Genomic DNA, 94,567 nt, shown 5'->3' on the forward strand with positions numbered 1-94,567 from the left:
CAGCCCTGCACGGACGGCCCCCGCGCCGATGCGACCGCTGTGGTGGGCGATCAGCCTGATGAATACCGCCAGCCCCCACAGCAGGTACACCGTGTAGACGAGGTCGGAGGCGGCGAGAGCGGCCCGCTCCGGCCAACCGTGCACCGTCAGGAGTTCATCGGAGCAGCGGGGCCGGGCGAGCATGAAGAGTCCGGCGCACAGGACGAAGAAGAGGAGTGACACGGCTCGCCCGGGGGCACCGACGCCTCGCCCGCGACCGGCCTCGTGACGAAGGTGGCCGGCGGTCCGCCGTCCCAGGGCCCGGTGACCCAGCGAGAGGGCCGCGGCCGTCAGGGCGAACACGGCGGCGATCCTGAGTCCCCGGCTCAGTGAGCACTGTGCATCGTGAAGTTGCTGGTCACGGGTCTGGTGTGCGCGACGCTTGTGGTGCTCATGCTGGTCGTGGGCGGATGACTTCGGCGAAGATCGTCGGTCACCGGGAGACTTTGCGGTTCGTGAGGACGAGCAGGGCCCTCACCAGCGCGGTCGCCCACTTCGGGTCGGTTCGCACCCTGCCGAGGACCCGCCAGTTCTTCAGGTGGGCGAAGCCGTGCTCGACCGGTGCCCGTACTGCGGCAAGGGCCTTGTTGGACAGCTTCTGCCCTCGCGTGAGCGGCCGATTCCGGGCGGTCTTGTAGCCGGTGATCACCGCCGGGTCGGCGTCGGGACCGCTGTCGTCGAGTCCGGCGAATCCCAGGTCGGCGATCGCGCCGAGCCCGGCCGCCCGTAGTTTCGCGGTGAGCTGGTCGTGGCGGCAAGCGGTGATCTCCGAGGTCCGCCCGGGCCTGGCCGCCGAGACCCAGAGCAGTCGGCCCCGGTCGTCGGTGAGTCCGATCACGAGCAGGTCATGGCATTTATGCTTGCCTGAGTATTTCTTCCGGTTTTCCTTGCCGGTGCGCCGCCGAGTGCGGATGAGGGTGCCGTCCAGCAGGACGATCCCGCCACCCGTTCGGGCGATCTTCTTCAGCGCGCGGTCCAGGCGCGGGGCACGGGCGGCCAGCAGGCTGACGACCTCCCTGACCCATCGGGTGACGGTGGTGCGGTGTATGCCGTTGCCGCCGGCCAGGTCGCCCGGGCCATGCGGGGATGTTCCGCTGGTGGGAACCTGTCCCCGAGTGGTGGACACCTCTGGTCCCGGCCCCGCCAGGGGTCGGGTAGGAGGCATCTTCTATCGTGATGAAGGTCTACTCGCCCGAGTTCAAGGCGGGCGCTGTCGCGCTGTACCTGTCGGACCCGAGCCACACCTGCGAGGGCATCGGCAAGGATCTGGGGATCAGCCGCGAGACGCCGCGTAACTGGGTGCGGGCCGAACGGGCCCGCCTCGGCGGGAACAGCACGACGAGCGGTGATGTGGCTGGCCGAGCGGCGCGGGAGCGGGCGGCGGACGCCAAGGTGACCAGCAGAGTGGCCGGCATGGCAGCCGAGGCGGACGGCACTGACGACCTGGATACCCTGCGCTACGGTGCGATGCCGAATGTGTTCACGGGTATCCGCGCCCGTCCACGTTGGGCAACTCCGCGCGAAACCGGCTCAGGATCAGTCAGGAGATCACCGCGGTTCACAGGCGTCCGCAGCAGACTGCGCGACAATGGACTAGGTGAGCTGTACCGAGATTTGTGGAGTCCCTGATGCCAGGGTTACCGTCCTGGCGAAGGAGAACCACCAGCACCATGGCAGCACCCCGTAAATACCCCGACGAGCTCCGCGAGCGCGCGATCCGTGAGGTCCGCGCCACCGGCCGGCCGATCGCCCACGTCGCGAAGGACCTGGGCATCCACAAGGAGGCCCTGCGCGGCTGGGTCCGCCAGGCCGAGGCCGACCGCGGCGAACGCGACGACCGGCTGACCACCGTCGAGCAGGACGAGCTCAAACAACTCCGCAAAGAAGTAGCAGAGTTGAGGCGGGCGAACGAGATCCTCAAAGCCGCCAGCGTGTTTTTTGCCCAGGAGATCGACCGTCCCCGGACGAGGCCGAGCAGGTGATAGACCACCTGCGTGACAGAGGTCTCGGGGTCGATCCCGTCTGCCGGGTGCTTCAGCTGTCGCCGTCGACGTACTTCGCCCGCAAGAAGCGGCCGACGTCGGCCCGCCGGCTCCGCGACGAACAGCTGATGCCGCTGATCGAACAGGTCCACGCGGAGTCGGGGGGCACCTATGGCGCCCGCCGGATCACCCGCGCGCTTCGGCGCAAGGGCCACGAGGTGGCCCGCTGCACCGTCGAGCGACTGATGGCCGAGCTGGGTCTGGAGGGCGTCATACGTGGCCGGCGGCGCCGCACCACCATCCCGGAGCCGTCGGCGCCCCGGCCGCCGGACCTGGTCGACCGCGACTTCACCGCCTTGCGGCCCGACCAGCTGTGGGTGGCGGACATGACCTATGTGAGGACTTGGTCCGGCTGGGCATACGTGGCATTCGTCCTGGACGTCTACTCACGGATGATCGTCGGCTGGCAGGTCGCGAACCATATGCGGACCGAACTCCCCCTGGACGCCCTGGAGATGGCGTTGTGGAGACGGAGGATCAAGAAGGACTCCGGCCTCATTCATCACAGCGATCGCGGGTCGCGATACGTGTCAATTCGGTATACCGACCGACTGTCCGACATCGGCGCTTCAGCGTCGGTCGGCTCGGTCGCGGACTCGTATGACAACGCGATGGCCGAGGCCCTGAACGGCACCTTCAAGGCCGAGCTCATCGAGATGCAGGGCCCCTGGAAGGACGTCGACCAAGTCGAGCGGGCCATCTTCCAGTGGATCACCTGGTACAACGAAGAACGCCTCCGCTCAGCACTCGACTACGTACCGCCCGCCGAGTACGAGCAAGCCTTCTGGGGGAGCCAGGAGCACATCCCGCAGTCCGCCTGAACCACCAAGATCGGACTCTACGAAACTCGGGGCAGCTCACATGACACCGTCGTCACCCGCTGGTCCATCGATCACCCCGTCCACGACCTGTTTCCCGGTTTGCCGCGGCAGAAGTGGAAACGCCGCTCCTGCGGTGAAGGGGCCCACGGCCAGCGGATCTATGACTGGGCCCGCGTCGAGGTCCGGCCCTGGCACCGCGAGGACCGCCGGCACTGGGTGATCGCCCGCCGCAGTGTCAGCCGGCCCGAGGAAGTCTCCTACTACATCGCCTACTGCCCCGCCGACACCACGTTGGATGAACTGATCCGCATCGCCGGCAGCCGCTGGGCCGTTGAGGAATGCTTCCAGAGCGCGAAGCAGGAATGTGGCCTGGACGACTACCAGGTCCGCCGCTACCCCGGCTGGCACCGCCACATGACCCTGGCCATGGCCGCCCACGCCTGCCTGACCGTCCTGAGAGCCCGACAGCTGGATGAGGAAAGAGCAGAAGCGGATCCTCCCAGCTCATCCACCTCAGCCTTGCCGAAATCAGGCGCCTGATCACCCGCCTCACCGACCGCCGACCCACCCCGGTCAGCCACATCTTGCACTGGTCGACATGGCGCCGCAGACGGCAGTATCAGGCGCGGCTGAGTCACTACAAACGACGCGGACAAAGCCCATGAAAATCTGCCCAGCACTCAGAACAAGCACCGTTGCAGTACTAGGGCGCGCTGACCTCGCCCTCGCCCAGGCCGCGCAGCAGATGCGCTCGATCGTCGGGGAGCTGCACCCGGCTGTCCTCAGGGAGCTGGGCCTGGTCCAGGCGGTGCAGGCACTCGTCGGCAGTGCCAGGGGCCGGGGTAAGTTCGATGTCCTCGCAGAATACGAGCCCGTGCCGCGGTTCCGCCTGGAGAACCTCGCTTTCGACGCGGCCCGAGAGCTCCTCGGGAACATCGTGAAACATGCCGAAGCCCGCCATGTGCTGATTCGGCTGCACGCGGCCGACGGCAGAGTCAGAATGCTGCTGGAGGACGACGGCGTGGGGCTTCCTCCCGGTGCCACGACCGACAGCGTGCGCCGCGGGCACATCGGCCTCGCCTCGCTGCGCGCCCGGATCGAGAGTGCGGGAGGGCGCCTGCTGCTGGAACCCCACATCCCCAGCGGTACGTCCGCTCTGGTGGAGCTCCCCCTGGTGCCGGCTACGGACTGACCTGTGGCCCTTCCCCCGGTCGACGAGGGCGCGAAGGGACGTCCGTACCTACGCCGACGGTGCGAAACCGGCCTCAGTGTAGCGTCGCACCGCCGGTCGAGAGCGTACCGCCCCGGCCCGACCGCCGGGGCTTCGCTCCGGCACTCTTTCGTCGGTCAGTGGTCGGCCGTCCCCAGATGCCACACGCCGGCCTGGTACGGCCGCCTGCCGCCCACGTGCTTTGCGGCGCGTCCCGCACCGCAAGGCCCCGGTCGGGCTGGCGGTTCCCCCGACAGGGGGAACCGCCTTCCACCGGTCGATCCGCCGATCGGTGGTGCCGGGAGGCCCGGCCCAAGAGCCACAGTGGAGTTGTCGCCGCCTGAGAAGCACAACGGAGGGCGTCGGCGCCGGTCCGAGGACTTGGGGACACGTCACAGCGTTCGGACTGGCCACCTTGGGCAACCCGCCCACATGAGTGAACCGGAGGCTCCACCCACCGGCATCCGCAGCAACAGCGTTGCGGGGGCTGAACCGGACCGGCCTCGCGGGCCATTCCTCAGGGAAGGAACACCGTCATGAACCTCTTCACCAAGACCGCCGTCGTCGCCGCTACCGGCGGAGCACTCGTTTTCGGAGGTGCCTCGATCGCCGGCGCACAGGACAACGGCGACACCAGGATCCGGACGGCCGTAGCCAAGAGCAATGGCACCGACAGCGGGGTGCGAGTCGCCTCCGCCGATGAGGCCAAGCCGTGGATCGCATTGGCCCAGGAGCCGGGCTCGGAAGTCGTGACGGTCGCGGCCGGTGACGACAAGCCGATCGCCCCGAGCCTGACCTTGAAGGCCTGAGCTTACCCGCCGGCGACGAGTTCGAGTTCGTGGTCGAGCTGCCGCCATGCGGCCCGGGGGGTGTGTCCAGTCAACGGCTGATCTTGGTTGTTGAGGTTCAGAGGCTGGTGGTGGGGGTGAGGCGTCCTTCGAAGGCGATCTGGAAGGCGTTAAGGGGTGCCTTCCAGCGCATCGTCCAGCGCCGGCGGCCCTTGCCTGTCGGGTCCAGGCTCATCAGAGCCATGTAGACGCACTTCAACGCGGCGGCCTCGTTCGGGAAGTGCCCGCGGGCCCGGACCGCCTTGCGGATGCGGGCGTTCACGCTCTCGATCGCGTTCGTGCTGCAGATGACCTTGCGGATCTCGACGTCGAAGGAGAGGAAGGGCACCATCTCGGCCCAGGCGTCGGACCACAACTTGATCACAGCCGGATACTTGGAGCCCCACTTCTCGGAGAACTCCAGGAACCTCTCGGTCGCGGCGGCCTCACTCGGCGCGGTGTAGACGGGCTTGAGATCCTTGGCGACCTTGTCCCAGTCCTGGCGGGCGCAGTAGCGGATGCTGTTGCGAATCAAGTGAACGATGCATGTCTGGACGACAGTTCGGGGCCAGACTGTCTCGACGGCGTCGGGCAGGCCCTTCAGTCCGTCGCAGACGAGCATGAGGACGTCCTCAATGCCGCGATTCTTCAGCTCGGTGAAGACCTGGAGCCAGTGCTTGGCGCCCTCGCCGCCGTCACCGGCCCAGATGCCGAGGATGTCGCGGGTGCCTTCGACGGTGACGGCCATCGCGACGTAGATGGGCCGGTTGGCGACCTTGCCATCGCGAATCTTCACGTTGATCGCATCCACGAAGACGACCGGATAGACGCGATCGAGCGGTCGAGCCTGCCATTCCGCCATGCCTTCCATCACCGCGTCGGTGATCGTGGAGATGGTCTGCTTGGACACCTCCGCGCCGTATACCTCGGCCAGATGAGCCGATATCTCCCCGTGTGTGAGGCCCTTCGCGGACAGCGACAGCACCATTTCGTCCACGCCGGTCAGCCGGCGCTGCCGCTTCTTCACGAGCTGCGGCTCGAAGGTGCCGGCGGTGTCCCGGGGCACCTTCACCTCGACCGGGCCCACGTCGGTCAGCACGGTCTTCGAACGGGTGCCGTTCCGGGAGTTGCCGCTGTTCCGGCCTGCTGCGTCGTGCTTGTCATAGCCGACGTGATCGGTGATCTCGCCCTCCAGGGCGGACTCCAGCACCCGCTTGGTCAACTGCTGCAGCAGCCCTCCCTCACCGGTCAGCTGCAGCCCGTCGGAACGGGCCCGGTCGACCAACATCGAGATCAACTGCTCGTCCGACACCGCCTCCGCGGCCGACTCTACGACCGGCTCCTTCACCGTCTCGCGCTCGCTGATGGTCTCGCTCATTTCAGGCGTCTCCTTGATCATCGGATCCGCCGTCTATTGGACACTCCCTTTGCGTGACCTGCGAAAACGTTAACTACCCGGCCTTGGGCCTTGACCCCGAGAAGTGGACACCGGTTCGTGGTGCTATGCGCCGAGTGTCATCGTATCCGACTGCAGTTCGTACTCCCGCTCCCGGGCGACGGGGCTGAGTTGGCCGTTGGCCGAGTACCGGCGCCGGGTGTTGTAGCGGGTCAGCCAGCGGAAGACCTGCCGGCGGCATGCGGCGGCCCCCGGGAAGCGGCGGGCGCCCTTGAGGATCTCCCGCTTCAGCGAGGCGTGGAAGCTCTCGCAGGCGGCGTTGTCCGCGGAGGCCCCGACCGCGCCCATGGACTGGGTGACGCCCAACTGCCCCCACAGCGCGGCGAATTCGCGGCTGGTGTACTGGCCCGCTTGAGGATGTCGACGTCCTCGCGCAGGCGGCGGTTCTCCCGCCGCAGTGCGGCCGGCTCCTCGCGTTCGCTGCTGGTCAGCCCGTTGCGCTCGCCCGCGTCGACCTCGGCCTGCTTAACCCAGTCTCGCACCGCGGTCTCGGTCAGGTCGAAGTCCTTGGCTATCTGACCGACCGAGCGGTCACCGCGCCGGCGCAGCTCGACGATCTCGGCCTTGAACTCCGACGTGAACGAACGGCGAGGGCGAGGCTTCTTCTTCCCCATGCTCTCCATGATGGACATCCTCCCGGGGACGAACCCCTGATCTCGAATGTCCGTCAAAGCGGATCAAGCCCACCACGGCCAGCTCGTATCCGCGCCGTGAGTGCCGATCAGGTGATCACACGGAGCGCCATACCACTGCCGGCAAGCACTCGGCCTCACAATGAATTAAGCGATGCCAGGGCGTTCAGACTTCTTCTTCGAGGGGTCGGAGGCAGCTCGGCGTCTTCTTGCGCTTCCGGAAAGCGAGAGTCGTCACGTATGGCCGTCACCGCACAGCCCTCCCGTCCGGGTTCCCCCCCGAGCGATCCCACTGGTCCCACAGGATTGCTGGCGTCGTGGCTTGCCACCACTACCTTCCAGGAGATCCCCGCCCCGGTGAGGGAGCGGGCCAAGCACTTGCTCTTGGACGGCATCGCCTGCGCGCTGGTCGGGGCCCACCTTCCGGCCTCCCAGATCGCCGTAAAGGCACTCACAGCTCTGGACGGCATGGGCGATGCCACAATTGTCGGCTGGGACGGTCTTGCCGCTGGCCCGTTGACCGCGACGATGCTCAACTCCAGTTTCATTCAAGGATTCGAGCTCGACGACTACCACCCCTACGGTCCACTGCACAGCAATGCCGTCATCCTGCCCCCCTTGCTTGCCGCGGCTGCCCGATATCCGGGCCTGACCGGAGCGCAGTTTCTCCTGGCAGCGATCTTGGGTTACGAGGTCGGCCCTCGGGTCGGCATGGCACTGCACGGTGCGGACATCATGATCCGCGGCTGGCATTCGGGCACCGTCTTCGGGGGCGCTGCGGCAGCTGCCGCTGTCGGCAGCATTTACGGTCTCCATGCTGCCGCCTTCGAGGACGCACTCGGCATGGCCTGCACTCAGGCCGGTGGCCTGATGTCCGCACAGTTCGAATCCATGGTCAAGCGTATGCAGCATGGCTTCACGGCCCGCAATGGGCTGGTCGCTGCCACTTTGGCCGCGCAGGGATACATCGGTATCAAAAGAGTCTTCGAACGTGGCTACGGAGGTTTTCTCTCCACCTTCGGCCAGGGCGAGAACCCCGCACCCGACCCCTCACGAGTCTCGGCGCACCTGGGTGATGTCTGGGAAACAACCCGGATCGCCATCAAACCGTACGCCGCCTGCGGGGGCATGCATGCCGCGATGGATGCTGCGCTGCGCCTGAGAGACGAGCACCGCATCTGCCCCGACGCGATCACCGGAATCCGGATCGACCTGGCGCAGGGCATGTACGAGAAGTGCGGCTGGACGGCGAGTCGGCCCTTGGAACCGATCGGTGCCCAAATGAACCTCGCCTACGGCGTAGCGGTGGTTCTGCTCGACGGAGCCGGCCTGATCGAGCAGTTCACCACCGAGCGAGCCAATCGCGACGACGTGTGGCGGCTCATGGACCGGACGGAAACTCGCCACGACCCTGCCTACGATGAGCGGCACCAACAATTGGCCACCCGCGTACGAATCACCCTCGATAACGACGTCGTCTACGAGACCGAGGTAATCCAACCCCGCGGCGTCGGCAAGAATCAGCTGACGAACGCAGAGATCGTCGACAAGTACCGCGCCTTGACCCGGACACTCATCGAGCCCTCCCGCACCGAGGCGCTGGAGGAGACCGTCCTCCACCTGGACGGGCTGTCCAGTATCACCCCGCTGATCAAGCTGCTCCAGCCGGCGGTGGCAGAGGTCAAACTCTGAGATTGAGCGGTGTGCATCGTGAAGTTGCAGGTCATGGGTCTGGTGTGCGGGCGTCTTGCCGTGCTCGGGCTGGTCGGCGGCCGGTGTCCACGATGAAGATCGTCTGTCAAGGCGGCTGTGGCGGTTCTCGGGTTCTGCTGCGCCTGTCGTGAGGGTCCGCCTACGATCCGTCGCCGTGCGGATGCACCGCCGGATCGCGGGGAGGGAGCGGGGATGTCCGAGCTGGAGCGGATCACGGCGCGCCGGAGCGAGCTGGACGCGCTCGCCGAGGAGTTGGGCAAGCGGCTTGGGGAGGTCGAGGCGGAGCGTGAGGAGTTGGTGATCGCCGAGCGGGTGCTGCACCGGCTGGCCGGACAGGATCGGGCCGAGGTCGAGGCCGCCGCCCGGGTGGCTCCGGTGAAAGCGCAGGTGGCGGGGCGTGCGGTGTTGCTGAATCGACGCCGCCTCGGGAACCAGCTACCGGATTGCGGTGTGGTGGTTCTCGGCGATCTCGCCTCGGCCTTGCTGCGTGGAGGTGACGTCGATCGAGGCGTCTACGTGTCACGCCAGTTCGCCGCGGCGGCACAGACCAAGCCCAACACGATGGGGAAGGAGCGGGCAGCGGCTATCGCCGCGTCGCTACCGAACAGCGAGCAGGAACTCGCTTTCCACCCACGGCAGTTCGCGTCCTGAACTCCACTCGCGCGGTACACGGGCAGGCTCGGGACGCGAACGCCGTCGTACGGCCCGTCGCTCGTCAGTCCTGTGCCGTCTCCTCGGAAACCCAGGACAGGTACGCCTCCGACCCGCCGGTCACGGGCAGCGTGATCCACTGGGGGACGTCGTACGGGTGCTTCTCGTGTAGCCACGCCTCCAGTGCCGGGAGACGATCCGTCGTAGTCATGTACGAGATTCGCCACTCCTGCGCCGTCTCGACCTGATTTTTCCACCAGTAGAAGGCGGTGATCGGCGAATCGATGTGGACGCCCGCTGCCAGCTTGCTCTCGACCGCGCCCCGGGCCAGCGACTTCGCCTGATCCTCGTTGTCGCTGGTCGTCTGTGCGATCACAATATCGTTGGCCATGCAACTACCTCTCCGGCTCGGATAGCGCGACCTTACCCAGCCCTCCAGGGTCGTGCCCCTTGGAGTGGTGTAGGCGATCATTCGTGGGTGGCGGGTAGCAGGGTGTTCTTGTCCGGATAGAGGCTGTCCATGCTCTCGTTGGACAGGTAGCGGCGGGGGAAGGCGATCCACTCGTCGTGCAGTTCTATCAGGACGGCGGTGGCGAGGCGTTCGACGGCGGCGTCGTTGGGGAAGACCTGGACGACGTCGGCCCGGCGTTTGACCTCGCGATTTAAGCGCTCCAGCGGGTTGGTCGACTGGATCTTCTTCCAGTGCTGGTGAGGGAAGTCGGCGAAGGCGGTCAGCTCCTCCTTGGCGTCCAGGAGCATCTCCTTCACCTTGGGGAACTGCTTGCCGAAGGCGTCGGCGACAGTGTCGAGCTGGGCGCGGACCGAGACGGCGTCGGGCTGGGCGAAGATCGTGCGGATGGTCGCGGCGGCCATCTCGGCGTGCTGCTTCGGAATGACCGAGAAGACATTGCGGACGAAATGAACGCGGCAGCGCTGGTGTGCGGCTCCGATCATGACCTTGCCGATCGCGGCGACCAGGCCGAGGTGCTGGTCGGAGATGACGAGGCGGACCCCGTTCAGACCGCGTTTGCGCAGGTCACGTAGGAAGGTGGTCCAGAAGGTCTCGTTCTCGCTGTCGCCGACCATGAGGCCGAGGACTTCGCGGCCCCCGTCCTCGGTGACGCCGGTGGCGATGACCACGGCGCGGGAGGCGATCTGGTGGTCGACGCGGGCCTTGAGGTAGGTGGCGTCGAGGTAGACGTAGGGGAAGCGGGTGTGGTCCAGGGGCCGGTTGCGGAAGGCGGTGAGGCTTTCGTCGAGGTCGCCGCAGATCCGGGAGACCTCGCTCTTGGAGATGCCGGTGTCCGAGCCGAGGGCTTTCACCAGGTCGTCGACGCTGCGGGTGGACACGCCATGGACGTATGCCTCGATGATGACGGCGTAGAGGGCCTGGTCGACGCGGCGCCTGCGTTCGAGCAGGCTGGGGAAGAAGGTGCCGGCGCGGAGTTTGGGGATCGCGAGTTCCAGGTCGCCGGCCTGGGTGGTCAGGGTCCGTTCGCGGTAGCCGTTGCGGTAGGCGGTGCGGGTCTCCCCTGGATCGGCGGAGGCAGGGGCATTGGCAGGAAGCCCGATGAGCCACCAACCAGCGCGTGCCGCCTTGGCGTCGCACGACTATCCTGGACAGATCCAAACCCCGCTTCTCGGTGGCACGAGGGTGGAGCTGTTGTGACACGTACCCTGATTGCCATCACCGACGCCGGTTCCGGGATCGGTGATGGCAATTCCGACCATGCTCGACCCGAGGTGCCGGCACCGTCATCAACGTCAGTTCGATCGCTGAACGCAGGCCCCTCCCCTAACCACGTCGTCTACGTTGGCACAACGTTTGCCGTTCAGGCCCTCTCGGAGAACCTCCGAGAGGAAGTCGCCCCCTTCGTAGTGCGTGTCACGACCCTCGCACCGGGCATGGTGGAGCCCCAACTTCTTTCACACACATCGGCCAAGATCATCGCCACGAACAGAGCATTACGATTCGCGAGATCGTTGTTGCCCTCACTCGGCAGGGCCCGTGACTCATCACTGCGCACGCCCCGGATCTCGACAGCAGCTTTGAATCGCATATCTCTGCGGGTGCCCCAGTCCCAACTGCCCGACAAGCCGACGTATGGACGCAACGATGCCCTCCGAACCCGATGAATCTCATGACAGCCGGCCCGCAGGCCACAGCCGCCGTCAGCGCCAACCTCACTCTTGGCGAGACTTCTCGCTACCGCGAGATCGACAGGCGAACGCTCCCCCGGAGGAGCGCGGATCCGGTCGTGACGATGTGCGGCTGTTGGTCGGCAGGAGAGTCCCACACAAGGTCAGCCATCATTCCTTCTGGGAGCTTCCACGACTGCTGCAACCTTTGGATGTACTGGTCGTCAACACGTCTGCCACCGCAGCCGCCGCAATCGACGGCAGCATCGGTCGTGAGCCGGTGGTGGTTCAGTTCTCCACTCAGCAGGATGACGGCCGCTGGGTGGTGGAGCTACGCACTCCCCATCCCGGCCGAAGTGGCCCCACAGCGGCACGCGCCGGCTCAGCGGATGCGGTGGTGGAACTCGTCGGAGGAGTCAGAGTGGTACTTGAAGAACCACTGGAGGAGGGCTCACAACGGCTCTGGCTGGCGCGCATACCGGAGACGGACATCCTCAACATGCAACTCCGCCGACATGGACGCCCGATAGAGCACGGAGAGCTGCCCCACGCATTGCCGCTGTCGGCACACCAGACAGTCTTCGCCCAAGGAGCCGAACTGTCGTGGGGACCGCCCGTACATCAATCTGCGGAAATGCCGAGCGCGGCTCGCCCCTTCACTGACCGGATGGTGACCGCACTCGTGACGAAGGGAGTGGTGATCGCGCCCATCGAGTTGCATGCCCGGCTGGCACCGGTCGCGGCTCAACACCCTCCACGTCCTGAACGGTTCAGGATTCCACCCTCAACAGCTGTCCTCATCAATACTGCACGCGAGCACGGCGGACGGGTCGTGGCCGTCGGCACTACTGCCGTGAGGGCTGTGGAGTCGGCCGCACATCCCGACGGGAGAGTTCAGGCCCTACAGGGATGGACCGACCTGGTGGTGATGCCGGAGCGGAGCATGCGGACGGTTTCCGGTCTACTGACCGGACTGCACGAGCCACTGGCCTCTCATCTGCACCTCCTGGAGGCGGTCGCAGGGCCAGAGTTGCTCGCTTCCTGTTATGCCGAGGCTTTGGACGCTGACTACGTATGGGGAGCATTTGGCGACGTCAATCTCCTCATGCCTGAATGAGCGGTGTGCATCGTGAAGTTGCAGGTCATGGGTCTGGTGTGCGGGCGTCTTGCCGTGCTCGGGCTGGTCGGCGGCCGGTGTCCACGATGAAGATCGTCTGTCAAGGCGGCTGTGGCGGTTCTCGGGTTCTGCTGCGCCTGTCGTGAGGGTCCGCCTACGATCCGTCGCCGTGCGGATGCACCGCCGGATCGCGGGGAGGGAGCGGGGATGTCCGAGCTGGAGCGGATCACGGCGCGCCGGAGCGAGCTGGACGCGCTCGCCGAGGAGTTGGGCAAGCGGCTTGGGGAGGTCGAGGCGGAGCGTGAGGAGTTGGTGATCGCCGAGCGGGTGCTGCACCGGCTGGCCGGACAGGATCGGGCCGAGGTCGAGGCCGCCGCCCGGGTGGCTCCGGCGAAAGCGCAGGTGGCGGGGCGTGCGGTGTTACTGATTCCGCACCGCGGCGATGCCCCGGACGAGTCCGGGCTGCCCGATGACTACCGCAAGATCCTGGCGATCGTCCGGGCCGCCGATGGTCCGGTGCAGGTCAGGGCGGTGGGCGAGGAGCTGGGGCTTGAGGTGGGGTTGCGCGGGAAGCTGCAGCCGCTGCGGGCGAAGATGACCAAGCTCGCCGACCGTGGGTGGCTGCACAAGCGGCCCGACGGACGGTTCACCGCACGCCGGTAATCTGCGCCGGGGTGGCGGCCGTCGGGCGTAACCGGCGGGCCCCCGGCGGCAGTTGAGTTTGATGTGAAGAGAAACAACCCTCACGCCGAGGGCCCTGACGACCTTGTCTACACCGCTCGCCTGCCGCTGTCGAGCGCCACCCTGAACTACCTCGCCACCCTGATACGCGGCCACCTGAAGAAGATCGGCTCACCGTGGCGGGCCCTGCCCGCGGGGAAGATCGCGGGGATCGTGCTCGCAGTACTGCGCTGTGACCAGCGGCCCGGCGATCTGGCCGGCGGAAACGGGGTGAACCGCACCACCGTCACCCGCTGGGTCCGCGAGGTCGTCGGCCTGCTGGCCGCACGCGCCCCGCGCCTGGACCGCGCGTTGAAGAGGATCGCTCGAAAGGGTGGCGGGATCGTACTGCTGGACGGCTCTCTGATCCGCACCCGGCGGCGCACCGGGACCGATAACCGGAAGAACTATTCCGGCAAGCACAAATGCCACGGTCTGCTCGTGATCGCACTCACCGACAACAACGGCCGCCTGCTCTGGGTCTCGGCCGTCCGGCCCGGCCGGACCTCGGAGATCACCGCCTGCCGGCACGACAAGTTCACCGCCCACCTCCGCGCGGCCGGCCTCGGCGCGATCGCCGACCTGGGCTTCATCGGCCTCGACCACAGCAACCCGGACGCCGACCCGGCGGTGATCACCGGCTACAAAGCCGCCCGTAACCGCCCCCTGACCCGCAGCCAGAAACTCTCCGACAAGGCCCTGGCCGCCGTCCGGGCACCGGTCGAGCACGGCTTCGCGCACCTGAAGAACTGGCGCGTGCTCGGAAAGGTCCGCACCGACCCGAAGTGGGCAACCGCCCTGGTGAGGGCCCTGCTGGTGCTGACGAACCGCGAAGTGGCCCGCTGACCGATGACCTTGCCGGGAGTCATCCGCCCCCGACCAGCACGAGCACCCCGAAGCCCACGCACACCAGCCCCGTGACCAGCAACTTCACGATGCACACCGCTCAGTACATAGGCCGCGTCCGGCAGCAGCGCGGTCACCGTGCCCCGGACCCCAGGCCGGTTGAGTTCGGAAGGCGAGGGCACGGTCATCGCGGCGCCCATGCACAGCCCGAAGACGAAGAGGTTCAGCAGCCCGGGCACGGCCCGGTTGGCTCGGGTCAGTCGCCATTCGTACCCCGCCACCGACAGGGCCAGAACCGCCGGTGTGAAAGCCGCCCCGCTAGCCATCGGCGGCGCCCGTGCCGCCGTCCGGTCCGGCACCGTCGTGATGCGGCGCGCCGACCAGCCAGCCCAGTCGGGCCTGTCGTCCGCTCAGCGCGGTCGTGCGTCGTCGCCGCGTCTCGTCGCGGCCCACACGGTGCAGGATGAACGAGGCGAGCAGCTCGGCCTCCCGCTCCTGAGGATCCGAGTACACGGAGCGGCCCAAGACCCGCCGCACCAGTTTTCTCGGCAACCCGGGCACCAAGGCCGCCGCGCCCGCCGAGGGCCCCTCCGACTCGTGGTGTCCGCACAGCAGATGAGCTGCCTCGTGCAGCAGGATGTGCCGCCGGTGCAACTCGGTGGTGTCCGCGTCGTAGACGATGTAGTCGGCGTCCGCCGTGGTGATCAACAGCCCGCAGGGCACCGCCACGCGGCCGGCGACCGGCAGCAGTTCGACGACGCGCCCCCGCTGCCGGGCGATGTCCCGGATGAACACCACCGGATCGAACGGTTCCGGCAGGTCAAGCGCCTCTGCGGCCCGACGGCAACGCCGCCAGGTGTCATCGGAGTCCGAGGCACCCAGGACCAGGAACGGCCATGTCCTGCGTAGGCACCACCCTCGGCGCTCGGCCATGCGGGACTCCTCTCCCGGGCAGGCGACCGCCCGCTCTCCCGTTCCGCACCCCGCCCGGCCCGGACCGGCCCCGGATCACGCACCGCGCCATGCCGCACTTCGGCGATCCATGGGAGAGGTCAGCATATCTACGCAGGACAAGGCCCCACCGCTGGGGCGCCTCCCGTGTGAGGGCTGTTTGCCGTGAGCGGGGAAGCCCTTCAGGGATCCGGGTTGCCGGGCCGCAGTAAGTCCGGGCAGCCTGGCGCGAGGGTCTGTGCCGACGTCGAGGACTCTCCGCACGCACCCTTCGTTTCCACCCGGAACACCCTTCCCCGTCCTCTCCGCGCCGACGTGGCCGCCTCTCGACACGACGACGATGAGACCGCCACGGCGGCGTCGCCGGGCCATACTTGCGGTCGAGATCCAGCCGGTACTTCGTGGACGGGGTGTCCCTGAGATGAGCGTCAAGACAGTCCTGATCACCGGAACGTCGTCGGGGATCGGTCTCGCCACCGCCGTCGCCACCGCCCGCGCCGGCTGGCACGTCGTCGCGACGATGCGTGACACCGCGAAGTCCGGGGCCTTGGAAGCGGCGGCCCGGGACGCCGGCGTCTCCTTGCAGATCGAGAGTTTGGACGTCACCGATCCGTCCTCCGTGGAAGCGTGCCTGGCCGGCCTCGACCGGCTGGACGCTCTGGTCAACAACGCCGGTGCGGGCCATGTCGGCACCCTGGAGCAGGAGAGCGTCGACGACGTCCGCGCGGTGATGGAGGTGAACTTCTTCGGCGTCCTGCACGCCACCCGGGCGGCACTGCCGCTGCTCCGTACCAGCAAGGGGCGCGTCCTGACCGTGACCAGTGTGGGCGGCGTGGTCGGGCAGCCCTTCAACGAGGCATACTGCGCCGCCAAGTTCGCGGTCGAGGGCTTCATGGAGTCGCTGGCACCGGTCGCCGCCGCCACGGGTGTGTCCGTGATCGTCGTCGAGCCGGGGGCGGTGGCCAGCGAGTTCGTCAGCAACGTCGGGGTCGATGACGATGCGCTGGACAAGGCGGGACCGTACGCACCGGCCTTGTCGTCCTACCTCGAACGCACCCGCGGGGCCTTCGCCAACGCGCAGACTCCGCAGGCCGTCGCCGAGCAACTGGTCGAGGTGCTGGGCGCCGAGGAGCCCCCTTTCCGCGTACTGACCTCGGACAGTGCGCGCGCGTTCGCCGGGACGAAGCTCAAGGATCTCGACGGCTCGGCGGTGCAGCAGCTGACCAGGACGTGGGTGTCCCAGGCCTGACCGCCCGCGCCGGTGCGGGCCGCTCCTCACCACTCGGCCGGGGGGCGGCGTTCGTGCCCGGGGTCTTCTTCCGTCGTCTCGGTCGGTCACCCCGCGTCCGCGCAGGCCTCCGCCTCCGCCAGGTACCGCCCCACCGGACCCATGGTCAGCATGCCGCTGGCCGCGCCGGCGTGCTCGGCGCGGGCATCGCGCAAGGCCGCCGCGGCACGTGCGGCGATGTCGCGCTCGCCGAGGCGTACGGCGGCGCGGGCGGTCAGGCACCACATGGCCTCCTGCAGGTGGTCGCGCGGCGGTTCGGGTACCGAGGCGAGGGCCCTGCGGGCCTCCTCCGCGTGGTCCTGGGCGAGCAGCACGAGGGGCCGCGTCCACAGGGCGTAGGGGCCCCAGTCGAGGGCCGGGTCGGTGGGCGGTTGCCGGTCGTGGAGCAGCCGGAGCCCGAGCAGGGCGAGCGGGAACAGGCCGCGGTGCAGCCCCGGCATGCCGGCGCTCCGGAGGCTGTTCTCGGCTGCGCGGTAGTGCGCCGCCACCACGGCGGGGCTCGGCCCGCCGGGCTCGATGCTGCGGTCGGCCGCGGCCCGGGCCCCGAACCACGCGGTGAGGACGGGGACGAGCGGTGCCTCTGCGGTGGCGGCGAGCCGGTCGGCCGCAGCGGCGTGTGCGGCCCCGGCGTCCAGGTCGCCGAGAGCAGAGGCGGATTGCAGGCGGACGAGTCGGCCGAGCACGGCGAAGGTCGGCGCGTCGTGTCGGGTGGCCAGGTCGAGGATCTCGGCGCCGATCCCGTCTCGTACCGCGGCGAGGCCGGGGCGGGTGAAGGACTGCAGGAACATCCCGTTCAGGGCGAAGGCCAGGAGGGCGGGGTCGGACAGGCCCCGTGCCCCTGCCTCCGCCTGCTCCGCCGCCGCCCGCGCGAGACGCCGATCGGTCTCGGACAGATCGGCGCTGCGGCTCTCGACGGCGATCGTGGCCAGAAGGCGGACGCGCAGGTGGGCGGGTCCGTCCGGGCCGAGGCCGGTGAGTGTGCGCCGGGCGGCCGCGACGACGGCGCGGGACTGCTCGGCGTCGTCGGCGCGGCTCCAGATGGCGGGTACGTCGTAGGCGCCGATGGTCCGGGCGGTCAGGAGCAGGTCTCCGGTGCGTTCCGCTGCCTGCAGGGCGGCGAGGCGTTCGCGCCGGGAGCGGACGAGGGCGTCTCCGCCCGCCGGCGCGAGGGTGCGGGCCAGATCCGTGGTGGTGCGCGGCCCGAGCCGGCCGCCATGGCCGGTCCACGCGGTGGGTGCTCCCCCTCCGGGTGCGGACCCGTTGAGGATGTCCGTCTCCAGGCGCTGCAGAGCGGCGCTGGGGTCGAGGCCGAGGTGGTCGACGAGCATCGAGCGGGCGCGCCGGAGGCGGGCCAGTGCGTCGGCTCGGCGTCCGGCGCGGTAGAGCGCGCGGGCGAGCAGTTCCCAGGCGGGCTCGCGCCAGGGGTGTTCGCTGACATGGGCGTCGAGTTCGGCGACGAGGTCGGCCCCGTGCCCGGAATCGAGGCGGATACGGGCGCTCAGTTCGACCCCTTCCAGCCGCAGTTCCTCCAGTCGGGTCCGCTCCCGCTGCGCCCAGGACGAGCCGGTCACGTCCGCGTAGGCGAGTCCGCGCCAGGTCGCGAGCGCGGCGGCGAGGTCGTCGGCGGCCTCGGGATCGCGGCGGGCCCGCGCCAGGGCGTCCTGGAAGCGGTGGACGTCCACGTCGTCGCGGGACAGGCGCAGCGCGTAGCCAGGGCCTTCGGTGACGATCACGCGCGGTGGGCTGCGGGGCGGCCGGTCCGGTTCGAGGGCACGGCGCAAGGCGGCGACGAAGGTACGCAGGGCGCCCACGGCGCGGGCCGGCGGATCGGTCCACAGGTCGTCGACGAGGGTGTCGGTGGCGACCATGCGCCCCTCGGCGGCGACGAGGCGGGCGAGTACCTCACGGTGGCGGGGGCCGCCCAGGTCGACGGCGCTGCCGTCGTCACGGACGGCCCGCACCGCACCGAGCACGTCGATTCGCATGCCCCCATCCTCCGTGACCGGCGCCGACCGTGCCCCACCGCACTGATCGGCTGCTGATCGCCGCCGCCCAGGCTGATCCCGTCACGTCCCCACCCGAGAGCAAGGTGCCTCATGACATACGTCCTTCCCGGTTTCGATCACGTCCGCCTGCCCGGAGCGGACGGTGTGGAGCTCGCCGCGGCCGTCGGTGGCGAGGGCAGCCCGGTCGTGTTGCTGCACGGCTTTCCCCAGACCCACCTGATGTGGCGGCACGTCGCCGAGCGCCTCGCAGCCGAGCACACCGTGATCTGCCCGGACCTGCGCGGTTACGGTGCCAGCGACAAACCGCGGGCCACCGGTCCCGAGGTGTACTCCAAGCGCTCCATGGCCGCCGACGTCGTGGCGGCAGCGGCGTCGCTCGGCCACGACCGCTTCGCCCTCGTCGGGCACGATCGAGGTGCCCTCGTCGCCTTCCGGGCGGGGCTGGATCACCCGGAGACCGTCACGCACCTGGGCATCCTCGACATCGTGCCGACGCTCGACATGTGGAACGTCCTGCGGGGCGCGTCGGCCGCGGTGGGCTGGCACCTCTTCCTGATGGCGCAGCCGCCGGGCCTGCCGGAGACGATGATCGCGGGCAGTGCGGACACCTTCTTCTCCTTCTTCCTCGACGCCTGGACCAAGGATCCGGCCGCCGTGCCCGACGACCTTCGTGCCGCGTACGTGCGGGCGAGCGCCGCCGCGGTGCCGTCGATCGTCGCGGACTACCGGGCATCGGCGGACATCGACATCGTGCAGGACCAGGCGGACCGGGACGCCGGCTCCCAACTGGCCATGCCCGTGACCGTCGTCCAGCAGGACTGGGGAGCACAGCTGGGCTACGACGCCGCCGCGGTGTGGAAGGCATGGGCGCCGGACCTGGACCACCGGCTCACCGGTGCGGGGCACTTCATGGCCGAAGAGGTCCCCGACGAGATCACGGAGGCGATCCGGGACCTGCTGGGCCGCTGACCGGGCCGTCCTCCGGATATCCGCGGTCCTCCGGGTGCCGGAGAGTCCCACGACGCAGGAGCGGTCGCCGCCGGGCTCGCCCCGGGGCGGACGGCCGGACCCGCGCGCAGGACGGCGCGGTCCTGGTCTCGGGGCCCGACGTGGGCGTGGCGGCGCACCGTTCTCCGGGGCACGGCGGGCGGGGGCCGCGGAGACCCCCGCCCGCCGTCACGTACCCCCGGGGGGTAGCATCACCGAAGATCCTCGGCACACGACACGGGCGGAGTTCATGGGACGAAGCACGGTTCGCCGCGGCGGTGGGGGGTTCCTCCGTCGCGCGTACGGGGTGCTGGCCGTCCTGTGCGTCGCGCTGGCCGTGCTCGTCCACCACGACACCTACGCGCCGGCCATGCCCCGCATGGAGCACTCCGGCATGACGTCCATGCTCGCGCCCTCCGGGACCGCCTCGGGCCACGGCGCCCACCGTACGTCGGCCGCGGCCGACGGCTCCGTCGCCGGCGTCGCCTCCGAAGGCTGCGGAATGTCCGGAGGGCAGCACTGCTCCGCCGCGGCAGTCGGGTCCGTACAGCTCACCCTGCCGGGGCACAGTCCACTCACCTCTCCGAGCGCCCTCGGGCGGACGGTGTCGCGGTCCTCGCCCACCGGCGTGGCGGGCCGAGCTCCGCCCGACCTGTCCGACCTGTCTCAGCTGCGCATATAGGCCGCGCCCGGCGGCACGCGATGTGCCGTCTCCCGCGTCCACATCGGCAGTTTCGAGACAGAGGATCCATCACGATGAACAGCATCAGCCGGCGCTCCGTGTTGCTCGCGGGCCTGGGAGTCGCCGGGGCGAGCGCGCTCACCGCGTGCGACGACGGCACCCGAGGCAGTGTTTCCGGCGACAAGGCCCTGATCAGCCCCTCGGGCGCGGCGGTGGCCGCGGCCGAGCGGAAGCGCCCGCACAGCGGACGCGACCGGCGGCTCACCTTGACGGCGGCACCCGCCGTGGTCGACCTGGGCGGGGGCGTCACACCCCGGACATGGGCCTTCGACGGACACACTCCCGGCAAAGAGGTCCGCTTGTCCGCCGGTGACACCCTGACCGCCGAATTGTCGAACCGGCTCCCGGACGGGACGAGCACGTCGATCCACTGGCACGGCATCGCGCTGCGCAACGACATGGACGGCGTGCCGCCCCTCAACCAGAGCGCGGTGCGGTCCGGCTCGACCTTCACGTACCGGTTCACCGCCGAGACTCCGGGGACGTACTTCTTCCACCCGCACGTCGGCGTCCAGCTCGACCGGGGACTGTACGCCCCCTTGATCGTCGAGGACCCCAGGGAGCCCCTCGCCTACGACGACGAGTGGGTGGTGGTCCTCGACGACTGGCTCGACGGTGTCACCGGCACTCCGGACGAGGTCTTCGACGAGCTGCGGCACGGCATGGGCGACATGGGCCACCCGCACGGGACCGGCTCGCCGAGTTCCGGCGGCATGGAGGGCCACGACATGAGCGCCATGGGCGGCCGAGCGGCCCCGTCCGCCTCGGCCACCGCTCGGTCGGACGGCACGGGGACGACGTTCATGCTCATGGGCGCCACCAGCAGGCTGCTCGGCGGCGACGCCGGCGATGTGGCCTACCCGCACCACCTGGTCAACGGCCGGGTGGCCACGGACCCGGCGGTCTACTCGGGCAAGCCCGGCCGGAGGGTGCGGCTGCGCGTCGTCAACGCCGCGTCCGACACCGCCTACCGGCTCGCCCTGGGTGATCACAAACTGACCGTCACCCACACCGACGGCTACCCCGTACGGCATCGAGACGTGGACGCCCTGCTGATCGGCATGGGCGAGCGCTACGACGTCCTGGTAACCCTGGGAGACGGCGTCTTCCCGCTGGTCGCACTGGCCGAGGGCAAGAAGGCGAGCGGCCGGGCACTGGTGAGGACGGGCTCGGGCCGCACGCCGTCGACGACCGTCAGGCCGCGTGAACTCGACGGCGCGATCACGACCGCGGCACGGCTCCGGGCCGCGGACGAGGTCCGGCTCGAACCGGCCGAGGCCGACGTCACTCACAAGATCACGCTGACCGGCGGGATGGAGCGGTACGACTGGGCGCTCAACGGGCGCGCGTTCGACATGACCGATCCGCAGGCCGACCCCATCCTCGTCGAACAGGGGCAGCGCGTCCGTCTCGACTTCGTCAACGGAACCGGCATGTGGCACCCGATGCACCTGCACGGCCACACCTACCAACTCGGCGACAACGGCCCCCGCAAGGACACCACCATCGTCCTGCCCGGGACGACCACGTCGGTCTTCTTCGATGCCGCCAACCCGGGCCAGTGGATGCTGCACTGCCACAACGCCTACCACGGCGAGGCCGGGATGATGGCGAACGTCGCCTACCGCGCCTGACGGGCGGGCAGGGGTGCCGGGAGGCACGGGCCTCCCGGCACCCCCAGGCTCGGGCGTAATCTCACGGAGCACGCCCGAGCCAGGGGCGGAAACCTCCCCCCGCACGGCGCGCCACACCCCCGTTCGCAGCTCGCAGCCGCAATCCTCACCAGGGACGTCCGGCGGCACCATGATTACGTATGCCCCCGGGGGGTACGCGCCTGACTCCGGACGGCAGCAGAGAGGAGCTTGTCCATGGCCGCCCAGGCCGCCACCCCCGATGACGCGGTACGCACCGGACCAGCCGTGGGACCAGGCCGCGGAAGTCCTTCGGCCGCCCGCCGGGACGGTGGGACGCGATGAGCGGTATCACGGCGGCGCTGTCGCTGCTGGCGGTGGCCGCCGCGGCCGTCGCGGGCCTCTACGGCGCGGCCTGGGCCGCGCGGGTGTCCGCCGACCCGGTCGCCGCCGCACCGTTCGGGTCCGGGCTGGAGCCGGTCGAGCATGCCGTGAGCCGCTTCCACGTGCGCTGGTACACCGTGACGATGCTGTTCCTGGCCTTCGACATGGAGATGGTCTTCATGTACCCGTGGACGCTCGTGATCTCCGTCATGGGGCCCGGCGCCGTCATCGAGATGTTCGTCTTCCTGGCGGTGCTGCTGGCCGGCGTCGTCTACGCCTGGCGGGAGGGTGCCCTGCGATGGACGTGACCGCTCTCGCACTGCGTGCCACCGCCGCCCGGCCTCGCGTCCTGCTGGTCACCCTGCCGGGCTCAACCGCCGCGCGGCTGACGGCGGAACGGGCGCTGCGGCTGCGGGACTGGCCCTCGGCCGCCACCCCGGCGCAGACGGACCTGCTGCTCGTCGCCGGGCCGGACCGTCCCGACCTGCACGCGGCCGTGAGCCGGCTGTGGCAGGACGTGCCCGCGCCCCGCGCCCGCGTCCGCGCGGTCACCGCCGACGACGTCGAGGACGCGCTGGAAGCCGGACGCACCCGGCTGCGCACGCGGGCCGAGGCGCAGGGCGACATCCACCTCGGCGCGGACGACGACCCACCCCAACGGGACTCGGGCGCAGGCGCACACCACGACGAAGAGCACGGTGACACCGGCGGCGGGCACCACGAGCACGACGACAACGGCTCCGGTCACGGGCACGAAAAGGCAACGCCGCACGGGGAGGAACACCCCCGGCCGCAGGAGGAGGAGCCCGGCGACAGCGACCTCGGTCACGGCCACGGCCACAGCCACGGCTCAGACCACAGCCACGGCTCAGGGCGACATGCCGAGCCCAGTGACCGCGACGGGAAACACGACCACGACGGCAACCGCGACCAGCACGATCACGGCGGGCACAGTGACCACGGCGGCCACGGCGGCCACGGCATGGAAATGCCCGGCGGGCTGCCGATGGCAGGGCAGGCCGAGGATCGTGACGGCCTGACGCTCGACCAACTGCACCTTTCGCTGGGGCCGTTGCTCGCAGACTGGCCGGCGGGACTGACCGTGCGTGTGACCTTGCAGGGCGACGTCGTGCAGACGGCCGAGGTCGAGCGACTTCCGCGACCGGGCGCGGCGGAGACGGAAGCGTTCTGGGTGGAGCCCTGGACGCGTGCGGCGGCGGGCGAACCGGTCAGCGTGGGTGAGGCGGCCCGGCGGCGGGCTGCCGCCCACCTCGACAGTCTGGCCCGGCTGCTGTCGGTGGCGGGATGGCCGGCCGAGGCGGTGGTGGCCAGGCGGCTGCGCGACGACCTTCTGGACGGTGCGCCCGCCATCGCGGTCGCGCCCCGCCTCCGGCGCTTCGCCCGCCGGGTCGGCCGATCCCGGACGCTGGCCTGGCTCACGCGCGGCATCGGCCCCGTCAGCGGGGAGGAGGCGCGCGCGGCCGGGGTGAGCGGGCCGGCGGCGCGAGCCGGCGGGGACGTGACCGATCGCTACCGGCAGTGGCTTGCCGACGTCCAAGGCGATGTGGCGCGGATGGAGGAGGTGTCACCGCTTCGACCGGCGGAGGAGGACAGCCCCCGCGGACGCTGGAGTGACGACGAGCCTCCGTCGGCCGCGCTGATCGGACTGCTGCCGCATCTGCTGGCGGGGGCCGAACTGGCAGCGGCCCGCCTCATCGTGGCGAGCTTCGACCCGGATGTGGACGAACTCTCTTTGAGCCGAGGCGAGGTGGGAACCCGTGGTTGAGGCAGGGGCGTGGTGGACCGTTCTGGCGGCACCCGCGCTGCTCGTCGCGCTGGCCGGGCTGGCGGTGGCGGGCCATGCCGCGCTCGAGGCGCGCGAGGCGGGCCGGCCGGTCACCGCCGCCGCCCTCACAAGGCCGTTCCTCGGCGTGCCGCGGGCGCTCGGGGCGCAGCCGCGGCGCCTGCCGGCCCCGGACGTGCTGCTGTGGCGCGCCGGTGTGGTGACGGTTCCGGTGGCGGCGGTGCTGTCGACCCTGGTGATCCCCTTCGGTGGCGTGACGGTGGCCGACCTGTCGGTCGGAGTGGTGTGGTTCAACGCCATGGAGGTACTGACGTGGGCCGGGCTGTGGCTCGCCGGTTGGGGCCCGAACTCGGCCTTCTCCCTGGTCGGCGGCTACCGGTTCCTGGCCCAGGGCCTGGCCTACGAGCTGCCGATGATGTTCGCCCTCATCTCGGCCGCGACCGGAGCGCAGTCCCTGCGGGTGGGCGACATCGCCGCCGCACAGCACGGCCTGTGGTACGCGGTGTGGATGCCGGTCGCCTTCGTCGTCTACCTGGCCGGTGTACTCGCCTTCGCCTTTCTCGGGCCGTTCGCCTACCCGGCCGGCCGGGATCTGGCGGGCGGGGTGCTGAGCGAGATTTCCGGGGTGGACCGGTTGCTGCTGCAGGCCGGGCGGTGGTTGTGGCTGGCCGCCGGGGCGGCGATGGCGGTCCCGCTGTTCCTGGGCGGCGGCGCCGGCCCGGGTCTACCCGCGTGGGTGTGGTCGCTGGTCAAGACGCTGCTGGTGATGGCGGCGCTGGTGGTGGCGGTGCGGCGGCTGCCGGTCGTGCGGGCCGACCGGTATGTGGAGTTCTCCTGGGTGGTGCTGGTGCCCCTGACGATCGCGCAGGTGCTCGTCCCCGCGCTGGTGGATCTGAACCGATGACGACGAAGGGGGTTGCGTCATGAGTACGGCGGATTCGGTGCTGTCGGGGGTGCTGGGCGTGCTCGCGCTGGCCGGTGGTGCGCTGGTGTTCGTCGTCGATTCGATGGCCCGCGCCACGTTCTGCCTGCTGGTGTCCCTGGCATGCGTCGGTGGCGTGGTGACGGTGCTGGGACTGCCGTATCTGGGCGTGGTGATCGTGCTGATGATGGTCATGGAGATGGTCATCATGGCCGTGTTCATGATCGCGTACATGATGAATCCGGCCGGTCTGATGCCGATGTCGATGCTGCACAACAAACGCGGCTCCCTGGCGGTCAGCGCGGCGGTGTTCGCGGCCCTGGTCGCCGGGATCTTCGCGACGCACTGGCCCGACCGGACCGGTGCCCGCCCCCGGGACACGACCCTCCAGATCGGCATGTCGCTGATGGGCGGTCAGATGCTGACCATGGTCGTGCTGGGATTCGTGCTGCTGGCCACCATGGTCGGCGCGACGGTCCTGGCCACCCAACGGGGCCGCTACGACCGCTTCGGTGACGACCTGGACCAGAGGCCGGCCGACGATCCGGCCGGCGGAGGAGTGGGCCGATGACCTTCGAGCTGATCCTGGTCCTCGCCGCCGGCCTGTTCTCCATCGGCCTGTTCGGCGCCCTGTCCCAGCAGTCCATCGTCATGATCATGATGGGCATCGAGCTGATGATCGGCGGGGTCATCGTGGCCGCCGCCTGCTTCTGGTCCTTCCTCGCCCCGAACGCGCCGAGCGGGCAGGTGATCGTGGTGGCCGCCGTGGTGGCCATGGCGGTCGAGATGGCCATGGGCTTCGCCGTCACCACGGCGATCTACCGGGCGCGCCAGGTCGACATGACCGACATGGCGGAAGACCTGAAGGGATAGGCGTGCTGCTGTGGCTGCTGGTCTCCGTGCCCCTGGGCACCGGGGCCGTCCTGACGCTCGCGGGCCGACGTGCCAACCGTACGGCTCCCCCTACCGCCGTGGCGGCGGCCCTGGGGACGCTGGGCCTGGCGGTGGCCTCGGGGGCCGCCCGGCCCGAGGCGAGCGCGCCGCTGTTCACCGGGATGCGGGCGGGCATGGCCGTCGACGGGCTGTCCGCCGTCATGGTGATCACCGTTGCCGCGGTGCTGTCGGCGGTGCTGGTCTTCTCCACCGGGGAGTTCGGCCCGGAGGAGGACCGGGGCCGCTACTTCGGACTGATGCTGCTCTTCGCCGGAGCCATGCTGGTGACGGTCACGGCGACCACGCTGCCGCTGCTGCTGATGGCCTGGGAGGTCATGGGCGCCACCAGCTGGGCACTGATCGGCTACTGGTGGCGGCAGCCGGAGCGGGTCCGCGCGGCGGACGTCGCCTTCCTCACCACGCGCACCGCTGACCTCGGCCTGTATCTGGCGGCTGGAGCCGCGCTCGCGGGCGGCGTCGGCTCCCTGCGCCTGGACGCGCTGGCGGACGCCGACTCGCCGTGGCTGCACCTGGTCACCGCGGGAGTGGTGGCCGCGGCGCTGGGCAAGTCGGCCCAACTCCCCTTCTCCTTCTGGCTTTCCCGTGCCATGCAGGGCCCGAGCCCGGTGTCGGCGCTGCTGCACTCGGCGACGATGGTCGCCGCGGGCGCCTACCTGCTGCTGCGGCTGCACCCGCTGCTGGCCGCCACCGGGTGGGGCGGACCGCTCGTCGCCTGGACCGGCGCCCTGACCGCTCTCGCTCTCGGGGCCGTCGCCCTCGCCCAGAGCGACCTCAAACAACTCCTCGCGGCCTCGACCTCGGCACAGATCGGCTTCATGGTGCTGGCCGCCGGGAGCGGCGCCGTGTCCGGCGGCCTCACCCAACTCGTGGCGCACGCGGCCACCAAGTCGGCCCTGTTCCTGGCCGCCGGGACCTGGCTGACCGCGCTGGGCACCAAGCACCTGCCCGCCCTGCGGGGCGCAGCCCGCCGCTACCGGGCGACCGGCACCGCCTTCGCCGTCGCGGCCCTGACCCTGGCGGGGCTGCCGCCGCTGTCGCTGTGGGCGGCCAAGGACGAGGTTCTCGCCGCCGCCCGCGCCGACAACAGCGCGCTCTACGTCGTCGGTCTCGCCGCCGCGGCCCTGTCGGCCCTCTACAGCGTCAAGGCCCTGTGGTACGTCACCCGGCCGCTGCCCGCCGACGCGGAAGCGGGATACGACACCGAGCAGCACGGCAGCCGCCGCGTCCCCCGCGTCGCGCCCTTCCCGCTGTGGGTGCTGACCGGGCTCGCGGCGGTGCTGGGCGTGCTGGCCCTGCCCGGCCCCGCGTCCTGGCTCCGGCACCTGGTCGGCGGGCCCGCCGAACCCCCGCCGACCGCGTGGGAACTCGGCGTGTCGGCCGGGGTGGCGCTCGCCGCCGCCGGCTGGGCCTGGCGGTACTCCGCGCGCTCCTCCCCCGTGCCACGGACCGCGGTGGGCTGGGCGAAGGGCTGGTTCGGTCTGGAGCGGGCAGCGCACCTCCTGGTCGCCGATCCGGTCCTGGCCCTGGCCCGCGCGCTGGCCGCCTTCGACGACCGCGTCGTGGACGGCGCCGTCCGGCAGACGGGACGCGCCGGACTGGCCGCCGCCCGCCTCGCCCGCCGCCTGGACGACGGCGGCATCGACGCCGCCGTCGGCGCGGTCGCCTCCGGCGCACGGCGCCTGGGCCGGTGGGCACGCCGCCCGCAGACCGGCCTGCTGCACCAGTACTACGCGCAGGCCGCCGTCGGTTTCTGCGTCCTGACCCTGATCGTGCTGTTGGTGAGGTAACCCCCTGTGCTGAGTGTCATCACCTTCCTCCCGCTGGCCGTGTGCGCGCTGCTGCTGCTCCCGCCGGGACGCTCGCTGTCGGACCGCGCGTGCGGCTGGGTGTGGATCGCCGCCGCGGCCGCCGACCTCGCCCTCGTGGTCGCCCTGTGGGCAGGATTCGACCCGCACGGCGGCCTGCAGTACCAGCAGCGGGTGCGCTGGATTCCCAGTGCCGGCGTCGGCTACCACGTCGGCGTCGACGGCCTGTCGCTGCCGCTGCTCGCCCTGACGTGCGTGCTGTTCCTCGCGGTGGCCGTGTTCGCGCTGCGCGAGCGGCGCCGGGTCCGCACGTACGTCTGCCTGTTCCTGTTCCTGCAGACGGTGAGCGTCGGCCTGTTCGTCGCCCTGGACCTGATCCTGTTCTTCGTCTTCTTCGACCTGTCCATCGTCGGGATGTTCTTCGTCATCGCGGGCTGGGGCCACGGCGAGCGAGCCCGCGCGGCGGCGCTGAAGTTCTTCCTCTACACCTTCCTCGGATCCCTCGCCCTGCTGCTCGGCTTCATCGGCCTCTATCTGGCCGCCGCCCCGCACACCTTCGACATCGTCGACCTGACCCGCGCCGACCCGCTGGCCGGGCACGGCCTGTACGCCGGTCTGGTCCTGCTCGCGATCGGCGTGGGGCTCGCCGTCAAGACACCCACCGTGCCGTTCCACACCTGGCTGCCGCCGGCCCACACCGACGCGCCCGCCACCGGCTCGGCGATCCTGGCCGGGGTCCTGCTGAAGATGGGCACGTACGGCTTCGTCCGCATCGCCATGCCGCTGCTGCCCGGCTCCTGGCGCCACTACGCCCTGGTCATCGTGATCATCGGGGCGGTGTCCGTCGTCTACGGCGCCCTGGTCGCCCTCGCCCAGACCGACCTCAAACGCATGATCGCCTACACGTCGGTCAACCACATGGGCTACATCATCCTCGCCGTGGGCGCCACCGGCACCCTCGCCGGCAACGACGCCCAGGCACGTTCCCTGGCCGTGACCGGCGCGGTCACCCAGATGGTCAGCCACGGCCTGATCACCGGCTCCCTGTTCCTGCTCACCGGCGTCCTCTACGACCGGGGCGGCACCTACGCCATCGACGCGTACTCCGGTCTGGCCAACCACACCCCGCGCTTCGCGGCCGTCACCGCGGCGGCCGCGTTCGCCTCCCTGGGCATCCCCGGCTTCTCCGGATTCATCGCCGAATTCCAGATCTTCACCGGCTCCCTCGCCTCCCAGACCGTGGCCACGGCCATCGCGGTGACCGGCATCCTGATCACCGCCGCCCTGTTCCTGCGCGCCCTGCGCGGCATGTTCCTGGGCGCCTCCCGGCTGCCGCAGACCATCAGCACCGCAGGCGTGACCGATCTGCGCAGCAGCGAAGCGCTGCCCACCGTGGCCCTGCTGGCCGTCGCCCTGGTCATCGGTGTCGCGCCCCGCTGGCTCCTGGGCGTCATCGAACCCGCCAGTCACACCGTCATCGGGCTGGTGGCCCGGTGAACCAGAACCTCACCGCCCTGATCCCCGAACTCGCCCTCGCCGGCGCGTCCGTGATCGGCCTGCTCGCCGGCTCCTGGCTTCCGCGCCGCCGCCAGTGGCTCGTCGCCGTCCTCGCCGCGACGGCCTGCGCCACGGGCCTGGCCGCCACCGCGGTCACGATGGCCCGAGGCCGCGAACAGACGGTCTTCTCCGGAACGTTCGCCGTCGACACCGCCACCGACGCGGGACGCCTCACGGTCCTCGGGGCGCTCCTGCTGGTCATCGTGATGTCCGTGGAGACCGTCGACGGTCACAAACGCGCGACCGAGTACTGGGTCCTGCTTCTCCTCGCCGGCGCCGGCACCCTGGCCCTCACCGGCGCGAACGACGTGCTGACGCTCTTCGCCGCCTACCTGCTCGCCTCCATCCCCACCTATGCCCTGACCGCCTTCGCCAAGGACGCACCGGGCACCGAAGCGGCCTTGAAGTACTACCTGATGGGCGCGCTGCTCGGCACCGCCATGCTCGCCGGCATCGCACTGCTCTACGCCGCCGGCCGCGGGACCCTCTACCGCGATCTGCACGCGAACCTGCCCGCGGCACCCTACGGACTGGTCGCCGTGGGACTGATCGCCGTCCTGGCGGGGCTGCTGTTCAAAGCCGGCGCCGTTCCCGCGCACTTCTGGCTCCCCGACGTCACCGAGGGCGCCCCCGCTCCCGTCGCCGCCTACGCCACCACCGTGCCCAAGATCGGCGCGCTCATCGCCGGATACCGGCTGCTGCACCAGGCACTCGCCGACACCGACGTCAACTGGCCGCTCCTGTTGGCGATCCTGGCCGCCGTCACGATGACGCTGGGGAACCTCGCCGCGTTCTTCCAGACCTCCGTCACGCGCCTGCTCGCCTACTCGGCCATCAGCCAGGTCGGCTACCTCCTGATGGCCCTGGCCGTCGCCACCCGCACCGACCTGGCCCAGAAGAGCCTGCTGTTCTACCTCGCCGCCTACGCCGCCACCAACCTCGGCGCCTTCGCCGTCGTCACCGAACTCCCGCACGCCCGGACCCTCGACGACTACCGGGGGCTCGCCCGCCGCCACCCGGCGCTCGCGGCCGCACTGCTGATCTGTCTCCTCGGCCTGGTCGGCACCCCGCCCACGGGGATCTTCCTCGGCAAACTGGAGATCTTCAGCGCCGCCGTCGACGGCGGCTACACCTGGCTCGCCGCCCTGGCCGTCGCCAACACCGTCGCCTCCCTCTTCTACTACCTGCGCTGGCTCGCGCCGGTCTTCACCACGACCGCACCCGCCCCGGCCCACGCCCAGAGCGTGCTCGGCCGCTGGGCCGCCGCCGGCGCCTACACCGCAGCCGGCGTCTCCCTCGCCCTGGGCGTCGCCGGCGGAGCCGTCCTCCCCTTCGCCACCGGCAGCCTCCTGCCGTGACCGGCTGGGCGGCCGGGCCCGCGGGGCTGCCGATACCCGGTCGTCGCCGACGGTCCGGCGCGGGCTCGGCCGCTCCCCATCCCGGCGGCACCCGTCAGGCGCGACGGCCCTTCTTGCGGAGCGCGCCGGGCTTGTGCACGGCCGACCGCCCGGACTCGTCGCTCTCGACCTCGTACTGCGGCTCGTCGTCCGACGCGTCGACCGTGCGGCCGGCCGCCTCCGTACGGTCCGTGATCTTCCGCTTCAGGTGCCGGTCACGTCCTGGCCGTGGCTCTTCCACGACACCTTGTCGCCCTTGCCGAGCTTCTTCTTCGCGGACACGGAACTCTCCCTCTGCCGGACGGCTCGCGTCGGTGGGTGGCGGCGGTGGCCGGCACCGCCGGGCTCCCAGCCTCACGCCTCCGCCGGTCCGGCGCATCCGCGGGATCGGCGGCCCTGGGAGCGGCCGGGGACGGGGTGCGGCTCGCCGGCCCACGCGGTGGTTGATCGCCGCGCGATCCGCCGTTGGAGTGGCGATGCCGCCTCCATTCGACCTGTCGGCTGGGCTTCGACCACCCCGTGGACTCCCGAAGCAACGCGGTTGGCTTCCTTCTGGTCCGAGGTGAGCTTGTGAGTTCGGCCGACCGGGGTAGACGGCTGACCGGGCCGCCCATCGGGCGCGGCCAAGACCCGGGAGAGGACACGATCAGCGTGAGCGACGCGGAACACCGGAAGCAGACCCCCGACGGAGCGGCCGAACTCCTGGTGCGCTGCCTGGAGAACGAGGGCGTCGAGGTGGTGTTCGGCGTACCCGGCGAGGAGAACATCCGTTTCACCAACGCCCTCGCCCGCTCGGAGAAGATCCGCTACGTCCTCACCCGGCACGAGCAGGCCGCGTCGTTCATGGCGGAGATGCACGGCCGGCTCACCGGCTCGGCGGGTGTGATGTCCGCGACGCTGGGGCCCGGCGCGATCAACCTGATGCTCGGCGTGGCCGACGCCATGACGAACAGCACGCCCGTCGTCGCGATCAGCGCGCAGGTCGGCAAGGAGCGCAACTACAAGGAGTCCCACCAGTTCGTGGACCTGGTGAGCATGTTCGCCCCGGTCACGAAGTGGTCGGCGGACGTCCCGGCCACCCAGGCCATCCCCGAGATGGTGCGGCGCGCGTTCAAGACCGCGGAGTCCGAGCGGCCCGGCGCCGTCTATCTCGCCGTGCCCGAGGACGTCGACGAGGCGACGGACGGCTCGGACCTGCGCCCGCTGCGCAGGAACGTCGTGCAGCCCGAGGCACCGTCCCCGACGCAGATCAAGCGGGCGGCGGAGCTGCTGCGCGAGGCCCGCCGGCCGGTGATCCTCGCCGGACACGGCGCGGCGCGCGGTGGCGCCGCGGAGTCGCTGGCGGCGTTCGCCACCGCACTCGACGTGTCGACGGCGACCACCTTCCACGGCAAGGGCGTCCTGCCCGACGACCACCCGTGCGCGACCGGCACGTTCGGCTTCATGCGCCGCGACTACACCAACTTCGGGTTCGAGGAGGCCGACGTCGTCATCGCCGTCGGCTACGAGTTGCAGGAGTTCGACCCGTCCCGGATCAACCCGGACGGTGACAAGAAGATCGTCCACATCCACCGCTTCCCGGCGGAGGTGGACGACAGCTACTCGGTCGACGTCGGCATCATCGGCGACATCTCCGCCTCCCTCGACGCCCTCGCCACCGAACTCGACGGCCTGCGCTGGATCGTCGACGACGAGGACACCAAGGCCACCCGCGCGCTGCTGGCCAAGGAACTCGAACGGGGCGCCGCGGACGAGCGCTACCCGCTCGCCCCGCAGCGCGTCATCGCCGACACCCGCGCCGCGCTCGGTCGCGACGACATCGTGCTGGTCGACACCGGCGCGCTGAAGATGTGGATGGCCCGGCTCTACCCTACGTACGCGCCGAACACCTGCCTCATCTCCAACGGCTTGTCCACCATGGGCTTCTCACTGCCCGGCGCACTCGCGGTCCAGCTCGCCAGGCCGCAGACGAAGGTGCTGGCGGCGGTCGGCGACGGCTCGTTCCTCATGCACTCCCAGGAGATCGAGACGGCGGTCCGCGAGAACATCCCGCTCACCGTGCTGATCTGGGAGGACAACGGATACGGGCTCATCAAGTGGAAGATGGACCTGGAGGTCGGGGAGAACTCCCACACCGACTTCACCAACCCGGACATCGTCCAGTACGCCCGCAGCTTCGGCGCGAAGGGCTACCACGTCGAGTCCGCCGGGGAACTGCTGCCGACGCTGCGTGAGGCACTGGCGGACCCGGGTGTGTCGATCATCAACTGCCCGGTGGACTACGCCGAGAACATGAACCTCATCGAGCACCTCGGGCACCTCGACTCGACGCTCTGACCCGCCCGCGCGGCGCGGCCCGACCCCCGGACGGGCCGCGCCGGGATCCTCCCTCAGGGGCGGCGCCCTCGGGTCCTCGGCAGCGCGTGGCATTTCCGCGGCGCGGGGTAGACGGCCACCGTGAAGTTCGGCCGGTCGAGGAGAGGAACGTTCGTCATGCGTGCTCGGAACATAGGTGCGGCAGCCGCCACGGGGCTGGCACTGGTGGCCGCCCGCGACCTCGTGCAGAAGAAGCACGCTCTGCTGAGGAACTTCCCCCTGGTGGGGCACGCCAGGTACATCCTGGAGACGATCGGCCCCGAACTGCGGCAGTACATCGTGACCTCCAACGACGAGGAGCGCCCCTTCAGCCGTGACCAGCGCAGCTGGATCTACGCGTCGGCGAAGGGGGAGAACAACTACTTCGGGTTCGGCACCGACAACGACGTCGAGCACGAGCAGGGTCACGCATACGTGAAGCAGCGTACGTTCGCCGGTTCGCTGCCCGATCTGAGCGACCCGCAGGCGCCGTTGCCCTCGGCCAAGGTGCTCGGCGGACCGCGCGGCCGCGCGAAGGCGTTCCGCCCGGCGAGCGTCATCAACATCTCGGCGATGAGCTTCGGCTCGCTGTCCGGCGCGGCCATCACGGCCCTCAACAAGGGCGCGGCGCTGGCCGGGACGATGCAGAACACCGGCGAGGGCGGCCTGTCGCCCTACCACCTCAACGGCGGGGACCTCATCCTTCAGATCGGCACGTCGTACTTCGGCTGTCGCAACGAGGACGGGACGTTCAACCTCGACAAGCTCAAGTCCACGGTCGCGGACGCGCCCGTCAAGGCGATCGAGATCAAGCTCTCGCAGGGCGCCAAGCCGGGGCTCGGCGGCATGCTGCCGGGCGCGAAGGTGACCGACGAGATCGCCCGGATCCGCGACATTCCCGCGGGCGAGGACTGCGCTTCGCCGTCGCGGCACACCGCGTTCCACGACGTGGACTCGATGCTCGACTTCGTGGAACTGCTGGCCACGGAGACCGGATTGCCGGTCGGGATCAAGAGCGCCATCGGGGAGATGGACTTCTGGGAGGAGCTCGCCACCCTGATGGAGCGGGGCGACCGAGGGGTCGACTTCGTGACCGTCGACGGTGGCGAGGGCGGCACAGGGGCGGCTCCCCTGATCTTCGCCGACTCGGTGTCCCTGCCGTTTCGCGTGGGCTTCTCCCGCGTCTACGGCGTGTTCGCCGAGCGGGGCCTGACCGACGACGTCACCTTCATCGGCTCCGGCAAGCTCGGCCTGCCCGAGAACGCCGTCGTCGCGTTCGCCCTCGGCGTCGACCTGATCAACGTGGGCCGTGAGGCGATGCTCTCCATCGGCTGCATCCAGGCCCAGAAGTGCCACACCGGCAAGTGCCCCACCGGCATCGCCACCCAGAACCCTTGGCTGGCGCGCGGCGTCGACGCGCCCTCGAAGGGCTTCCGGGCCGCGACGTACCTGCGCACTCTGCGCCGGGAGTTGCTCAAGGTCTCGGGCGCCGTCGGTGTCCCCCACCCGTCGCTCATCACCCCCGCCGACATAGACATCCTGAACGGCGACTACGACGTCCGCACCCTGGGGAGTGTGTACGGCTACAAGGATGGCTGGGGCTCGCTCGGGCCGGAGCTCGCCCATGAGATCGCCGAACTGCTCAGCACCTGAGAGAGCTGCTCCGCCACCCTGTCGTCAACCCTCCCCCGGAGGAGATCGTTCGTCAGGAACCGCTCTCGTAGGAGGAAGCCCAGGCAGCGGGTCATGCAGTTCGTTGTCCGGTGCCTGGGCTACTACGGTGGCGCGATGGTGCACGTGCGGGGGATGGATGAGGCCGACATCGAGGCCGTGTCGATGATCCGAGTCCGAGGATGGCAGGCAGCGTACGCCGGCATTGTTCCCCGGACGTATCTGGATGCGATGACGGTGGAAGGCGATGCCGGTCAACGGCGACAGCGGTTTTCTCAACCCGGACGAACGTCTCACGACCTCGTGGCGCTCGGTGACCGTGGTCTGGCGGGTTGGGTCTGCTTCGGGCCGTATCGAGTCGGGATGCCCGGTCTGGAACGGGTCGGTGAGGTCTACGCCCTGTACAGTTCGCCGGATCTGATCGGCCGGGGTATCGGCCGGGCTCTCCTGGGTGAAGCTCATGCCCGGATGAAGGACCAGGGCTTCGAGACGTCAGCTTTGTGGGTGTTGTGTGACAACCAACGAGCCCGGCGCTTCTACGAGCGGGCCGGCTACCAGGCTGACGGTGCGGCTCAGGACGATGTCTACGACGGGATCACGCTCACCGAGCTCCGCTACCAGCGCGTGCTGTGACCGGGGCCGATCCGCCGGTTCCCGCTCACGACGACCGGGGGGCCTTCCTCGGCGATGCCGTTGCGAGCTGCAACCCCGTCCACGGCCACGGGCTCTCCGTGGCGGCCCCGTGTGCTCTGGCCGTCCGCGACACCCCACGTCGGCCCACCCGGCACCGCTCGCGGCCTCCCCCGCAGCCCGCAGCCCTCCCCCGGATCATCCCGATGGGAAACCCGCTCGCCGGCCGGGCGAAACGAGCTGGAGGGATGTCTCCGATCCGCTCATGCCGTCCCGGCCCGGTGATCGCGTCGACGCAATCGGCGTTCCGTCCCGTCTGCACCTTTCGCACCTCCCCCAGCATTTCCCGCACCCGGCCATCGGACTGTCAGAGGCCGTGCGGGGCCAGGACAATTGCCGGGACAACCAAACGGACTGGTGCGGGGCCGCGCGCAGCGCGTGACAGCGCCCGACATCCGAGACGACCACGGGGAGAACGGTGCGGAAGAGCAGGGAGATGCGCAGGTTCGCCGACACGCTCATCGATCCCATACGGGTGAAGCTGCCCGCGGCCCCCGAGGACGTGTTCGACGCGCTCGTGGCATCGGTCAACCGGTGGCGCGGCCGGGAGGTCTTCGTCCATCGGGCGTCCTTCCCGCCGCACACCGCCACCGGACTCTGGCTCGACCGTGACACCCACGACGACGTCATCATCGAAGAGCGGGCCATCGGCTGGCACCAGATCGTCATCCTGGCCCACGAGGTGTGGCACATGAAGCAGCAAGACGCCGCAACGCCGCAGCAACTCGCCGCCCAGGACGGCTCCCGGCCGGCCGCGGCACGAACGGACTTCGTTCTGGCGGCCGAGAGGGAAGCAGACCAGTTCGGCATGCTCGTCGGGCGCCGTCTACGAGCCCTGATGGAAGCCGGAGAGAACTCGGCACTGGGAGTCGACGCAAACGGCTCGACCGATCTCGCCAACCGCATCGGCGCCGCGCTCAACTACCGGGGGACCCGGCGATGAACGGCCTGATCAACTACGTCAGCGCGGGGCTGCTCTGGCTCGGCCTGGCGGTCAAAGGGCCCGACCTCGTGCGCCATCGGGCCGACCCCATTCTGCGCGTCATGTGCACGGTGATGGCGCTCGCGGGCCTCTGCTTCCTTCTCGGCGCGCCACCGACCGTCGGCTGGATCAACCATGCCTCCGGTGTCCCCAACCTCGCCGCCCCCCTCACCTACGCGGCCATCACCGCCTACAGCGCCTCCTCGCTGGTCCTGATCGTCCACTGGAGGGGCGGCCCCGGCGTCTGCCGCGTCGCGCGCTTCGTGACGGCCACCTACGGTTTCGTACTCCTCGGCATCACCACCTTGTTCGCCACGGGCGCCGCGCCGACGGAGCGCCGCACCGACTTCGACACGTACTACGCCACGACACCGTTGATCGCCGAGATGATCGTGCTGTACCTGGTGGCGCATCTGGCCGCCGTGACCGCGACCGCGCTGTGGTCGCTGCGATGGGCCCGAAAGGTACACGGGTGGCTCCGCGCGGGGCTGTACGTGCTGGGAACGGGCACCGTGGTCGGCGCCGGATACAGCCTGTCCAAACTGGCGGCCATCACCGGGCGGTGGTGCGGGAGGAGCTGGGATCCGCTGGGAACCGAGGTGGCCACGGGTCTGGCGGGCCTCGGCGCGCTGTTGACGGTCGTGGGCATCCTCCTCCCCTGGGCCGCCCCGAGCATGATGACCTGGCTGCTGCCCCAGCAGAGCTACAGGCGCCTGGCTCCTCTGGAGCGCGTACTGGAGACCATCCTCACCGGGCAGAGCCTCCGCCTTCCGCGGCCGTGGCCCTCCTCCCCCGCCACGCTGCTCATCTGGCGGCAGACCAGCATCCACAACGCACTGACCTACCTCGACCCCTTCGTCGACCAAACGGTGTTCGACCGCGCGCACGATCAGACCCTCACCGCCACGCGCGACCGGCAGAAGGCGCGCGCCGCCGGATGGGCCGCCGCCGTCGCCGCAGCCGTGCAGGCGGCCCACGACGGCCGTCACCCCGATCGCCCCGAGTACGGCCATCCGGTGACCGAGGCGCCTGACGCCGCGGAACTCCTGCGCATCGCGGCGGCCTTGCCGTCATCGACCCCTTTCGCGACGAGCCGTTCGCTCCGCGAGGCACCCACCTCGGATGCCGTATGACCCTGCCACCGGCCGCACCAGCGCCGCCCTCCCCCACGCAGGGCGCTGAACGGAGTCCCCACGCATGAGCCTGGTCGTGTACTTGGCCGCAGCGCTTCTCGCCTTCACGTGCCTGCTGCTCTTCAGCAGGCCGCGCGCCGCTCTGCGCAGTCCGCTGACCGCGTCCACCTGCGCCGTCGTCGCGATCGGAGCCGTGTGCTTCACCTGCTCCGCTCCCATCACGCTGGCGACGGTCAACGAGCTGACCGGGATACCCAATTTCGGCGCCCCCCTGACCTACGGGATGATCTCCGCCTACAGTTGCAGCTGGGTCATCCTGCTGGTGGTGTGGCGAGGCGGGCCGCCTCGGCTGATCCGCCGGATGATCTGCACCAGCGTGATCGTGTACGGAACCATCATCGCCACGATCGTCGTGCTGTTCACCCTCGCGGACGCCGGTACCGAGCGACTCAGGGACCTCGACACCTACTACGCGACCACTCCGTACATGCGCGAGATGATCGTGCTCTATCTCGTCGGCCACGGCGCGAGCACGCTCGTCATGGGCGTCGTCTGCCTACGCTGGATGCGTGAGGTCGACGGCCCGCTGCGCGCGGGGCTTCGGCTCATCCTCGTCGGCCTGGTCTTCGATCTCGTCGGATTCGAAGCGGCCAAGATCACCGCCGTCGTCGCCCGGTGGCTGGGTCACGACCTCGACTTCCTGTCCACCGACCTCGCGCCGCCCCTGGTCTCCATCGGAGCCTTCTTCTGCTCCGCGGGCTTCATGCTCCCCCGTCTCCTGCCTCCGGCGGTCACCCACTGGCGCAGTATGAACGACTACCGCCGGCTGACGCCGCTGTGGAGAGAGGTACGGTGGGCCGCGACGGCGCCGAAGCCGGACCCCGCCTGGTGGGAACTCCCTCACACGCGGCTCCAACGGCTGGAGGTGTCCATCCATGACGCGTTGCTGGCCCTGACCCCGCACTTCGATGACCACGTGCGCCGCATCTCGCTGGAAACCGCCCTCGAGGACGGCAAGACGCCACGGCAGGCCCGTGTCATCGCCGAGGCTGCCATGCTCGCCGTCGCCGCGCGGCAGCCGGGCGGTCCCGAGGGCACGCCCTTACCCCGCTCGGGCACCTCCCGACTCCGGACCATCGACGCCCTCGGCACCCGAGGACTCGTCGAACTCGCCCAGGCGCTAGGGCAATCCCCCGTCGTCGCAGCTGCTCGACACGGCTCGACTGCGGCATCACGTCAGTGAATGACAAGGAGCATCATGAGCAGAGCTGTGATTGTGGGCGCGGGGCTGGGCGGGGTACTGGCGGCGGCGGCGATGTCCCCGCTCGTCGACGAGGTGATCATCCTCGAGCACGATGACCTGCCCGCCGACGGCCCCGAGCACCGCAAGGGACTCCCGCAGGGACGGCACGCCCATCTCCTCATGGCCGGCGGCCTCGCCGCCATGGAGGCGCTGGTCCCGGCCGGCAGCATCACGGGGCAGCTGCTGGACAACGGCGCCCGCGAGATATCACTGTCCTCGGGCATGGTGACGCTCAGTTCGGAAGGCTGGTTGCGCCGGTGGCGCAGCACCCACCATCACATGCTGACGTGCACCCGTGCCCTGCTCGACTGGGCCGTCCGGACCGCGGTGCTCGAAGGCAGCCACAACGTCACCATCAGGCAGGCGCACGTCCTCCACCTGCTGGGTAGCGCCCGGCGTGTCGGCGGCGTCGTCGTCGACACGGGCTCCGCACCGGAGAATCTGGACGCCGATTTCGTCGTCGACGCGACCGGCCGCGGCTCGCGCGTCCTGCACTGGCTGGCACAGCTCGGCATCACAGGGGTCGAAGAGAAGAACGTCGACTCCGGTCTGGTCAACGCCACCCGGATCTACCGCACCCCCGCCGGTGCCGGGAACTTCCCGCTGACCATGGTGCAGGCCAACCCCTACGCGGGCCGGCCGGGCCGCAGCGCCGTCATCGTGCCGATCGAAGGCGATCGCTGGATGGTCAGCCTCGCCGGCACCCGGGGCGGCGAACCGCCGGCCGACCCGGACGGCTTCCTCGCCTACACCCTGGCCCTCCCCCACCCCATCGTCGGCCGGCTCATCTCAGGGGCCGAACCCCTCACCGACATCTTCCTCAGCCACAGCACCAGCAACTCCCGCCGCCACCTGGAAAAGGCGCGGGACTGGCCGGACGGTCTCGTCGTCCTCGGCGACGCCCTCGCCACGTTCAACCCCGCCTACGGACAGGGCATGTCGGTCGCGGCGCTCGGCGCCCTGGAACTCCGCCGGCAGATCGAGAACGCCGACCTCGACGCCACCGGCCTCGCCCGCCGGGTCCAGCGCCGCATCGCCCGGCACGTCACGGCGGCATGGAACGTGGCGGTCAGCCAGGACGTCCTCTACCCCGGTGTGCGGGGCGGCCGGCAGACCGCGGCCGACCGGGTCGCCGCCCGCTACACCCGCCGGCTCACCCGCGCCGCCACCGGATCGCTGCCCGCCGCCACCGCGCTCTGGGAGGTCACCGGGCTCACCGCCAAGCCGAGCCGCGTACTGCGCCCCGGCACCCTGCTGGCCACCCTCGGCGGCTCCCCCCTTCCGCCGTTGACCGAACCGCCCCTCACACCGGCCGAGCGGGCCATCCTCGCCGCCCTGGACACCACCCGGCGCAAGGACACCCCGTCGTCGACGCCCGCGGCGTAGGAGCCTCGGTCCGACCGGCGGCGCCCCGGCCGTCCGCGACCGCGGGAACGCCGGATCACCGAAGCGCGGCGGAACCGGTGAGGGGCCCGGTGCCGCTACGTGATCACCCGCGGGTAGGTTGAGGTCATGGCTGACGACTGGCGGGCGGATCGCATCGGAAGTGCTCTGAACGGGAGCAACCCGACCGTGCTGCGGCGGCTCACGTCGGGTTTCGCGGTGATCGGCGACGTCCAGTTCCTGCCGGGATACTCGGTCCTGCTGGTGGACGAACCGGGAGTCCAGCGGCTGTCCGACCTGCCCAGGGCCAAGCGGCTGGCGTTCCTCTCCGACATGGACCGGCTCGGCGAGGCGGTCGAGCGGGCCTGCCGGCACCTGGACGCCGACTTCCGCCGGGTCAACCTGGAGATCCTCGGCAACACGGACCCCTTCCTCCATGCCCACGTGTGGCCGCGATTCGCGTGGGAGCCGGCCGAGGTGGTGGGCAAGCCCGTGTGGCTGTATCCGCAGGAGCGCTGGCGTGAGGAGCGCTTCAGGCTCGGTCCGCGGCACGACGGCCTGCGCGAGGAGATCGGCGGGGAGCTCGATCGGCTGGGCTCGCCGGGCTGACGGGGGGGGTCCCGGCACCGTCGTGGCCGTCGGCACGCCGAGGCGTCTTCCGGTCAACCCTGGCAGGAACCGGCCGTGCCGCTCGCCGGCGCGGGACATTCAGGCGACCCGGTAGGGCTCGGCCTCCTGCCTGCGCAGGGTCAGGCCCAGCCCCGGTGCGCCCGCTGCGCCGGGGCGCAGGGTCCCGCCGACAGGGTCGAGCGTCCCGTCGAACAAGAGTTCCTCGACGCGGACGTGGTCGTGAAACCACTCCAGGTGGCGGAGGTTGGGCACGGCCGAGGCCAGAGGAGCGTGCACCTGCGGCGCGCAGTGACTTGAGATCTGGATGCCCCGGGCCTCCGCGAGGGCCGCCGCCTTCAGCCAGACCGTGACGCCGCCGCAGCGGGTCGCGTCGGCCTGCAGGCAGTCCACGGCGCCCGCGGCCAGCATGTACTCGAAGTAGGGCAGCGTGTAACCGTACTCGCCGGCCGTAACATCGGCGGCGACAGCGGCGCGGACATGAGCCAGGCCGGTCAAGTCGTCGGACGAGACCGGCTCCTCGAACCAGGTGACGTCGTGCTCCCGGAGGCAGCCGGCGAGGCGTACGGCCTGCTTGCGGGTGTAGGCGCCGTTGGCGTCGACGTACAACTCGGCGGCGTCGCCGATGGTGCGGCGGGCCGCTGCCATGCGGTCGCGGTCGCGACGCTCCGCGCCGCCCCATGACTCGCCGATCTTGATCTTGACCCGGTCGAAGCCCTGGTCCTCGGTCCAGGCGCGCAGTTGGGCGTCCTGTCGACGTGCGTCATAGGTGGTGAACCCGCCGCTTCCGTATACCGGGACGTCGTGGTCAGCGGCTCCGAGCAGGCGCACCAAGGGCAGGTCCAGCAGTCGGGCCTTGAGGTCCCACAGGGCGGTGTCCACAGCCGAGATCGCGTAGGCGATCAGACCGGGCCGTCCGGCGTTGCGAACGGCCCGGCTCATCGCCTCGTTGCTCGCCGCGACGTCCCAGGCACTGCGGCCGACGACCACGTCGGCCAGCAGCCCTTCGACAGCCTGGGCGGTGGCCGGAGCGCCGTAGGTGTATCCCAGACCACTCACCTTTCCTGCATGGGCGTGAACCACGACCAGCGTGGTGGAGGTCCACGTCAGGGTGCCGTCGGCTTCCGGCGTTTCGGTGGGAACGCTGTAGGCGGCGACGTCGAGCCCGTCCACTGCCACGTCGCCTCCCCCATGGCGCCGGCGAGCCGTTGGCATCAGCCTTCCCCGTCGCCCGAGGCCCCGGGCCGGTCGTCGCGGTGGCGATGGCCGGGGAGCATCTCCTGGACCTTCGCCTTGATGCCCTGGCGGACCATGCCGCTCCGGTCGCTGTCGCCCTTGAGGATGGCCGACGCGGCGGCTTCGATCTGATCGAAGCTCGCATGCGGAGGGATCGGCGGGACGGCGGGGTCGGTCCGGAAGTCGATGACGAAGGGCCGGTCGGCCGCCAGTGCCTGCTTCCAGGCGTTCTCCACCTCCGTCGGCTTCTCCACACGCGTCCCGTCGAGCCCGATGGACCGGGCGAAGTCCGCGTAGGGCACGTCGGGGATGGACTGCGACGGAAGGAACTGGGGGGCGCCGGACATGGCGCGCATCTCCCAGGTGACCTGGTTGAGGTCCTGGTTGTTGAGCACGGCGACGATCAGGCGGGGATCCTGCCAGTCCTGCCAGTACTTGGCGGCCGTGATGAGTTCGGCCATGCCGTTCATCTGCATCGCGCCGTCCCCGACGAGCGCGATGGCGGGGCGGTCCGGGTGGGCGAACTTGGCACCGATGACGTAGGGCACCCCCGGCCCCATGGTGGCCAGGGTGCCGGAGAGCGATCCGCGCATCTCACCGCGCATCCGCAGGTGGCGGGCGTACCAGTTCGCGGAGGAGCCCGAGTCGGCGGCCAGCATCGCGTCCTGCGGGAGCAGGGCGTCGAGGGCGTGGACGACGTATTCGGGGTTGATGGGGTCGGCGTCGACGGCTGCGCGTCGCTGCATCACCTCCCACCAGCGGGCCGTGTCCTTCTCGATCTTCTTGCGCCAGGACCCGTGCTTCTTGCGCTTCAGCAGGGGCAGCAGCTCCCGCAGCGTGGCGGAGGCGTCCCCGACGAGGTTGACCTCGAAGGGGTAGCGCAGCCCGATCATGAAGGGATCGATGTCGATCTGGACCGCGCGCGCCTGGTCGAGTTCGGGCAGGAACTGGGTGTAGGGGAAGCTGGAGCCGATGACGAGCAGCGTGTCGCAGTCCTGCATGAGCTCATAGGAGGGGCGTGTGCCCAGCAGTCCGATGGAGCCCGTCACGTACGGCAGGTCGTCGGACAGGGCGTCCTTGCCGAGGAGCGCTTTGGCGACTCCCGCGCCGAGCACGTCGGCCAGTTCCTCGACCTCGGAGCGGGCTCCGCGGGCGCCCTGTCCGATCAGGACGGCGACCTTCTCCCCGGCGTTGAGCACGTCCGCTGCGCGCTGCACGTCGGCTGTGGCGGGCACCGGCGCGTAGGACGAGGCCCCAAGGCTCGACGGCACCATCTTGAAGGCGTGGGTGGGCGGCGTGTACTCCAGTTCCTGCACGTCGGCCGGGATGACGATCGCGGTGACGGTGCGCCGTGCGTAGGCGGTGCGCATGGCCCGGTCGATGACGTTGGGCAGCTGCTCGGGGACCGTCACCATCTCGCAGAACTCCGAGGCGACGTCCTTGTAGAGGCTCAGCAGGTCGACTTCCTGCTGGTAGGAGCCGCCCATGGCGCTGCGATTGGTCTGTCCCACGATCGCCACGACGGGCACGTGGTCGAGCTTCGCGTCGTAGAGGCCGTTCAGCAGGTGGATGGCTCCGGGACCGGACGTGGCCGCGCAGACCCCGGCCTTGCCGGAGAACTTGGCGTATCCGACCGCTTCGAAGGCGGCCATCTCCTCGTGCCGGGCCTGCACGAATCGCGGGACGTTGTCGGCGCGTCCCCAGGCGGCCAGCAGGCCGTTGATCCCGTCCCCCGCGTAGGCGAACACGCGCTCGACGTCCCATTCGCGCAGGCGCTGCAGAACGTAGTCGGAAACCTTGATCGACATGAGTGCTTCCCTTCCGTGCATGGGGTGGAGCTGTGTCGCGCTCGGTGTCTCAGCGGCGTCGGCGTCGCGACAGACGCCCACCGGCCGCGACAGCCGTGGCGGTCAGGGCCGCGCCGGCCGCGATGGTGACGCGTCTGGCCTGTCGCCGGGACGGCTCGGGGCGTGGGACGAGTTTTTCCGGATGGTCGGCCGGGGCGGCGCCGTCCAGGCCGAGGGCAAGCGCTTCGGCCAGATGCATCGCCCGCCGTTCCGTCCCGGCCTGGTCGATCTGGGTGCGGCAGCTGAAGCCGTCGGCGACGACGAGGGAACCGGGTGCGGCCGCGCGGACGGCGGGCAGGAGACCCTGTTCGGCGATCTTCATCGACAGCTCGTGGTGGCCGCGCTCGAAGCCGAAGTTGCCGGCGAGACCGCAGCAGCCCGCATCGAGGATGTCGGCGTCGATGCCCGCGCGCCGCATCAGTTCCCGGTCGGCGCCGTCCTTCAGGACGGCGTGCTGGTGGCAGTGCGTCTGCACGACGGCCGTGCGGGCGAGGTCGGGCGGCTGCCAGCCCTCCGGTGCCTGGTTGAGCAGGAACTCGGACAGTGTGTGGAACCGCCCGGCCAGCCGGTGGACATCCGGGTCGTCGGGCATCAGTTCCGGTGCGTCGGCGCGGAACACGGCGGTGCAGGACGGTTCCAGGCCGACGATCGGCGCACCGCTGTCGAGCCACGGCCGCAAGGTTTCCAGGGTGCGGCGCAGGACACGCTTCGCCATGCCGAGCTGCCCCGTGGAGATCCACGTCAGTCCGCAGCAGACCGGCGTGGTGGGGACGGCGACGTGGAAGCCCGCGTCCTCCAGCACCCGGACCGCGGATATAGCCACGTTCGGGTGGAGGGCGTTGCTGAAGGTGTCGGGCCACAGGACCACCGTCCCGGGGGCCGCCGGATCGGGATCGGGCACCCCGCGCGCCTGCCACCACTGGACGAAGGACTCCTCGGCGAAGACGGGTGCGTCCCTCTCGTCCGCCACGCCGGCGAGACGCTTGCCGATCCTCGCGATGGCGGGGGCCCGCAGTACCGCGTTGAAAAGGCCCGGAGAGAGCCGCGACAGTCCGGCCCACACCGGGAGCCAGCCCATGGAGTAGTGCGCCGCCGGACGCACGCGCCCCGCGTAGTGGTGGGAGAGGAACTCCGCCTTGTACGTGGCCATGTCGACGCCGACCGGGCAGTCCGACTTGCAGCCCTTGCACGCCAGGCACAGGTCGAGTGCGTCCCTGACCTCGGTGGAGCGCCAGCCGTCGGTGACGGGTGAGTCGGCATGGCCGCCGAGCATCTCGAACAGCAACCGCGCCCTGCCGCGCGTGGAGTGCTCCTCCTCACCGGTCGCCCGATAGGAAGGACACATCACGCCGCCCTCGTGGCTGCGGCAGTTGCCGATCCCCACACAGCGCATGACCGCCCGGGTGAAGGACCGCTCGTCCTGCGGGTAGCCGAAGCCGGTGTCGTCCTCGCGCGGGCGCCACAACGGGCCCAGCCGCAGGTCGGCGTCGGCCCGGTGCGGATCGACGACCTTGCCCGGGTTCATCCGGTTGTCCGGATCCAGCAGGCCCTTGACCTCGCCGAACGCGGCGACCACCTCGCTGCCGAACATGCGCGTCAGCAGCTCTCCGCGGGCTTGTCCGTCACCGTGCTCGCCCGACAGGGACCCACCGTAGGAGGAGACCAGGTCGGCGGCCTCGTGCAGGAACCGGCGGAACGCCCTGACGCCGTCCGCGGACTTCAGATCGAACGGGATGCGCGTGTGGACGCAGCCCTGGCCGAAGTGCCCGTACAGGGACGCCTGGTCGTAGCCGTACGCGGCGAACAGCTTCTTGAGGTCGCGCAGGTAGTCGCCGAGCCTGTTCGGGTGGACGGCGGAGTCCTCCCAGCCCTCCCATGTCTCCCGCCCGTCCGGCGGACGCGCCGTCACCCCGAGTCCGGCCTCCCGGGCTCTGAGCATCTGCTGCTCCCGGCGCGGATCGTCGGACACGGCCACCGTCGGGTCGTGCTCCGTGCGCCCCAGACCCCGCAGGAGGTCGTCGGCCTGACGGTCGACGTCGTCCGCGCTGTCGCCGCTGAACTGCACCAGCAGCCAGCTCTCGCCGTCCGGAAAGCGCTCCAGCGAGTCGAGGTGGGACCTTTCCTCGCGCATCAGCTGTGCCATGCGGCTGTCCATGGCCTCCAGCAGTTCGGGCGCGCCGTGCCGCAGCACGCGCGGCACGTCGTCCGCCGCCGCGCAGATGTCGTCGTAGCCCAGTACCACCATCGATTCGCGCGCCGGGACAGGGACCAGCTCGATTTCGGCCCGCAGGACCGTCACCAGCGTGCCCTCGCTGCCGACGAGGGCACGTGCCAGGTCGAACCCCTTCTCGGGGAGCAGGGAGTCCAGGTTGTAGCCGGACACGCGGCGAGGGATGTCGGGGAAGCGGTTGCGGACCTCGGCGAGGTTGCGTTCGATGATCCGTCGCAGCCCCTGATACACCTCGGCGCGGCGACCGCCCGCGGCCACGATCGCGTCGAACTCCTCGGCCGAGGTCGGACCGACCCAGCAGCGCAGGCCGTCGTAGGTGAGGATCTCCAGGCGCCGGATGTTGTCCACCGTCTTGCCGTAGGCCTGGGCGGAGGCGCCACAGGAGTTGTTGCCGATCATTCCCCCGAGTGCGCAGTGACTGTGCGTCGAGGGCTTCGGGCCGAACATCAACCCGACGTCGCGAAGGTTGCGATTGAGTTCGTCCAGGACGATTCCCGGCTCCACCACACACGTGCGACGGTCGGGGTCCACCGACAGCAGGCGATTGCAGTACTTCGTCCAGTCGATCACCACGGCCGTGTTCGTGCACTGCCCGGCCAGGCTCGTCCCCCCGCCCCGCGACAGCACCGGAGCACCGAACTCCGCGCACACGGCGATGGCCTCGACCCCCGCCTCGACGTCCTCGGGCAGGACGACGCCGATCGGCACCTGCCGGTAGTTCGAACCGTCCGTGGAATAGGTGCCGCGACTTCCCGCGTCGAAACGGACTTCACCGCGGACTCGCCGGTGGAGTGCCTTCTGCAGCGCCGCGATGTCGGCCGGCCCGCCCGCCGGTCCTGGTCCGTCGCGCCCGTCCGCCCGTGGTTGTGCTGTCATGAGCCGTCCCTTCGTCGATGCAGCGCGCCGGCACGCCCCAGAACGTTCCGTGCCTCCGCAAGGAGTGAGAGCGGTCGCTTCGGCGCGATCCTCGGGCCCGGCGCCTCGCGTTCCTGATCGAGCGCACGGGTGTCGCGAGCACGTGCCCGGATCCATGACGGGCGGTGGGCCTGAGCACCTCTCCCGTCGGGTAGACCAGGAGGCGGGGGAAACACCGGATGTGAGCAAAAGGCCCGTCAAGGACCATGTCGGTGGGGCCACCGCAGCCCGCCTTCATGCGGTCGGCAGATCAGCCTGTCCCGCGAAGGGGATCGCTTCGAGCGGACGACCCGCGGACGGTCTCCTCACCGCGCGACGCTCCAGGCTCGGCGGCGTGCCGGTTTCGCCGGCGTAGTCGTCACATGTGCCCGCGGGGAGGAAGTCCGGGATTGATGTAGCCCGTCCCCCAGAACGGCGCGTAGCCGTAGTACCCGTAAACGCTGGCGTAGTAGTCCGGCTTGTCGGCGAGGTCCGGGCTGAAGACCGGAGCGCCTGCGACACGGTCTCTTGCCTGGTCGACGAAGACCTGGTCATCGGTGACCCGGGTGACGGCTTCCACCGGAACGAACGACTTTGTTTCGCCGAACCCCAGGAAGCCACCGTGTGCCACCAGGAGAAAGCGGACCCTGCGCTCGGACTCGTCGATCAGGAGGTCCTCGACACGGCCTATGTCCTCGCCGTCGCTGTCGGTCACCGTCCTGCCCCGCACGTCTTCGTCGGGTGACTCCACCATCTGACCGGAGTCGCTCAGCTTGCCCAGGACCGCTGCATTGTCACGCGTCATCCCATGCTCCTCTTCTCTCCGCCCCCGCCTTCGCTACGCACAGCCGTGGCAGGTGCGTCGGCGGTCGAAGACCTGCCATCACAGGCCGAGGGTGCGCTCCGCCGGCGCTTCCGCCCGAGGAGCACTCCCTCAGCGATGAGGGTGTCCGAGGTCGGGGTCGTCGTCGAGCGTGCTCCATTCAGCCCCGCGGCGCGGAGGGTCCTCTCGTTCTTTTCGTGCTCGCTCAGCGTGAGGTGGGGACGTCGCTACGCGTCGACGACGGGCACGGCGCGTGCCCACGAAGAATCCGACGACGAGGAGCGCGACGGCGCCGAGGCCGACTGCGATCATCCACAGCTCCCCTGCGGCCGAGCCGGCTGCCAAGGTTGCGTTGATTTCGCGGAACATGGACCTCGCGTACCCATCGAGGCGACAGCATCACGGCAGCACGCGCATCATCTCGCCGCGAGCAGGGGATCGGCTCTCACGCCCTACCTCCGCGCGATCCGGCGTCAGCGCGAGTCACCCCACGTCATCATCGGTGGTCAGGAGCGGCCGACGCATGCGCGGCACCGGCGAGGGGCACGGTCGTCGCGGGCGCCCGTCGGAGACGGTGTCGCCGTGTTCTCTGCTCTCACGGTGTCCCGGCTGGCTCCGGTGGCCCGGAGCAGGAGCCGGACAACCGGGGCACTCGGGGACCGATTCGATCCCTTCCTCGTGGCAGGCGTGCAGAGCCACCGTCTCTCCGACGCACCCTCTCGTCCGCGACAGGACGTTTTGCGGCCCCGCAGCCGGGTTACTCGTGCCTCGTTGTCGGAGCCCCGAACGGCGGCCGTTCGGCCCAACGGCCGCGCATCGTCGCCCCTCACCGGTGATACTCCGAGGGCCGAGGCCTCATGGGCCCATCAGGCCCGCAACGTCGCGCACGCATGCGAAGCGAATGGGAAGGGGAAGCAAGGATGACCGACGCCACACCCAATCCGACCACCACCGATGCGGGAATTCCCGTGGAGAGCGACGAGCACTCGCTCACCGTCGGGCCGGGCGGCCCCATCCTGCTCCAGGACTCCTACCTGATCGAGCAGATGGCCCAGTTCAACCGGGAGCGCATCCCCGAGCGGCAGCCGCACGCGAAGGGCAGCGGCGCCTTCGGCCGTTTCGAGGTCACCGCGGACGTGAGCGCCTACACCAAGGCCGCCGTGTTCCAGCCCGGAACCACCACCGAACTGGTCACCCGGTTCTCCACCGTCGCGGGAGAGCGGGGAAGCCCGGACACCTGGCGCGACCCGCGTGGCTTCGCGGTGAAGTTCTACACCAGCGAGGGCAACTACGACATGGTGGGCAACAACACCCCCGTGTTCTTCGTCAAGGACCCGATGAAGTTCCAGCACTTCATCCGGTCCCAGAAGCGCCGCGCCGACAACAATCTGCGCGACCACGACATGCAGTGGGACTTCTGGACGCTCTCCCCCGAGTCCGCCCACCAGGTCACCTGGCTGATGGGCGACCGCGGCATCCCGCGCTCGTGGCGGCACATGAACGGCTACACCTCGCACACCTACATGTGGATCAACGCGCAGGGCGAGCGCTTCTGGGTGAAGTACCACTTCAAGACCGACCAGGGCATCGAGTTCTTCACCCAGCACGAGGGTGACCAGATGGCGGCGGCCGACACCGACTACCACACGCGTGATCTCTTCGAGCACATCCGGGACGGCGAATTCCCGAGTTGGACGCTGCACGTGCAGGTCATGCCGTACGAGGACGCCGTCGACTACCGGTTCAACCCCTTCGACCTGACCAAGGTGTGGCCGCACAGCGACTACCCGCTGATCGAGGTCGGCCGGATGACGCTGGACCGCAACCCCACCGACAACCACGCCGAGATCGAGCAGGCCGCCTTCCAGCCGAACAACCTCGTCCCCGGCATCGGTCCGAGCCCTGACCGCATGCTGCTGGCCCGCCTGTTCTCGTACGCGGACGCGCACCGCTACCGCATCGGGGCCAACTACCAGCAACTGCCGGTCAACGCCCCCGTCACCCCGGTGCACACGTACTCCAAGGACGGGGCCATGGCGTACCGCAAGACGAGCGACCCCGTCTACGCGCCCAACTCGAAGGGCGGCCCGGCGGCCGACACCGGCCGGTTCGGCAGTCCGCCGAGCTGGCAGGCCGACGGCGAGATCACCCGAGCCGCCTACGTCTCGCACCGTGACGACGACGACTGGGGCCAGGCGGGCACCATGGTCCGCGAGGTCCTGGACGACGCGGCGCGGGAACGGCTCGTCGACAACGTCGTGGGCCACCTCCTCAACGGAGTCTCCGAACCCGTACTGGAGCGCGCGTTCGAATACTGGTCCAACATCGACAAGTCGATCGGTGAGCGCATCGAGCAGGGCGTGCGGGCCAAGGCCGACGAGATGGACCCGAAGGCCGCGGAACAGGGCAACCCGGCGCGCAGCAGCATGCAGGGCAAGGCCTGATCCAGTTCGTGCGGGGCGCCGGCGCGGCGCCCCGCACGGGCATTCCCCGCCGCGCGAGCCCCGGCGCATCTCCGCTTTCCGGCGGCCGTCCCCGGCCGCTCGGGGAATGCAGGGGACTGAGAGATCCGCGGCACCCCGGGGCTTGACGGCTGCGGGACGCACGGACAATCCGAACGCCCCGGCAGTGGTTGCCGGGGCTGCGAGTTCGGCGGGTGATCGCATGCCGGCCCGGGGCGGTTCCGGACGCGGCGTTCCGCCCGGCCGGCGGTCAGCTGCTCCCAGGGTCCTCGTGAAGCACTTCCTCACGGACCTGGGAGCAGCTCCGCTTGATCAACCGGGAGACGTGCATCTGAGAGCAGCCGAGGTGCTCGGCTATGCGGGTTTGGGTCATGCCCTGGAAGAAGCGCAGGTAGAGCACATCCCGTTCACGCTGCGTCAGGTGACGCACGGCCTCCTTCGCCGCTTCGCGGTCGACGACGAGGTCGTAGGAGGGATCGCAGTCACCCAGTGACTCGACCAGGCTTCGGCCGTCGGGTGTGCCGGCCGCGTCCAGGGAGAGGGTGCTGTAGCTCTCCAGTGCCTCCATCCCCGTGGCCACGTCGTGTTCGCTGAGCCCGGTTCGGGTGGCGATGTCGGCGTGGGTGGGAGAACCGCCTCCGGGGCGCTGGGTGAGATCACGGCGGGCGAGACGCACCTGATTGCGCAGCTCCTGGACGCGACGCGGCACGCGAACAGCCCACGCGCGGTCGCGGAAGTGGCGCTTCACCTCGCCGGTGACCGTGGGCACGGCGTAGGTCTCGAATGCCCCGCGGTCGGGGTCGTAGCGGTCGATGGCCTTGACGAGTCCGAGTGCCGCGACCTGACGGAGGTCGTCGATGTCCTCCCCTCGGTTGCGGAATCGGCCGGCGATCCGATGGGCCATGGGAAGCCACAGCGACACGAGTTCGGCGCGCGCGGCGTCGTGATCGGGACCTTCGTCCGCGCGGGCAAGCTGCCGGAACAAGGGGGCGGCGACATCGTCGGGAGCGTCGTCGTGTGTGTGACGTGCAACGGTGCTCGGCTTGGTGGCGTCGCGAGCGGAGGACGGGAGATGGTTGCCCTTGCGCATGTGCCATCGCTCCTGAAGCGCAGACGACGAAATGGGCTGAGGGGCCGGGCTCGGCGTCGACGGGTTTCCAGGAGGGCTGCCCCGCGGGCGGCCTGCACCGCACCCCGTGGGTCGGTGAGTGGGTCGCCTGCACCGCGAAAGGCACGCCGCCGATCCGAAGCCCGCACCCTTGATCCTTTCTCATTGTGCCCTGATGAGACGCTCTCCGCGCGTCGTCCTGTTCGCCGTGGGGCCCCGCGGGCCCGCCCGGTGGCGGCCCGCGGCACACCACGAAGGCCGGCTCAGCGGATCTCTCCGGTGATGGGCGAACCTGCGCGACGCCCGCGCCGGGGCCGGCCGGCACTCCTCCGTGTGCGGGAGGGCATCGGCCGACCCCGGCTACCGCCGGCTACCGCCGGCTACCGCCCGGCGTCGTCGTACGACCCGGTCTCACGCCAGGTGCCGGGTGAAGAACTGCCTGGCGGCGTCTCCGGCGAACGCCGGAACGCCGGTGTGTCCTCCCATGTTGGCGTGCAGGGTCTTCTCCTCTGATCCGAAGGCGTCGAACAGGTCGAGCGACGCCTGCCGGTCGTTTCCCGCGTCGTCCCACTGGAGGAGAACGTGCAGCGGGATGGCGACGCGGCGCGCCTCCTCGAACACGGACCGCGGGATGAAACTCCCGGCGAACAGGACGGCGGCCCGGACCCGCGGCTCGACCGCCGCCAAGCGAGTGCCGATGGAGATCACTCCGCCCGAGAACCCGACCGGGCCGCGGAGCTCGGGCAGCGACAGGAGGGTGTCCAGGGCGAGCTGCCATTCCGGCACCGCTGCGTCCACCAAAGGGAGGACGAGGGAGTCGACGACCTCGCCGGGGACCGGCCCGCCGGCCGCCATGGCGCTGCGCATGGCGGTGCGGGCCTGTTCCACGACGGGCATCAGGGGCCGGCCACCGCAGCCGGGGAGTTCGATGGCGGCCGAGGCGAAACCGTCCACGGCGGCGTGCCGGGCTCGGGCCGCCAGACGGTCGTACGCCATGCGCATGCCGAGCGGAGGAGGGCTGAGCAGAATCAGGGGAGCCGGCGAGGACGTGGCTGCGGGTGTCCACAGGATGCCGGGGATCTCCCCGAGGGTGAATTCTCGTTCGAGGACGCCGGTGTCGAGGCGCCGCTCGGAAAGAACATGCATGGTCGTGCCTTTCGGGAGTGCAGAAGACAGCGCTCCCGAGCGACCTATCGCCCGACCGTGACCCTGGAGGAGAGCACCCACGTCGATACGTTCACGGGTACCACCTCCTCGTTCTGTCGCACGGCCTGCGGGGACCCTAGCAGGAGCCTCCACGGGCAGCCACCGATTATCACCGTCTCCGGCACCACGTGCACTTCGCTCGCCGGCTCCGCCGGACCGAGCACCGTCACGGTGGCATCGGTCCACGCTACGAGGAGCCGCGGATCGCCCGGCCACCATGCCGCGCCCATATGCAGCACCCCGTACGGGCACGAGGCGGAGCAGCAACCGGGACGCGCGCCTCAGGACGGGTACGCGTAGGGCATGAACGCACACGTGTCCGTTGTCCCGGACGAATCCCCCGACCTCACCGCGCAGGGCGGTGCGTCGGCCGCATGGCTGAAGGCCCTCGATCGTCTCGAGCGGTTCACCGCGGCGGATCCGGCGATCCGCACACTCCAGCGGGGCATCCGCTCCCTGCCCCTCGGAGCCGCGCGCGACCTGCTCCGTGGAAGGCCCCTGGGCCACCCGGTGCACCCCGTTCTGGTGCAGGTCCCCACGGGCTGCTGGCTCTCGGCAGCCGTACTCGACATCACCCCCACCGGGCGTGGCGCGTCCACCGTCCTCATCGGCGTGGGCCTCGCCGGCATCGCTCCCGCCGCCCTCGCCGGCTGGGCCGACTGGGCCGAGCTCCCGCCCGACCAGGCCCGGGTCGGACTGGTGCACGCCGTGGCGAACGCGGCGGCCACGGCCTGCTACGCCGTCTCCCTCAGCGCCCGGCTGCGCGGGCACGGGGCAAAGGGCCGACTGTGGTCGCTCGGAGGTCTCGCGGCGGTCGCGGCGGGCGGTGCGCTGGGCGGTCACGTGGCCTACCGGCGCGCCGCGGTCCCAGCGCGGTAGCCCGGTAGGCGGCGCGCGGGCAGCCGTTCCGACGTTCCCGTCCCTGCGACTCGACGGTCGAGCGGACGGCCCCCAGAACGTGAATGAGCCGGCCGCTCTCGGGAACTCCCCCACGACAGGCACACACGCCGTTCCCGGACGGTGCAGCCGCCGCAGGGAGGTCGGCGCGTCCACCTCCACCGGCTGCCGGACTCCGGCAGTCCGTCGAACATGGCCTGCCTGCCGCGGACGGCTCGGCCATGAGCGTCACGGCCGACACGAACAGCGAAGGGATATCCGATGCGAGCACTCACCTGGCAGGGACGGCGGGACGTACGCGTGGAAACGGTCCCCGATCCCGTCCTGCAGCAACCCGACGACGTGATCGTGCGGATCACCTCCACCGGCATCTGCGGATCGGACCTGCACCTGTACGAAGTGCTCGGCCCGTTCCTCGATCCGGGCGACGTCCTGGGCCACGAGCCCATGGGCGTCGTCGAGGAGGTCGGCCCCGAGGTGACGGCCGTCGCCCGCGGGGACAGGGTCGTCGTCCCGTTCAACGTCTCCTGCGGCACGTGCTTCATGTGCGCACAAGGTCTGCACTCGCAGTGCGAGACCACTCAGGTCCATGCGTACGGCTCCGGCGCCGCGCTCTTCGGCTACACCAAGCTCTACGGCCAGGTGCCCGGCGGGCAGGCCGAGTACCTCAGGGTGCCCTTCGGCAACACCCTGCCGATCAAGGTGCCCGACGGGCCGCCCGACGACCGCTTCGTCTACCTCTCCGACGTTCTGCCGACAGCCTGGCAGGCCGTCGAGTACGCGGCCGTGCCGCCCGGTGGTTCGGTCACCGTTCTCGGGCTCGGACCGATCGGCGACATGGCGACGCGCATCGCCCGTCACCGCGGCGCGGAGACGGTCATCGGGGTCGATCTCGTGAACGACCGCCTCGAGCGCGCCTCTCGCCACGGAGTGACGTGCCTCGACCTGCGACGCCACCACAAGGACCTCGCGGACACGATTCGTGAGCTGACCGACGGACGCGGCACCGACGCGGTGATCGACGCAGTCGGCATGGAAGCCCACGGCAGCCCCGTCACCAAGGCCGCCCAGTGGGCGACCGGCCTGCTGCCCGACGCGCTGGCCCAGCCGTTCCTGCAGAAGGCGGGCGTGGACCGGCTCGGCGCGCTCTACGCGGCGATCGACGTGGTCCGCCGCGGCGGAACGATCTCACTGTCCGGTGTCTACGGCGGAGCCATGGACCCCCTGCCGTTGCTCCAGATGTTCGACAAACAGATCCAACTCCGCATGGGGCAGGCCAACGTGTGGCGCTGGGTCCCGGAGATCCTGCCGCTGCTCACCGACGACGACGTTCTGGGAGTGGACGACTTCGCCACGCATCACCTGCCGTTGGAGGACGCGGCCAAGGCCTACGCCACGTTCCAGGCCAAGGAGGATGGCATGATCAAGACACTCCTGCGCCCCTGACCACGGGGCGCCCCACGGCGCTGTGCCTCGTGGGGCGACGCATACGGTCGCCCGGCGGCATCTGAAGGCCACCACCCCGCGCAGCCGTCCTCGGCCGCACGCGGACGAGCCCGACGACCCGCACCACCGGCGTCCCCCGGACGAGGGTGCCCGTCCACATCCGCCGGCCGCCCGCCCGGCCGCATCCACGGCTCACCGTCCCCCGAGCAGCGCCTCGCCGAGCGGCGTGAGGGCGTGCACCACGCGGCTGCCGTCGCGGACGGTGGTGATGAGGCCCGCCGCTCTCAGCACGCCGGCGTGCTCACTGGCCGTGGCCGCCGACACCCCGGCCCGATCGGCGAGCACGGTGGTCCCGGCGGGGCCGGTCAGCGCCGCGAGGACACGGGCCCGGGTGCCGCCCAGCAGCGCGCCCAGCACCGCACCCGGTGACGCCGTCACCGGGTGCGGCGGCGACGGGCAGCGGGCGTACGAGCACGGTCGGCGCCGCGGGGTCGTGGATGAGCATCGGTCCCGCCGCGAAGTAGGAGGGCAGGAGGTGCAGCCCGCGACCGCACAGCTCGACCGTGTGGGAGGAGGCGAAGGGGACGCGCAGCTCCGGTGGTGCCCACTGCCATCCGGGGGCCAGGGTGGCGAGCAGGGCGTCGACGCCGCCGCGCAGCAGGATCTCGGAGCGCAGCGCGCGGTCGGACACGGCGGCGTTGAGCACGGCCGGCCAGAGGGGTTCGAGCGAGGAGCGGTGATATCGCGTCAGGTCGTCCGCCAGCCCTCGGCGCGCCGCGCGGGAACCCTCCGCCAGGTCCCGCAGGGCCGCGCGGCGTTGCGGGCCGAGCGGTGCCAGTTCGGCGGCCAGGCGGTCCACCGGGGTGCGAGCCGCCTCCTCCGCGGCCGTGACGGCGTCCCGCGCGGACGGTTGGTACAGGAAGTCCGGGAGATAGCCGTTGGGCGGCACCAGCAGGGGCAGGACGCCCGCCCGGTCCGAGAGGGCCGGGCCGACCGCTCGCCGCCAGGCGACGAGTTCGGCGCGCCGCGCCGCCGGTCCCGATGCGGGCCGCGTGAGGTGACGGACGCTCAGGGCCGCCTCCAGCAGGGCGCTGGGCGCGGCGGCCACGGTGACGCGGGCCAGGTCGGTCGGGCCGAACCGTATCCGAAGCACGCCGTGCAGCGTAACGGAGAGGTCCGCCCTTTCGCCCCTGCCCGAAAAGAGCGGCGGGAGCAGCCGCCGGCGCGCGACCGTCTGCGGTGGTGGCGGTGCCCGCCGCCACCGAAGACCCACCCTGGAGGCCGGATGCCCCTGCCACGTCGACTCGTACCGCTGGTCCTGGCCACAGCGTTTCCGCTGATGTGCGGTGCCGCCCTTCCCGACGCGCACGCCTACGGGCGCCTGCCCGACCGCTATGTGGTCTCCCGGGCGCTAGGAGTGCTGCCCGAGGGCGTCGACGTGCGTCCCGACGGCACGCTGTACGTGTCCTCCGACGGCACGGGCGCCCTGTACCGAGGCCGCGTGACGGCACCGCGACTGCGGGCCTTCCACGCCGAAGGAGCGCTCGCCCGGGGATCGTCGCGGGGAATCCACTCCGACGGCGCGGGACGGGTGTTCTCCGTCGGCGCGGGACGATTGACGGTGCACGCGCCCGACGGGCGCCTGCTCGCCTCGGTCGACGCCCCGGACGGACCGCTCGGCGCCCCCGACCTCAACGATCTGGTCGTCACCGCCGACGCGGTGTACGTCACGGACTGGGCGAATCCGGTCGTGCTCCGGGCGTCCCTGCACGGCGGCCACGTGGGCCCGCTCGAACCGTGGGTGGACGTCCGCGGCGCGTTTCCCGGCTTCCCCGACCGGTACTGGCTGCTGAACGGGATCGTCGCCGATCCGGAGGGGCGGACGGTTCTGGTCGCCTCCAACGGGACCGAGGCCGTCTGGCGCATCGACGCCGGGACCCGCGAGGTCAGCCGACTCGATCTCGGCGACGCCTCGTTCGGCGCGGACGGCATGGTGCTGCACGGGCGGACGCTCTACGCCGTCCTCAACTACGGTGCCCCGGCCGGCGTGTACATCGCCGACCTCGACGCGGACCTACGGCGCGGCACCGTCGTCCACCGGATCACCGGGGAACGCTTCGACCTGCCGACGACCCTGGCCCGGCACGACTGCCGGCTGTACGTGGTGAACAGCCAGAACGACGAGCCGCCCGGCACCCCGCCCTACACCGTCACCGCGGTCGACGACCCGGAATGCGGGACGGCGCGGTGAGCCGTTACACGTTGCCGGCGAGCCGGACTCCGTCCGGCGTGCGCCGGTAGGGAACGGGCCGCCCGCACCGGGACCGGGCGAGAGACCGGCCCGGTGCGGCGCCCCCGACTTCAGCGAGCGAACCCGCCGTCCAGGTCAGGCGAGATCGGTCAGGTCCTCGGCGAACACCTGCGACAGGGGCTGCGGTCCCACGTACTGCTGGCAGTTGCACCGACCGGCCTCGTACCGCAGCGGCTTCTTGGCCTCGTCCCATGCCACCGGTACCTCGACCCGCTCGTGACACAGGCCCTGCTTGTCGTGCTTGGCGAGGTGGTGCGTACATCCGCACACCGGTTCCGGAGACTTGTTCGCCGCCTCGACGGCCAGGCGTTCCTGTCTCGCCGCCTCCAGCAACTCCACCTTGCGCTCGTGCCGATGGCGCAGCGCGGTACGGACGGTGTCCGCCGCCCACGCGAAGCCGCCCGTCCAGAAGATGACGAGAACCCACCAGATCCAGTTCACGCGCTGCCCCCTCCCCCTGACCTACCGCGCTCCAGCCTACTGTTCGATTACAGAAATCCCCGCCTCGCACGTCCGGTACCCGACGGCCTGGGTGGGCGGAGGTCCGCAGGCGTGCCGGTCCGGTTCAGCAGGGTCAGTTCTGATTGACGGGCCAGACCGCCGCCGGGTCGCAGTGAGCGGGGCACGCCAGCAGGTAGACCTCGTTGCCGAGAAACAGCCCGTAGCTGTCGGCGGCAACGCTGTAGGGCTGCTCCGGCTGTCCGGGATGGACCGCGAACTCCATGCCTTCCGGGACCTGGCAGAGGTACGCCAGATCGACACCGCACGCGCACGTGTAGTACTCGGGATCCTGCGCCCAGGAGGGCGTGCCGCCCACCTTGAACGCCTGGGCTCCAAGGCCGCGGCGATCGGTGGCGTCCGCGAAGGGCCGAAGCGTCAGCGGCAGTGCGCACACGGACGGTTCGGGCTCCGCAGTGGGCAGCACCGCGTTCTGCTGGAGCAGGACACGCCAGAACGGACGCGGGTAGGGCGGTTGCGGAGCGTCCCAATACCCGGGCACGAGTCGGCCGTCGGCACACTCGGGTTCGGAGGCGTCGTTGTGCTCACGGCAGTGGAAGACCAGCAGATGGTCTCCGCCGAAAGGCCCGAGGTCCAGGGGCACGTCGAACTGGAAGAACAGGGCCATCCGCTCACCGCAGAAGCACGAGGGCCACGCCTGTGTGTCGTCCAGGAAGGGCCAGCCGCCGACGGAGTTCCGCGCCGGCCCGCCCAGCGGATCGGACCCGACCTCGATCGCATGAGCAGGCAGCGCATCCCGAATCGTCCCCACTCCGTGCGTGACCATCCGCTCATCCTATGAGCCGTCCCGGAACCCCCGATCGCGGGTGGGAAGGTCCGCCGCAGGCGCCCGTTCGGGAAGCTGCCGGCTCTGCTCCGATGCGGGACGCCGGAAGCGAACGAGCGGCCGCCCAGGAGGAGGGGTGGCCCAGGACGCGCGCCGCGTGGCTAGGGTGCTCCGGGTGAGCAGCAGACGGTGGTGGGGTTGTGGCGCGGCTGTGGTGACGGTCGCGGTGGGGCTGGGTGTGCGGGCGTGGACCGGTGGGGACTTCGCGAAGTACGCGGGGGACGCCCTGTACACGGTGATGATGTGTGCCGTCGTGGTCGTGTTGGCGCCGCGCCTGCGGCCCGCCGTCGCCGCGGCCGTGGCACTGGCGTTCAGCTGGGCGGTGGAACTGCTCCAGATCGCCGGGATCCCGGCCCTGCTGCAACCCCTGCTGGGCTCGACCTTCAACGCACCCGACCTCCTCTGGTACGTCGTGGGAGCGGCCCTCGGATGGCTCGTGGCACTCGGCGGACGCCCCGGCCCGCGCCGCGACGCGGACCGCGACGACACGGGGAAGCGGACCGCGGTGACCGGTCGGGACTGAGCACCGTGCATCACGGGGAGGGTTCCGCCTCCGGCGACGAGCGCGCTTCGGGGTGCGCGCCCGTGGTGTCCGCGGAGATACGGGAGGCCGCGGACACGACGGACGCTGCGGCGGGGCAATGCCGGGGCGCCCCCTACCGCCGCGCCACCCCGCCTGCCAGGCCGCGCAGGATCGCGGTCCGCCCGCGGTCGGGGACGGTCCACAGGGCCTGCCCGCGCAGGCCCCATTGTTCGAGCAGGGCGTTGGCGGCCAGGAAGCCGCTCGTCGCGGCTCGTTCCATGAGGGCGACGGGGAGGTCCGTGCGGACCAGGTCGCCGGCCACCATGAGGCGGGGGTCGGCGGTGCGGACGGTGGGCCGGTCGGGGTATCCGCCGACCGGGAACAGCGGGCAGTCGGACCGCCAGGCGTGCCGCACGTCGACGACGCCGGCGGTGCGGGTTTCCGGGTAGACCGTGTGCAACTGCTCCAGCAGGCGCTTCTGTTCCAGTTCGCGGTCGGCGTTCTCCGGGACGGCGTACGCGTGCAGTTCGACCACGGAGCCCCCGGATGAGGCGGTCCAGCGCGCCGCCTCGCCCTCCCAGCGCTCCAGGACGCTGACGTTGTCCAGCGTTCCGTAGCCGCTCGTGCCGAGGAAGCCCTGCCGGTCCGCGGCGACGGGCGTGTCGAGCCAGTACCGCGAGACGAGGAACGGCGGCGCGTTGCGCAGCCGGGCGATCCTGTCGCGCCAGGGGCCGTCGGCGAGTTCGGGAGAGCGTCCGACCAGCCCGCGCAGGCCGGCGGTGTCCAACGCCAGGACGGCCGCGTCGTACCGTCGCTCGCCGTCGTCCGCGGACACGACGAAGCCGCCGTCCGCCGTCGGGGTGAGGTTCTCGACGGCGGTGGAGGTGCGCAGGTCGGCCCCGTGGCCCCGGAGGTAGTCGCCCAGTGGCTCCCAGAGCGCCTCGGGGAACGGCTCCACCGGGACGTCGAAGAGCAGCCCTTCGGAGCTGCCGAGGAAGTAGATGTGGAACATCAGCAGCATCTCCGCCGCCGACAGTTCGCGGGGGTCGGCGAAGAAGCTGCGGGAGAACACCTCGAACGCGAGGTGGTGGGCGGCTTCGGGGAAGCGGATCGACTCCAGGAAGTCGTGGGCGCTGACGTGGTCGAACCGCTCGTAGACCTGCGGGACCCGGACGTCGAGCATGGGCAGGGCCGCCGCCGGGTTCATCCGGAGCAGGTCGCGCACCCCGAACGTGGGGCTGAGCGCGGCGAACCCCAGGGCGCTCCAGGGCGGGGTCCTCGGTACGTGGCGGAAGCTGTCCTGGAGTCCACCGCTGTGCCGCAGGGGGTAGTCGGCCAGCCCTGTCAGGCGCTCCAGGCCGGGGTCGGTACGGCGCAGCAGTCCCCTCAGGTTGTAGTACTGACGGAAGAAGGCGTGGAAACCGCGGCTCATCGTCGCCGTGGTCCCGTCGGCGAGCGAGGTCCGCCAGCCGGCGAGGCGTCCGCCGAGGCCGGGTTCGCGCTCGAAGAGCGTGACGCGGACGCCGCGTTCGGCGAGGGCGGTGGCGGCCGCGAGGCCGGCGATGCCGCCGCCGACGACGGCGGTGCTCGGCGGCCGGTCACCGGTGTGGCGCGCGGCGCCGGGCGGTGCCGGCAGCACGATCGCTCGCCTGTCCCTGCCCCGGCGGGCGCCTCCCGCGGCCCGTGCCGCGTTCACCGGGCACCCGCGGTGGGGACCGCGCGCCGGGCGACGACGGTGTGGGTGATGCCCGTCTGCCAGCCCGGCAGCGGGAGGGCGCGTACGCGGTCGAATCCGGCGGCCCCGACCCGCTCGGCGAACCGGTCCGCGGTGTCGAACTCGACGACGCTGCGCCACAGATGGCGGTAGAGAGGGCCGTCGCCGAGTGCGGTGGCGACCGGCAGGACGACCCCGCCGCACACGGCGGTCCACACGGCGCGGTGGACGGCTCTGCCGCTGAGGGTGTAGTCGTGCACCGCCAGCCGGCCGTGCGGGGCGAGCAGGTCGTGGACGGTGGTGAGGAGAGCGTCGGGGTCGGCCGCGTTGCGGAAGAGGTAGGCGGCGAAGACGGCGTCGAAGGGAGCCTCGACCCCGCTGTCCCGGAGCCGTTCCGCGGGGGCGTGCACGAAGGTGACGTCGGCCGTCCAGCGCTTGGCGCTCGCCCGCTCCAGCATGCCCGCGGAGGCGTCCACCGCGGTGATGCGCGCATGGGGCAGCACGGCGGCGAGGGCGGCGGTGGAGGCGCCGGTTCCGCAGCCGAGGTCCAGGACCCGCAGTCCCCGGCCGCCGTCGCGCAGGCCGAGCCGGCGTACCGACCGCCGAAGGTGTCCGTGGTATCCGGGATTGGCGGCCACGAGGGTGTCGTAGCTGCGCGCGGCGTGGTCGAACGCCGCGGCCAGATCCTCGTCACGCAGCAGGGTCATCAGGTCTCCTTGAACGGCGGAAGGGGTCCGCGGGGGCGGTCAGGGCCGGGGGAAGGGGCGGCGGGGCAGCCGGGAGAGTTCCGCCGCCGAGCGGAGCATGGGCAGGACGGGTGTACGGACTCCGACGGAGAGGTCCTCGTGGAGGCGGGTGCCGCCGTCGAGGAAGCGCAGCAGTCGCTCGGCCGGCACGTGCGCGAACAGGCGCGAGAAGAAGCGGGCGCCGTCCACCCGGCCGGTGTCGAGGGCGCGGAGCATGACGGCGTCCATGGCGCGGGAGCGGGCGGAGTGCGCCGGGGGCGGCAGGGGCCGGCGTCCCGCCAGCAGCGCGTCGGCGACGGCCCGGGTCTGGCGCAGCGCCGCGGCGAAGGTGTAGCCGGTGGAGGGGCGGGTCGCGCCGCCCGCGGCTCCGATGCGGAACACCGCGGGCGCGGTCTGCCGGGCGAACGGCGCGTCCGTCATCGGGATGACGCCCGTCTCGGTGGCCGTGACGTCGAAGTCCCGCACGCCGAGGACGTGGTGGGTGTACCGGCGGAGCGCCGTGTCGTATGCGTCGGGAGACAGCACGGCGGAGGAGAACTCCGTGTACTCGACCAGGGCGCGCTGCCGGTCGATGGGCAGGAGGTAGCCGAACGACAGGCCGTGGGCCGGCTGCGGTGTCCGGAAGTCCATCAGTTCGACGGTGGCGGGGGTGAACGCCGGGCGCCGGGCGCGGACGAACCAGCCGTGGAAGTGCTGCAGGAGGGTGGTGCGGGCCGCCGGGAGGCTGCCGAGCGGGCGTGAGTCGAAGACCCAGCGCACGCGGGCGGAGCACGGACGTCCGGCGGCGGTGCGCGCGTGGACGAGAGCACCCCCGTCGATTCCCTCGACCGCTTCGACGGTCGCCTCGACGGGGCGGACGCGGTCGCTTCGTTCGAGGTCGGCGCGGACGTGGGCCTCGAAGTCGTCGGACCGGATCATCTTGTAGCGCAGGGGGGAGATGTCCGCGTCGATCGGCAGGCCGCGCGGCGGGCGCACCCGCAGGGTCTGCCAGGAGGCGGTCAGGGCCGCGTCGTAGGGGCCCGGGCCCTCTTCCCAGAAGCACCAGGTGCGCGGCGGCGGGCGCAGCGGTCCGGGGGGCGCCTCGATCAGGAGCACCGACACGCCGCGGCTGCTTGCGCGCGGGCGGGCGAGACGGTGGGCGAGGGAGAGTCCCGCCGCGCCGGCTCCCACGATGGCGACGTCCGCCTCCAGCACGTACCCCTCCGTCCGTCCGCGGTCGCTCCCCGCGCCGCTGGACAGTTTTCCCGATCCGCTGGCCATCCGGATGCAGGCAGGACGGGCGCGTCCGGTACGGCGGCCGGGGGCCGGACCAGCGGAGGGCGGCGACGCGCGTGCAGCGCTGCCCGCCCGCGACGGCCGAGGGAAGGGCGGGCGCCGCAGCGGAGGCGTGCGCATACCGGGTGTCCGCGCCGGAAGCGGGCGGCCGTCCGCTGGCGCTGACGCGACGTCAGGCATGGGGGATCGCAGGGCGTGAAGCGGCCCCGGAGGTGCGGCCGGACAGGTGAAGGACGCACCTCCCGCGTCACACCTGTGCACCCGGGCGGCGCGGCAGCACCCGACTTTCCTTCGTCACGGCTTCACTTTCCGTCGAATGGCGCATCCGGGCCCCCGGTCGGCGCGGAAAGCGTTGACACAAGAGGCCAAGCCCGATCACGGCGAGAGGAACCGGGATGCTCCCCAGCAAGGCGCAGGCCTGTCCGGCGGCGGGAAGACCGCCGGGCCCCCACGGCACGGCCAGGCCGGGTGCCGCGGACCATGCACATCCGGCGGACTCCTCGCCGGTGCGAGGGGTGCGCCCGGAGGGCTCGGCCGGAACGGCCCGGGCGGCGGACGGGTCGGGCCCGCGGGCCACGAACGGTGACGTGGCCGACCTGGTGGGTGCCGTTCTCTCGGAGATCCTGGGCGACGTCACGGCGCGAGCCGAGACGCTCGACCCGGTGTTCGCCCGGGACATCGCCGAGCGGGTGGCCCGCTTCACCCTGAACGGCGGGAAGCGGACCCGGTCGCGGTTCGTGTGGTGGGCCCGGCTCGCCTGCGGCGGACACGGCACGGGGGCGGAGGCAGCGCTCAGGATCGGCGCCGCTCTGGAGCTCATCCAGACGTGCGCGCTCGTCCACGACGACGTGATGGACGGCTCCTCGATCCGCCGCGGCCGGCTCGCGCTGCACGCGGACGTGGCGGCCCAGTACCGCGGCGAAGACGCTCCGGGCGCACCTCGGGCGGAACGCTTCGGCGAGGCGGCGGCGATCCTCGCCGGTGATCTCGCGCTGGCGTGGGCCGACGACGTCGTCGCCGGCACCCCGCTCCCCGACGGCACCGCGCAGCGGGTGCGGGAGGTGTGGAGCGCCATGCGGATGGAGATGGTCGCCGGGCAGTACCTGGACGTGCAGGGTCAGGCCACCTCCTCGCTGTCGCTGGCCCGGTCGATCCGCGCCGCCTGCCTCAAGACGGCCCTGTACTCGGTGGAACGCCCGCTCGCCCTCGGCGCCGCGCTCGCCGGGGCCGACGACGCGACGACCGCCGCTCTGTGCTCGGCCGGGCGCTGCGTGGGGATCGCCTTCCAGCTCCGCGACGACCTCCAGGGCGTGTTCGGCACGCCCGAGACCACCGGCAAACCCGTCGGCGACGACATCCGTTCGAACCGGCCCACCTACCTGGTCGCCGTCGCACGGGCCCGCGCCGAGGCGAACGCGGACGACAGGGCCCTCGCGGTGCTGGACGGGGCCCTCGGCCGCGCCGACCTGTCCGAGGCCGGCCTGGACCGGGTCCGCGAGGTTCTGCTGTCCACCGGCGCCTACGCCACCGTCGAGGCGAAGATCGACCGGCTCGTCGCGCAGGGCATGCGCCATCTGGACGGGGCGGTGCTGGAGCCGGAGGGCCGCCGCCGGCTGCGCGGCCTGCTGCGCGCGGCAGCCGCCCCGCCGCCGGGCGCTCCTCCCGGGCCCCGCTCCCCCGGCGCCCCGGATCACGGCGGCGTGACCGCGCTCGTGGACGCTCTCGTCGACGTACCCGCCGAGGAGGCGACCCGATGACCCGGAAGATCCCCGGCCGCACGGACCACGTCGTGGTCGTCGGCGCCGGCCTGTCCGGGCTGTCGGCCGCCCTCCATCTCCTCGGCGCGGGCCGCCGGGTCACCGTCGTCGAACGCGCCGCCCTGCCCGGGGGCCGCGCGGGCCGGATCGTCCGCAACGGCTACCACATCGACACCGGACCGACCGTCCTGACGATGCCCGACCTGGCGGACGAGGCGTTCGCGGCCGTCGGCGACAGCCTGCGCGCACGCGTCGACCTGATCCCCCTCCACCCCGCCTACCGCGCCCGGTTCGCCGACGGCAGCTCCCTCGACGTCCACACCGACGCCGAGGCCATGGAAGCGGAGGTCGAACGGTTCGCCGGCCCCCGCGAGGCGGCCGGATACCGGCACCTGCGGGCCTGGCTGGAGACGCTCTACCGCGCGCAGATGCGCCACTTCATCGACGCCAACTTCGACTCCCCGCTCCAACTGCTGACCCCCGACCTGGCCCGGCTCGCCGCGCTCGGCGGCTTCGGCCGGCTGGACAAGCGCATCGGCCGCCACCTGCGCGACGAACGCCTGCGCCGCGTCTTCTCCTTCCAGGCCCTGTACGCGGGTGTGCCACCGGAGCGGGCCCTCGCCGCCTACGCCGTCATCGCCTACATGGACACCGTCGCCGGCGTGTACTTCCCGCGCGGCGGCATGCACGCGGTCCCCCAGGCCATGGCCGACGCCGCGGCGGACGCGGGCGCCGAGTTCCGGTACGGGCAGGACGTCACCCGGCTGGAGCGCTCGGCGGGGCGCGTGACCGCCGTGGTCACCGACGACGAGCGCATCGCCTGCGACGCCGTGGTCCTCACCCCCGACCTGCCCGTCACCTACCGCCTGCTCGGCCGCGCCCCTCGCCGGCCGCTGCCGATCCGCCACTCCCCGTCGGCCGTCGTCCTGCACGCCGGAACCGACCGGACCTGGCCCGGACTCGCCCACCACACGCTGTCCTTCGGCGCGCAGTGGAGCCGCACCTTCGAGGAGCTGACCCGGACGGGCGACCTGATGAGCGATCCGTCGCTGCTCATCACCCGGCCCACCGCCACCGACCCGGGACTCGCGCCGCCCGGCCGCCACCTGCACTACATCCTGGCGCCCTGCCCCAACACGGACATCGGTCCCGGGGCCGCCGCCTGGGGCGACCTGGCGCCGCGCTACCGCGACAGCATCCTGAGGGAACTGGAGCGGCGCGGCCTCGACGGCATCGGCTCGGCGATCGAGGAGCAGTGCCTGGTGACCCCGGCGGACTGGCAGGCCCAGGGCCACGCCGCGGGCACCCCGTTCTCCGCCGCGCACACGTTCCCGCAGACGGGCCCCTTCCGCCCCCGCAACCTGGTGCGCGGCACCGAGAACGCCGTACTCGCCGGCTGCGGCACCACCCCCGGAGTGGGCGTCCCGACCGTCCTGCTGTCCGGCAAGCTCGCCGCCGCCCGCATCACCGGCACCCCCACCACGAAGAACGCCTCCGGGGCCCGGCGCCCGCGGCCGGCGACCACGGAAGGCGCTCCCTCATGACCCGACGCGAACTCGCGGCGGCCGGCATCACCGACCCCGCCCTGCGGGACGCCTACAGCCGCTGCCGGCGCCTCAACGCCCGCCACGGCAAGACCTACTTCCTCGCCACCCGGCTCCTGCCGGTCGAACGCCGGCCGGCCGTCCACGCCCTGTACGGCTTCGCCCGCTGGGCCGACGACATCGTCGACTCCCTGGCCGCTCCCGCCGATCCCGCCGACCGCGCCAGGGACCTCGCCGACCTCCAGACGAGCCTGGAGGTCGGGCTGCTCTCCGGAAAGAGCGCGGATCCGGTCGTGCTGGCACTGGCCGACACCGCGCGGCGCTACGCCATCGACCACCGGCACTTCACCGACTTCATGGCGTCCATGCGCAGCGACCTGGAGGTCACCGACTACCCGACGCTCGACGACCTCCAGTGGTACATGCACGGCTCCGCCGCGGTGATCGGCCTGCAGATGCTTCCCGTCCTGGGAACCGTCGTGCCGCGCGAGGAGGCCGAGCCTCCCGCCGCGGCCCTCGGGGTCGCCTTCCAGATGACGAACTTCCTGAGAGACGTGGGCGAGGACCTCGACCGCGGGCGCGTCTACCTTCCCGCCGACCTCCTCGAAGCGCACGGCGTCGACCGGGACCGGCTGCTGTGGAGCAGGACCACCGGCCGCCGCGATCCCCGGATCGTGACGGCGCTGCGCGCGTTCGAGAACCTCACGCGCGGCGTGTACCGGCAGGCGGTCCCGGGGCTCGCGATGCTCGACCCGGTGTCCCGTCCGTGCATCCGGACGGCGTTCGTCCTGTACGGCGGCATCCTCGACGCGATCGCGGCCGACGCGTATTCCGTGGTCCACCGGCGCGCCGTGGTTCCCCGCCGACGACGGGCCGCGGTCGCGCTCGACGGTCTGGTGCGGGTGACGGCCGCCCGTACCGCGGCGCGCCGTGCCGGAGAACGGTCGACGCCACGCTCCCTGCCCTCCGGTGCCGCCCAGGGTCGCCCTTCCCCGTCCGAGCTGCACAAGGAGACCGCGTGATGTCCGGGAAGCCCTCCGGAGGGGCACGCCTTCCCCTGTCCCTGCGCCGCCGTCCGGTCCCCTGGGCCCGTCAGCGGCCCACCTGGCGCGAAGCCCGCCCCGGCGTGATCGCCGAGGCGCTGAAGCGAGCCCGGTCACGCCCGTCGGGCAACTGGTACGTCGTGGGAGCCAGCCGGGCCGTGCGACCAGGTCGATCCCTCGCGCGGACCGTCGCCGGACGCGAGGTCGTGCTCTGGCGCAACCGCGCGGGACGTCTGGTGGGCGGGCCTGGCGTGTGCCCGCACCTCGGCGCACCGCTGCGGGACAGCCCGGTGGTCTGCGGCACCCTGGTCTGCCACTGGCACGGGCTGGCGCTCGAGGGCGGGGCCTTCGCGGGCTGGGAGCCGCTCCCGGTCCACGACGACGGGGTGCTGGTCTGGGTCCGCCTCGACGACGTGGGCGGAGAGCCGCCCACGGACGCGCCGGTGGTGCCGGTCCGGCCCGCCCTGCCGGACGCGGTGGCCGCCGTCTACGAGGGGGCGGGGACCTGCGAGCCCGAGGACGTGGTCGCCAACCGGCTGGACCCGTGGCACGGCGCGTGGTTCCACCCGTACTCGTTCGTGGACCTCACCGTGGTCGACGCCCCCGACGGGGCGCCGGACGGTGCCGATGCCGAGGACGGGTTCGCCGTCGACGTCTCCTTCAAGGTCGCCGGGCGGCTCGTCGTCCCGGTGCGGGCGGTCTTCACCGCGCCGGAACCCCGCACGGTGGTCATGCACATCACCGAGGGCGAGGGGCAGGGGTCCGTCGTCGAGACCCACGCCACGCCGCTCGGTCCGGACCGGTCGGGCCGGCCCCGCACGGCCGTCATCGAGACGGTCATGGCGGTGTCCGGGCGCCCCGGTTTCGCCGCGGCACGCGCGGCGGCCCCCGTGCTGCGGCCCCTGATGCGCGCGGCGGCCGGACGGCTGTGGCGCGACGACCTGGCCTACGCGGAACGCCGCTGGGAACTCCGTTCCACCGGGCGTTTCCCCGGCTGACCGCAGGGTCCATCACGTGTGGCGTGCTCGGGGCGGCCGATGCGACCGTCCCGAGCACGCCCTCCTCGCCGCTGATCCGGACGCCGCACGCGTGGTTCGGTCCTACCGCTCCTGCCGTCGAATGGGGCCCGCATCGGCAGACTCGGGCGCGTCTGCGCGCCGGGCGGCGGTCGTCTCGGCGAACGTCGCACACCGCCGGCGGCAGCGGAGAGGAGAGCCCCCGGACCCCGGGGTCCACGGTGCTGCGGCACTCGGGGCGGTGTGCCTCAGGTGAGACCGGCCCTGCGCGGCGGATGCGCGGTCCACGGGTCGCCCCAGGCGGACCACGTCTCGGGTCCTCCGCCGTGCCATTCGATGACCGGAGACTCGGCGACGTCCACTTCGTCCGCGCCCTCCCAGCCGGCCTCGTTCAGCAGCCTGGTCAGGGCACGCAGACTGCGGGCCACGCCCAGGGGCCTGCCGTCCAGCCAGACCCGGCGGCCTCCTGCGGCCGTCGGTGGGTGGACGACCACGGAACTCTCGTCCATCGGATCACCCTCACTTTCCACTGGACGTGCGGTCCTCCCGGCCTGTCGCGGCCGGGTGGACGACACGGTCACCATGCGCCCGAGGGCCAGGGCGCGGTGCGCACCACTGCGGACTCCTGTGCAGGAAGGCCGTCGCGCCGATGCGGAACGAAGCCGGCGGCGCGGCACGGGCACGCGCCTGCGGTCCGAAGCACGGGGCCGTCGAGTTCCCTCCGGTGTCGGGGACAAACACCCGCGCCACGCGGCGAGGCACCGGGGGACGCGCCCCGTCTCCGCCACGAGTCGTGGCACCGCCCCGCTCTGCCCCGTGCGGCGGGATCGTGCGTCTGGATGCGAGCGGGCCGGGTACCCAGAGCTTCTTCGAGGAATGAGGTGACGATCATGGCGCTGTCCCCACCGTCCGATCTGCAGGGGCGCTCCGCGCTGGTCACGGGCGGTTCTCGCGGTCTGGGCCTCCTCCTGGGCGCGCGCCTGGCCCTGCGCGGCTGCCGGGTGACCGTGGCGGCCCGGGACGCCGAGGAACTTCGGCGCGCCGCCGCCTGGATCGAGGAAAGGACCGGCGTGACACCGCGGACCGCGGTGTGCGACGTCCGCGACCTGACGGCGGTGGAATCCGCGGTCCGGGACGCCGAGAGCGCCCAGGGCGGCCTCGACGTCGTCGTCGCCAACGCCGGCATCATCCAGGTCGGGCCCCTGGCATCGCTGGACGCCAAGGCTTTCGAGGACGCCATGGCCACCATCTTCGGCGGCACGGTGAACACCGCCACCGCCGCGTTGCCCCACCTGCGCCGCAGTCCGGCGGGGGGCCGTCTGTGCCTCATCGGCTCGGTCGGCGGGCTTCTCGCGGTTCCCCACCTGCTGCCGTACTCGTGCGCCAAGGCGGCCGTCGGTGCGCTGGGTGAGGGACTGCGGGCGGAGACGGCGCGCGAGGGACTGAGTGTCACCACCGTCCACCCCGGCCTCATGCGGACGGGGTCACATCTGCAGGCCGAGTTCGGCGGGCCCTCGTCGCAGGAGTTCGCCTGGTTCTCCGCGCTGGCCGGGATGCCGGTGGTGTCGATGGACGCGGAACGGGCGGCGGAGCGCATCGTACGGGCCCTGGAACGCCGAAAGACCCGTGTGGTCCTCACCCCCGCCGCACGTGCCGCGGGTCTGGCGCACGGCATCGCGCCCACCGTGGTCACCCGGCTGAGCGGACTGGCCGCGCGGGCACTGCCCCAGGCCTCGGCCCGGGATGCCGCCACGCCGGGACGGCGAGGCAGCGGGGTGGAGCAGGGCCACCGGATCGACCGGCCGGCCTCGGGATGGACGGAGCGGCTGCGCCGGGCGGGCAGCCTGCTCAACGACCGGGCCGCCCGGCGCTACAACCAGCGGACGCCGGGACCGCCGAGCGACGCCTGAGCCGTCGCCGGTCCTCGTCGCGTCCCGGCCGCCCGTCGTTCGGAGGCGAAGCGGACCCGATTTCGGTGTTTCACCGTGTTTCCGAGGTATCCGCGTCCGTGGCCGCGGGCTCGCCGACGGTGAGGTGGAAGACCGCTCGTCCGCCGTCGGCCAGCACGTTCACCTCGACGGCACCCGGTGCGTCGCCGGCGAGCAGCGGTACGTCCGTCGTGCCCGTGCCGTCCGACGCCGTGGTGATCCGGACGGGAGAGCCGCCGTGGAAGTCGGTGCCCGTCCCCATCGGGTCGTCGACGAAGAAACTCACCATTCTGCCGCCTGCCGGGTCCGCGCCGTCCGCGGCGTGAACGGAGAGCGAGGAGAACTCCGCCCCCGGGGTCACGCTCTGTCCGTCTCCCGCGATCAGTGTCAGCTCCACGAGGTTGACCTCCTCATCGGATCGTCGCCCCAGGCGTCTGCGAGTCGATGCCGCCGCCCTTGCGGGGCACCAGGGCAGCGGCGGATGCCCGAGCTGGGTACCCGCCGGTGACGGACGCATGCGCTCTGTCCGAACGGGATGCGGTCGCGCGGTCGATCGCGCCACCCCGGCGGGCGGACGCCGAGCGCCTCGGTCCGAAGGTGGGGCACGGCCGGTATCACGGTCCCCACTGCACTCGCCCGTCGCACGCGGCAGAGCGGGACCGGGACTGCCCCGAAGCGAAGCGCGGAGGGCCGGCGCCGAACGTCAGGCGACGGCGGGCGCCGGTGCGGTGGTGGGCGGCGGGTCGCCGTCCCGCAGGGACGCCAGGAGGTCCGCGAGACCCCCGGGCGCCCGCCCGCGCAGACGGGCCGCGGTGTGCACGGGATACAGGTCCGTTCGGGCTATGCGACACCCCGCGTCGAGCAGGCGGTGGACGAGGTCGTGGTCCTCTCCGCTGGGCAGGGGCGCGAAGCCGCCGACCCGCGTGTACGAAGCGGCAGACACCCCGAGATGCGCGCCGTGGACGTGCGGGTGCCGCCACGCCTTGCCCGTCTTCTCGGCGTGGCCGCGGGTTCGGAAGTACTCGGCGTCGTGGAGTGCGACGTGGCGCGCGCCGGGCCTGGTGGGGGACAACCTCACGGTGCCCAGCACGGCGTCGTAGCCGCGCCACGCCCAGGTCAGCTGGTGGGCGATCCATTCCACGGGGACGGTGGTGTCGGCATCGGTCATGGCGAGCCACACGTCCGGGCCCGCATCGGCCAGCAGATCAAGCGCGCGCTCGATGCCGGCCGCCCGCGCGGCTCCGACGTTGCCGTGCCGGGTCTCGACGACATGAGCGTCCTCGTTACGGGCCAGAGCGGCGGTGGCGTCCGTACAGGCGTCCGCCGTCACCACCGTGGCCACGGGCAGGGCCACTCGGGTCGCGGCGGCGCGCACACTGCGCAGGCAGGCACGGATACGGTCACCCTCGTCGTGCGCCGGGATCACGACGGCGACAGCGCGGGGCGTCACACCAGCCCCTCGGCGCGGGCAGGAGAGAGGGCCGGTCCGGGAACGGCGTGGCGCTCGTGGACGGTGAGGGTGAAGTCGGGGTCGTCGTAGCGCGCGAGCAGGCCCAACCCGGTCAGGTCGCCGATGCGGTCCGCCACGTCACGGCCCGTGCAGGTGTGCTCGGTCACCTCGTGGTTCCAGTGCACGGCGACGAGGTGACCTCCCTCGACCAGGCTCTCCTCGCTCGCGCGGAGAAGTCTCCTGGCCGTGGGGACATCGAAGTAGTAGACGAGTTCCGACAGCACGATCAGATCGAAGGAACCCTCGGGCCACTGATCGGGCACGGCGATATCGCTCACCGTGACATGGCCGACCGCGGCGGTGCGGCGCGTCGCGGTCTCCACGGCCGACGCGGACCGATCCGCAGCCAGCAGTCGCTCGCACCGTGCAGCCAGCAGCTCGGTCAGGACTCCGACCGAGCAGCCGGGCTCGAAGGCCCGCTGATAGCGGGGACGGGGCAGGGACGCCAGGGTCAGGTCGTACTTTCGATGGTCGTACCACCGCTCCCCCAGCGCCCACGGGTCCGCCGCACGCGCGTACTGCGCGTCGAAGTACTCGGCGGGCGTGTTCATCGGATCACCGTCTCGAAGGCGCGCGTGTGATGGTCGATTTCCTCGGTGGTCAGCACCGGCGCGCCTGACGGTCCGCGGGGCTCCAACTGGCTGGCGAATCGAGACACCGCCGCTGTCTTGCGGGCGATCGCGGCAGGCGGGAGGGGAAGCACCGCCGCTCGGTGCCAAGGGACTCGGACGTCTCCTGGGCGGGCCCAGTGCCACATCCACACCGGGTAGGACCACAGCGGCGTCGATCGCTCGCGGCAGGCCCGGCGGGCCGCCCGGCCCGCGGCCTCGTGGTCGCTGTGCAGATCCCTCTCCCAGGGAGAGACGCACAACCGCGCCCCCACGGCGTCCAGGGTTTCACCGATCACCGCCACGGCAGCGTCCTCCACGCGGTCCAGGCCGGTGTCGGGGAGCCCGGCGCACACGGGCGCGGGAAGCACACCCAGTGCCGACAGCGCCGCAGTCAGCTCACCGTGCCTGCGATGCCCCAGCCCGGCGCGCTCGTGCGGCGGCAACGGGCCGTGCGAGGCCTCGCCGAAGGTGAGGCACACCGTGTGGACCGTCGCCCCGGCACCGATGAGTGCGGCCATGGTGCCGCCGAACCCCAGCACCTCGTCGTCCGGGTGGGCCGCCACGACGACCACGGGCCCCGCGGGCAGGTCGAGCGACGGCAGCTTCCCCGGCAGGTGCGCAGCCGACCAGACGGCTTCGGCGGTACCCGGTGCGTCGATGGCCTCGGCCGCCGTGCGTCGGGCGGCGCCGGGGATCTCCACGGGACTCATCGGCCCTCGCCCACGGCCGAGGCCGTGGTCACCAGCCGTGCCAGTTCGGCTGCGGCGGCCTCGGCGTGATGCTGGCGCACGTAGACCGTGAGGTCCGCCACCGCGCGGGCGTGCGGCTCGTCATGGCACAGCGGTCCGGCTCCGGTCGCGCGTCCGACGTGTTCGAGTACCTCGCTGCACACCTTCTCGATCAGCGCCCGCACGCGCAGGCTCCTCACGCGTGCCGCACCGCGGGTGTCCGAGGGATCGGCGTCGATGTCGTCCCCCGCCTGACGCAGGACCGTGTCGCCGGTGTGCAGCAGCATGTCCACGGAGCCGAGATGAGCCGCGGCGTGGGCGTCCAGTCGTCCCTCGGTTCCGCGCCCGTACAGCGGGGCGGCGACGGCGTGGGCGCCGCCCAGCCAACACGCCGCCACGCCGACCCCTCCGTGCTGGAAGCCGGGCCGGTCCAGATAGGCGTTCGCCTCGCCGACCGGCCGCGCCGGCACGGCCCGCAGCTCAACCTCCAGGCTGTCGCTTCCGGCCATGCCGATCGCCGGCCACGTGCCGTCGACCGGCTCGGCACCGGGATGGTCGAGATCGACGGCGAACAGCCGGTAGCCGTCCTCGGCCTCGGCGGTCACCAGAGCGTGCGTGCAGGAGGTGGCACCCGAGCAGTAGGGCTTCGCACCGTCGAGGGTCCATTGCCCGTCGGCCCGAGTCGCCCGGGTGACGGGACTTGGCGGTCGGGCGGCCCAGACTCCCCATCGCTCTCCCGGACCCGGCCGCGTCCCCTCCACCTCGTGCAGGATCGCCGCCGCGTCGAGATGGCCTTCGGCCAGCCGGGCGAGAGAGAGGTCGAGGCGTCCCAGCCGCGTCAGCACGTCGAATCGGCGTGCGGTCGCGTGACCCGGCAACGGCACGTTCGGCGCCTCACGTTCGACGAAATCCGCGAAGAGATCCGCCGTGTGCCGGCGGGCGGAGGGGCGCTCCGCGGTCTTGGAGGAAGGAGTGATCATCACGTGTATCTCCCGATGGGTGGGGCGGCCCGGGTTCAGGACGTCGGGGTATCCGGCCACGCCACTCCAAAACGACGCACCTGGGCGTTCCGCGCCGGTCGCACACCCGGCACGTCCCGGCGCCACGTCGCGTGAGCCGCGTGCCGGGCGTACCGGCCTATCCGAGCGGAGCCCGTCCGCGCTCAGCGCTTTTCGGTGCCCTGGGGACCGGCAGGCCCGCCGATGAGGCCGGGAACGACTGCCCACGGCCGACGGCAGTGGAGGCCGTGACGACGGCGGTCTCGGCGCGGGCGTGGATCACCAGGTCGGGCCCGTACCGGGGGCCGCCCGCCCGGAGGGCACGGCGTGCCGGTGCGCTGGGGGTGGCGACCGACATCAGGACGCCGAGCCGTCCGCACCTGCCGTGGGCCGCGAGAACCGCGTCGAGCACCCCGGCGGGCGCGTCGCATTCCAGAACGATCACGACGGGCCGGGGAGCATGGGCGCGGACGAGGTCGCCGATCCGCTCGGACAGGCCGTCCGTCCCTGACGGACAGGGGGAATCGGTGATCGTGAGCACGAGAACCCCGCGGTCGAGCCGGCTCGTGAGCGAGCCCCTCTCCTCGCGTGCGCCGGCGGAGGGGACTCCGGCAGATCCGGGTCCGCCGTCCGGCGACATCCCGCGTTCGCCGTTCGCGTCCCCGGCACGGCGGGGCGCGGCCGCATCCGCGCTCATCGCCCCAGAGCCCGTCGCAGCTCCTCCTTGTTCATGGAGGAGCGTCCTTCGACGTTCTTCTTGCGCGCCTCCGCGTACAGCTGGTCCTTCGTGGGGCCCTGAGCACCGCTGTGCGAGCGCTCGCCACCACGCTGGGAGGCCGACTTGGGGTCTCGTAGGGAGGTCTTGCTCGCCGTTCTGGACTCGCCCGCCCGGGCGCGCTCCTTGTTGACCGTCCGTGCGGCGATCTCCTCGGCCCGGCCGGCGGAGGCACCGCGCTTGCGCGCGCTTTCCTTGACGTGCTCGTACTGGCGCTCCCGCTTCGGGCTGGAACCTGCCGGCATGGTCTCTCTCCGTTCGTGTCGGGCCGTCGATCGCACCGGACGGCTGGACCGTATGCGCGGCGAGTTCCCCAGGTGGGCCTCTTCACGCAGGGGGCGTACGTGTCCACTCCACCCCGGCCTCCTCACGGGCGCGACCCGGGCCCGCGGACGGGCCCTGCCACGGAGGTGAACGCCGCGGGGCGGGCTGCCCGGCATGAACGTTTCCCGCCGGGCCACATGGATACCCGCCAGGCGAAGCGCGAGAGCGCACTCCCGCGGCGCGGACCGGACCCGTGCACCGCGGTCGTCGCGCTTCCCCGCCGTCTTCGGGGCGGCCGGTCGAGCAAGCTCTGCCGGCCCCAAGGACGCCGCTCGCCCCGCACGTCGACGAGCCCCGCCAGATCGGATCGGCACAGCAAGCACCATCCATGCCGGAGGTAGCACGTGAAGCGACATCTCCCCCTGCCCGCACCTCCGGGACCGCACAGCCTCCGCGGGTACGCGCTCATCGCCGACGGTGAACGCGGGGCGCTCGTCGGACCGTACGGCGACATCGCCTGGATGTGCGCTCCGCGCTGGGATTCCGACGCGGTGTTCGACACGCTCGTCGGCGCTGCGGGGCACTACACGGTTCAGCCGGCCGGCCGCTGCGTCTGGGGCGGCCGGTACGAGAACGGCACCCTCGTCTGGCGCAGCCGCTGGGTCACCGACGACGGCATCACCGAATGCCGAGAGGCTCTGGCCTTCCCCGGCGACGCGCACCGCGCCGTCGTGCTGCGCCGTGTCATCGCGGTCGAGGGAAGCGCCCGGATCACCGTACGGCTCGTGCCCGCCGCCGGATTCGGCGCCGACCCGCTGCGCGCCCTGCACCGGGACGACGCGGGGACCTGGACCGGCCGGGCCGGCGCCCTGGTGCTGCGCTGGAGCGGGGCGGGGGCGGCCCGCCCGGCCCCGGACGCCCGCAGGCCGGAGGGTCTGGTCCTCGACCTCACGCTGAAGCCCGGTGAGCACCACGACCTGGTCCTGGAACTCTCCGACACACCGCTCGCCGAACCGGTCGACCCGGACCGGGCCTGGGAGGCCACCGAGGCCGCCTGGGCCCGCCAGGTGCCGCGGCTGGAGACGACCCTGGCGCCCGGGGACGCCCGGCACGCGTACAGCGTGATGCGCGGCCTCACCAGCGCCTCCGGGGGGATGGTCGGCGCGGCCACCACCAGTCTCCCGGAGCGGGCCGAGGCGGGACGCAACTACGACTACCGCTACGTGTGGATCAGGGACCAGTGCTACGCGGGGCAGGCCGCCGCCGCGGCGGGCGGCAGCCCGCTGCTGGACGAGGCGGTCCGATTCGTCTCCGCCCGCCTCCACGAGGACGGCGCACGGATGATGCCCGCCTACACGACGACGGGGGCCCGCGTGCCCGACCAGCGCACCCTCGGCCTGCCCGGCTACCCCGGGGGCTACGACCGGGTCGGCAACTGGGTGAACCGGCAGTTCCAGCTCGACGCCTTCGGCGAGGCCCTGCTGCTGCTCGCCGCGGCGGCCCGGCACGGACGGCTCGACACCACCGGCTGGCGAGCCGTGGACATCGCCGCCGGCGCCGTCGCCGAGCGGCACGACGAGCCCGACGCGGGCATCTGGGAACTCGACGACCGGCCGTGGACGCACAGCCGCCTGATCTGCGCAGCCGGTCTGCGGGCCGTGGCACGAACCGCCCCCTCTCCGGACCGCGCCAACACCTGGTCGGCACTGGCCGACCGCATCGTCGCCGGGACGGCCGCCACGAGTCTGCATCCCACAGGTCGCTGGCAGCGCGCACCCGACGACCCGGCCCTCGACGCCGCCCTCCTCATGCCCGCGCTGCGTGGAGCACTCCCGGCGGACGACCCGCGGACCGTCCGCACGCTGGACGCCTACCTCGCGGACCTCACCGACGACCACTACGCCTACCGCTTCCGGCACGACCAACGGCCGCTCGCGGAGGCCGAGGGCGCCTTTCTGCTGTGCGGTCACGCGGTCGCCCTCGCACTGGACCAGCAGGGCCGCCACGACCAGGCCCTGCGCTGGTTCGAGCGCAACCGGGCGGCCTGCGGGCCCCCCGGTCTGTTCACCGAGGAGTACGACGTCGGCCAGCGCCAGCTGCGGGGCAACCTCCCGCAGGCCTTCGTGCACGCGCTGATGCTCGAAACCGCAGCGACGCTCGCCCACCCCTGAACCGCCGCTACGCCGGCCCCCTGACACGCCACCCGCCCCCAACGAAAAGGGAGTCACCCACCATGAACCGGACCCGGACCGTCGTCATCACCGGTGCCAGCGCGGGCATCGGCCGCGCCACCGCCCGCGCGTTCGGCGCACGCGGCGCGAACGTCGTCCTCCTCGCCCGCGGTGAAAGCGGACTCAAGGCAGCCGCCCGTGAAGTCGAGGACGCCGGAGGACGCGCCTTGGCCGTGCCCACCGACACGGCCGACGCCGCTCAGGTCGAGGCGGCCGCCGATGCCGCAGTCGAGGAGTTCGGCACCCTCGACGTCTGGGTCAACGTCGCCTTCTCCTCGGTCTTCGCCCCCTTCACCGAGATCACCGCCGAGGAGTACGAGCGGGTCACCCAGGTGAGCTACCTGGGCTTCGTCAACGGCACACGCTCGGCGCTGGCCCGCATGCTGCCGCGCGACGAGGGAACCATCGTGCAGGTCGGCTCCGCCCTCGGCTTCCGGTCCATTCCACTGCAGTCCGCCTACTGCGGCGCCAAGCACGCGGTCAACGGCTTCACGTCGTCCGTGCGCACCGAACTCCTCCACCAGGGCAGCAACGTGAAGATCACGATCGCCCAGATGCCGGCCGTCAACACCCCGCAGTTCTCGTGGGTCCTGTCCCGGCTGCCCCGGCGCCCCCAGCCGGTTCCGCCCATCTACCAGCCCGAGGTCGCCGCCCGTGCCGTCCTCCACGCGGCCGACCACCCCGGCCGCAAGCAGTACTACGTCGGCCTCAGCACCGTCGCCACCGTCTGGGGAGACAAGATCGCTCCGGCCCTGCTCGACCGCTACCTCGCGCGCACCGGCTACGACTCCCAGCAGACCTCCGAGCGGGAGGACCCTGACCGCCCGCACAACCTGTGGGAGCCCCTCGACGGCGCCGCGGGCCGCGATCACGGCGCCCACGGCTCCTTCGACGACCGGGCCCACGGTCGCTCCCCGCAACTCCTGTTCTCGCGTCACCCCGCCCTCGCGACGGCGCTGACCACCGGTGCGCTCGCGGCGACCACCGGGCTGGCCGCACGCGGTCTGCGAAGTCTGCGCAAGTAGGACCACGGACGCGCGGAGCACCCACCGGCCCCGTGCTCGGGCGCGCCGGCACCCTCGGACGCCCGACGTCGTCGCGCTGCCCGAGTCGCCGCCCTCTGCCACGATGGCCCCAGACGAACGCCCCGAGGCGACCGGTGGGCCACGGGTGGGGTGCGCCTGAACCGGGCACCGGGACCGACGCGGAACGTGAGGGAGAGCGGATGGGCAAGCCCGGCAGGATCGTCGGTCCGCGCGTCCTCAGCGCGCGGCTGTGGCCGCTGCCGGCCTGCGGGGTCGTCCTCGCCGTCGTCGCGGGCATCGCGCTGCCGCACCTGGACGCCCGCCTGAAGCACCGTCTTCCGTCCTGGCTGAGCAGCAACCTGTTCGAAGGGGGCGCCGGCGCGGCGCGGGCGGTGCTGGAGACGATCGCGGGCTCGCTCGTCAGCGTGACGGCACTGACGTTCTCGCTCACGGTGGTGACGCTCCAGCTGGCCAGCAGCCAGTTCTCCCCCCGCCTGCTGCGCACGTTCACCCGCGACCGGTTCGTGCAGGCGACCCTCGCGCTGTTCCTCGGAACGTTCACCTACGCGCTGACCGTGCTGCGCGCCGTCCGTACCGTGGAGGGCGGCGGGGGGCCGGTGGTTCCCCAACTGTCGGTCTCGGTGGCCTTCGTCCTGGCCCTCGCAAGCGTGCTGGCCCTCGTGCTGTTCCTCGCGCATCTCACCCGGGAGATCCGCGTCGAGACGATGCTGCGCAACGTGCACGCCGCCGCCGGCCGCACCGCCCGGCGGCTGCTCCCCGAACGCGAGGAGTCCGACACCGAGGAGCGCGACGGACGCCTGCTCCCACCGGCGCACGCCCTGCCGGTCCTGGCGGCGGACTCCGGATTCCTGACCTGGGTGGACGACGAGGCCCTTGTGGCCGCCGCCGTCGACGCCGACGCCCTCCTGCGCATCGACGTCTCCCCCGGCAGCTCCCTGATCGAGGGGACGCCGGTGGGCGCGATCTGGCCCCGCGCCTCGGGCGCCCTCCCCGACGACCGCGACGGTCTGCTGCGGCGCGTCACCGCGGCGCTCACCACGGGCCCCGAACGAACCGAGGCCCAGGACGTCGCCTTCGGGCTGCGTCAGCTGACCGACGTGGCCGTCAGGGCCCTCTCCCCCGGTGTCAACGACCCGACCACCGCCGTCCACGCCCTGTCCCACGCGTCGGCCCTGCTGTGCGATCTCGCCGGGCGGGACCTCGGCCCGCGCCTGCTGCGGGACGACCGGCAGCGAGTGCGGGTCGACGTCGACGGCCCGGACCTGGCCGAGCTCCTCGATCTCGTGGTGTCCCAGCCGCGCCGGTACGGCGCAAGCGAGCCGGAAGTGCTGGCGCGCCTGACCGGGCTGCTGCGGGAACTCGCCTGGTGTGCCCCGCCCGACCGGCACGCGCCCCTCCGCGGTCAGCTCGCGCGGCTGCGCGCGACGGTGGCCGCGCAGGACTTCGACGACGCCGAACGCGGCCATCTCGCCCACCTGGCCGACGAGGTGGACCAGGCACTGGCGGGACGATGGACGGGCCGGGGCTCCTCGTCTTCCTGAGCTACGCCGACCCTGCCTGCCCAGGGACGATGCCGCGAACGCCGGTCCCCGCGGCGGCCTGCGCGCGACCGGGGCCCTCGGCGGCATACCGAGGCCTGGACCGGTGACGGTTCGCCCCGCTCACCGGACGCCTCCCGCGAGCACCCCGGCGTAACCGCCTGCCCCCTCCAACTCCCCCGGGGACCCGGTGAAGACCTTGCGTGAGGCACACAGGACCGTCACGGAGTCGCAGCAGGCACGCACGTCCTCCATGAGGTGGGTGGCCAGGACCACGGTCGTGGTGGCGCTCACGTGCCGGAGCAGGGCGTGGAAGCGGTCCCTCTCGGCGGGGTCGAGACCGGTGGTCGGTTCGTCGAGCAGAAGCAGCCCGGGACTGTTCACCAGGGCCTGGGCGATGCCGACCCGGCGCTGCGTTCCGCCGGAGAGCGTGCGGTACTTCGCGTTCAGGTGCGGGGTCAGGCCGACCTGGTCCGCTGCGCGTTCCACGGCTTCGAGGGCGCCGCGGCCGGGCATGTCCTTGAGCCAGGCGGCATAGTTGAGACACTCGTACACGGTGAAACCGCGATACATGCCGAACGTCTGGGGCAGATAGCCGAGCCGACGGCGGATCTCCATCCGTTCGGCGGGACGGCGCGGGTCGCGCCCCAGCAGCTGCAGCTCCCCTTCCACCGCGGCGTCAGCCGTGGCCAGGACCCGCAGAAGGGAACTCTTGCCCGCGCCGTTGGGCCCGAGGAGGGCGTGGACGCCGTGCTCCAGGTGCAGATCGAGGCTGTCGACGGCGGTGGTGCGGCGGTGCCGCACGGTCAACCGGGTGGCGCTGATCAACGGGACCTCAGATCGTTGAAGGAGTGGCGGCGGAGTACGAGCAGGGCGCTCACCACGCCGGAGGCCGCCCCCCAGACGAACTGCGCGCCGCCGTCCAGCACGTTCTGGAGCACGTTGAGCAGGACGGTTCTGAAGGAGGTGACCCTGCCGTCCCGGCGCATGGACAGTTGGGCGATGGCGGTGATGAGCACGAGCCACGTACCGCTCGTCACGGCCGCGGCCAGCGGACAGCCGATGTAGGAGCCGAGGAGCAGCGTGAGGAGTGTCAGTCCCAGACTGGGCACCAGCCAGGCGGCCGCCCACGCCGAGACACCCGCACCTGCCACCGCCGCGGCGGTGAGGAGGGGAAGGCAGATGGCGAGGACGACGCCGGTGCGCAGCATCAGCAGCCGCAGTCCCCCGGCCGGTGTACTGCGGATCACCGGCGCGAACGGATCGGCTCTGCCGCCGTAGCTGACCGCGACCCAGGTCAGGGGCAGGACCGGTGCGAGCAGCAGCAGGAAAGGGAGGGAATCCTCGGCGCCGGCGGTCGCGGCGAGCCAGGCGCCCGCCGCGCAGACGCCGGTGACGGCCAGCAGCCAGGGCCAGCGCAGACCGGGGACGGCGCGCACCCACGGGTGAAGATGAGGGAGGGGGATCACGGCAGTCGTACTCCGTCGGGTTCGGGTATGCGGGGCAGGCGACTGCCCTGTTCGACAGCTGTCAGATAGCGTTCGATCCACCGCGCGCGCCTGGTTTCGGAGAGGCGGGACAGCCGGTCGGCTGCGGCAGGTTCGCCGGCGGGGCCGTGCGCCGTGGTCTCCCGCGTGAGCCAGCGGTACAGCGCGTCGGCCTCCGGCGAGGCGGCCCCGGGGCCGGAATCGGACCCGGCGACACACGCGGCGAGGTTCCGCAGGCTTGGATCTTCACGAGGCGAGAGGGCGATCGTCCACGCGGAGCGGGGTCCGCTCCTGCCCCGGCACGAATGGATGCTGTCCTCGGTCAGCAGGTAGTGGGTGGGGCCGGCGCCCTCCAGCCGGCGGGAAAGGTGTGCGGCCACGAGTTCCAGGCGCCTCCGTCGTCCCTCGTACGCGGAGGTGACGCAGACGGCCGGATACCGACCGCTGCACCGGAGTGGTCGCGCGTGGAGCACCGATCCCGGGGCGTACGACTCCGGGGTGAGCGCCATGGCCGGGATCGCCGCCATGAGTACGAGGATCAGGGCGCCCGCCGTCCTCCGTCGACGGGCGCACAGCAGCACGGCGGTCACCGCCATCGTGGTGAGCAGGGCGGCTCTGCACCAGGGCAGCCAGGCGGGCGGACCCGGCGGCGCGCCCAGGCCGGCGCCTCCCGGGACCGCGTCCCCGCTGTAGGTGAACCGGAGGCCATCGAGGGGGCCCAGCAGGGGCTCGGTCCATGGGGAGACGGACACGACCACCGCGACCGCGGTGGCGACCAGGAACACCCCCCGCAGCGGTACCGTCCCTCCCAGCAGATAGGCCAGGCATGCGAAGGCGACCAGCATCGTCGTGTCGACGGCCATCGTGTCGAGGGGCGGACGGCCGACGGGCTCCTGCGGATAGGGCGATGCCACCATGACGGTCATGGCCAGCAGGTGGCCGGCGGCGGGCCACAGGACGGCCGAGGCAAGCCCCAGCAGGTGGGGGGAAACCCGGCTTCGGGCGGATGTCGTGGCGGCCCAGCCGACGTCGTCACGTGATACCGCACCGCCTTGCCACGCCGCGAGGAGTACCGCGCTCCCCACACCGACGGATCGTGCGGACAGGGAGCACATCTCGCCGATGCGGACCCAGCCGGTGTCACGCCACATGCCCCGGGCGTACAGCCCGTCCCAGACCACGGACACGGTCACTGCCGCCGGCCCGAGCGCCATCAGGGGGCCGGCCTGACGTCGCAGGTTCGCCCGGAGAACTACGCCGAGCGGAGACCGTGGTTTCGGAAGCATGCCTGTAGGAAGGCGGTGCGGAGATGCGCGGTTCCTGGTGCTCAGGGGCGCGCAGAGGTGGAAGAGAGCGTGTGAGGCGCACACTTGGGGTTCGGGGCGGTCGGCGCGCACCTCGTGGAGAGGGCCCGCCCGGCCGCCCGGCCGTCGGTGGCACGGAAGCGGGCGTTCGCCGGTCAGGCCAGGGTCTGGGTCAGCTCGCTGCGGTCGGCCGTGTGGACGATGCGGCCGAGTGCTCCGTTGACGATGGGGAGATAGGGCGGGACGTGGCCGCATTCGACGTCGGCGACGATCGGCACGCACAAGGGGCCCAGGGCGTCGAGGACGGCCTCGTGCTGGCTGAGGGTCCGGTTGGCCGGCGCGTTGGTCCGGCCGACGAGGACCGCCGCGGCCCGGTCGAAGAATCCGGCGAGCCGCATGCCGTGGAGGTTGCGGCAGATGGTGAAGGCGTCGTCGCCGGCCGCTTCCACGTAGACGACGAGTCCTTCCGGTGCCATGTCGTCGGCGAAGGCCGTGACGTCGAGGTAGGGCGTTCCCGCCAGGTTGCACAGTGTCTCGATGCAGCCGCCGATGAGTCGTCCCTCGACGTCCACCTCGCCGTCGCCGTCGAGCCGTGTCCAGGTCCCGGCGGCGTCGAGCGTGTACGTGCGGGCGTCGGGGGAGGTGGCGAAGTCGTCGAACCCCGTGGTGCGGTGGCGGCCGGGCGGGGTCTGGGTGAAGCGGTGTCCCGACGGGGCGGCGACGATGTCGAGCCAGGACAGCAGGCCGTGGGGCACCCGGTAGGGGGTGTCCATCAGGTTGTTGCCGTGGACGGTCGCCGCACCCGTGAGCAGGGTCAGGGGCGTGATCAGGGTCGACATGTCGGAGAACCCGACGCACCACGTCGGTTCCGCCTCCCGCAGCCGCTCGAAGTCGAGCAGGGGCAGCAGGTCGATCGCGGTCTCCCCGCCCCACGGGGGCACGATGGCACGGACGGTGGGGTCCGTGAGCATCGACATCAGTTCCTCGGCGCGGTCGGCGGCGGGGGCGCTGACGTGTCCCGAGCCGTCCATGCAGCGGCCGACGACCACCTCGTATCCGCGCTTCTCGACGTCCTGGACGGCGATACGCAGGCGTTCGTGCAGGGCTTCGGCGACCCCGCTCGACGGAGAGGTGACACCGATGCGGTCGCCGGGGCGCAAAGGGCGCGGATATCGAACAGCCATGCGCCGGATTCTGGCACGCTGCCCGGTCGGTCGGCACGGCGATATCCGGGGGAGGGAAAGGCGGGGCGCTGCTGCGGGTGGAGGCGGTGCGTCCGCACGCGCGAGGCGGCGTTCCCCGGCATCGGTCGGGGAACGCCGCCTCGTGTGGGCGGTCCGAGTGCTGCGTCTCGCGGACTACTTGGGGTCGGCGTTGTACTGGGCCTGGGACCAGCGCCAGCCCAGGAGGGTGAGGGCGGTGCACCAGCCCAGGGCGATCCAGCCGTTGGCGCCGATCTCGGTGCCGAGCAGGAGTCCGCGCAGGGTCTCGATGGCGGGGGTGAAGGGCTGGTAGTGGGCGATCGGCTGGAACCAGCCCGGCATCGACTCCAGCGGCACGAACGCGCTGGAGATCAGCGGGAGCAGGATGAGCGGCATCGCGTTGTTGCTGGCCGCCTCCGCGGTGGGGCTGCCCAGGCCCATGCCGACGGCGATCCAGGTGAACGCCAGCGCGAAGAAGGCCAGCAGCCCGAACGCGGCCAGCCACTCCAGCACGCTCGCGTCGGTGGACCGGAAGCCCATCGCGACGCCCACCGCGCCGACCAGGACGACACTCAGGATCGCCTGGAGGACGCTGCCGACGACATGGCCGAACAGGACCGACCCGCGGTGGATGGCCATGGTGCGGAATCGGGCGATGATGCCCTCGTTCATGTCGGTGGCCACCGACACCGCGGTGCCCACCACGGTGGAGCCGATCGTCATCAGCAGGATGCCGGGAACGATGTAGGCGATGTAGGCGGACCGGCCGGCGCCGCCGCTCATCGTGTCGCCGAAGATGTACACGAACAGCAGCAACAGCATCACCGGCGTGAGCAGCAGGTTCAGTGTCAGCGACGGGTAGCGGCGGGCGTGCAGCAGGTTCCTGCGCAGCATCGTGGAGGAATCGCGCACGGCGAGGGAGAGGGAGCTCATCGGACAGCCTCCTTGGGCTGGGTGGGTACGGCCGTCCCGCCGGTGAGGGCGAAGAAGACGTCGTCGAGGTCGGGGGTGTGGACGGTGAGTTCGTCGGCGTCGATGCCGGCGGTGTCCAGCCGGTCGAGGATGAGGCGGAGCTGGCGCTGACTGCCGTCGCTGGGCAGATGCAGGGTCAGCGCCTCGTCGTCGCGGGCGGCCTCGGCGAGGGCGAGGGCGGCGGTCCGATGGGCGGCAGGGTCGGTGAAGCGGAGGCGGACGTGTCCGCCGGGGATCATCCGCTTGAGCTCCTCGGCGGTGCCCTCCGCGGCGATCTTCCCGTCGTTCAGGACGGCGATCCGGTCGGCGAGTTCGTCCGCCTCCTCCAGGTACTGCGTGGTGAGGAAGACGGTCGTACCGCCGGTGACCAGTTCCCTGATGATCTGCCACATGTTGTGGCGGGAACGGGGGTCGAGCCCGGTGGTGGGCTCGTCGAGGAAGATGATCCGCGGCCCGCCCACCAGCGTCATCGCGATGTCCAGCCGACGCTTCATGCCGCCGGAGTAGGCCGAGGCCGGCTTCTTCGCCGCCTCCACCAGGTCGAAGCGCTCCAGCAGGTCCGCCGTGATCCGGCGGCCCTCCGCCTTGGACAGGTGGTGCAGGTCGGCCATGAGGAGCATGTTCTCCTCGCCGGTGATCAGCCCGTCCACGGCCGAGAACTGCCCCGTCACCCCGATGACCGACCGGGCCGCCTGCGCGTCGGCGGCCAGGTCGTGCCCGCCCACCCGGATCGGCCCCGACCCCGCGTCCGGGGAGATGAGCGTGGAGAGGATCTTCACGGCCGTGGTCTTGCCGGCACCGTTCGGGCCGAGCAGGGAGAAGACGGTCCCCTCCGGGACCGTGAGGTCGATCCCGTCGAGCACGGTCTTGTCACCGTAGGACTTGCGCACCTCGTGCGCCGCGATGGCCAGGTCGGACATGAGGGGGGACTCCTTGGGAGACGGCGGGTGTGATGTCGCGGGGGTCAGTTGCTGCGGGCGGTGATGTCGCCGTGCGCGGTCGTGGCGTGGATGCTCAGTCCGGCCGATCCGCCGGCGCTGTTCTGGAGGGCGTTGTCGATCCGCCCGTGCGTGGTGCCGGCGTCGAGGGTGGCGGACACGCCGCGGGCCGCGCCGACCGTGATGTCACCGGAGTCCGTGCGCAGCACGACCTTGCCCTGCACCGCCTCGATGATGTGCAGGTCGCCCTGGTGCGTGCTGATCTCGGCCGGGCCGCCGAGGCGTCCGACGGTGATGTCGCCGGCCTGGAGGGCGAGTCGGGCGCTCTCGGCCTCGTCGAGCTTGACGGTGCCCTGGGCGCCCTCGACCGTGACCTCGCCGAGGCTGCCGACGCCGCGGAGGTCGGCGGCGGCCGTCCGCGCCTCCACACGGGAGCCGGTGGGGAGTTGGACGGTGATCTCCACGGATCCCGAGCCGGTGCCGAGGAGGCGGTTCTTGGCGGGCGCCGCCTCGACCCGCAGCACGCCGTCCGCGTAGGCCACCTGGATCTGCTCCGCTGCCTTCACGTCACGGCTCTTGGAGGGGTTCGCGGGCAGGACCTCCACCGTGGTGTCGGTACGGCCGGCCGCGATGACCTGGATGCGCCCGGCGGGGACGTCGAGGACGGCGGAGACGGGGGCGGGGGTGTCGAACTTCTGCATCGTGCTCTCCTTCTCGCGATGCGCGCGCCCCTTCGGCCCGCGTCTTTCCGATGACAGAAACGCTACGTTGCCTTTCACGTTCAAGCAACACTGTTGTTGCGCAACATCGCCATAATTGCAGGTGAATCAGGAAAACTTGTTGCAACGGTCTCCCGTGTAACGCAACGAGGCATCAGAGCGGTCGTTGCATTGGATGCCGCTGAACGCTACCCGGTCCCGCGGGAAGGGCTTGTGCGCGCACGACATCGGGACCGCGGGAACCGTCCGCGCCGCCGTCCGGGCAGCGTCCCTGTCCGGACGGCGGCGTCGCCGGCGGTTCCGGCGGCGCGGCGGACCGCCGTTCAGCGGATCAGTTCACGCTCCCGGTCCGCGCGCCGGGACGCGGAGCGGACGCCGGTCCGGCCCCGGCCGAGCTTCGCCCCCTCGACGTCCAGATCGGGCAGGATCACGTCGAGCCACCTCGGCAGCCACCACGCCTTGGCGCCCAGCAGGGCGAACAGAGCGGGAACGATGGCCATGCGGACGACGAAGGCGTCGAAGAGCACGGCGGAGGCCAGCGCGAAGCCCATCATCTTCACCAGGTCGTTGTCCTCGGCGATGAAGCCGGAGAACACGCTGATCATGATGACGGCCGCCGCCGCGACGACCCGTCCTCCGTAGCGGAAGCCGGTGACGACCGCCTCGGCCGGAGAAGCTCCGTGCACGTACGCCTCGCGCATCCGGCTGACCAGGAAGACCTCGTAGTCCATGGCCAGCCCGAACACCACGCCGATCATCAGGATCGGCATGGTGCTGACGACGGGACCGGGCTGGTCGACACCGAACAGGTCCGCGAGATGGCCCTGCTGAAAGACCGCGACGACGGCGCCGAGCGCCGCACCCACCGAGAGCAGGAAGCCGAGCGCCGCCTTGAAGGGCACCAGGACGGAGCGGAACACCACCATCAGCAGCAGGAAGGCCAGGCCGACGACCAGGCCGAGGTACGGCAGCAGCGCGTCGTCCAGGGTGTGGGAGAAGTCGATGACCAGGGCGGTCTGACCGGTGATCAGGATCTCGGAGCCGGTGCTCCCCTCCAGTCCCCCGGCGCTCCGGCGCAGTGTCCGGACCAGGTCCTCGGTGGCGCTCTCGCCCGGTCCGCTGACGGGGACGACCGTGAAGAGCGCGGTGTCGCCCGCCTTGTTGACCGTGGCCGGGGTCACCGAGGCCACGCCGTCCTGCTCGCCGAACCGTGCCGCGACGGTCTTCGCCGCCTCCGTCGCCTTCGGCGCCTCGACGGTGACGGTCAGCGGCCCGTTGAAGCCGTCGCCGAACGACGCCGAGAGCATGTCGTACGCCTTGCGCTGGGTGGTGTCGGGGGCCATGGTGCCCTCGCCGGGCAGCCCGAGCCGCAGGTCGGCCGCGGGCATCGCCAGCGCGCCGAGGCCGACGACGCCGACCAGCAGGACGGCGACCGGGTGGCGCAGGACGTAACCGGCCCACCGGGAACCGAGGTTGGGACGCCGGGCCGCCTCTTTCGCGGCCCGCTTGGCGGCCTTGCGCTGCTTGCGGGCGGAGAGGGGCTTGCCGCGGAAGGCGGCCCGGTCGCGCCGGCGCAGGACGCGGACGGGGGCGAAGCCGAGCAGTGCGGGAACCAGGGTGATGGCGATCAGGACCGCGACGGCGACGGTGCCCGCGGCAGCCAGGCCCATCTTGGTCAGGACGGGGATGTTCACCACGCTCAGTCCGGCGAGCGCGACGATGACGGTGAGCCCGGCGAAGACGACGGCCGATCCGGCCGTGCCGACGGCGCGTCCGGCCGCCTCCTGCCGGTCGTGGCCCTCCAGTTTCTCCGAGCGGTAGCGGGAGACGACGAAGAGGGCGTAGTCGATGCCGACGGCCAGACCGAGCATCATCGCCAGATTGGAGGTGGTGGCGGACAGGCCGAGCGTGCTGCCCAGGGCGGTGATGGAGCTGATGCCGATGCCGACACCGACGACCGCGGTCAGCAGCGGCATGCCCGCCGCGATCAGCGAGCCGAACGTCATCAGCAGCACCAGGGCCGAGATCAGCACGCCGATCTTCTCGCCGACCCCGCTCATGGCGGTGTCGACCTTCACCGCGTCGCCGCCGGCCTCCACGGTCAGCCCCGACGCCCGGCCGGAGCGCAGCGACTTCTCCAGCGCGTCGTGCTGGGTGTCCGTCAGCTCGGTGGCGGTCGCCTCGTAGGTGGCCACGGCGTAGGCGGTGGTGCCGTCCTTGCTGACCGCACCGCTCGTGAAGGGATCGGTGACGCGCGAGACTCCCGGGTCGCCGCGCAGTTCGTCGACGAGCTCGGCGACCGAGGTCTTGTTGCGGGCCTCGGTGATCCGCTCACCGCGCGGAGCGCGGACGACGACGCGGGCGCTGGCCCCCTCGGCTCCGGCGGCCGGGAACTTCTCCTCCAGCAGGTCGAAGGCCTTCTGCGACTCGGTTCCCGGCATGGAGAAGGTGTCGGCGGGCGGCGCCGGCGCGGAGGACGCCGCGAAGCCCGCCCCGAGCAGGACCAGTAGCCACAGCACGGCCGTCAGGCCCCGCCTTCGGAACGCGAACCGGCCGAGTCTGTACAGCAACGTCGCCATGGTGGGGGGCTCCCGTCGGGGTCGGATGGCACCAAGTCCCGCGCAGGTTAACAAACCGCAGTGGCGGTTTCTTATGTTCGAGGTGATTCTCCGCCATTCCGGGGACGTCTCTCGAGCGCTTCTCCAGCCGGGCTCGATCGAGACCGCCGCACCGTCATCCCCCGGGCGTCGGTGCCGCGTCCGTCCGCGCCGTTCACGGACCACCGGCGGGAGACCGGGCCGAGCCCGCCGCGTACACCGCGTCCGGCTGCCGCGACGGCAGCGGCGCGTCACGGGCCGGTGCGCGGCAGTCTGCCCGGTCGCGCTCGCGGCACGGTGGAGACCGCGTCGACGGCCGGGAACAGCCGCGGCCCGAGCCCCTCGACTCGTCCGACTCTCAACCAACGCTGGACGGAACCGCGTTACTCTGCGATCACGGTCGGCCCGCCCACCGGCCGCGGCCCCCGCCACCACGCGCGAGAGCGGCGACGGACCGACGGCGCGGGGCGGTCGGGGCGCGCGAGACTCCACGCGCCCGGCCCGCCGGACGCCCCCTCCCCCGCGTGGCCCGCCCGCTCGCGGGCATCCACACGACAAGGACGGCTCCGTGAAGGTTCACCACCTGAACTGCGGCACCATGCATCCCCCCGGCACCCGCCTGGTGTGCCACGTCCTGCTCGTCGAGACCCCCGGCGGACTCGTCCTCGTCGACTCCGGCCACGGGCTCGACGACATCGCCGACCCCGGACGCCGGGTCGGTCCCGCCCGCCACTTCGTCCGTCCGGTCCTCGATCCCGAGGAGAGCGCCGTACGGCAGATCGCGGGACTCGGACTCCGACCCGACGACGTCCGCCACATCGTGCTCACCCACTTCGACGCCGACCACATCGGCGGCCTGTCCGACTTCCCCCGGGCCCAGGTCCACGTCACCGCCGAAGAGGCGCGCGGCGCCGTGCACGCGCCGAGCCGGCGAGAACGCCTCCGGTACCGGAAGGCACAGTGGGAACACGGCGTGGACCTCGTCGAGCACCGCCCCGACGGCGACCGGTGGCAGGGGTTCGCCGCGGCGCGGGAACTCGACGCCGTCGCCCCCGGGATCGTGCTGATCGCGCTGCCCGGCCACACCCGCGGCCACGCCGCCGTGGCGGTCGACACGGACCACGGCTGGCTGCTGCACGCCGGTGACGCGTTCTACCACCGCGGGGTCCTCGACGGGCGCTCCCCGGTGCCGCGCACCCTCAGCGGCATGGAGTCCTTCATCGCGCACGACGCGGCGAAGGTCCGCGCGAACCACGCCCGGCTCGCCGAACTGTTCGGACGTGACGAGCCCGGGCTGCTCATCGTCAACGCCCACGACCCGGTGCTGTTCGAACGGGCGCGTGCCCGCGGGTAGGTGACCCCGCGGCCATCCACCCGCGAGCCGCCCGGCGGCCTCCGGCCCACGCGCGGGGATGTCCGCGCCTTCGGGGCGTGCGACGGGGCGGCGGCAACAGGTCCGTCGGGGCCCTATCGCCGGCGGTGAACACGGCCGCCGTCACCCGGGAGGTTCGGGCACCGGTCGGGTCGCTGACCGGCCGAGGCTGTCCGGCCCCCGCTACCGGACCGTCAGCTCGGCCCGGCGTACCTCCGGCGCGAGCAGGCCGACTGCCGCCGCACTCGCACTGACCACGGCCCCGACCAGGAACATGGGGACCACCCCGAACTCCTCGGCCGCCAGGCCGAAGAGCGGGAAGACCAGGGGGGCGAGACCGACGTGGGACAGCGCCAGGACCCCGGCGACACGCCCCTGGTAGGCGGCGGCGGTGTTGTGCTGGACCAGCGCGATCGACAGCCCCCCGCACACCCCGCCCACCAGCCCGGCGAACCCGGCGACCACGGCCGCCCCGGTCACCGTCGGCAGCAGTCCGATGGCCCCGATGGTGAGGGAGGCGACGACGAGCGTGGAGATCTGGAGCAGTCCGGCCCGCCGGATGCGTCCCGCCAGGGACAGGCCCACCGCGCCCGCGCCCGCCCCGACGGCGAACGCGCCGAGTATCCAGCCGATCGCCGTGGGCCCGAACCCCCGCTCGCGGGCGAGGAGGAACACGCCCATCTGGAGCGGCGGCATGAACCCGATCTCGCTCAGCGCGGTCGCGAGCACCAGCGGCCCCACCAGGCGGTGCCGGCGGATGTAGCGCAGCCCGTCGGACAGGTCGCGCCACGGGCTGCCCGGTCCGGCCGCGCCGGCCTCCCGCGGAAGCGGGGCGACGCGCACCCCGAACAGCAGGACCAGCGAGAACACGAACAGCACCCCGGCCATGGCGAACGCGGCCTCACCGTGGTGGGCGAGCGCGAATCCGGCCAGCGGCGGCCCCACCGCCTTCCCGATCCTGATCGCCAGCTGCCGGAGCCCGACCAGCCGTACGACCTGGTCCGGACCGGTCAGGCGCGGCGGCAGCGCGCCCACCGCGGGCAGGAAGAGGGCGTCGACCACGCCGAAGACGAGCGCCACGAGCAGCAGGAGCCACAGGCGGGGCGTCCCGAGCCAGAGCGAGGCGGCCACCGCGAGGATGACCAGGGCCCGCAGGGCGTCGGAGCCGATGACCACCTTCCGCGGATCGAAGCGGTCGGCGACCACACCGCCGAGCAGCATCAGCAGCGCCCTCGGCACGGCCCCGACCGCCAGCACCACGCCGACCTGCGCCGGCCCGGCGAACTGGGCGGCGGCCCAGCCGAGGGCGAGGAAGTAGACGCTGTCCCCCACGATGGAGGCGAAGTACGCGGTCAGCCAGCGCAGGACGTTCCCGTCCCGGTGGGCGGGGCGCGCCGCCGCAGGTACGCCGTCCTGCGGGACGTCCGCGGACGCCGCCCGATGGAGGGCGCGCGGGACGGGCGTACCGCGCGTGCCGGAGGGCGAGGCGGCCGGCCCGCGACCGGAGTCCGCCGGCGCACCGGGCGGCACGGCGCTCGTGCCGGGGACCGCACGGCTCGGGCGGACGGGCTGAACGGAACCACCGGGCCGGGAGGAGCCGGCTCTGTCGACGTCGGTCACAAACCCGGATCCTCACGTCAAACGCCGGGCCGGGCAAGGGGTTTGCCGTCGGCGGCCGACACGGCTCGACCGTTCCTCCGGCGGAACCCCAGCGAGCGCCGGTACGCCCGGGCGCGATGAAGAGGAAGCCACCCGCTGCGGGGCGGCCGCGCCGCACGGTCGCGAGCGCGGGACGGCGGGTCGTCGCACGGCGGGCGGGTCAGGGCACCCGGCCGCCGCCGCAGCCGAGAGGCCGTCGCGCCGGCGGCATCGCGGGCTCAGGCGGGGGCGTCCGTGGGGCTCTCGGGTTTCGTGTACAGGACCTCGCGGGCCTGCTCCGCGGCACGGGCGATGCTTTCCGAGACGAAGTCCAGGAACCGGGCGATGTTCTCCAGGCGGGTGCCCGCCGGTGTACCGGGGCCCAGGACTCCGACGCCCTGCCGGGCGGTCTCCACGATCTGGGCGGTCGAGCGGGCGCTGGCCATCATGGACTGGTACCAGACGTCGTCGTCGACGACGTAGCGCTCGCGGCGCCGGTCGTCGCGCTCCCTGCGGACCAGGCCCTGGCTCTCCAGGAACGCGATGGCCTTCGAGACGGACGCGGGGCTGACCTGGAGGCGCTGGACGAGTTCGGCCGCCGTGAGGCTGCCGGAGTCGGTGAGCGTGAGGCAGGCCATCACCCTGGCCATCATCGTGGGCGCGCCCGAGGCCATGATGACGGTGGTGAGCACCTCCTCGAACTCGCGCACCGCCTCCGCGTCCCGCCCGTGGGGCTGCGGAGGAGTCGCGGCGTTGCGGGGCGCGGCCTGCTTGCGCCGGTGGGCCCGGTGTTCCGTGGCCCGGTGGGCGAGATCGGCCCGGTAGGACGTGGGGCCGCCGTTGCGCATGACCTCGCGGGTGACGGTCGAGGTCGGCCGCTCCAGGCGGCGCGCGATCTCCGCGTACGCGAGGCCGTCGGCCAGCCCCAGGGCGATCTGCCGGCGTTCCTGCTGTGTGAGCCTGCCTCCCGGCATCACGGCCTCCCTCGTCGTGCGTGACGCGCGTTGATCGAACCCTAGCGCCCCTCTTTCGGTCATTGCAACAACATCCCGGCCGCCCAGGAGAGGGACCGCAGGGCGCAACGACCCTAAGCCCACGATCTGCTGCATTGACGTGAGGGGGGCGGCGCCCGTTCCCCGGCATCTGAACGCAACGTAGCTTTTCCCATGCCGGAAACGGATTCGCCAGGGGGGCGGCGGGGTGGGAAGGGAGCTGCCCCACCTCCCCCGTTCAGCCGATGACGGTCCAGGTGTCGGCGCCGGTGAGGAGGGTGGTGAGGTCGCCTTTGCCGTCGCGTTCGGTGGCGGTGTCGAGTTGGTCGCTCATCTGGGTGTCGTAGACGGGGCGTTGAATGCTGCGCAGGACGCCGATGGGGGTGTGGTGGAGGGTGTCGGGGTCGGCGAGGCGGGAGAGGGCGAAGGCGGTGGTGGGACTGGTGGCGTGGGCGTCGTGGACCAGGAGGGTGTCGCGGTTGTCGTCGGTGACGGTGACGATGGCGAGGTCGCCGGTGTGCGGGTCGCGGACGACGCCTTGGTCGTGGTGGGTGCCGAAGGTGATGGGCCGGCCGTGTTCGAGGCGGATGACGGCCTGGTCGGCCTTCTCTTTGTCTTTGAGGGCGTCGAAGGCGCCGTCGTTGAAGATGTTGCAGTTCTGGTAGATCTCGACGAGCGCGGTGCCGGGGTGGGCGGCGGCCTGGCGCAGCACGTCGGTGAGGTGGCGGCGGTCGGAGTCGATGGTGCGGGCCACGAACGAGGCCTCGGCGCCCAGGGCGAGGGAGACGGGGTTGAAGGGGGCGTCCAGGGAGCCCATCGGCGTGGATTTGGTGATCTTCCCGACCTCGGAGGTGGGGGAGTACTGGCCCTTGGTCAGGCCGTAGATGCGGTTGTTGAACAGCAGGATCTTCAGGTTGACGTTGCGGCGCAGGGCGTGGATGAGGTGGTTGCCGCCGATGGACAGGGCGTCGCCGTCGCCGGTGACGACCCAGACCGACAGGTCGGGGCGGGAGGCGGCCAGGCCGGTGGCGATGGCGGGGGCGCGGCCGTGGATGGAGTGCATCCCGTAGGTGTTCATGTAGTAGGGGAAGCGGGAGGAGCAGCCGATGCCGGAGACGAAGACGATGTTCTCCCGGGCCAGGCCGAGTTCGGGTAGGAAGCCCTGCACGGCGGCGAGGACGGCGTAGTCGCCGCAGCCCGGGCACCAGCGCACCTCCTGGTCGGACTTGAAGTCCTTCATGGACTGCACGCCCTCGGCCCGCGGCACCAGCGACAACGCCTGCACCCCACCCGGGCCCCTGCCCGTGCCCGCGCCCGCGGCTGTGCCGGTGCTCATGCCGGATTTCGTGCCTGTGCCCGCGTCGGCGCTGGTGCCGGTGGTGTCGGCGATGTCAGGCATCGATGGTCTCCTTCGGCGCGGTGGCGAGGTGTTCGGCCTTAAAGGGCATGCCGTTGACCTGGGTCAGGGAGCGGACGTCGACGAGGTGGCGGGCCCGGACGAGGGTGGCG

Annotated in this window: 82 protein-coding genes and 4 pseudogenes (1 of these 86 running past the window's edge); 44 read left to right on the forward strand and 42 right to left on the reverse strand. The window is 71.6% G+C overall.

What is annotated here, in order from left to right; all coding sequences use genetic code 11:
- Both ACGFS9_RS22850 and ACGFS9_RS22855 read right to left on the reverse strand, forming a co-directional pair.
- Positions 1-342 carry the 5' end (the start) of an MAB_1171c family putative transporter gene (locus ACGFS9_RS22850; RefSeq protein WP_393255650.1) on the reverse strand. It extends 759 nt beyond the left edge of the window, so the window shows 342 of its 1,101 coding nt (coding positions 1-342); the start codon lies at positions 340-342; its stop codon lies off the left edge, out of view.
- A 130-nt stretch (positions 343-472) separates the two neighbouring features.
- Entirely contained in the window at positions 473-1,165 is a 693-nt protein-coding gene (locus tag ACGFS9_RS22855; protein ID WP_393255651.1) for a transposase family protein, read from the reverse strand.
- 44 nt (positions 1,166-1,209) lie between these two features.
- Here ACGFS9_RS22855 and ACGFS9_RS22860 point away from each other — a divergent pair.
- The 3 genes and pseudogenes from ACGFS9_RS22860 to ACGFS9_RS22870 all read left to right on the forward strand — a co-directional run.
- A pseudogene (locus tag ACGFS9_RS22860) lies at positions 1,210-1,440 on the forward strand (transposase); the annotation flags it as partial.
- A gap of 269 nt (positions 1,441-1,709) precedes the next feature.
- A protein-coding gene (locus tag ACGFS9_RS22865) for an IS3 family transposase (protein ID WP_393255653.1) occupies positions 1,710-2,902 on the forward strand; the annotation gives its coding sequence in 2 pieces (ribosomal slippage) (positions 1,710-1,974 and positions 1,974-2,902; 1,194 coding nt in all).
- Between the two features lie 39 nt (positions 2,903-2,941).
- A pseudogene (locus ACGFS9_RS22870) lies at positions 2,942-3,442 on the forward strand (IS701 family transposase); the annotation flags it as partial.
- Positions 3,443-3,605: 163 nt separating this feature from the next.
- Here the strand turns inward: ACGFS9_RS22870 and ACGFS9_RS22875 are convergent.
- Positions 3,606-3,848: a hypothetical protein gene (locus ACGFS9_RS22875; RefSeq protein ID WP_393255655.1), complete on the reverse strand. Its 243-nt coding sequence runs from the start codon at positions 3,846-3,848 to the stop codon at positions 3,606-3,608.
- Between ACGFS9_RS22875 and ACGFS9_RS22880 the strand changes: the two genes are divergently transcribed.
- Both ACGFS9_RS22880 and ACGFS9_RS22885 read left to right on the forward strand, forming a co-directional pair.
- The gene (locus ACGFS9_RS22880; protein WP_393255657.1) at positions 3,840-4,094 is read left to right on the forward strand and encodes an ATP-binding protein; all 255 of its coding nucleotides are present in this window, start codon (positions 3,840-3,842) and stop codon (positions 4,092-4,094) included. The two genes, ACGFS9_RS22875 and ACGFS9_RS22880, sit on opposite strands and share 9 nt — an antisense overlap.
- 554 nt (positions 4,095-4,648) lie before the next feature.
- Positions 4,649-4,921 (forward strand): hypothetical protein, encoded by a 273-nt coding sequence (locus ACGFS9_RS22885; RefSeq protein ID WP_360429656.1) that lies wholly within the window; start codon positions 4,649-4,651, stop codon positions 4,919-4,921.
- 97 nt (positions 4,922-5,018) lie between these two features.
- Here ACGFS9_RS22885 and ACGFS9_RS22890 read toward each other — a convergent pair whose 3' ends face one another.
- From ACGFS9_RS22890 to ACGFS9_RS22900, 3 genes are all read right to left on the reverse strand, one after another.
- Entirely contained in the window at positions 5,019-6,227 is a 1,209-nt protein-coding gene (locus ACGFS9_RS22890; protein ID WP_393255788.1) for an IS256 family transposase, read from the reverse strand.
- Between the two features lie 213 nt (positions 6,228-6,440).
- Positions 6,441-6,701 carry an integrase core domain-containing protein gene (locus ACGFS9_RS22895; protein WP_393255658.1) on the reverse strand — a complete coding sequence of 87 codons (261 nt, stop codon included), beginning with the start codon at positions 6,699-6,701 and terminating at the stop codon, positions 6,441-6,443.
- Positions 6,623-6,952 (reverse strand): transposase, encoded by a 330-nt coding sequence (locus ACGFS9_RS22900; protein WP_393255789.1) that lies wholly within the window; start codon positions 6,950-6,952, stop codon positions 6,623-6,625. Before ACGFS9_RS22900 ends, ACGFS9_RS22895 begins: the two co-directional genes overlap by 79 nt.
- Before the next feature lie 315 nt (positions 6,953-7,267).
- Between ACGFS9_RS22900 and ACGFS9_RS22905 the strand changes: the two genes are divergently transcribed.
- Both ACGFS9_RS22905 and ACGFS9_RS22910 read left to right on the forward strand, forming a co-directional pair.
- Complete coding sequence (locus ACGFS9_RS22905) at positions 7,268-8,719, forward strand: MmgE/PrpD family protein (RefSeq protein WP_393255660.1); 1,452 nt, start codon at positions 7,268-7,270, stop codon at positions 8,717-8,719.
- Positions 8,720-8,932: 213 nt separating this feature from the next.
- Entirely contained in the window at positions 8,933-9,391 is a 459-nt protein-coding gene (locus ACGFS9_RS22910) for a hypothetical protein (protein ID WP_393255661.1), read from the forward strand.
- Between the two features lie 64 nt (positions 9,392-9,455).
- Here ACGFS9_RS22910 and cutA read toward each other — a convergent pair whose 3' ends face one another.
- Positions 9,456-9,782, reverse strand: coding sequence for a divalent-cation tolerance protein CutA (cutA, locus tag ACGFS9_RS22915; RefSeq protein WP_355713156.1), 327 nt, complete (start codon positions 9,780-9,782; stop codon positions 9,456-9,458).
- A 77-nt stretch (positions 9,783-9,859) separates the two neighbouring features.
- A pseudogene (locus tag ACGFS9_RS22920) lies at positions 9,860-10,921 on the reverse strand (IS256 family transposase); the annotation flags it as partial.
- Positions 10,922-11,507: 586 nt separating this feature from the next.
- Here ACGFS9_RS22920 and ACGFS9_RS22925 point away from each other — a divergent pair.
- The 3 genes from ACGFS9_RS22925 to ACGFS9_RS22935 all read left to right on the forward strand — a co-directional run bounded on the left by ACGFS9_RS22925 (position 11,508) and on the right by ACGFS9_RS22935 (position 14,213).
- Positions 11,508-12,647: an S-adenosylmethionine:tRNA ribosyltransferase-isomerase gene (locus tag ACGFS9_RS22925; protein WP_393255790.1), complete on the forward strand. Its 1,140-nt coding sequence runs from the start codon at positions 11,508-11,510 to the stop codon at positions 12,645-12,647.
- Between the two features lie 207 nt (positions 12,648-12,854).
- Entirely contained in the window at positions 12,855-13,310 is a 456-nt protein-coding gene (locus ACGFS9_RS22930; protein WP_393255663.1) for a hypothetical protein, read from the forward strand.
- A 63-nt stretch (positions 13,311-13,373) separates the two neighbouring features.
- Positions 13,374-14,213 carry a transposase family protein gene (locus ACGFS9_RS22935; protein WP_393255664.1) on the forward strand — a complete coding sequence of 280 codons (840 nt, stop codon included), beginning with the start codon at positions 13,374-13,376 and terminating at the stop codon, positions 14,211-14,213.
- A gap of 318 nt (positions 14,214-14,531) precedes the next feature.
- On the opposite strand, the gene ACGFS9_RS22940 is transcribed toward ACGFS9_RS22935, so the two are convergent.
- Positions 14,532-15,146 (reverse strand): ParH-like protein, encoded by a 615-nt coding sequence (locus ACGFS9_RS22940; protein ID WP_393255666.1) that lies wholly within the window; start codon positions 15,144-15,146, stop codon positions 14,532-14,534.
- A gap of 439 nt (positions 15,147-15,585) precedes the next feature.
- Between ACGFS9_RS22940 and ACGFS9_RS22945 the strand changes: the two genes are divergently transcribed.
- The gene (locus ACGFS9_RS22945; RefSeq protein ID WP_393255667.1) at positions 15,586-16,413 is read left to right on the forward strand and encodes an SDR family oxidoreductase; all 828 of its coding nucleotides are present in this window, start codon (positions 15,586-15,588) and stop codon (positions 16,411-16,413) included.
- 86 nt (positions 16,414-16,499) lie between these two features.
- Here ACGFS9_RS22945 and ACGFS9_RS22950 read toward each other — a convergent pair whose 3' ends face one another.
- Positions 16,500-18,437 (reverse strand): BTAD domain-containing putative transcriptional regulator, encoded by a 1,938-nt coding sequence (locus ACGFS9_RS22950; protein ID WP_393255669.1) that lies wholly within the window; start codon positions 18,435-18,437, stop codon positions 16,500-16,502.
- Positions 18,438-18,548: 111 nt separating this feature from the next.
- Here ACGFS9_RS22950 and ACGFS9_RS22955 point away from each other — a divergent pair, with 111 nt between their 5' ends.
- The 11 genes from ACGFS9_RS22955 (at position 18,549) to ACGFS9_RS23005 (ending at position 30,602) form a co-directional block, all read left to right on the forward strand.
- The gene (locus ACGFS9_RS22955; RefSeq protein WP_393255671.1) at positions 18,549-19,427 is read left to right on the forward strand and encodes an alpha/beta fold hydrolase; all 879 of its coding nucleotides are present in this window, start codon (positions 18,549-18,551) and stop codon (positions 19,425-19,427) included.
- A gap of 268 nt (positions 19,428-19,695) precedes the next feature.
- On the forward strand, positions 19,696-20,127 hold the full coding sequence (locus ACGFS9_RS22960) for a DUF6153 family protein (protein ID WP_393255673.1): 432 nt from the start codon (positions 19,696-19,698) through the stop codon (positions 20,125-20,127).
- A 74-nt stretch (positions 20,128-20,201) separates the two neighbouring features.
- Positions 20,202-21,821, forward strand: a complete 1,620-nt coding sequence (locus tag ACGFS9_RS22965; protein WP_393255675.1) for a multicopper oxidase family protein — start codon at positions 20,202-20,204, stop codon at positions 21,819-21,821.
- A gap of 338 nt (positions 21,822-22,159) precedes the next feature.
- Complete coding sequence (locus ACGFS9_RS22970) at positions 22,160-22,510, forward strand: NADH-quinone oxidoreductase subunit A (protein WP_393255677.1); 351 nt, start codon at positions 22,160-22,162, stop codon at positions 22,508-22,510.
- Positions 22,501-23,988 (forward strand): hypothetical protein, encoded by a 1,488-nt coding sequence (locus ACGFS9_RS22975; RefSeq protein WP_393255678.1) that lies wholly within the window; start codon positions 22,501-22,503, stop codon positions 23,986-23,988. The genes ACGFS9_RS22970 and ACGFS9_RS22975 overlap by 10 nt, the downstream gene beginning before the upstream one ends.
- Positions 23,981-24,910, forward strand: coding sequence for a complex I subunit 1 family protein (locus ACGFS9_RS22980; protein ID WP_393255680.1), 930 nt, complete (start codon positions 23,981-23,983; stop codon positions 24,908-24,910). Before ACGFS9_RS22975 ends, ACGFS9_RS22980 begins: the two co-directional genes overlap by 8 nt.
- Before the next feature lie 19 nt (positions 24,911-24,929).
- Positions 24,930-25,499, forward strand: coding sequence for an NADH-quinone oxidoreductase subunit J (locus tag ACGFS9_RS22985; protein WP_393255682.1), 570 nt, complete (start codon positions 24,930-24,932; stop codon positions 25,497-25,499).
- Positions 25,496-25,801: an NADH-quinone oxidoreductase subunit NuoK gene (locus ACGFS9_RS22990; RefSeq protein ID WP_393255791.1), complete on the forward strand. Its 306-nt coding sequence runs from the start codon at positions 25,496-25,498 to the stop codon at positions 25,799-25,801. The genes ACGFS9_RS22985 and ACGFS9_RS22990 overlap by 4 nt, the downstream gene beginning before the upstream one ends.
- Entirely contained in the window at positions 25,798-27,669 is a 1,872-nt protein-coding gene (locus ACGFS9_RS22995; RefSeq protein ID WP_393255792.1) for an NADH-quinone oxidoreductase subunit L, read from the forward strand. Before ACGFS9_RS22990 ends, ACGFS9_RS22995 begins: the two co-directional genes overlap by 4 nt.
- A gap of 6 nt (positions 27,670-27,675) precedes the next feature.
- A complete protein-coding gene (locus tag ACGFS9_RS23000; protein WP_393255684.1) occupies positions 27,676-29,184 on the forward strand; it encodes a NuoM family protein in 1,509 nt (502 codons plus the stop codon).
- Positions 29,181-30,602, forward strand: a complete 1,422-nt coding sequence (locus tag ACGFS9_RS23005) for an NADH-quinone oxidoreductase subunit N (RefSeq protein WP_393255686.1) — start codon at positions 29,181-29,183, stop codon at positions 30,600-30,602. Before ACGFS9_RS23000 ends, ACGFS9_RS23005 begins: the two co-directional genes overlap by 4 nt.
- A gap of 94 nt (positions 30,603-30,696) precedes the next feature.
- Here the strand turns inward: ACGFS9_RS23005 and ACGFS9_RS23010 are convergent.
- A pseudogene (locus ACGFS9_RS23010) lies at positions 30,697-30,923 on the reverse strand (DUF2945 domain-containing protein).
- 369 nt (positions 30,924-31,292) lie between these two features.
- Between ACGFS9_RS23010 and ACGFS9_RS23015 the strand changes: the two are divergent.
- The 8 genes from ACGFS9_RS23015 to ACGFS9_RS23050 all read left to right on the forward strand — a co-directional run bounded on the left by ACGFS9_RS23015 (position 31,293) and on the right by ACGFS9_RS23050 (position 40,767).
- Positions 31,293-32,978, forward strand: coding sequence for an acetolactate synthase large subunit (locus ACGFS9_RS23015; RefSeq protein WP_393255688.1), 1,686 nt, complete (start codon positions 31,293-31,295; stop codon positions 32,976-32,978).
- Between the two features lie 156 nt (positions 32,979-33,134).
- Entirely contained in the window at positions 33,135-34,649 is a 1,515-nt protein-coding gene (locus ACGFS9_RS23020) for an FMN-binding glutamate synthase family protein (RefSeq protein WP_393255690.1), read from the forward strand.
- A gap of 93 nt (positions 34,650-34,742) precedes the next feature.
- Positions 34,743-35,300 carry a GNAT family N-acetyltransferase gene (locus ACGFS9_RS23025; RefSeq protein WP_393255692.1) on the forward strand — a complete coding sequence of 186 codons (558 nt, stop codon included), beginning with the start codon at positions 34,743-34,745 and terminating at the stop codon, positions 35,298-35,300.
- 493 nt (positions 35,301-35,793) lie between these two features.
- Positions 35,794-36,300 (forward strand): toxin, encoded by a 507-nt coding sequence (locus ACGFS9_RS23030; protein ID WP_393255694.1) that lies wholly within the window; start codon positions 35,794-35,796, stop codon positions 36,298-36,300.
- Positions 36,297-37,472 carry an MAB_1171c family putative transporter gene (locus tag ACGFS9_RS23035; RefSeq protein ID WP_393255695.1) on the forward strand — a complete coding sequence of 392 codons (1,176 nt, stop codon included), beginning with the start codon at positions 36,297-36,299 and terminating at the stop codon, positions 37,470-37,472. Before ACGFS9_RS23030 ends, ACGFS9_RS23035 begins: the two co-directional genes overlap by 4 nt.
- 64 nt (positions 37,473-37,536) lie before the next feature.
- Positions 37,537-38,715 carry an MAB_1171c family putative transporter gene (locus ACGFS9_RS23040; protein WP_393255697.1) on the forward strand — a complete coding sequence of 393 codons (1,179 nt, stop codon included), beginning with the start codon at positions 37,537-37,539 and terminating at the stop codon, positions 38,713-38,715.
- 15 nt (positions 38,716-38,730) lie between these two features.
- Complete coding sequence (locus tag ACGFS9_RS23045) at positions 38,731-40,161, forward strand: FAD-dependent oxidoreductase (protein WP_393255698.1); 1,431 nt, start codon at positions 38,731-38,733, stop codon at positions 40,159-40,161.
- 126 nt (positions 40,162-40,287) lie between these two features.
- Positions 40,288-40,767, forward strand: coding sequence for an HIT family protein (locus tag ACGFS9_RS23050; protein WP_393255700.1), 480 nt, complete (start codon positions 40,288-40,290; stop codon positions 40,765-40,767).
- Between the two features lie 99 nt (positions 40,768-40,866).
- On the opposite strand, the gene ACGFS9_RS23055 is transcribed toward ACGFS9_RS23050, so the two are convergent.
- The 4 genes from ACGFS9_RS23055 to ACGFS9_RS23070 all read right to left on the reverse strand — a co-directional run bounded on the left by ACGFS9_RS23055 (position 40,867) and on the right by ACGFS9_RS23070 (position 47,797).
- Positions 40,867-42,000, reverse strand: coding sequence for an enolase C-terminal domain-like protein (locus tag ACGFS9_RS23055; RefSeq protein WP_393255702.1), 1,134 nt, complete (start codon positions 41,998-42,000; stop codon positions 40,867-40,869).
- Positions 42,000-43,829, reverse strand: a complete 1,830-nt coding sequence (locus ACGFS9_RS23060) for a thiamine pyrophosphate-requiring protein (RefSeq protein WP_393255704.1) — start codon at positions 43,827-43,829, stop codon at positions 42,000-42,002. The genes ACGFS9_RS23055 and ACGFS9_RS23060 overlap by 1 nt, the downstream gene beginning before the upstream one ends.
- 49 nt (positions 43,830-43,878) lie before the next feature.
- Complete coding sequence (locus ACGFS9_RS23065) at positions 43,879-46,974, reverse strand: FAD-binding and (Fe-S)-binding domain-containing protein (RefSeq protein WP_393255706.1); 3,096 nt, start codon at positions 46,972-46,974, stop codon at positions 43,879-43,881.
- 397 nt (positions 46,975-47,371) lie between these two features.
- Positions 47,372-47,797: a PRC-barrel domain-containing protein gene (locus tag ACGFS9_RS23070; RefSeq protein WP_393255708.1), complete on the reverse strand. Its 426-nt coding sequence runs from the start codon at positions 47,795-47,797 to the stop codon at positions 47,372-47,374.
- Positions 47,798-48,735: 938 nt separating this feature from the next.
- On the opposite strand from ACGFS9_RS23070, the gene ACGFS9_RS23075 reads away from it, so the two are divergent.
- The gene (locus tag ACGFS9_RS23075; RefSeq protein ID WP_393255710.1) at positions 48,736-50,259 is read left to right on the forward strand and encodes a catalase; all 1,524 of its coding nucleotides are present in this window, start codon (positions 48,736-48,738) and stop codon (positions 50,257-50,259) included.
- A 268-nt stretch (positions 50,260-50,527) separates the two neighbouring features.
- On the opposite strand, the gene ACGFS9_RS23080 is transcribed toward ACGFS9_RS23075, so the two are convergent.
- Positions 50,528-51,367, reverse strand: coding sequence for a SigB/SigF/SigG family RNA polymerase sigma factor (locus tag ACGFS9_RS23080; protein WP_393255712.1), 840 nt, complete (start codon positions 51,365-51,367; stop codon positions 50,528-50,530).
- A 429-nt stretch (positions 51,368-51,796) separates the two neighbouring features.
- A complete protein-coding gene (locus ACGFS9_RS23085; RefSeq protein ID WP_393255714.1) occupies positions 51,797-52,531 on the reverse strand; it encodes an alpha/beta hydrolase in 735 nt (244 codons plus the stop codon).
- A 363-nt stretch (positions 52,532-52,894) separates the two neighbouring features.
- Between ACGFS9_RS23085 and ACGFS9_RS23090 the strand changes: the two genes are divergently transcribed.
- Entirely contained in the window at positions 52,895-53,470 is a 576-nt protein-coding gene (locus tag ACGFS9_RS23090) for a DUF2231 domain-containing protein (RefSeq protein ID WP_393255716.1), read from the forward strand.
- 279 nt (positions 53,471-53,749) lie between these two features.
- The gene (locus ACGFS9_RS23095; protein WP_393255718.1) at positions 53,750-54,934 is read left to right on the forward strand and encodes a zinc-dependent alcohol dehydrogenase; all 1,185 of its coding nucleotides are present in this window, start codon (positions 53,750-53,752) and stop codon (positions 54,932-54,934) included.
- A 192-nt stretch (positions 54,935-55,126) separates the two neighbouring features.
- Here ACGFS9_RS23095 and ACGFS9_RS23100 read toward each other — a convergent pair whose 3' ends face one another.
- Together ACGFS9_RS23100 and ACGFS9_RS23105 are read right to left on the reverse strand one after the other, a co-directional pair.
- On the reverse strand, positions 55,127-55,279 hold the full coding sequence (locus ACGFS9_RS23100; RefSeq protein WP_393255720.1) for a winged helix-turn-helix domain-containing protein: 153 nt from the start codon (positions 55,277-55,279) through the stop codon (positions 55,127-55,129).
- Complete coding sequence (locus ACGFS9_RS23105) at positions 55,236-56,087, reverse strand: ArsR family transcriptional regulator (protein ID WP_393255722.1); 852 nt, start codon at positions 56,085-56,087, stop codon at positions 55,236-55,238. Before ACGFS9_RS23105 ends, ACGFS9_RS23100 begins: the two co-directional genes overlap by 44 nt.
- Positions 56,088-56,219: 132 nt before the next feature.
- On the opposite strand from ACGFS9_RS23105, the gene ACGFS9_RS23110 reads away from it, so the two are divergent.
- Positions 56,220-57,185, forward strand: a complete 966-nt coding sequence (locus tag ACGFS9_RS23110; protein WP_393255724.1) for a hypothetical protein — start codon at positions 56,220-56,222, stop codon at positions 57,183-57,185.
- 135 nt (positions 57,186-57,320) lie between these two features.
- Here ACGFS9_RS23110 and ACGFS9_RS23115 read toward each other — a convergent pair whose 3' ends face one another.
- The gene (locus ACGFS9_RS23115) at positions 57,321-57,686 is read right to left on the reverse strand and encodes a hypothetical protein (RefSeq protein WP_393255726.1); all 366 of its coding nucleotides are present in this window, start codon (positions 57,684-57,686) and stop codon (positions 57,321-57,323) included.
- Positions 57,687-57,819: 133 nt separating this feature from the next.
- Entirely contained in the window at positions 57,820-58,530 is a 711-nt protein-coding gene (locus tag ACGFS9_RS23120; RefSeq protein WP_393255728.1) for a hypothetical protein, read from the reverse strand.
- A gap of 175 nt (positions 58,531-58,705) precedes the next feature.
- On the opposite strand from ACGFS9_RS23120, the gene ACGFS9_RS23125 reads away from it, so the two are divergent.
- Complete coding sequence (locus tag ACGFS9_RS23125; protein WP_393255729.1) at positions 58,706-59,113, forward strand: DUF2809 domain-containing protein; 408 nt, start codon at positions 58,706-58,708, stop codon at positions 59,111-59,113.
- A gap of 133 nt (positions 59,114-59,246) precedes the next feature.
- On the opposite strand, the gene ACGFS9_RS23130 is transcribed toward ACGFS9_RS23125, so the two are convergent.
- Genes ACGFS9_RS23130 through ACGFS9_RS23140 form a run of 3 tightly spaced genes read right to left on the reverse strand, consistent with a single transcriptional unit; the run spans position 59,247 to position 62,767 of the window.
- Positions 59,247-60,752, reverse strand: coding sequence for an FAD-dependent oxidoreductase (locus ACGFS9_RS23130; RefSeq protein ID WP_393255731.1), 1,506 nt, complete (start codon positions 60,750-60,752; stop codon positions 59,247-59,249).
- Positions 60,753-60,805: 53 nt separating this feature from the next.
- The gene (locus ACGFS9_RS23135) at positions 60,806-61,534 is read right to left on the reverse strand and encodes a class I SAM-dependent methyltransferase (protein WP_393255733.1); all 729 of its coding nucleotides are present in this window, start codon (positions 61,532-61,534) and stop codon (positions 60,806-60,808) included.
- A gap of 39 nt (positions 61,535-61,573) precedes the next feature.
- Entirely contained in the window at positions 61,574-62,767 is a 1,194-nt protein-coding gene (locus tag ACGFS9_RS23140; RefSeq protein WP_393255735.1) for a lycopene cyclase family protein, read from the reverse strand.
- Positions 62,768-63,243: 476 nt separating this feature from the next.
- Here ACGFS9_RS23140 and ACGFS9_RS23145 point away from each other — a divergent pair, with 476 nt between their 5' ends.
- Genes ACGFS9_RS23145 through ACGFS9_RS23160 form a run of 4 tightly spaced genes read left to right on the forward strand, consistent with a single transcriptional unit; the run spans position 63,244 to position 68,190 of the window.
- Positions 63,244-64,605, forward strand: a complete 1,362-nt coding sequence (locus ACGFS9_RS23145; RefSeq protein WP_393255737.1) for a polyprenyl synthetase family protein — start codon at positions 63,244-63,246, stop codon at positions 64,603-64,605.
- A complete protein-coding gene (locus ACGFS9_RS23150) occupies positions 64,602-66,149 on the forward strand; it encodes a phytoene desaturase (RefSeq protein WP_393255739.1) in 1,548 nt (515 codons plus the stop codon). Before ACGFS9_RS23145 ends, ACGFS9_RS23150 begins: the two co-directional genes overlap by 4 nt.
- On the forward strand, positions 66,146-67,171 hold the full coding sequence (locus tag ACGFS9_RS23155) for a phytoene/squalene synthase family protein (RefSeq protein ID WP_393255741.1): 1,026 nt from the start codon (positions 66,146-66,148) through the stop codon (positions 67,169-67,171). The genes ACGFS9_RS23150 and ACGFS9_RS23155 overlap by 4 nt, the downstream gene beginning before the upstream one ends.
- Positions 67,171-68,190, forward strand: coding sequence for a DUF5914 domain-containing protein (locus tag ACGFS9_RS23160; protein ID WP_393255743.1), 1,020 nt, complete (start codon positions 67,171-67,173; stop codon positions 68,188-68,190). Before ACGFS9_RS23155 ends, ACGFS9_RS23160 begins: the two co-directional genes overlap by 1 nt.
- A gap of 266 nt (positions 68,191-68,456) precedes the next feature.
- Here ACGFS9_RS23160 and ACGFS9_RS23165 read toward each other — a convergent pair whose 3' ends face one another.
- Positions 68,457-68,717 (reverse strand): hypothetical protein, encoded by a 261-nt coding sequence (locus tag ACGFS9_RS23165; RefSeq protein WP_393255745.1) that lies wholly within the window; start codon positions 68,715-68,717, stop codon positions 68,457-68,459.
- Between the two features lie 381 nt (positions 68,718-69,098).
- On the opposite strand from ACGFS9_RS23165, the gene ACGFS9_RS23170 reads away from it, so the two are divergent.
- On the forward strand, positions 69,099-70,118 hold the full coding sequence (locus ACGFS9_RS23170) for an SDR family NAD(P)-dependent oxidoreductase (RefSeq protein ID WP_393255747.1): 1,020 nt from the start codon (positions 69,099-69,101) through the stop codon (positions 70,116-70,118).
- 70 nt (positions 70,119-70,188) lie between these two features.
- On the opposite strand, the gene ACGFS9_RS23175 is transcribed toward ACGFS9_RS23170, so the two are convergent.
- The 6 genes from ACGFS9_RS23175 to ACGFS9_RS23200 form a co-directional block, all read right to left on the reverse strand.
- Entirely contained in the window at positions 70,189-70,533 is a 345-nt protein-coding gene (locus tag ACGFS9_RS23175) for a hypothetical protein (protein WP_393255749.1), read from the reverse strand.
- Positions 70,534-70,839: 306 nt separating this feature from the next.
- Complete coding sequence (locus ACGFS9_RS23180) at positions 70,840-71,586, reverse strand: glycosyltransferase (protein ID WP_393255751.1); 747 nt, start codon at positions 71,584-71,586, stop codon at positions 70,840-70,842.
- Entirely contained in the window at positions 71,583-72,197 is a 615-nt protein-coding gene (locus ACGFS9_RS23185; protein WP_393255753.1) for an SAM-dependent methyltransferase, read from the reverse strand. Before ACGFS9_RS23185 ends, ACGFS9_RS23180 begins: the two co-directional genes overlap by 4 nt.
- Positions 72,194-72,967: a PIG-L deacetylase family protein gene (locus ACGFS9_RS23190; protein WP_393255755.1), complete on the reverse strand. Its 774-nt coding sequence runs from the start codon at positions 72,965-72,967 to the stop codon at positions 72,194-72,196. The genes ACGFS9_RS23185 and ACGFS9_RS23190 overlap by 4 nt, the downstream gene beginning before the upstream one ends.
- Positions 72,964-73,965 (reverse strand): acyl-CoA dehydrogenase family protein, encoded by a 1,002-nt coding sequence (locus tag ACGFS9_RS23195; protein WP_393255794.1) that lies wholly within the window; start codon positions 73,963-73,965, stop codon positions 72,964-72,966. The genes ACGFS9_RS23190 and ACGFS9_RS23195 overlap by 4 nt, the downstream gene beginning before the upstream one ends.
- 711 nt (positions 73,966-74,676) lie before the next feature.
- Positions 74,677-75,003, reverse strand: coding sequence for a plasmid stabilization protein (locus ACGFS9_RS23200; RefSeq protein WP_393255757.1), 327 nt, complete (start codon positions 75,001-75,003; stop codon positions 74,677-74,679).
- A gap of 423 nt (positions 75,004-75,426) precedes the next feature.
- On the opposite strand from ACGFS9_RS23200, the gene ACGFS9_RS23205 reads away from it, so the two are divergent.
- The 3 genes from ACGFS9_RS23205 (at position 75,427) to ACGFS9_RS23215 (ending at position 79,840) form a co-directional block, all read left to right on the forward strand.
- Positions 75,427-77,193 (forward strand): glycoside hydrolase family 15 protein, encoded by a 1,767-nt coding sequence (locus ACGFS9_RS23205; protein ID WP_393255759.1) that lies wholly within the window; start codon positions 75,427-75,429, stop codon positions 77,191-77,193.
- A gap of 62 nt (positions 77,194-77,255) precedes the next feature.
- Positions 77,256-78,278 (forward strand): SDR family oxidoreductase, encoded by a 1,023-nt coding sequence (locus ACGFS9_RS23210; RefSeq protein ID WP_393255761.1) that lies wholly within the window; start codon positions 77,256-77,258, stop codon positions 78,276-78,278.
- A gap of 200 nt (positions 78,279-78,478) precedes the next feature.
- Positions 78,479-79,840, forward strand: a complete 1,362-nt coding sequence (locus tag ACGFS9_RS23215) for a DUF2254 domain-containing protein (protein WP_393255763.1) — start codon at positions 78,479-78,481, stop codon at positions 79,838-79,840.
- A gap of 120 nt (positions 79,841-79,960) precedes the next feature.
- Here ACGFS9_RS23215 and ACGFS9_RS23220 read toward each other — a convergent pair whose 3' ends face one another.
- The 8 genes from ACGFS9_RS23220 to ACGFS9_RS23255 form a co-directional block, all read right to left on the reverse strand.
- Positions 79,961-80,665, reverse strand: a complete 705-nt coding sequence (locus tag ACGFS9_RS23220; protein ID WP_393255765.1) for an ATP-binding cassette domain-containing protein — start codon at positions 80,663-80,665, stop codon at positions 79,961-79,963.
- Positions 80,662-81,306, reverse strand: coding sequence for a hypothetical protein (locus ACGFS9_RS23225; protein ID WP_393255767.1), 645 nt, complete (start codon positions 81,304-81,306; stop codon positions 80,662-80,664). Before ACGFS9_RS23225 ends, ACGFS9_RS23220 begins: the two co-directional genes overlap by 4 nt.
- On the reverse strand, positions 81,303-82,475 hold the full coding sequence (locus tag ACGFS9_RS23230) for a hypothetical protein (RefSeq protein WP_393255769.1): 1,173 nt from the start codon (positions 82,473-82,475) through the stop codon (positions 81,303-81,305). Before ACGFS9_RS23230 ends, ACGFS9_RS23225 begins: the two co-directional genes overlap by 4 nt.
- Positions 82,476-82,783: 308 nt before the next feature.
- Complete coding sequence (locus ACGFS9_RS23235) at positions 82,784-83,812, reverse strand: S66 peptidase family protein (RefSeq protein WP_393255771.1); 1,029 nt, start codon at positions 83,810-83,812, stop codon at positions 82,784-82,786.
- 174 nt (positions 83,813-83,986) lie between these two features.
- Positions 83,987-84,763 carry an ABC transporter permease gene (locus tag ACGFS9_RS23240; protein ID WP_393255772.1) on the reverse strand — a complete coding sequence of 259 codons (777 nt, stop codon included), beginning with the start codon at positions 84,761-84,763 and terminating at the stop codon, positions 83,987-83,989.
- On the reverse strand, positions 84,760-85,722 hold the full coding sequence (locus tag ACGFS9_RS23245; protein ID WP_393255774.1) for an ATP-binding cassette domain-containing protein: 963 nt from the start codon (positions 85,720-85,722) through the stop codon (positions 84,760-84,762). The genes ACGFS9_RS23240 and ACGFS9_RS23245 overlap by 4 nt, the downstream gene beginning before the upstream one ends.
- 44 nt (positions 85,723-85,766) lie before the next feature.
- Entirely contained in the window at positions 85,767-86,441 is a 675-nt protein-coding gene (locus ACGFS9_RS23250; RefSeq protein ID WP_393255776.1) for a DUF4097 family beta strand repeat-containing protein, read from the reverse strand.
- Between the two features lie 341 nt (positions 86,442-86,782).
- Positions 86,783-89,038, reverse strand: coding sequence for an MMPL family transporter (locus tag ACGFS9_RS23255; RefSeq protein ID WP_393255778.1), 2,256 nt, complete (start codon positions 89,036-89,038; stop codon positions 86,783-86,785).
- 586 nt (positions 89,039-89,624) lie between these two features.
- Between ACGFS9_RS23255 and ACGFS9_RS23260 the strand changes: the two genes are divergently transcribed.
- On the forward strand, positions 89,625-90,410 hold the full coding sequence (locus ACGFS9_RS23260) for an MBL fold metallo-hydrolase (protein WP_393255780.1): 786 nt from the start codon (positions 89,625-89,627) through the stop codon (positions 90,408-90,410).
- A gap of 201 nt (positions 90,411-90,611) precedes the next feature.
- Here the strand turns inward: ACGFS9_RS23260 and ACGFS9_RS23265 are convergent, their stop codons facing one another.
- The 3 genes from ACGFS9_RS23265 to ACGFS9_RS23275 form a co-directional block, all read right to left on the reverse strand.
- Positions 90,612-92,048 carry an MFS transporter gene (locus tag ACGFS9_RS23265; RefSeq protein ID WP_393255782.1) on the reverse strand — a complete coding sequence of 479 codons (1,437 nt, stop codon included), beginning with the start codon at positions 92,046-92,048 and terminating at the stop codon, positions 90,612-90,614.
- A 257-nt stretch (positions 92,049-92,305) separates the two neighbouring features.
- Positions 92,306-93,040 (reverse strand): helix-turn-helix domain-containing protein, encoded by a 735-nt coding sequence (locus tag ACGFS9_RS23270; protein ID WP_393255784.1) that lies wholly within the window; start codon positions 93,038-93,040, stop codon positions 92,306-92,308.
- 256 nt (positions 93,041-93,296) lie between these two features.
- Positions 93,297-94,394, reverse strand: a complete 1,098-nt coding sequence (locus tag ACGFS9_RS23275; protein WP_393255795.1) for a 2-oxoacid:ferredoxin oxidoreductase subunit beta — start codon at positions 94,392-94,394, stop codon at positions 93,297-93,299.
- Positions 94,395-94,567 lie beyond the last annotated feature (173 nt).

The organism is Streptomyces sp. NPDC048566, from assembly GCF_043199735.1.
Lineage (GTDB): Bacteria > Actinomycetota > Actinomycetes > Streptomycetales > Streptomycetaceae > Streptomyces.

Bases quoted from the DNA above. Each gene is read 5' to 3' on its own strand.
- ACGFS9_RS23210 (WP_393255761.1), top strand. From the start codon at position 77,256: ATGAACCGGACCCGGACCGTCGTCATCACCGGTGCCAGCGCGGGCATC.
- ACGFS9_RS23185 (WP_393255753.1), bottom strand. From the start codon at position 72,197: ATGAACACGCCCGCCGAGTACTTCGACGCGCAGTACGCGCGTGCGGCG.
- ACGFS9_RS23245 (WP_393255774.1), bottom strand. From the start codon at position 85,722: ATGTCCGACCTGGCCATCGCGGCGCACGAGGTGCGCAAGTCCTACGGT.
- ACGFS9_RS23165 (WP_393255745.1), bottom strand. From the start codon at position 68,717: ATGGACGAGAGTTCCGTGGTCGTCCACCCACCGACGGCCGCAGGAGGC.
- ACGFS9_RS23055 (WP_393255702.1), bottom strand. From the start codon at position 42,000: ATGCCAACGGCTCGCCGGCGCCATGGGGGAGGCGACGTGGCAGTGGAC.
- ACGFS9_RS22970 (WP_393255677.1), top strand. From the start codon at position 22,160: ATGAGCGGTATCACGGCGGCGCTGTCGCTGCTGGCGGTGGCCGCCGCG.
- ACGFS9_RS23160 (WP_393255743.1), top strand. From the start codon at position 67,171: ATGTCCGGGAAGCCCTCCGGAGGGGCACGCCTTCCCCTGTCCCTGCGC.
- ACGFS9_RS23075 (WP_393255710.1), top strand. From the start codon at position 48,736: ATGACCGACGCCACACCCAATCCGACCACCACCGATGCGGGAATTCCC.
- ACGFS9_RS22885 (WP_360429656.1), top strand. From the start codon at position 4,649: ATGAACCTCTTCACCAAGACCGCCGTCGTCGCCGCTACCGGCGGAGCA.
- ACGFS9_RS23095 (WP_393255718.1), top strand. From the start codon at position 53,750: ATGCGAGCACTCACCTGGCAGGGACGGCGGGACGTACGCGTGGAAACG.
- ACGFS9_RS23120 (WP_393255728.1), bottom strand. From the start codon at position 58,530: ATGGTCACGCACGGAGTGGGGACGATTCGGGATGCGCTGCCTGCTCAT.
- ACGFS9_RS23230 (WP_393255769.1), bottom strand. From the start codon at position 82,475: ATGTGGCGTGACACCGGCTGGGTCCGCATCGGCGAGATGTGCTCCCTG.
- ACGFS9_RS23190 (WP_393255755.1), bottom strand. From the start codon at position 72,967: ATGAGTCCCGTGGAGATCCCCGGCGCCGCCCGACGCACGGCGGCCGAG.
- ACGFS9_RS23215 (WP_393255763.1), top strand. From the start codon at position 78,479: ATGGGCAAGCCCGGCAGGATCGTCGGTCCGCGCGTCCTCAGCGCGCGG.
- ACGFS9_RS23170 (WP_393255747.1), top strand. From the start codon at position 69,099: ATGGCGCTGTCCCCACCGTCCGATCTGCAGGGGCGCTCCGCGCTGGTC.
- ACGFS9_RS23050 (WP_393255700.1), top strand. From the start codon at position 40,288: ATGGCTGACGACTGGCGGGCGGATCGCATCGGAAGTGCTCTGAACGGG.
- ACGFS9_RS22965 (WP_393255675.1), top strand. From the start codon at position 20,202: ATGAACAGCATCAGCCGGCGCTCCGTGTTGCTCGCGGGCCTGGGAGTC.
- ACGFS9_RS22875 (WP_393255655.1), bottom strand. From the start codon at position 3,848: ATGTTTCACGATGTTCCCGAGGAGCTCTCGGGCCGCGTCGAAAGCGAG.
- cutA (WP_355713156.1), bottom strand. From the start codon at position 9,782: ATGGCCAACGATATTGTGATCGCACAGACGACCAGCGACAACGAGGAT.
- ACGFS9_RS23020 (WP_393255690.1), top strand. From the start codon at position 33,135: ATGCGTGCTCGGAACATAGGTGCGGCAGCCGCCACGGGGCTGGCACTG.
- ACGFS9_RS23080 (WP_393255712.1), bottom strand. From the start codon at position 51,367: ATGCGCAAGGGCAACCATCTCCCGTCCTCCGCTCGCGACGCCACCAAG.
- ACGFS9_RS23060 (WP_393255704.1), bottom strand. From the start codon at position 43,829: ATGTCGATCAAGGTTTCCGACTACGTTCTGCAGCGCCTGCGCGAATGG.
- ACGFS9_RS22930 (WP_393255663.1), top strand. From the start codon at position 12,855: ATGTCCGAGCTGGAGCGGATCACGGCGCGCCGGAGCGAGCTGGACGCG.
- ACGFS9_RS22905 (WP_393255660.1), top strand. From the start codon at position 7,268: ATGGCCGTCACCGCACAGCCCTCCCGTCCGGGTTCCCCCCCGAGCGAT.
- ACGFS9_RS23065 (WP_393255706.1), bottom strand. From the start codon at position 46,974: ATGACAGCACAACCACGGGCGGACGGGCGCGACGGACCAGGACCGGCG.
- ACGFS9_RS23135 (WP_393255733.1), bottom strand. From the start codon at position 61,534: ATGACCCTGCTGCGTGACGAGGATCTGGCCGCGGCGTTCGACCACGCC.
- ACGFS9_RS22975 (WP_393255678.1), top strand. From the start codon at position 22,501: ATGGACGTGACCGCTCTCGCACTGCGTGCCACCGCCGCCCGGCCTCGC.
- ACGFS9_RS23110 (WP_393255724.1), top strand. From the start codon at position 56,220: ATGCCCCTGCCACGTCGACTCGTACCGCTGGTCCTGGCCACAGCGTTT.
- ACGFS9_RS23150 (WP_393255739.1), top strand. From the start codon at position 64,602: ATGACCCGGAAGATCCCCGGCCGCACGGACCACGTCGTGGTCGTCGGC.
- ACGFS9_RS23045 (WP_393255698.1), top strand. From the start codon at position 38,731: ATGAGCAGAGCTGTGATTGTGGGCGCGGGGCTGGGCGGGGTACTGGCG.
- ACGFS9_RS23025 (WP_393255692.1), top strand. From the start codon at position 34,743: ATGCAGTTCGTTGTCCGGTGCCTGGGCTACTACGGTGGCGCGATGGTG.
- ACGFS9_RS22925 (WP_393255790.1), top strand. From the start codon at position 11,508: ATGCCCTCCGAACCCGATGAATCTCATGACAGCCGGCCCGCAGGCCAC.
- ACGFS9_RS22910 (WP_393255661.1), top strand. From the start codon at position 8,933: ATGTCCGAGCTGGAGCGGATCACGGCGCGCCGGAGCGAGCTGGACGCG.
- ACGFS9_RS23085 (WP_393255714.1), bottom strand. From the start codon at position 52,531: ATGCATGTTCTTTCCGAGCGGCGCCTCGACACCGGCGTCCTCGAACGA.
- ACGFS9_RS22955 (WP_393255671.1), top strand. From the start codon at position 18,549: ATGACATACGTCCTTCCCGGTTTCGATCACGTCCGCCTGCCCGGAGCG.
- ACGFS9_RS23270 (WP_393255784.1), bottom strand. From the start codon at position 93,040: ATGCCGGGAGGCAGGCTCACACAGCAGGAACGCCGGCAGATCGCCCTG.
- ACGFS9_RS23145 (WP_393255737.1), top strand. From the start codon at position 63,244: ATGCTCCCCAGCAAGGCGCAGGCCTGTCCGGCGGCGGGAAGACCGCCG.
- ACGFS9_RS23275 (WP_393255795.1), bottom strand. From the start codon at position 94,394: ATGAGCACCGGCACAGCCGCGGGCGCGGGCACGGGCAGGGGCCCGGGT.
- ACGFS9_RS23155 (WP_393255741.1), top strand. From the start codon at position 66,146: ATGACCCGACGCGAACTCGCGGCGGCCGGCATCACCGACCCCGCCCTG.
- ACGFS9_RS23200 (WP_393255757.1), bottom strand. From the start codon at position 75,003: ATGCCGGCAGGTTCCAGCCCGAAGCGGGAGCGCCAGTACGAGCACGTC.
- ACGFS9_RS23235 (WP_393255771.1), bottom strand. From the start codon at position 83,812: ATGGCTGTTCGATATCCGCGCCCTTTGCGCCCCGGCGACCGCATCGGT.
- ACGFS9_RS23250 (WP_393255776.1), bottom strand. From the start codon at position 86,441: ATGCAGAAGTTCGACACCCCCGCCCCCGTCTCCGCCGTCCTCGACGTC.
- ACGFS9_RS23040 (WP_393255697.1), top strand. From the start codon at position 37,537: ATGAGCCTGGTCGTGTACTTGGCCGCAGCGCTTCTCGCCTTCACGTGC.
- ACGFS9_RS22990 (WP_393255791.1), top strand. From the start codon at position 25,496: ATGACCTTCGAGCTGATCCTGGTCCTCGCCGCCGGCCTGTTCTCCATC.
- ACGFS9_RS22950 (WP_393255669.1), bottom strand. From the start codon at position 18,437: ATGCGAATCGACGTGCTCGGTGCGGTGCGGGCCGTCCGTGACGACGGC.
- ACGFS9_RS22890 (WP_393255788.1), bottom strand. From the start codon at position 6,227: ATGTTGGTCGACCGGGCCCGTTCCGACGGGCTGCAGCTGACCGGTGAG.
- ACGFS9_RS23195 (WP_393255794.1), bottom strand. From the start codon at position 73,965: ATGATCACTCCTTCCTCCAAGACCGCGGAGCGCCCCTCCGCCCGCCGG.
- ACGFS9_RS22960 (WP_393255673.1), top strand. From the start codon at position 19,696: ATGGGACGAAGCACGGTTCGCCGCGGCGGTGGGGGGTTCCTCCGTCGC.
- ACGFS9_RS23240 (WP_393255772.1), bottom strand. From the start codon at position 84,763: ATGAGCTCCCTCTCCCTCGCCGTGCGCGATTCCTCCACGATGCTGCGC.
- ACGFS9_RS22985 (WP_393255682.1), top strand. From the start codon at position 24,930: ATGAGTACGGCGGATTCGGTGCTGTCGGGGGTGCTGGGCGTGCTCGCG.
- ACGFS9_RS22945 (WP_393255667.1), top strand. From the start codon at position 15,586: ATGAGCGTCAAGACAGTCCTGATCACCGGAACGTCGTCGGGGATCGGT.
- ACGFS9_RS23030 (WP_393255694.1), top strand. From the start codon at position 35,794: ATGCGCAGGTTCGCCGACACGCTCATCGATCCCATACGGGTGAAGCTG.
- ACGFS9_RS23035 (WP_393255695.1), top strand. From the start codon at position 36,297: ATGAACGGCCTGATCAACTACGTCAGCGCGGGGCTGCTCTGGCTCGGC.
- ACGFS9_RS23090 (WP_393255716.1), top strand. From the start codon at position 52,895: ATGAACGCACACGTGTCCGTTGTCCCGGACGAATCCCCCGACCTCACC.
- ACGFS9_RS22940 (WP_393255666.1), bottom strand. From the start codon at position 15,146: ATGGCCGAGCGCCGAGGGTGGTGCCTACGCAGGACATGGCCGTTCCTG.
- ACGFS9_RS23070 (WP_393255708.1), bottom strand. From the start codon at position 47,797: ATGACGCGTGACAATGCAGCGGTCCTGGGCAAGCTGAGCGACTCCGGT.
- ACGFS9_RS23255 (WP_393255778.1), bottom strand. From the start codon at position 89,038: ATGGCGACGTTGCTGTACAGACTCGGCCGGTTCGCGTTCCGAAGGCGG.